The organism is Amycolatopsis sp. NPDC051371 (genome assembly GCF_040682155.1).
In the GTDB taxonomy this organism is placed as follows: Bacteria; Actinomycetota; Actinomycetes; order Mycobacteriales; family Pseudonocardiaceae; genus Amycolatopsis.
The window spans coordinates 111,614-221,110 of record NZ_JBFBAG010000006.1; the positions used below are offsets into that span (position 1 = coordinate 111,614).

Here is a 109,497-nt window from a genome sequence, read left to right on the forward strand (position 1 = left end):
TTCGGAGTGGAATCCGAGCTCGGCCGGGGAGACGTCGAGGTGGTAGGTCAGCGTGCCGTGGCGCCGCAGCACGTCCATCCGGCGCCGCACGGTCGAATCGGACCAGCCGGTCGCCGCCGCGAGCGCGGTGTAGCTCGCGCGCCCGTCGTGGGCGAGCGCGTCGAGCAGCGCCTGGTCTTCCGGCTCCGGCGGGACGCCGGCGCCCTCCGCAGGCGGAGGGCGCAGCCGCTCGATCTGTTCGGGGGACAGGCAATGCAGGCCGCCCCAGCCGTCCGGTAGCGCGAACGTGTGCAGCAGCTCGTGAGCCGAGACGGCGGTGACGCGGCTCGCCCGGGGCAACTTGCGCAGCAGGAGATCGTCCCGGCCGGCCGACCCGGGCGCGTGCACGGTGCAGGAGATTTCGGTGCCGCCGGAGAGCAGGTGCACCCAGGACACGTCGGAGCGGTCGGCCAGCGCGTCCGCGACGGCGGCCCCGGCGTCCGGCGTCGTGCGCAGGCGCAGGGTCCAGCTCGTGTAGCCGACTTCGCCGCCGCTGACCGCACCGGTGACGCGCAGGACGCCGGCGGTGCGCAGCCGCTGGTAACGCCGGGCGACGGTGTTTCCGAGACGCCGAGCACCTGCCCGAGGGTGCGCATCGGTGCGCGGCCGTCGAGCTGCAGGGCGTGGACCAGGCCGCGGTCGAGAGCGTCGAGCGTGACGGTTTCCATGCGCTGACGCTAGTCGATGACGGTATCCGGCAGCTTTGTCGACTTGCTTGGTGGTGATCGACGCGGTGACCGCACTCTTCGGGCATCCGAAGGGAGATTCGATGCGCAAGTGGTGGCCGTTGATCGCGGTCTGTGCGGGCTCGTTCCTGTTCTTGCTGGACACCACCGTCGTGACGGTGGCCTTGCCGAGCATCGGCGCCGAGCTTTCGGCGTCGGTGGAGTAGCTGCAGTGGGTGCCCGACGTCTACACGCTGGTCCTGGCGGTGCTGATGCTCGCGACCGGCTCGCTCGCCGACCGCTGGGGCGCGAGGCGGATGTTCGTCGCCGGGCTGGCGGTGTTCGGGCTCGCGTCGCTGGGCTGCGGGCTGGCGCCGGACATCGGGACGCTGATCGCCGCCCGCGGGGTGCAGGCAGTCGGGGGTTCGGCGGTGGCGGTGACGGGGTTCGCGTTGCTCGCCGCCTGCTACGAAGGGCGTTCACGGGGGACGGCGATCGGCGTCTTCTTCGCGGTGAGCGGGCTCGGTGCGGCCACGGGTCCCCTGGCCGGCGGGGTGCTGACCGAGTACTTCGGCTGGGCGGCGATCTTCTTCGTCAACGTGCCGATGGCGTTGGCGACGGCCGGGTTCGCGCTGCGGGCGTTGCGGCCGGACACCCCGGGCGGACGCGGCCGGTTCGACCTCGCGGGCGCGGTGTGGTTCGCGATCGGCGCGGCGAGCCTGGCGCACGGGCTGACATCGGGCGGCTCAGGGCGGTGGACGACGCCGGTCACCGTGGGGGCGCTGGTGGTTTCGGTGGTCGCGTTCGCGGGGTTCTTCATCGTGGAACGGCGTCGTTCGGCGCCGTTGCTGGAGCTGAAGTTGTTCCGTGACGCCGGGTTCGCGACGTCGGTCGCGTGTGCGGCCGCGTCGACGTTGACGTTCGCCGCGCTGGTCTACGTGTCGTTGTGGCTGCAGACCGGGCTCGCGCTCGGGCCGGTCGAGGCGGGGCTCGCGCTGGCGCCGCTGGCCGTGGCGTCGTTCCTGACCTCGACGTTCGCCGGGAAGGTGCTGCGCCGGTTTCCGCCGCGGGCGCTGCTCGGCGCCGGCGTGCTGCTGGGCGCGGTCGGATTCCTGCTGCAGCTGGGTTTCCCGGTCTCGGTCGGGCTCGCCGTGACGGGGATCGGCGTGGGGATCGCGGGACCGGCGATGGGCGCGGCGATCGCTTCCGCGGCCCCGCCGGGACGAGCGGGGATGGCCGCGGGGATCCTCACGACGACCCGGCAGTTCGGGCAGACGCTCGGCGTCGCGGTGCTCGGGATCGCTTACCAGGCCGGGGGTTTGACGCCGGTGTACGTGGTGGCCGCGGCTTGCGGCGGGGTGACGGGCCTGCTCGCGCTGGTTCCGCGCAAGCAGGCCCGCGTCCCGGCCTGACCCGAGCGCCCCAATGTGGCGTTGGGTGCGTGGGACGCACCGAACGCCACATTGGGTGCGTGGGACGCACCCAATGTGGCATTGGGGCGCTTCAGTCCTGGGGGACCCAGCTCGGCTTGCGCTTCTGGGCGAAGGCCAGGATGCCCTCCTGGCCTTCCTCACTGGCGAAGAACTTCGCCGACAGCCCGAGCATCTCCTCGAACCCCTCCGACGGTGTCGCCGGGCGGGGACGGCTCAGCAGCGCCTTCGTCTCGGCCAGCGCCGTCGGGCCGCCCGCCGCCAGGGCCTTCACGAAGCGGGCCACTTCGGCGTCGAGGTCGGACGTCGCCGAGTTCAGCAGGCCGATCTCGACCGCCCGCCGCGCGTCGAACGTGTCGCCCGTCAGGAACAGCTCGTGCGCCGCGCGCGGGTTGAGCCGCGGGAGGACCGTCAGGGAGATGACCGCCGGGACCACGCCGATGCGGACCTCCGAGAAGGCGAACGTCGCTTCCGGCACCGCCACCGCGATGTCGCACGCCGCCACCATGCCGATGCCGCCGGCGCGGGCGGGGCCGGCCAGCCGGGCGACCACCGGCTTCGGGCTGGTCCACAGCTGCTCGAGGATCTTCGGGAACTCGTTCACGCCCTGGTCGCCCGCGCCGGCACCGCGGGCCTCCTTGAGGTCCATCCCCGCGCAGAACACCGGACCCGTGTGGGTGAGCACGATGACCCGCACGGCGTCGTCAGCGGCCGCCTTCGCCAGCGAATCCGAAAGCTCGCGGCGCAACTGAGAGGACAGCGCGTTGCGGTTGTGCGGGGAGTCCAGGGTGATCGTGGCGGTGCCGCCCACCACGTCGTAGTGCACCAGTTCGTCAGCCATGACCGACACCCTTGCACACTCCCCGCGCGCCACCGGTGTTACGCGGGCCACCCCGCGGGCGGAGACCCGCGGGGCGGCTCGCGGTCAGCCGATGGTCGTCGTGGTGAAGACCGGGCTGGGGTTGGGGAAGCAGGCCGTCGGCGCGGTGATGTCGCCGATGATCGTGCTCGCCACGGCCTTGAACGTCAGGCCCGGGTCGCTGTAGCTCGTGCCGGACAGCTTCGTCTCGATCGTGCCCGACTGGCCGGCCGTCAGGTGCGCGGTGATCGTGGGCAGTTCGAAGGTGGCACCGCCGGCGATCGGGCCGGGGAAGCTCAGGGTGGCGACCCCGTTCGCGACGGCGATGGTCGGCGCGGTCGAGCCGAGGCCGGAGCCGCCGGTCAGGTCCGCGCCGACATAGGTGGAGTTCGCCGGGATCGGGAACTTCAGCGCGAACGTGTTGATGTTCTTGACCTTGTTCCCGCTCACGTCGCCCGGGACGGTGTTCGGCGCCGGGTCGATGACGACGTCGAACGCGCCGCCGGGCGCGACCGTGGCGGGCGCCGTGACGTCGGTGTCCTGGTTCAGCGACACCTGTTGCGGCCCGACGATCGGAGCATCGGCCTGGCAGTCGAAGGTGACGGCGGTGGTGGCCGCCGATGCCGGGGCGGCGAGAGCGACCGGGAGGGCCGCGACCGCGACCAGAACGCCGAGCTTGGAAAGGTGAAGTGCTTTCACTTGTATCCACCTACCTGCGGTTTTGGAGGGGAGGAAAGAAAGCCGCGCAGCGCTTAGATAGTTACCGGCAAGTTAACTAGCGCGTCAAGGATTTACCGTTCCCATGCGCGCAGGGTGACCAGAAATGTGAAAAAGACTCGCCTTTTGGCGGTGGCAGGCGCGCCGGGCTAGGCGTACTGGCGGAGCAGTCCGCTCACCGCGGTGGCGTACCGGCTGATGACGACGTCGGCGACGCGGGGATCGTCGGCCAGCGGCGCCGCGACGAACGCGCGGGGATCCGCTTCGCGGGCCAACCTCGCGATGCGGTCCGGCAGCAACCCGGGCGCCAGGAACCACGACGCCACGACCAGGTGCCGCACGCCTCGGTCACGCAACCGGGCGGCGGCCGCCGGGATGTCCGGCTGGGCAGCGGAAGCGAACGCCTCGCTCACCGGAACACCCAGCCGCTTCTCCCAACGAGAAGCCAGAGAAGCGACGACGGCGTTCGCCGACGCGTTGGACGAGCCGACCGCGCTCAGCAGCACGCCCGTCCCACGACGGTGAGGCGCGGCCGCCAGCCGGTCCAGGGCCACCGCCTCCAGCGCCGGGTCGGCGCCCAGCACGTCCGACACCTCGACGCGGAAACCCGGGCATTCGGAAACCACCTGGTCGATCAGCGCCGGCAGGTCGACCCGCGCGTGGAACGCGCTGCCGAGCAGCAGCGGCACCACGACCGCCGACCGGTGCCCCGACGAGTACAACCCTCGCAGCACGTCCGTCACGTTGGGCGAGGAAAGGTCCAAAAAGGACTCGTGGACCGAGAGCCCGGGCGCCTGGGCGCGCACGACGTCGACGAGCGCCCGCACGGTCGAAGCCGAGCGGGGATCACGACTGCCGTGCGCGACGGCGACCAGGGGCGGTGTCACGAGAAGCGCTCACCCACCAGGCCCGCGGCGAGGGTGTCGCCGTCCTTCGGGTCGATGACCAGGAACGCGCCGGTGCGCGGGCTGACGCCGTAGTCGTCGACGCCCAGCTCCTCGGCCAGCCGCAGCGTGACCAGCCCGATGTCGTTCAGTTCCAAGGAAGAGGGGCCGTCCACACTGGACAAAGCCTGCTCGTCGAACCGCGCGTGCAGCTGTCCGACCAGCGCCTGCACCGTGCGGGCGCCGTGCTTGACGAGGACCCGCGCCCCTTCCTTCAACGGCTTCGACGACAGCCAGCACAGCGTGCCGGTGATCTCGTCGGTGATCCGCGGCGGCGCGTCCGCGGCGGCGATCAGGTCGCCGCGGGAGATGTCGATGTCGTCGGCGAGCAGCAGCGTCACCGATGTCCCGGCGCCGGCTTCGTCGAGGGGTCCGTCGGCGGTGTCGATGCGCTCGATGCGACTGCGGATACCTTGGGGCAACACGACGATCTCGTCGCCCGGGCGGACCGTGCCCGCGGCGATCTGCCCCGCGTAGCCGCGGTAGTCCGGGTACTCCGGCGTGCGCGGGCGGATCACGTACTGCACCGGGAACCGCAGCGCCGAGTCGTGCGGGTCGGGCGCGACCGGCACGTCCTCCAGGTGCTCCAGCAGGCTCGGGCCGGAGTACCACGGCGTCCGCTCGGAGCGCGTCGCGACGTTGTCGCCCTCCAGCGCCGAGACCGGGATCGCGAGCACCGAGCCCTGGGGGTACCCCAGCGTTTCGGCGTGCGTCGCGAACTCCTTCGCGATCACCGTGAACGTCGCCTCGTCGTAGTCGACCAGGTCGATCTTGTTCACCGCGAGGACCAGCTGCGGCACGCCCAGCAGGGCCAGCACCGCCGCGTGCCGCCGGGTCTGCTCGATGACGCCCTTGCGCGCGTCGACCAGCAGCACGGCCAGCTGCGCGGTGGACGCGCCGGTCACCGTGTTGCGCGTGTACTGCACGTGCCCGGGCGTGTCGGCCAGCACGAACGACCGCTTGGGCGTGGCGAAGTACCGGTAGGCGACGTCGATGGTGATGCCCTGCTCGCGTTCCGAGCGCAGGCCGTCGACCAGCAGGGACAAGTCCGGCGTGGACAGTCCCTTGTCGACCGACGCGCGTGTGACGGCGTCGAGCTGGTCGGCGAGCACCGACTTGGTGTCGTAGAGAAGCCGGCCGACCAAAGTGGACTTTCCGTCGTCGACACTTCCGGCCGTGGCCAGGCGCAACAGCGAGCTCATCAGAAGTACCCCTCACGCTTGCGGTCTTCCATGGCCGCCTCGGACATCCGGTCGTCGGCGCGGGTGGCGCCGCGTTCGGTCAGCCGCGACGCCGACACCTCGGCGATGACGTCTTCGACGGTGGTCGCGGTGGACTCGATCGCGCCGGTGCACGAACCGTCGCCGACGGTCCGGTAGCGGACCGTCCGCTCGCGGACCTCCTCGCCCGGGCGCGGGCCGCCCCACGGGCCTTCGGCGAGCCACATGCCGTCACGCAGGTACACCTCGCGCTGGTGCGCGTAGTAGATCGACGGCAGCTCGACCTTCTCGCGGGCGATGTAGTTCCAGACGTCGGCCTCGGTCCAGTTGGACAGCGGGAAGACGCGGACCTGCTCGCCCGGGCGGTGCCGGCCGTTGTAGAGGTTCCACAGCTCGGGCCGTTGCCGGCGCGGTTCCCACTGGCCGAAGGAGTTGCGGAGGCTGAAGATCCGCTCCTTCGCCCGGGCGCGCTCCTCGTCGCGGCGGCCGCCGCCGAAGACGGCGTCGAACTTGTTCTCCGCGATGGTGTCCAGCAACGGCGTGGTCTGCAGCGGGTTGCGCATCCCGTCGGCGCGCTCTTCCAGCCGCCCGTCGTCGATCCAGTCCTGGACCTTCGCGACGACCAGCCGCAGGCCGTGGCGCTCGACGACGCGGTCGCGGAACTCGATGACCTCGTCGAAGTTGTGCCCGGTGTCCACGTGCAGCAGCGGGAACGGCACCGGCGCCGGCCAGAACGCCTTGATCGCCAGGTGCAGCAGCAGCGTCGAGTCCTTGCCGCCGGAGAAGAGGATCACCGGCCGGTCGAACTCGCCCGCCACTTCGCGGAAGATGTGGATGGCTTCGGACTCCAAAGCCGCGAGATTGTCTTGCGCCGCATCGGTAGCGGGCTCCAAGGTCGTCATGCGTCCCTTTCTCAGCCGTGCAGTCCGCACTCGGTCTTGCTCTGCCCGGCCCACCGGCCGCTGCGCGGGTCCTGCCCCGGCTCCACGCGAGCGGTGCAGGGGCCGCAGCCGATCGAGAGGTAGCCGATCGAGACGAGGGGGTTCTCCAGGATCGAGTGCTCCCGGATGTAGCCGTTGAACTCGTCGTCGGTCCACGCCGCGATCGGGTTGACCTTCACCAGGCCGTTGCGGTCGTCCCAGGTGACGATCGGGGTGTTCGCGCGGGTCGGCGCGTCGACGCGGCGGACGCCGGTGATCCACGCCGAGTAGTTGGCCAGGGTCTTGCGCAGCGGCACGACCTTGCGCAGGTTGCAGCACAGCGTCGGGTCGCGGTCGTGCAGCTTCTCGCCGTACTCCGCGTCCTGCTCGGCGACGCTCTGCTCGGCCTGGGCGTTGACGATCTTCACGCCGGGGTAGACCGCCTGGACGGCGTCGCGCGTGCCGATGGTCTCCGGGAAGTGGTAGCCCGTCTCCAGGAAGAGGACGTCCACCTCGGGCTTCACCTTCGTGGCGAGGTCGATCAGCACGGCGTCCTGCATGTTGGACGCCACGATGAAGTCCTCGCCGAACGTCTCGACGGTCCAGCGGATCGCCTCTTCGGCGGTGGCTTCGGCGAGCTCTTTCGACGCGCGCTCGGCGAGGGTCTTGTAGTCGGCGGTGGCGGTCATCGGGAAACCTCCGGAAGGGACAGGCCGAGGAACTTGACCGAGAAGACCCGGCGGCAGGCCGAACACAGCCAGCCACCGTTCTCTTCCGGCCGCAGGTCCTCGTCACCGCAATACGGGCAGTAGTACGGCGTCGCGCGTTCGGTGGACGTCACTGGAGCGTGCTTTCCTCGGCTCGCGCGGCCCACTGCGGGAACCGCTCGCCGGGTTCGCGCCCGGTGACGTAGGCGCGCACGACGCGCTCGACGTAGCCGGTCAGCTCCGCCGCGGTCACCTTGTGGCCGCGCAGCTTCCGGCCGAACCCGGCGTCGAGGCCGAGCCCGCCGCCGAGGTGCACCTGGAAGCCTTCGACCTGGTTGCCGTCGGCGTCGGTGACGATCTGGCCCTTGAGGCCGATGTCGGCGGTCTGGATCCGCGCGCAGGAGTTGGGGCAGCCGTTGAGGTGCACGGTCACCGGCGTGTCGAGGCCGTCCTGGATGTCCGCGAGGGACTTCTCGAGGTCCGAGACGAGCTGCTGCGCGCGGGCCTTCGTCTCGACGATGGCGAGCTTGCAGAACTCCAGCCCGGTGCAGGCCATCACCCCGCGTCGCCACGGCGACGGCTTGGTCTCCAGCCCGATCTCGGCCAGCTCCGCTTCGAGCGAGGGGACCTGGGGCTCCGGGACGTCGAGCACGACGACCTTCTGCAGCGGCGTGAACCGCACCCGGGTGGACCCGGCCCGCTCGGCCGCCTTGGCGACGGCGACGAGCGCGCCGCCGTTCACGCGGCCCGCGATCGGGGCCGCGCCGACGTAGAAGTTGCCGTCGACCTGCGGGTGCACGCCGACGTGGTCGACCGGCACGGCGGGGTTCTCCGGCGGCGGGCCGTCGATCAGCTCGCGCTTGAGGTACTCGTCCTGCAGCACCTGGCGGAACTTCTCCACGCCCCAGTCCTTGACCAGGAACTTCAGCCGCGCCCGCGAGCGCAGCCGCCGGTAGCCGTAGTCGCGGAAGATCGAGATGACGCCTTCCCAGACGTCGGGCACCTCGTCGCGCGGCACCCAGGCGCCGAGGCGCTGCCCGAGCATCGGGTTGGTGGACAGGCCGCCGCCGACCCAGACGTCGAAGCCGGGTCCGTGCTCGGGGTGGTTCACGCCGACGAAGGCGACGTCGTGAATTTCGTGCGCCACGTCCGGCTGGCCGGAGACGGCGGTCTTGAACTTCCGGGGCAGGTTCGCGAACTCCGGCTTGCCGATGTAGCGGCGCTTGATCTCGTCCAGCGCGGGCGTGCCGTCGAGCACCTCGTCCGCCGAGATGCCGGCGACCGGCGAGCCGAGCATGACGCGCGGGCTGTCGCCGCACGCCTCCATCGTGGTCATGCCGGCCTTTTCGAGCTTGTCCCAGATCGCCGGGACATCCTCGATGCGGATCCAGTGGTACTGGATGTTCTGCCGGTCGGTGATGTCCGCGGTGTCGCGCGCGTACGCCTGCGAGATCTCGCCGAGCGCGGTGAGCTGCTCGGTGGTCACCGCGCCGCCGTCGATCCGGACCCGCAGCATGAAGTAGCGGTCGTCGAGCTCTTCGGGCTCCAGCGTCGCGGTGCGGCCGCCGTCGATGCCCGGCTTGCGCTGGGTGTAGAGGCCGAACCAGCGGAACCGGCCGCGCAGGTCGCCCGGGTCGATCGCGTCGAACCCGCGGTGGGCGTAGACGTTCTCGATCCGCGCCCGCACGTTGAGCGGGTTGTCGTCCTTCTTGGACCGCTCGTTCGGGTTCAGCGGCTCCCGGTAACCGAGCGCCCATTGCCCCTCGCCGCGCTTCTGCTTGGCGCGCGCGGGGCGGGCGGGGGTCTGGCGCGTGGGCGTGGCCATGGGGGCGTCCTCCGAGAGGCATTTCGTGGCAGCGGAGGACCACCGGCTCGCGGGTTTCCTCCGGCGCCGGCTGTCCAGGTTCGTGGCAGGTGGTGGCGACGGCAGTCAGCGAACGGGTACGCAGAGAGCGCTGGCGACCCGCACGAGGTCGACGTGGCGGCGGGCCACGAGGAGAACACCGGCATGAGTCACGGCGTCAGCGTGCCACGCGTCCAATATGTGGTCCAGGTCTGCCCGAATGCTGGGAGCAGCGTCACTCGCCTGGGAGAATGCGGTCGACCAGCAGGCCCACGACCTGCGCGTCCGAGTACCCGGCGAACGCTTCGGGCAATGTCAACCGCTCGACGGTCAGGCCGGTCAGGGCCAGATAGAGCAGCAGGACCTCGTCCCGCCCGCCGGGCAGGCCGGCGGCTTCGTGGAAGCCCGCGCTGAGCTCGAAGCTCTCCCGCACGGTCGCGGTCAGCGCCGCCGCCAGCCCGGACCGCCGGTTCGCCTCCAGACGCAGTTCGAGCAGGGCGAGGTAGGAGCTGCGGCGGGTGGTCAGCCGCGTCATCAGGTCGCCGAGCAGCGCGGCGACCCGCCCGGTCGACGGCTCCTCGGCTCGCGGATCGGCCATGACCTCCTGCGGCGCGGACAGCCGGACGTGGACGCGTTCCCCGGCCTCGGCCAACAGCTGGTCGCGGTCGCGGAAGTAGTTCGACGTCGTCCCCGGCGGCACGCCGGCTTCGGTGTCCACCGCGCGGTAGGTGAGCCCTCGTGCGCCGTCGCGGGCGAGGACCTCGATGGCCGCGTCGGTCAGGGCTGTCCGCCGTTCGGTGTTCTGCCGCACTCATCGCTCCTTGCCCGATTCAAACCACTATGGTTAGAGTACTACAGGTACAGTGGTTTGTTGGAGAGGAACTGGGGATGCAGGTCAAGGGTTTCGGGGCGGGGTACCTGGTCGACGATGTCGCCGCGACCACCCGCTTCTACCGGGAGGTGATCGGGCTGCCGGTCACGGTCGAGCTGGACTGGTTCGCCAGCGTCAACGCCGGCGCGCCCGGCTACGAAATCAGCTTCGTGCAGCGCGGCCACGAGTCGGTCCCGCCGGCCTACCGGGCGCGCGAGACGTCGGGGCTGATGTTCGGGCTCGTCGTCGAGGACGCCGCGGCCGAGGCGAAGCGGCTGGTCGAGGCGGGCGTGGAACTCGTCACACCGGTCGTCGACGAGGTCTACGGGCAGCGGCACTTCTACGTTGCGGATCCGAACGGCGTACTGCTCGACGTCATCGAGATGATCCCGCCCGACCCGGACTGGGCGGCGGCGAACCTCCCGGCGTCGTAGGGGACAATCGGGGGGTGCCCGTGCTGCGTCCCGACTCCATCACCTCGATCGATCCGGCCTTGCCGGAGAGCGCGCTGAAGGGGCTCGGCAGCAGAACGTTCGGGGTCTACGTGCACGTCCCGTTCTGCGCGACGCGCTGCGGCTACTGCGACTTCAACACCTACACCGCGGGTGAGCTCGACTCGGACTCGTCGCCGCAGTCCTGGCTCGAAGGGCTGCGGCGCGAGCTGGAGCTCGCCGCGAAGGTCCTGGTCGTGCCGCCCGCCGCGGACACCGTCTTCGTCGGTGGCGGCACGCCGTCGCTGCTCGGCGCCGACGGTCTCGCCTCGGTGCTCGACGCCGTCCGCGACGTCTTCGGGCTCGCCCCGGGCGCCGAGGTCACGACGGAGTCGAACCCGGAATCGACGTCACCGGAATTCTTCGCCGGGATCCGCGAGGCCGGCTACACACGCGTCTCGCTCGGCATGCAGTCGGCCGCACAGCACGTGCTCAAGATCCTCGACCGCGTGCACACCCCCGGCCGGCCGGGCCAGGCCGCCGCCGAAGCCCGCGCGGCCGGGTTCGAGCACGTGAACCTCGACGTGATCTACGGCACGCCCGGCGAGCGCCCGGACGACCTCCTTGCCACGCTCGACGCCGTGCTGGCCGCGGGCGTCGACCACGTGTCGGCGTACGCGCTGATCGTCGAGGAGGGCACGGCACTGGCCCGCCGGGTGCGCCGCGGCGAACTGCCCGCGCCGGACGACGACGTGCTCGCCACGGACTACGAGATGATCGACGCGACGCTGTCGGCGGCGGGACTGCGCTGGTACGAGGTGTCGAACTGGGCGACGGACGACGCGGCCCGCTGCCGCCACAACCTCGGCTACTGGCGCGGCGACGACTGGTGGGGCGCCGGGCCGGGCGCGCACAGCCACGTCGGCGGCGTGCGCTGGTGGAACGTCAAGCACCCGGCGCGCTACGCCGCGCTGCTCGCCGCCGGCGACTCGCCCGCGGGCGGGCGCGAGGTGCTCACCGACGACGACCAGCACCTCGAGCGGATCATGCTCGAACTGCGTGTCGCCGAAGGACTTCCGCTGGACGTGCTGGACGAACCGGGGCTCGCGGAGGCCCGGGCCGCGGCGGCCGAGGGCCTGCTCGATCCGTCCGCTTTGGACTCCCGGGGCCGCGCGGTGCTCACCGACCGCGGACGGCTCCTGGCCGACGGCGTCGTCCGGCGCCTCGCGGGCTGACGGGATTAAATCCGGGGACCTCGTGGTTGCTTGTATAGAGCAACGACTTTCAGGAGGGCCCATGGCGCGCGCGATCAGGTTCGACGAGTACGGCGACGTGGACGTCCTCCGGGTCGAGGACGTCCCGCGGCCGGCACCGGGACGGGGGCAGGTGCTCGTCGAGGTCCGCGCCGCCGGGATCAACCCGGGCGAGGCCGCCATCCGGCGCGGGTCCCTGCACGAGCGCTTCCCGGCGACGTTCCCGTCCGGGCAGGGCAGCGACTTCGCGGGTGTCGTCGCGGAACTGGGCGACGGCGTCGAGGAGATCGCGGTCGGCGACGAGGTGATCGGCTTCGTGCACACACGCTCGAGCCACGCGGACTACGTCGTGGCGCAGGCTTCCGACCTCACACCGCGGCCGGACGAGGTGTCCTGGGAGGCCGCGGGGGCGCTGTTCGTCGCCGGCACCACCGCCTACGCCGCGATGGCCGCGGTGTGCCCGCGTGAGGGCGACACGGTCGTCGTCTCGGGCGCGGGCGGCGGTGTCGGATCCCTGGCCGTCCAGCTGGCGAAGCTGGCCGGCGCCACGGTGATCGGCCTGGCCGGCGAAGCGAACCACGACTGGCTGCGCGAGCTGGATGTCATCCCGGTGTCCTACGGCGACGGCGTGCTCGAGCGGATCAGGGAAGCCGCTCCGGACGGCGTGCACGCGTTCGTCGACACCTTCGGCTCCGGTTATGTGGAACTGGCCCTGCACCTGGGGATCCACCCGGGCCGGATCAACACGATCATCGACTTCGAGGCGGCCGCGAAGTACAACGTGAAGTCCGACGGCACCGGCGCGGCGGCGTCGGCCGAGGTCCTGCGCGAGCTGAGCCTGCTGGTGGGCAAGGGACTCGTGGAGGTCCCGATCGCGCGGGTCTACCCCCTCGATGAGGTGCACGAGGCCTACCGCGAGCTGGAGCTGCGGCACACGCGCGGCAAGATCGTCCTGCGGCCCTAGTCCTTCAGGTGAACGAAAACCGTGCGGCGGCCTCGGCGGGGGTGGCTGCTTGGCCGCGTCCGGGGACGTCGTAGACGGCGGTCGCCCCTTCGGAACGAAGTCGGTTCGGGGCAGCGTGCCGGGCCATAACCGCGGCGTAGGCGTGGACTTGCGCGGCGGTGACGTCGGGACGGCCCCGCTCCGCGTGCTGCCGGAGGAGGTCGGCGACGTCCGGGGTGAACCGCAGCACGGTCACCGGAGCGTCGAAGCGCCTGGCGATGGCGATCAGCCGGGCGCGCGCGGGTGGGGTCACGTTCGTCGACTCGGCGACCGCGGTCTGCCCGGTGGCGAGCCTGGCGACGATCCGCCGGTCCCGTTCCTCGAAGATCCGGGCGTCCGCCGCGTCGGAGTCCGCGCCGTCGGGTGCGGTGCCGAAAAGCTCCGCGCGGATTTCGTCGCTGGACACCACGGCTTCTTCGTCGATCTGCCGGCGCGCGATCAGTGCCCGGACGAAGCTGGTCTTGCCCGAGGCCGGCGGGCCGACGAGGACCACGAGTCCCGTAGGTACCTCCACTAGTTCTTCGCCGCCACGACCTTCAGGCCGGCGAGGTAGACGTCGAGGGCGAACTCGAGGCGCTCGGTCGCCGTCTCGGCGGAGAAGAACTCGCCGATGTGCAGCATGTTCGGGAACGCCTCGGGCGGCAGTGACCGCATGTACGCCACCATCTGCTCGCCGCGTTTCGCGGTCTCGGCTTCGTCGATGTCGCCCCAGGTCCAGCCGCTCGCCTCGTAGGCGTACGCCTTGGCGTAGAGCGCCAGCGCGTCGCCGGCGAACGTCGCCTGCTTGAGGGTCAGGCCGCCCGCGCGCAGCAGCGCGAGCATCGCCTCGCCCTGCCGCAGCGAGCTGGGGATGACCGGCACGGCGATGTCCCATGCCACCCGCGCGATGCCGGGGTGCGCGACCATCACCCGGATCTGGCCGCGGACCAGCTCCTTCACCTGCTCGTCCCAGCGCGCCGGGTCCGGGTCGGGGATCGGTGCTTCGGCGAGGACGGCGTCGAGCATCAGCTCCGCCAGCTCGTCCTTGTTGGCCACGTGCGCGTAGAGCGACGCGGGCCCCGTCTCCAGTTCCTGCGCGACCCGTCGCATGGTGACCGCGTCGAGCCCCTCCTTCGCCAGGACTTCCAGCGCCGTCTTCACGACGAGCTCCTGGGAGAGCGCGGGTTTCGCGGCGCGGCGGCGGGGTGCGCTGCGCCACGGCGGTGGGGGAACGGTCACGCGAACACTGTACTTGACGCGAACGCTGTTCGTATGTAGAACGGTGTTCGTAAAACGAACAAGGTTCGTGAAGGGGATCTCATGACCACCACCACCGCCGAAACCGACGTTCGCGCCGTCCTCGGCCGCCTCACCGAGGCGTGGAACTCCGCCGATGCCGCCGCTTACGGCCGGCTCTTCACCGAGGACGCGGACTACGTCACGTTCTTCGGGATGAACTTCCCGGGCCGGGAAGCGATCGAGAGCTCGCACCGCGCTCTCTTCGAGGGGCCGCTCAAGGGCTCCAAGCTGACCGGCCGGCTCGGCGCGTCGGCGAACGTGCGGTTCGTCCGCCCGGACGTCGCCGTGGTCGTCGCCGGCGGTGGCTCGTCGGTCACCGGCGCCGACACCGCCGACGAAGGCCGCGATTCCACGGTCAGCTTCGTGCTCGTCCGGGAGGACGGCGAGTGGCTGATCACGGCGTTCCAGAACACGCGCGTCTCGGATCCTCGCGGGTGAAAACGCTTGCGGAGGCGTCGGGGATCGTCGCGCGGCCGCCGGGCGAGCTGTTCGAGGAGGTGCGGCGCCGGGTGACCGGGGGCTATCCGATGCGGACGGAGGTCGACGCCGAACGCGGTTTCCTCGCCGTGCAGGGCGGGTGGTGGTACCGCGGGGAGTACCGCGTCACGGCCGATCCGGCGGGCTCGCGGGTCGAGCATCGCGTGGTCAACGCGGCTACCTGGGGGCGCTGGGGAGTCCCGCTGGTCAACCGGTTCTTCCTCGGCTTCCGGGCGCGGACGGCTGCCGCTTTTGCCCGGATGCTCGAAGAACTCGGACAGGCCGGTGGCCACGGGCCGGATCTGACGCGTACGGTGCTTAGGTAACCCTTAGTTCTTGCGAGGAGTTGTCGATGGCTGAAGCACCCCGGCGGTCCGGACGGCCCGCGGTGAAGCTGCGCGTGCTGCGCACCGAGCGGCTGACCCCGCACATGATCCGGATCGTCGCGGGCGGCGAGGGCCTCGCCGATTTCACGCCCAACGCGTTCACCGACGCGTACGTGAAGGTGCTGTTCAAGGTGCCGGGCGTCGAGTACCCGGAGCCGTTCGACGTCCAGGAGTGCCGGGCCACGCTGCCGCGGGAGCACTGGCCGCGGATGCGGTCCTACACCGTCCGGGCGTTCGACCCGCAGGCCGGCGAGCTCGTCTTCGACTTCGTCCACCACGGCGACGAGGGCATCGCCGGCCCGTGGGCGGCCTCGGCCCAGCCGGGGGACGAGCTGCTGCTGTCCGGCCCCGGAGGCGCCTACGCGCCAGGCGCCGAGGCGGACTGGCACCTGCTGGCCGGGGACGAAAGCGCGCTGCCTGCCATCGCGGCGTCGCTCGAAGCGCTCCCGGCGGGCGTCCCGGCGCAGGCCGTGATCCTGGTCGAGAACGCCGACGAGGAGCAGGCGCTGGCCACGAAGGCCAACGCGCAGATCACGTGGCTGCACCGCGCGTCCGGCGGTGACGTCGCCGCGGCGGTGCGGGAGCTGCCGTGGCGCGAGGGCGTCGTCCAGGCGTTCGTGCACGGTGAGGCGGGGTTCGTCCGCGACCTGCGGCGGTACCTGCTGGAGGAGCGCGAGGTGCGGCGCGAGCTGCTGTCGATCTCGGGTTACTGGCGCGTCGGCAAGGACGACGAAGCCTGGCGCGAAGAGAAAGCGGCCGAACGGGCGCGCGAGAAGTAGCCTCGCGGGCATGGCGAACCTCAAGGTGGACGTCGAGCCGGCCGAAGTCGGGTTCGACGCGGACCGGCTTTCCCGGATGGATACCCATTTCGACCGCTACGTCGAGGATGGCCGGTTACCGGGCTGGCTCGCGGTGGTGAGCAGGCACGGCCGGATCGTGCACGTCGGCAGTGGCGGCTACAGCGACGTCGAAGCGGGCACGCCGGTGGAGACCGACACGCTGTGGCGGATCTTCTCGATGACGAAGCCGATCACGTCGGTCGCGGCGATGATGCTCGCCGAAGAGGGCCTGCTGGAGCTGGACGACCCGATCTCGCGGTGGCTGCCGGAGTTCGCTTCGCCGCGGGTGTTCGTCAAGGGGTCGGCGCTTCGTCCGCTGACGGAACCGGCGACGGAGCCGATCCGGGTGTGGCACCTGCTGACCCACACGGCCGGTCTGACGTACGGCTTCCACCACGGCCACCCGGTGGACGCGATCTATCGGGCAGCGGGCTTCGAATGGGGGACGCCGCCCGGGCTCGACCTGGCCGCGTGTTCGGAGCAGTGGGCGTCGCTGCCGCTGCTGTTCCAGCCGGGTGCGGAGTGGAACTACTCGATCGCGACGGACGTCCTGGGGCGGCTCGTCGAGGTGGTTTCGGGGCTTCCGCTGGACGAGTTCTTCTCGTCCCGGATCTTCACTCCGCTGGGCATGACGGACACGGGTTTCGTGGCTTCCTCTCCATCCCGCTTGGCTGCCCTCTACGTCCCGGATCCTGCCACTGGCCGTGCTACGCGCAACGAAGCGTTCGGCCGGCTGGGAACTTCGCGCCCTGACTGCCTTTCCGGCGGCGGCGGCCTGGTGTCGTCGGCATCGGACTACTGGCGTTTCACGGAGATGCTGCTGCGCGGCGGCGCTTTGGACGGCGTCCGGTTGCTGTCCCCGCGGACGGTGTCGCTCATGGCGAGCAATCACCTGCCGGGGCACGTGGACCTCGAGGAGTTCGGACGCCCGCTGTTCGCCGAGATGCCGTTCGACGGGCACGGGTTCGGGTTGGGGTTCTCGGTGCTGGAGGACCCGGTGAAGGCGCGGACGTTGTCGTCGGCGGGGGAGTTCGCGTGGGGTGGGGCCGCGTCGACGGCTTTCTGGGTGGATCCGGACGAGGACTTGACGGTCGGGTTCTACACACAGCTGTTGCCGTCGAGCACTTACCGGCTGCGGTCCCAGCTGCGGCAGCTGGTTTACCAGGCACTGGTGGACTGAGCGGGTTCCGGCGCCGCCGGACGCACGGTGGCGAGGTACTTCGCCACCGTGCTCCGCAGGTGGTCCGCGTGCTGGTAGATGTCTTCGACGCCGGCGATCGGCAGCCGGGTCTCGACCTTGTTCTCGTCGAACACGCCGAGGTACTTCTTCGACCGGTTGAACCACAGCCGGGCGATGGGCTTGCGGTTGTTGTCGTCCAGGAGGACGCCGAAGTACGTCTGGGTGTCCCTCGCCGCGATCCGTGCGACGGCCACCTCGGAGCAGACGATGGCGCGGACGATCCGGAAGCCTTCGAGCTCGTCCTCGGTCGTGACCACCCGCTCGGCGTCGTCCGCCTCGGCGGCCGCCTCCGGTTGCGGCTGCTGCTCGGGTTGCGCGGTGCTCCCGCCCGACACGCTGACGTACGAGCCGGGCCCGCCGAGCGCGTTCTTCAGCCGGTCGTTGACCTGCTCGTTGAGGAACTGGCTGGCCGCTTTGGCCACCAGTGGGCCGAACTGGTCCCGGACCCGCTGGGTGATCGCGCCTTCGTAGACCCGCGTCGTCAGGAACTTGACCCATTCGTCCTCGGGCTCCTTGAACTGCGCCGCGAGGATGCGCTTGAGCTGCCCGATGTACTTCAGCTCGCCCGCGGCGCTGATGACCGAGTCGAGGTCGAAGGACTCCTTGGTGAGCTTGGCCAGTTCGGGCAGCAGGGTTTCGTCGATGTCGGCGAAGTCCAGCACGAGGAACGGCTTGGCGTCCATCCGGTTCGGCGCGTCGAGGTCGGTGTAGAACTCGTACACCTGACCGTTCGTCAGGACGGCGATCCGGGCGTTCGTGACGGCGAAGTAGCGGAAGAGCTGGGAAGCGTGTTCGATCCGGAGCGGATCGTTGATCTTCTTGGCTTCGACGAGCACCTGCACCTGGCCGTCGTGCACGATCGCGTAGTCGATCTTCTCGCCCCGCTTGGTGCCGACGTCGGCGGTGAACTCGGGGATCACCTCGGCCGGGTTGAACACGTCGTAACCGAGGACAGTGCTGATGAACGGCATCACGAAGGCGTTCTTGGTCGCCTCCTCGGTCTCGATGCCGTCCTTGTGCTTGCGGATCTTCAGGGCGAGTGCTTGCGCGCGCTCGGCGATGTCCATGCCGGTGCCGTTCTGTTGCGGGAACGAGGTGCCCGGCCTGGATCGGTGCGGTCGCGCGGTCTGTTACGGATTCCGCTGAAAAAACGAAAAACTCGAAGCCGGCGCCTCGGGGTGGTCCCGAAGCTGGACCTCCGCCTCCGCGACCCCCTCCGCGATCACCCTGCGCCCCCGCGCGTAGTCCAGCAGCTCCGCCACCGGACGGTTGTCCGCCGAGTACACCGCCGTGAACCGGTCGAACCCACGCTCCAATGCCGCCAGCCCCAGCATGTGCAGCAGCGCCGACGCCAGCCCGACCCGGCGCCACTCGGGCGCCACCGCTATCGCCACCTCCGCCATCCGCTTGCCCGTCGCCTCGTAGCGGGCCACCGCCACTCCCGGCCCCTCGGAACACCGCGCCACCAGGGCGAACCGGCGCTCGTAGTCCAGCACCGTCAGGCGCTCCAGCAGCTGGGGTGTCACCCGGGGGGCCGAGCCGCAGAAACGGCGGCGCAGGGTCTCCGGGTCCGCGGTGCGGATGGCTTCGCCCAGCTCCGGCGCGTCCCGCGGGGTGAGCGGGCGGACCCACACCCGGCGGCCGTCGCGGAGGAGGAGCGTGCGGTCGAATCCCGGGGGCGGCTGCGTCACCGCGCCACCCTAGCGGCCGCCCGATCGGGCTGGAACGGCTTCACGAAAAACGAGTACGTTGGCAGCAAAGGGTTTCCAGGGGGAGGGGCGGCCATGCGGCGGATCGGGATCGTCGGAGCGGGGCAAGCGGGACTCGTCCTCGCCATCGGACTGCGCCAACGGGGTTACGACGTCACCGTGTTCGCCGAACGTCCCGCGGACGACGTGCGCGAAGGACGCCTCGTCTCCAACCAGTGCCTCTTCCACCCCGCCCTCGAACGCGAACGCGCGCTCGGCATCAACTTCTGGGAAGCGCCGCCCATCCGCGAAGTCGCCTTCGCCGCCGCCGGAGACGGGGCCGAACCCGCCATTTCCTGGCGCGCCGGGCTCGACCGGCCGGCGCAGTCGGTCGACCAGCGCGTCAAGGTCTCCGACTGGATGACCGAGTTCGACCGCCTCGGCGGCGACCTCCGGATCCGCCGGGTCACCCCCGACGACCTCGACGAATGCGCCCGCGAGTTCGAACTGCTCATCGTCGCTGCCGGGCGCGGGCCGCAGTTCGACGCGCTCTTCCCGCGTGACGACGAGCGTTCGCCCTATCGCGAGCCGCAGCGTGCGATCGGCATCCTCTACGTCGGCGGCACGCTCGACGCCGTACCGGGACTCACCTTCGGCATGGCGCCCGTCGGGGAGTTCTTCCTGCTGCCCGTGCTTTCGGTCCACGGCCCCGTGCACGGCATCGGCTTCTTCGGCCTGCCCGGCGGCCCGATGGACGTCTGGGACGGCGTCGCCGACGTCGACCAGCACTACGAGACCGCACGCAAGCTGCTGCGCACGCACTACCCGTGGCAAGCCGGGCTCCTCGACGACGCGCGTCCCGTGGCGCCGACCGAGATGCTGCACGGCCGGATCACGCCGATCGTGCGGCACCCGGTCGGCACGCTGCCGTCCGGGGCGAAGGTCCTCGCGATGGGCGACACCGCGGTGACCAACGACCCGGTCGGCGGCCAGGGCGCCAACCTGGCCGCCCGTGCGGCGCGGGCGTACGAGGAGGCCATCGTCGAGCGCGCCGACCGGCCGTTCGACGAAGAGTTCATGCACGACGCCTTCGCCCGCTACTGGCACCACGCCCGGCACGCGACGCGCTTCAACAACGACCTCCTGGCCCCGCCACCGCCGCACGTCCTGGCCACTTTGGACACCGCGCAGCGCGTTCCCGAAGTGGCGCACCGGTTCGCGCACCTCTTCGAGAACCCGGCCGACTACGAAGACTGGCTGGGTGATCCCGAAGCGGCGATGAACTACCTTCAGTCGAAGGGACCCCGGTCCGGGGTGCAGAGCGCACCGCGAGCGGGCACGGAACCGGCGACGAAGTAGCGGTCGAGCGAGGCGTCCACGCACGCGCTCTTGCCGCGCGAACCGTGGCCGTACGTATCGAGGGTCAGCAGGTGCGCGTTGGCCAGCAGCTTCTCGGTCCGTTGGGCCCCGGCGTACGGCGTTTCCAGGTCGCCTTGGCGGTTGGCGAGGAGCAGGATCGGTGCCGTCGGCCGGTTCCACGGGCCGGCGTAGCGGCCGGTGTCCGAGACGTCCCACGTGGCGCACGGCAGCGTCTTGTAGACGTCGTACGGGCCGAACCCGCGGCCGACCTGGTCGGCGCGCTGCGCGTAGTCCCACCAGACGGCCGGATCACGCGGGTTCGCCGCGTCCGAGCACAGCGTCGCGCCGCCGCCGAGCAGCGAATCGACGTCCGGCGGGCCACCTGCCGACACCGGTGCGCGGGACGCCGGGTCCGCCAGCGCCTGCAGGAACGCCGCCAGCTGCGGCGCGGCCTGGGCGTCGGTCAGGTAGTTGTGGATCGTGGCGATGGCGCTCTGGTAGGTGACGACGACCTGCTTCCCGGCCGTGTCCGTCACCGTGATCGGCCCGGCTTCGAGCCGGTCCAGAATCCCGTCGTAGTCGAACGTGCACCGTGACGCGCAGGCGTCCAAAAAGGACTCAAGAGCCCGCGGGCCGTCTTCGTAGCCGCGCAGCCGGTAGCTCATCGGACCCGAGCCGGTCGCCCAGCGCATCGGATCGTCGACCGCGTCGAGCGCGAGCGAGCCGACGCGGCCGGGGAACAGGTTGGCGTAGGTCTCGCCGACGTAGGTGCCGTATGACTTCCCGTAGTACCGCAGCTTCGGCTCGCCGAACGCCGCCCGCAGCCGGTCGAGGTCCCGGGCGATCGTCCCGGTCGACAGGTGGTCGGCCAAGGCGCCCGCGTTCTGCTCGCAGAGGTCGGTGACCGTGTGCGTGTCCGCGATCTGCTGCTGTTCGGCTTCACGGGTCAGCGGGAACGTGCCGAGCGCGCGCTGGAGCACCTCGAGCTGCGACGGATCGGTGAAGCAGTGGATCTTCGAGCTCGCGCCGACGCCGCGCGGGTCGAACCCGACGATGTCGAAGCGAGCGTGCAGGAAGGGCGTCAACGCCGGGGCGAAGCGGCCGGACGAGCCGGGGCCGCCCGGGTTGTAGAAGATCGTGCCCAGCTTGTGGGCCTGGTCGGTGGCGGGCAACCTCCCGACGGCGATGGACACGGTGCCGGCGGAAGGGTCCTGATAGGACATCGGGACGTCGAGGTGGCCGCACTGGTACCCGGCGCTGCACGCGGATTCCCAGACGATTCCGGTGGGGCTCGCCGCGGCCGCGGGCGCACACTCGGTAAGCGAACACAGTGCGACCACGCTCGCGGCGGCCCCCAGAGCCAGCGCAGCACGGAGTTTCGGAGAATTCATGGGCCCGATCGTCCCGCCGCCGGGACCGGGGGCGCGCTGGTGCGCACCCCCGGAACCGGGGTAGGGCAAGCCCTACGCGGTCAGCTTCGGGATGATCTGCGAACCGTACGACGCCAGCGTCGCCTCGCGGTCGTCGTGCATCAGGTAGAGCGAGAACTGGTCCACGCCCAGCTCCGCCAGCTCCTGCAACCGCTCCACGTGCGCGGCCGCCGGGCCCAGCAGGCAGAACCGGTCGACGATCTCGTCCGGGACGAACTCCGTCGACGGGTTGCCCGCCTTGCCGTGGTGGCTGTAGTCGTAGCCCTCGCGTTCACGGATGTAGTCCGTCAGCTCGCGCGGCACCGCACCCGTCGAACCGTAACGCGCCACCAGGTCCGCCACGTGGTTGCCGACCATCCCGCCGAACCAGCGCAGCTGCTCGCGCTGGTGCGCCAGGTCGTCGCCGACGTACGCCGGGGCCGCGACGCAGATCGTGATGCCGCCCGGGTCGCGGCCGGCCGCGCGGGCCGCGTCGCGCACCGCGCCGATCGTCCAGCGGGCGATCGCCGGGTCCGCGCACTGCAGGATGAAGCCGTCGGCGTGCTCGCCGACCGTCTTCAGCGCCTTCGGCCCGTACCCGGCCATCCACATTTCCAGACGCCCGTTGCGGATCCACGGGATCTGCACGGTCGTCTCGTTCATCGTCACCGAGCGGCCTTCGGCGAGGTCCTTCACCACGCGCATGCAGTCGCGGACGGTGGCCAAAGTGGACGGTGGCTTCCCGACGACGCGGTGCGCCGAGTCGCCGCGGCCGATGCCACAGACCGTCCGGTTGCCGTACATGTCGTTGAGCGTGGCGAACGTCGACGCCATCACCGACCAGTCCCGCGTGCCGGGGCTGGTCACCATCGGCCCCACGACCAGCGACGACGTCGCCGCCAGGATCGCCGAGTAGATGACGAACGGCTCCTGCCACAAAACGCAGGAGTCGAACGTCCAGCCGTAGCGGAACCCGGCGTCCTCGGCGTCCTTCATCAGCCGCACGACGTCCCGCGCGGGCGGGTCCGTCTGCAGCACGATTCCGAAGTCCATGGCGTCCTCAGTTCAGGTACTGGTTGAGTTCGCGGGACAGGAACTTGCCGTGCGACGTCGATCCCGTGAACCCGTCCGGCGACACGACCACGCGCCCGCGGGACAGCACGGTGTGCACGCGACCGGTGATTTCGAACCCTTCGTACGCCGAGTAGTCCACGTTCATGTGGTGCGTCTCGGCGGACAACGTCTGCGTCGCAGCCGGGTCGTAGATCACGATGTCCGCGTCCGAGCCCGCCGCGACGACGCCCTTGCGCGGGTACAGCCCGAACATCCGCGCCGGCGTCGCCGAGCACGTCTCGACCCACCGCCCGAGCGTCAGCTCACCGGCGACGACGCCCTGGTGCAGCAGGTCCATCCGGTGCTCGACCCCCGGCATGCCGTTCGGGATCGCCCGGAAGTCGCCGCGGCCCAGCTCCTTCTGGTCCTTGAAGCAGAACGGGCAGTGGTCGGTGGACACCACGGAGAGGTCGTTCGTCCGCAGCCCGCGCCACAGGTCCGCCTGGTGTGACTTCTCCCGCAGCGGCGGCGACGCGACGTACTTCGCACCCTCGAAGTCCGGCTTGGCCAGGTCCTCAATGGACAGGTAGAGGTACTGCGGGCAGGTCTCGGCGAAGACGTTCTGGCCGTCGTTGCGCGCTTCCGCCACCGCCGCAAGCGCTTGCGACGCCGACAGGTGCACGATGTACAGCGGCGAACCGGTGACCTTCGCGAGCTGGATCGCCCGCGACGTCGCTTCTCCTTCCAGTTCCGGCGGCCGCGTCAGGCCGTGTTGTACCGGGTCGGTGTTGCCCGCGGCCACGGCCTGCGCCGCCAGCTGGTCGATCGCGATGCCGTTCTCCGCGTGCATCATGATCGTAGCGCCGATTTCGCGCGCTTTCTGCATCGCCAGCAGGATTTCCCCGTCCGTGGAGTAGAACACCCCCGGATAGGCCATGAACATCTTGAAGCTGCCGACACCGGCGTCGACGCAGGCTTCCATCTCCTTCAACGACTGGTCGTTGACGTCGGAGACGATCATGTGGAAGCCGTAGTCGATCGCGCAGTTGCCGTCCGCTTTGCTGTGCCACTTGTCCATTGTGGACAACAGGGACGTGCCCTTGGCCTGCACGGCGAAGTCGATGATCGTCGTCGTGCCGCCCCACGCCGCCGCGGTCGTGCCGGTCGAGAACGAGTCGACGGAGTGCGTGCCGCCGAACGGCATCTCCATGTGCGTGTGCGCGTCGATGCCGCCGGGCAGCACGTACTTGCCGGTGGCGTCGATCGTCTCGTCGCCGGCCAGCGTGCCGGGCGCCCCGACGGCGGCGATGGTCTCGCCGTCGACGAGGACGTCGGCCAGAAGAGCGCCCGACGGAGAAACGACCTGGCCGCCCTTGATGAGCGTGGTCATCAGGCCTCCGTGAGGGGGCCGTAGGTGTCCGGCCGGCGGTCGCGGTAGAAGGCCCACAGGTCCCGGATCTCGTCGAGCTGCGCCATGTCGAGGTCACGCACGACGACCTCGTCCTCGGTGTCCGACGCGGCGTCGCCGATCAGCTGGCCACGCGGGTCGGCGAAGTACGTCTGGCCGTAGAAGTCGTTGTCGCCCAGCGGTTCCTTGCCGACGCGGTTGATCGCGCCGACGAAGTACTCGTTGGCCACCGCGGCCGCCGGCTGCTCCAGCCGCCACAGGTACTGCGACAGGCCGCGGCTGGTCGCCGACGGGTTGAACACGATCTTCGCCCCGGCCAGGCCCAGCGCGCGCCAGCCCTCGGGGAAGTGCCGCTCGTAGCAGATGTACACGCCGATGCGGCCCACGGCCGTGTCGAACACCGGGTAGCCCATGTTCCCGGGGCGGAAGTAGAACTTCTCCCAGAAGCCCTTGACCTGCGGGATGTGGTTCTTGCGGTGCTTGCCGAGGTACGTGCCGTCGGCGTCGATCACCGCGGCGGTGTTGTAGTAGACGCCCGGCTGCTCGACCTCGTACATCGGCACGACCAGCACGACGCCGTGGCGCTCGGCGACCTCCTGCATGAGTTTGGTCGTCGGGCCGTCCGGGATGCCTTCGGTGTAGGAGTAGTAGTCGGTGTCCTGCACCTGGCAGAAGTACGGCCCGTAGAACAGCTCCTGCAGGCAGACGACCTGGGCGCCCTGTGAAGCGGCGGTGGCGATGTGGTCGACCGCCGCCTTGATCATGGACTCCTTGTCACCCGTCCACCGCTGCTGGATCAGGCCGGCTCGAACCACGCTCACTGAATTCCTCCTTCTGCGTTGCGGACATGGACAGGGCGGCGAAGACGACGAACGCGCCGACGAAGCCGACCACCCAGTTGTAGTCGTAAAGCGGCTTGAGGAACGGGATGAGCCCGTCAGCGGGGAACGGTCCGCCGTACGCGCCGCCGACCGCGAGGACGGCTCCCACCAGCGTCGCGACCAGCGCGCGCCAGTTCCAGCCCCCGCTGAACCAATACACCCCATCGGGTGTGTAGAGATCTTTCAGGCGAAGCTTGGTGCGGGCGATCACCCAGTAGCCCGCGACGAGCACCCCGGCGACCGCGCCGAGCAGGCCGCCGTAGAAGCCGAGCCACGCGAAGATGTAGATGTTCGGGTCGGAGTACAGCCGCCACGGCTGGATGAGGATGCCGATGACGCCGGTGATGCCGCCACCGACCGCGAACGTGATCTTCTTCGGGAAGGCGTTCGAGAAGTCGTAGGACGGGCTGACGACGTTGGCCGCCAGGTTCGCCGAGATCGTCGCCAGCACCAGCGCGACCAGCGCGACGACGACCACGACCGGGCTGGTGAACTTGTCGGCCAGCTGCGCCGGGTCCCAGATGTCCTCGCCGTAGAGCACGTGCCCGCCCGACGTCGTCAGGATGGCCACGATCGCGATGAACGTCATCGTGGTGGGCAGGCCGAGGATCTGGCCGCGGACCTGCTTGCGCTGGCTGCCGCCGAAGCGCGTGAAGTCCGGCATGTTCAGCGACAGCGTCGACCAGAACGCGATCATCGCCATCAGCGACGGCGCGAACACCTTCCAGAAGTCCGGGCCCCAGCCGAGCTTGCCGCCGTCGGACAGGATCGGGCCGAGGCCGCCCGCCTTGACCATGACGTAGCCGAGCATGATCAGGAAGCCGACCGACACCAGCGGCGCCGTCCAGTTCTCGAACCGGCGGACCGCTTCCATGCCGCGCCAGATGATCAGCAGCTGGCCGATCCAGAACACGATGAACGACAGCCACAGCGTCCAGTGCTGCCCCGCGACCATCGGTGCGTCCCGCCACCACGACCCGAGCAAGCGGCCGAGGATGACGTAGATGGCCTCGCCGCCGACCCAGGTCTGGATCCCGAACCAGCCGCACGCGATGAACGCGCGCAGCAGCGCGGCCAGGTTGGCGCCGCGCAGGCCGTAGAACGCGCGGGCGAACACCGGGAACGGGATGCCGTACTTCGTGCCCGCGTGGCTGTTGAGCAGCATCGGGGCGAGGACGACGAGGTTGCCGATCGTGATCGTGATCAGCGCCTGCACCCAGTTCATGCCGAGCGCGATCAGCGACGCGGCCAGGGCGTAGCTGGGGATGTTGTGGGCCATCCCCATCCAGAGCGCGAAGTAGTTGTAAGTGGTCCAGGTCCGTTTTTCGACGGGGACGGGGGCCAGCTCCTCGTTGAAGAACCGGCTGCCTTCGAGAGACGGGACGTCGGCGGGGTCGAGCTCGACCCGGCCGTCGTCGTGCACGCGCTGGTCTGCGGGTGTCGGCGCCATTGCGGCATCCTGCGCGCCAGGTCAGGGCCGGGGCAACGGCAGACTGTTCACTCTTCCCTGATCAGGAGTGCAGTCTGTCGATTGCGCGAACGGGCGTCGGGGTGCATGACCTGCGTCACACATCTCGCCGTCACGAACCGGCAAAGCGGGTGAAACGTCTCCACAGGATCTCCACACTTCGCGCTGACCCTCTCCACCGCTGATCCCTAAGGTCGCTCACATGGAACCGGTAGTGCGGCGAGTGCTCGTCGTCGAGGACGACGTCACCATCGCCGGGTCGATCGCGGCCCGGCTGCGGGCCGAGGGATTCAGCGTGGACGTCGCCCACGACGGGCCGGCCGCCGTCGAAGCGGACACGTCGTCGGAGCCGGATCTGGTGGTGCTGGACGTCATGCTCCCGGGGTTCGACGGCCTGGAGGTCTGCCGCCGGATCCAGGGGCGGCGGCCGGTGCCGGTGCTCATGCTGACCGCGCGCGCCGACGAGACGGACATGCTGGTCGGGCTCGGGGTCGGCGCCGACGACTACCTCACGAAGCCGTTCTCGATGCGGGTGCTGACGGCTCGGGTACACGCGCTGCTGCGGCGGGTGGAGCGCTCGTCCGCGGGTGCTTCGGGGACTCGGATCGTCCTCGGCGACCTCGAGATCGACGTCGACCAGCGGCGCGTCGCGCGGGCAGGGGTGGCGGCGCAGCTGACACCCATCGAGTTCGACCTGCTGGTGCACTTCGCGCGGCGGCCGCGGGTGGTGCAGCCGCGGGAACGGCTGCTGTCGGAGGTGTGGGACTGGGACGTCCACGGCACGTCCGCGGGCACCCGGGCGGTGGACAGCCACATCAAGGCGCTGCGGCGGAAGCTCGGCGCCGACCTCATCCGGACGGTGCACGGCGTCGGGTACGCGCTGGAGGCGGGATCGTGAAGACTTTACTGGTCAAGGTGGTCGAGCTGCTGCCCCGGCCGTTGGACGGGATCCGGTCGATCAAGCTGAAGCTGGCGATCCTGATGGTCGCGTCCGGTGGGGTCGCGTTCGCGTTCTTCAACTGGCAGATCGGCTGGCTGCCGCCGAAGACGACGATCACGGCGATGGTGCTGGCGCTGCTGCTGTCGCAGGTGCTGGCACACGGCATGACGCGGCCGCTGCGCGAGATGACGGGCGCGGTGCGCGCGATGGCGAAGGGCGATTACACGCGCCGCGTCCGCGCCACCACGCGCGACGAGGTGGGCGAGCTCGCGCAGGCGTTCAACCTGATGGCGGGGGACCTCGGCGACGCCGACCGGCAGCGGCGCGAGCTGATCGCCAACGTGTCGCACGAGCTGCGGACGCCGATCACGGCGTTGAGCGGCGTGCTGGAGAACCTCGTCGACGGCGTCGAGGACCCGGACCCGGCGACGCTGAAGACGGCGTTGCAGCAGACCGAGCGGCTGGCGACGCTGGTGGACGAGCTGCTGGACCTCTCGCGCCTCGACGCGGGGGCGATTCCGCTGCACAAGACGTCTTTTTCGCTTGGCTCGCTGTTGTCGGAGGCGGTGTCGGAGGCGGCTCTGGTGCGCGGGGTGACGTTCACGGTGTCGGTTTCACCTCCGGACGCGGTGGTCGTCGCCGACCGCGGCCGGCTGTTCCAGGTGATGGCCAACCTGCTGGAGAACGCGGCCCGCCACGGCCCGGCGGGTGGTTCGGTGCGGGTGCTGGCCGAGGTGCGGCCGGGCGAGGTGCGCATCGACGTGTGCGACGAAGGGCCGGGGATCGCGCCGGCCGACCGCGTGCGGGTGTTCGAGCGGTTCACGCGGGGGGAGCGGCCGTCCGGCGGGGGGACGGGGCTGGGTCTGGCGATCGCGCGGTGGGCGGTGGAGCTGCACGGCGGGACGATCGGGGTGGTGGAGCCCTCGGCGGGGGTCGGGAGCCGCATCCGGGTGACGCTGCCGACGGGCTGAAGCTTTTGGCTGGGTCCCGGTGTCTTGAATGAGTCATTCAGGACCTCCGGTGACCTGAATGACTCATTCAAGACGTTTGGGCTCAGCGGGCGGCGCGGGCGATGACATTTGCGAATGCCAACGAGAGTTGAGGAAGATGCCGAAGAGCAGGATCGGTGAGCCCGGACAGCCGGGCGTGGACAAGCGGGTGCCGCGGGGCAAGCGATCGGCGGGAGTCGGTGAGGCGACTTCACCCGAACCCGGGCCGGGTGGGGCAGCCGGTGAAGCCCGGGGCAGCGGGTTCGCGGCAGCGTCTTCGGCTCGCGCCGCCCGGGAAGCCGCGGGTGGCGGGGTGCGCGCCGGCGAGGTTGGCCGGGACGGGCCGGCGCGCGCCGGCGGCGTTGCGGGGGTCGGTGAAGCCCGGGGCGGCGGGGTTGCCGTGGCCGCGCCGCCCGTCCTCATGCGGCCCGTCCCGCCGCCCAAGTCCGCCGTCGTTCCCCTTCCTCCCGCCGTCTTGCCCGCCGCCGGACTGGCCGGGGTGGCCGCCGCTCTCGTGCTGCCCGTCGACCGGCCCGGCGTCGGGTGGCTGCTGGCCGGGCTGGCCGTCACCCTCGCCGTCTTCTTCGCCGATCGGCGGTCGCGGGAAGACGGGGAGCCGGGGCCCTTCACCTGGGGCAGCGCCGGATGGGCCTTCCTCACCCTCGCCCTGCTCGCGATGGGTGCCGTGCGGGCGTCCGGGTGGCTGTTCGTCCTCTGCGTGCTCGGGGCCGTCGTCACGGGGTCGCTCGCCGTCGTCGGGAAGCGGACCGTCAACTCCGTCGTCTACGACATGCTCGCCGTCCCCCTGGAAGCCCTTCGCGCCGTTCCCTGGGCCGGCCGCGGGGTGGGCCGCTTCGCCGCCCGCCGCGACGGCGTCGCCCGGCGGATCGGCCTCGCCGCGCTGGCCACCGCCGCACTCGTCGCCGTCTTCGTGCCGCTGCTGGCCAGCGCCGACGCCGCCTTCGCCGCCGTCGTCAACGCCGTCATCCCGGATCTCAGCCTCGATGTCCTCGTGCGCTGGTGTTGCGTGTTCGCCGTCTTCGCGCTGCTGGTCGCCGGAGCCTGCTACTTCCTCGCCGCGCCACCGCACCGCGCGCACACCGACCGTCCATACCGGACGAAGCACGGTCTGGAGTGGACGGTCCCGCTCACCGTCCTCGTCTTCCTCTTCAGCGTGTTCGTCGGTGTCCGGCTGGTCGTGCTCTTCGGCGGCACCGGATACGTCCTGCGCACCAGCAACCTCACCTCCGCCGAGTACGCCCGCGGCGGCTTCTGGCAGCTGTGCGCCGTCACCGTGCTGACGCTGGCGATCGTCGCCGCGGCGCTGCGCTGGGCCCCGAACGTCACGAAGGCCGACCGGCTCCGCCAGCGCATCCTCCTGGGCGCCTTGAGCGCGTTGAGCCTGGTGCTCGTCGGATCGGCGTTGAGTCGCATGTGGACGTACCAGGAGGCGTACGGCTTCACCGTGCTGCGGCTGCTCGTCGAGGTCTGCGAACTGTGGTTCGGCGCGGTGTTCGTGCTGGTGCTGGCGTCGCTGGTCAAGCTCCGCTCGGCGTGGCTGCCCCGCGCGGCGATCGGCACCGCCGCCGCGGCGCTGCTGGTGCTCGCCGTCCTCGACCCGGAACGCCTCATCGCCGAGGCCAACCTCGACCGCGCGGCCGCCGGCAAGCCCCTGGACCACCACTACCTGGCGGGCTTCTCCACCGACGTCGTCCCGGTGGTGTCGGCCCGGCTGCCCGAACCCCTGCGGACGTGCGTGTTGCGCCAGGTCCTCGCCGGCGACGCCCCCGACGGCTGGCCGGCGTGGAACCTCAGCCGTTCGAACGCCCGCGATGTGACTCTCGGCAACTGCTGAACCGCCGGCGCGTGCGGTGCGTGGTTGAAAGCAATGCGCGGAAGCAACCGGGCCGTCGTGGGGGCGACCCGGCGGCTTCCGCGCGCCCGGCGTCAGAACGCGAAGACGTCGTCCGAGTTGCGGTCCGCCTCGCAGCGGTTCGCGTACGTCGTCCGGTACGACACCGGCTTTCCGTGCCACGTGCCGACCGCCGTCACGTCCACCGGGGCGTAGATCAGCGTGCACATCTGGTGCCGTGCCGGGATTCGCGAAAAATCACCGTCCGCACCCGCAAGCACCGCGCACGCCTTGTCGCGCTTGGGGTGCGTGCCGCCCGTCGGGTCGCACGTCAGGACCACCGAGCCGATCCGGTTGGCGGTGTCGTGGCTGGTCAGCTGCAAGGTCGACGCCGGCGGCTGCGCAGGGGCGAGACAGCTCAAGCTCATCAGGCAGGCTGCGAAGGGGAGTAGGGCCATATCGGTTCCATCGGCAGCCCGAGGCCGATCACTGTGTTCCCCGTCCGGGTGAGTCTTCTTCGCTCGACCGAGTGAGGTCCAGCGACAACAACGCGACGTAGAGCGAAAGCATCGACTCCGGGTCCTCCAAGTGGACGCCGAGGACCTGCTCGATCCGGGCGAGCTGCTGGTAGTACGCCGTCCGCGAGGTGTGCGCCGCCGCCGCGGCCGCCGACTTGTTGCCGCCCTGCTCGCAGTAGTGCCGCAGCGCCTGCACCAGCCGGCTGCCGGAGGCCGCGTCGCGCTGGAGCAGCGGCCCGAGCTCGCGCACGGCGAACGCCGACACCCGCTCATCGCCCGACAGCAGGTGCAGCAGGCCGCGCAGGCGGACGTCCGACAACCGGTGCAGCACGCGCTCGGCGCCCGCCCCCAACGCGGCCGCCGCGACTTGACCGGCTTCCAACAGCGTCCGGCCCGCTTCGGCGGGCGACGACACCGTCGTGCCGACCGCGAGGACACCGGGCGCGCTGCTCCGGGCCTCGTGGACGTCGGTGGCGAGCCGGTGCAGCACGGTGTCGGCGTTCGCCTCCGGCGACAGCGCGATCAACGCCCGCACACCGAGGTCGTCGGTCGCCACCAGCGCCGACACCTTCGCGCGGCGCGCCGCCAGGACCGTCGCCTCGGCCAGTTCGCGCAGCACCGGCGGCGTGGACAGCGCGGGCCGCCCGGTGACGGCCAACCGGGGCCGGACCGCCAGCCCGACCAGCTGCCGCCCGGTCAGCGGCACGGCCAGCGCCGAGGCCCGCGCCAGCAGCTCCGCCGTCGGGGCCGGCGACGCGAGCAGCTCGTGCAGCACGGCTCGATGGGCCTGCCGCTCCAGGCCGTCCGAATCCTTGGCGACCAGCCGGTGCACGGCCAGCGCCGACGCGGCTCGCTCGGCGACCACCCGGTGGCGGTGCGGCGGCGGGTCGGCGCAGACGACCACCAGACGCGCCCAGTCGTGCCCGCGCGCGCCGACGACGGTCACCAGCCAGCCCGAACCGGGGTGGTAGCCGGTCCGCTCGCCGATCTGGACCACCCGCGACCGGGCCGGCCAGCCGGTGAGCAGCTCGGCCGGGTCGGTGCCGGCCGCGTCGTAGGCGAGGACCTCGTGCGACAGCGTCTCCAGCACCACCGGCTGCTCGGTCAGCCGGGCGACCTCGCCCAGGACGACGCCGGGTTCGGCGCCCGCGACCGTCAGCGCGGTGAAGGTCTCGTGCACGCGCTCCGCGGCGCGCAGCTCGGCGACCTGGGCGTCGACGATCTGGCCGTTCACCGCCTCGGTGACGCTCACGTACCGCGTCTCGCGCGAGAGCGTCACCAGCGGCAGGCCGTGCTTCTCGGCCGCCTCGACCAGCGCGGCGGGCAGCTTGTCGCTCCAGTGCCGGACCAGCTCGATCACCAGGCCGGCGGCGCCGACCCCGGCCAGGTCGGCGACGTAGCGGGCCAGCGCCGGGCCGTCGTCGGGCAGCGCGACGCCGGTCGTCAGCACCAGCTCGCCGCCGCGCAGCAGGTGCGCGATGTCGGCGACCTCGGCGACGTGCGCCCAGCGCACCGGGGCGTCGAGCCCGGCCACGCCGGCGACGACGTGCGGACGGCCGTGGCGCAGCACCGGCAGCGCGAGCACCTCGGCGACGGTCGGGTACATGGCTCCTCGGGTCTGAGGGTCTGATCGGCAGGGACAGACTGTACGGCCGGAACGGTGACTCCGTACACGTTGTCGATGGCGTTGGCGTGGCGCCCGCCCGGAGACTCGACGGGACGTCCCCGAGCGAAGGAGCGCATCGCCGTGACCGACCGCATCAGCCACTGGATCGACGGCAAGCCGTTCACCGGCACTCCCGCGCGCACCGGCGACGTGTTCGACCCCGCCACGGGCGCGGTCCGCGCGCAGGTCGACTTCGCCGGCGACGCCGAGGTCGAAGCGGCCGTCGCCTCGGCCAAGGCGGCGCTGCCGGGCTGGCGCGGGACGTCCCTGGCCGGCCGGACGCGGGTGCTGTTCGCCTTCCGCGAGCTCCTGGCCGCGCGCAAGCACGAGCTGGCGAAGATCGTCACGAGCGAGCACGGCAAGGTCGAGTCCGATGCGGCAGGCGAAGTCGCACGCGCGATCGAGAACGTCGAGTTCGCGTGCGGTGCGGCGCAGCTGCTCAAGGGCGGATTCAGCGAGAACGCGTCCACCGGCGTCGACGTCTACTCGATCGCGCAGCCGCTCGGGGTGGTCGGCGTGATCTCGCCGTTCAACTTCCCGGCGATGGTGCCGCTCTGGTTCGTCCCGAACGCGCTGGCCTGCGGCAACACCGTCGTGCTCAAGCCGAGCGAGAAGGACCCGTCGGCGGCGGTGTTCATCGCGGAGCTGTTCGCCGAGGCCGGGCTGCCCGCGGGTGCGCTGAACGTGCTGCACGGCGACAAGGCCGCGGTGGACGGGCTCCTGGAGCACGCCGACGTCAAGGCGATCTCGTTCGTGGGGTCGACGCCGATCGCGCGGTACGTCTACGAAACCGGCACCCGGCACGGCAAGCGCGTGCAGGCCCTCGGCGGGGCGAAGAACCACATGGTCGTGCTGCCGGACGCGGACCTCGACCTGGCCGCCGACGCCGCGGTGTCGGCCGGGTTCGGCTCGGCCGGCGAGCGCTGCATGGCGGTGTCGGTGGTCGTGGCGGTCGACCCGATCGGCGACGAACTCGTGCGCAAGATCACCGAGCGGATGGCCCGGCTGCGGGTCGGCGACGGCCGAGAGCCGTCGTCCGAGATGGGACCCCTGGTCACGGCGGCCCACCACGCCCGCGTCGAGTCCTATGTGGACGCCGGAGTGTCGGCGGGCGCGTCGCTGGTGGTGGACGGCCGGGGGATCGAGGTTTCCGGTGCCCCGGACGGCTTCTGGCTCGGCCCGACGCTGTTCGACCACGTCCGTCCGGAGATGTCGATCTACACGGACGAGATCTTCGGCCCGGTGCTGTCGGTGGCGCGCACGGCTTCCTACGACGACGCGCTGGACCTGGTCAACGCGAACCCGTACGGCAACGGCGTGGCGATCTTCACCGGCGACGGCTCCTCGGCGCGGCGGTTCCAGAACGAGGTCGAGGTCGGGATGGTCGGCGTGAACGTCCCGATCCCGGTCCCGGTGGGGTACTACTCGTTCGGTGGCTGGAAGGACTCGCTGTTCGGCGACAGCCACGCTTACGGGCCGGAGGGGTTCCACTTCTTCACGCGGACGAAGGTCGTGACGTCGCGGTGGCCGGACCGGTCGCACGCGGGTGTGAACCTGGGCTTCCCGCGCAACTCCTGAACGTTTCCGGGAATCGTCCGGGGTACCCCCGGGGTTCACCCCCCGGGGGGAACACCCCCCGGACGACGATGGGACGAACCATGAGCGCGAAGAACTCCGGCACCTTCACCATCGGCGGCGACCTGCCGGTCACCCGCCTCGGGTACGGCGCCATGCAGCTCACCGGGCCGGGGGTCTGGGGCGACCCGAAGGACCCGGACGAGGCCGTGCGCGTGCTGCGGCGCGCCGTCGAACTCGGCGTGACCCTGATCGACACCGCCGACGCCTACGGACCCTTCGTCGCCGACCTGCTGATCAAGAAGGCCCTGCACCCCTACGCCGACGACGTGGTCATCGCGACCAAGGCCGGCTTCACCCGGCAGGGGCCGAACCAGTGGATCCCCGTCGGGCGGCCCGAGTACCTGCGGCAGCAGGTCGAGCTGAGCCTGCGCCACCTCGGCGTCGACCGGATCGACCTCCTCCAGCTGCACCGGATCGACCCGAAGGTGCCCGTCGCCGAGCAGGTGGGCGAGCTGAAGAAGCTTCAGGAAGAGGGCAAGATCCGGCACATCGGCCTGTCCGAGATCGGCGTGGACGAGCTGAAGGAAGCGCAGAAGACCGCGGAGATCGTCTCCGTGCAGAACCTGTTCAACCTCGCCAAGCGCGACGCCGAGCCGCTGCTGGAGCACGCCACCGAGCACGGCATCGCCTTCATCCCGTGGTTCCCGCTGGCCACCGGCGCCCTCGCCGGGCCGGACAGCCCGCTGACCGCGCTCGCCAAGGAGCACGACGCCTCACCGTCGCAGCTCGCGCTCGCCTGGCTGCTCAAGCGGTCGCCCGTCGTGCTGCCGATCCCGGGCACCTCGTCGGTCGCGCACCTCGAGGACAACGTCGCCGCCGCGGACATCCAGCTGACCGACGCCGAGTTCGACGCTCTGACCAAGGCGGTCTAGGCGGGCAGGACGTTGATCAGCAGCTTCGTGCGCGGGGTCAGGTAGACGGCGTTGGTCCGCTCCGCCTGGATCCGCGCGCGGAGCTCCTTCGAGTAGAGCTGGAACTCCTTGCCGCCCGCTTTCAGGTAGAAGTGCTCGTTCATGCCTTTGCTGAGCCGCGTGGAGAGCACGATCGGGCAGTCGGGGTCGGGGCGCTGCCGGCCGAAGTCGCGGGTCCAGCCGGTGATCACGACCAGCCGCCCGGCCCGCAGGTCGGCCAGCCGGCGCCAGCAGACGAACGCGAACCAGGCGGCCAGGACGAGGAGCGGGATCGCGGTGCCGAGGGCGGCGGTCACGCTGGACGAGGCGAGTCCGGCGCCGTACCGCGTGTCGATCGTCGTGGCCGGGATGGCCACGGCCGTGACCAGCCCGGCGATCGCGACGATCGCCGCCAGCCAGAAGCTGCTGTCGAGCACTTTCCCGCGCTGCGAAGGGTGGAGCCGGCCCTGGCGGTTGGCCAGCTCCGCTTCCGCTTGTCCGGCCACGGTCACTCGCCTTCGCCCTCCGGGTGTTCCTTTTCGTAGGCTTCCCGGCTCTCGTGGTAGCGGTCGATCTGCTCGTTCTCCTGCCGGCGGGCCTCGGCGCCCACGCCGACCCCGTCGGCGAGGTTGAAGCCGGGGACCTTGCCGCCGCCTTCGCGCCACTCCTTCTGGCTGAGGAAGCTGCGGCCGTCGTCGGACAGCCGGTCGCCGAGGCCTTCGACCTTCTCGCGGCCCGGGACGTGCTCCTTGGCGGCGTCGCTCCAGCCCTTCGCCGTCTCCTCGGCGGACTTCGCCTCCTTGCCCGCCTGCTTCAGCTCGTTGGCCTTCCGCTCGATCTTCGCGGCCGTCTCGACGCTCTGGTCCACGAGCTTGTCGGCGCCCTTGCCCACCTTCTTCAGCGCGTTCGCCGCGCCTTCGAGCGCCGCTTTCGACTTGCCCGCGCCCTTCGCCAGGCTCTCCAGCTTTTCGACGATCTTCGTGATGCGCGTGCTGATCTTCTCGGCGAGCACCCCGCCCTCGACGACCGTGTCGGCGATGAACGCCGCGATCGTGCCGCCGAAGGTGCACCAGGACGCGGCGAGCGCGGCCAGCGCCTTGATGATCAGCTCGCCCACGAACGACGAGATCATGTCGCGGATCAGGCCGCGCTCGGTGCCGACCAGCGCCGCACCGACGTTCATGGCCGTCGACGCGTCCCCGGCGTGCGACGCGGCGCCGCGCAGGACGCTGACGTAGCTCTCGGCCGTCCGCTGGTAGGCCTCGGCGGAGCCGCAGTCGCTGAAGGACTGCTGGACCTTCTTGGCCTGCTGCTCGTAGCTCTCGGCCGTCTCGGTGAGCGACTTGGCGATGTTCGTCCAGGTCACGGCCTTGGCGGTGACGGCTTCGGGCTTGCCGGCGAGCTTGTCGAGGCCGTCCTTGAGGAAGCTGATGTGCTCGATCAGCCAGCCGACCCCGGCGCTGGCCAGCGTGCCCAGCGGGTCCATCGCCGCGCCGAGCAGGTCGAGGGCGTCGGTGCCGACGTCCATGGCGAGGTTGCCCCAGTCGCCGTTGCGCGCGTCGGTGAGCGTCGACGCCGCGTCGCTGAAGATGCCCGCGCCGCCGGTCTGGGCGTTGACATTGTCCAGCTCGCCCTTCGAGCCGTCGCCCATGCCGCTCCAGAAGCCGCCCGGCGACTCGGCCGTCGCGACCAGCGGGTTCTCCTGCGTCTCGGTCATGCCGGGAGCTCCTTGCCGATGCCTTCGAGCAGGCACTTCGTCTTGTCTTCGTGGTCGCGGAACGCCGTGTGCGCGGTCTTCACCCGGTCCGCGACGTCGTGGCCGGCCTCGACAGCGGCGCTGAGGAAGCTGTCGGCGGTGTCCACCCACCCCTGGATCGGCAGCGCGAACACCTGCCCGACCAGCCCGAACGCGTCGAAGTCGAGCGCGCCGGCGGTGCCGGCGGCCTCGACCGCCTGCTGCACCCGGTCGGCGATCTCCCGGATCTCGTCCTCGTGGCCGCCGAGGACGTCGAAGTCGACCTTCATCGCCTGGTCCGCCATCAGAGCCCCCGGCGCAGGATCGGGCCGCCGAAGTCCTCGTCGTCGTCCGGGCGCGGCCGGGCCGGGCGCACGGGCGGCGGCGGGGTTTCCCGCGGCGTTTCGGTGAATTCCCAGCGCGGCGGCGCCGGTTCTTCTTCCGGCACTTCGGGCGTGGGGATCTGTTCCCGCAGGAATTCCATCGCGTCGCTGTCGGTGCCGATCACCGGCGCCATGATGGCGGTCAGCTGCTGGGCGGCGTCGACCTGCGCGCGCTTGGCGGCCGCGAGGACGGCCTGGGCGAGCCGGGCCCGCGGCAGCTCGTCCGCACGCGGCCCGAAGGTGAGTTCCTGCAGCGCACCGCTGGTGTTGACGGTGACCGTGACGGCTCCGTCGGCACTCGAGGCGGTCGCCGAGACGCGCTCGAGCCGGGCTTTCGCCTCGGCCGCGCGCCGGGCGATATCGGGCATTCCGGCCGAAGCGGGTTCAATTCGGTTCACGGTGACCTCGGAGTCGGTCGGAGTCGGGGGAGGGCATGCGGATCAGAGGCAGCAAACCGCTTTTCGGTTCCCCGTTCAAGCCGGGAATTCATTTCGAGAAGAATGCATGGGAATTCGTTTGTACGCTCTTTACCCGACTCGAACCCCCGGGGTTGAGCACGACCCGCTCAGGCTTCCGTAAACTCAAGGTGAGCAGCGAGCGAGGTAGGTGAGGAACCGGTGGCCAACGCGGACGAGCGCCGCTTCGACGTGCTGCGCGCGATCGTGGCCGACTACGTCTCCAACCAGGAGCCCGTCGGGTCCAAGGCGATCGTCGAGCGGCACAACCTGGGTGTGTCGAGCGCCACCGTGCGCAACGACATGGCCACCCTCGAAGAAGAGGGCTACATCACCCAGCCGCACACCAGTGCCGGCCGCGTGCCGACCGACAAGGGCTACCGGCTCTTCGTCGACCGGCTCTCCGAGATCAAGCCGCTGAGCGCCCCCGAGCGGCGGGCGATCACCACCTTCCTCGACAGCGGCACCGACCTCGACGACGTCCTCCGCCGCTCGGTCCGGCTGCTCGCGCAGCTGACCCGGCAGGTCGCCGTCGTCCAGTACCCGATGCTGACCAACGCCAAGGTGCGCCACCTCGAAGTGGTGCCGCTCACCCCGGCGCGGCTGATGCTGGTGCTGATCGCCGACAACGGCCGCGTCGACCAGCGCACGGTCGACCTCGGCGACGTCGTCACGGAAGAAGACGTCGCGCGGCTGCGGTCGGTGCTCAACACGGCCATGTCCGGGCGGCGGCTCAACGAGGCGGCCGCACGCGTCGCCGAACTGCCCGACAAGGCACCCGGCGAGCTGCGGGACGCGCTCATCCGCGTCACCACGGTCCTGGTCGAGTCGCTGGCCGAACACCCCGAAGAACGCCTGGTCCTCGGCGGCACCGCGAACCTCACGCGCAACGTCGCCGACTTCCCGGGTTCGCTGCGCCAGGTCCTCGAAGCCCTCGAGGAGCAGGTGGTCGTGCTCAAGCTCCTGGCCGCCGCGCGCAACCCCGGTGCGATCACGGTGCGCATCGGTGAGGAAAATGAAGACGAGCAAATGCGCAGCACCTCGGTCGTCTCGATCGGATACGGCCAGGACATGGTGCTCGGCGGCATGGGGGTGGTCGGCCCGACCCGGATGGACTACCCCGGCACGATCGCCGCGGTGCGCGCGGTCGCCAACTACGTGGGGCAGATCCTGGCCGGCCGCTGAGCCGGGCAGAGCAGAAGGAGAAGCAGAGACGGTGGCGAGGGACTACTACGGCATCCTCGGGGTGGCCAAGAACGCGAGCGATCAGGACATCAAGCGCGCGTACCGGAAGCTGGCCCGGGAGCTGCACCCCGACGTCAACCCGTCGGAAGACGCGCAGCACAAGTTCGGCGAGGTCACCACGGCCTACGAGGTGCTGTCCGACCCGCAGAAGCGCAAGATCGTCGACCTCGGCGGCGACCCGATGGACGGCGGCGCGCGCGGCGGGGGCGGCGGTGACCCGTTCGCCGGGTTCGGCGGCCTCGGCGACATCATGGACGCGTTCTTCGGCGCGGCCGGCGGTGGTGGCGGCGGACGAGGGCGCGGGCCCCGCAGCCGCGTCCAGCCCGGCTCCGACGCGCTGATCCGGCTCGGCCTGTCCCTCGAGGACTGCGCCACCGGGGTCGACAAGGAGATCGCCGTCGACACCGCGATCGTCTGCGACCTCTGCCGCGGCGCCGGCACCACCGAAGGCACCGGCGTCAAGACCTGCGACACCTGCGGCGGCGCCGGCGAGGTCCAGTCCGTCCAGCGGTCGTTCCTCGGCCAGGTCGTCACGGCCCGCCCGTGCCCGGTCTGCCGCGGCTTCGGCGAGGTCATCCCCGACCCCTGCCGCCAGTGCGGCGGCGACGGCCGCATCCGCGCCCGCCGCAACGTCACCGCCAAGATCCCGCCGGGCGTCGGCGACGGCATGCGCATCCGCCTGTCCGGCCAGGGCGAGGTCGGCCCCGGCGGCGGCCCGGCCGGCGACCTCTACGTCGAGATCGACGAGACCCCGCACGAGGTGTTCGTCCGGCAGGGCCACGACCTGCACTGCAACTTCCGCATCCCGATGACCACCGCCGCCCTCGGCGCCACGGTGCCCATCTCGACGCTCATCGACGGCGACTACGAGCTCGACGTCGAGCCCGGCACTCAGCCCAACGCCGAGCTCGTCCTCACCGGCAAGGGCATGCCCCGGCTGCGGTCCTCCGGCCGCGTCGACGGCCGCGGCGACCTGCACGTCCACATCGACGTCGTGGTCCCGACGAAGCTCGACGAAGCCCAGCGCGACCTCCTCGTCGAACTCGCCCAGCAGCGCGGCGAGGAAGTCCCGACCCTGGCGTCCAACGGCAGCAAGCACGGCGGCCTGTTCTCCAAGCTGCGCGCGAAGAACCACCGCTGACCGTGCCCGACACCACGCTGCCGGTCTTCCTCGCCGACGCCGTCCCCGCCTCCGGGCGCGCGGTGCTCGACGGCGAGGAAGCCCGGCACGCGGCCACCGTCCGCCGCCTCCGCGCGGGGGAGCGGCTGGTGCTGTCGGACGGCGCGGGCACCATGGCCCGCTGCGTCGTCGAAGCCGTCCAGCCCGGCCGGGACGCCGTCCTGACCCTGTCGGTCGAGGAGAGCTGGACCGAGGAACCACCCGCGCTGCGCGTCGTCCTCGCCCAAGCCCTCGCCAAGGGCGACCGCGGCGAGCTCGCGGTCGAGCTCGCCACCGAAGCCGGCGTCGACGCGATCGTCCCGTGGCGGGCCGCCCGCAGCGTCGCCAAGTGGGACGACGGCGGCCGCGGCGACAAAGCCCTCGCCCGCTGGCGCGCCACCGCCCGCGCCGCCGCCAAGCAAGCCCGCCGCGCCCACGTCCCCGACGTCACCGAACCCGTCGGCACCCGCGAGCTCGCCGGGCTGATGGCCACGACGTCCCTCGCGATCGTGCTCGAGTCCGACGTCCCCGACCGCCTGACCGACCTCGACCTGCCGGACACCGGCGATCTTCTCCTGGTGGTGGGCCCCGAAGGCGGCATCACCGACGACGAACTCCGCACGCTGCGCGAAGCCGGCGCGCGAGCCGTGCGGCTGGGGACGACGGTGCTTCGCACGTCCACTGCCGCGGCCGTCGCGCTCGGCGCGCTCGGCGCCCTCACCACCCGCTGGCGGTGAAAAGATCACCGGAAAAAAGACCCCCGATTTTGCGCCCAGTTATGGCGCGATCACACTCCGACCCGTTACTCTCGTTTACTAACGCGCCACACACCGTTTCCGGTGTCCGCGCGCCACTGGGAAAGCACAGACCCCGCCGGGCACCTCCCCCCTCGGTCCGGCGGCCGCCGCGGTGGCGGTAGATCGACCCCCAGGGTCTACCGCTCCGCGGCCCCCTTTCCCTCGCTTCGCTTCGGTCAGTGGGCCGCTTCGCGTTCGTTGTGTTTTCTGGGGGTCGGACCCCCAGACCCCCGCCGGGGCGAGCCCCGGACCCCCGCGCCTTCGCTCGGTGCATGTCTTGTGGGGCGCGTTGGGTCGGTAGGGTGCTTCTCATGCGTGAGGATGAGACTCTCTTCGAGCGGGTCATTGCCGGGGAGATCCCTGCTGATGTCGTCTATCAGGACGAGCGGACCTTTGCCTTCAGGGATATTCGGCCTCAGGCGAAGGTTCATGTGCTTGTTGTGCCCAAGACCCGGTATCGGAACCTGGGGGAGCTTGCCTCCGCTGACCCGCAGCTTCTTGCCGATGTTGCCTCCACTGCTCGGAAGGTTGCTGAGCTTGAGGGGGTTGCCGAGAGCGGGTATCGGGTTGTCTTCAACACCGATGGGGATGCCGGGCAGACCGTTTTTCATGTTCATGCCCATGTTCTGGGTGGTGAGCCTCTCGGGCTCTTCGGGGCTCCTGAGCAGGACTAGGCGAAACCCGTCTGCGTTCTGTCGGTGGGTGCCAGTAGCATCGGTGGGGTCCGTTCTCCCTCACCGAGAAAGCAGGCCTGAGGCCACGTGGCCGGAACCGCACCGGGTGGAGCCGCCCGACCCGACGTCCCCGGGGACGTCGCCAAGACCGAGGATGCCTCCGTTCAGGCTGCGCAGTCCCGGTTCCCCATTCCCGACGCCGCCGCCCTCAGCCTGCTCGGCTCCCGAGACGAGAACCTGCGTGTCGCCGAGGAGCTCCTGGCCGCCGACGTGCACGTCCGCGGCAACGAGGTCACCCTCACCGGCACCCCCGCCGACGTCGCCTTCGCCGAACGCGTCTTCGCCGACCTCGTCACCCTCGCCACCGGCGGGCAGCAGGTCGGCCCGGACACCGTCCGCCGCACCATCGGCATGCTCTCCTCCGGGGACGCGTCGCCCGCCGAGGTCCTCAGCCTCAACATCGTCTCCCGGCGCGGCAAGACCATCCGGCCCAAGACGCTCAACCAGAAGCGCTACGTCGACGCCATCGACAAGCACACCGTCGTCTTCGGCATCGGCCCCGCCGGCACCGGCAAGACCTACCTCGCCATGGCGAAGGCCGTCCAGGCCCTCCAGGCCAAGCAGGTCACCCGCATCGTGCTGACCCGCCCCGCCGTCGAAGCCGGCGAGCGCCTCGGCTACCTGCCCGGCACGCTCAACGAGAAGATCGACCCCTACCTGCGGCCGCTCTACGACGCGCTGCACGACATGGTCGAACCCGAGTCGATCCCGCGGCTCATGCAGGCCGGCACCATCGAGATCGCGCCGCTCGCCTACATGCGCGGCCGCACCCTGAACGACGCCTTCATCATCCTCGACGAGGCCCAGAACACCACGCCCGAGCAGATGAAGATGTTCCTCACCCGCCTCGGCCAGGGCTCCAAGATCGTCGTCACCGGTGACGTCACGCAGGTCGACCTGCCGAACGGGCAGCGCAGCGGCCTCCGCGTCGTGCGCGACATCCTCGGCGGCGTCGAAGGCCTCCACTTCGCCGAACTGACCAGCCAGGACGTCGTCCGGCACAAGCTCGTCGGCGACATCGTCGACGCCTACGAGAAGTGGCAGGCCGTGCAGGACGCGCAGGACCAGCAGCAGGGCAACGGCTGGAAGGGCAACCGGCGGTGAGCATCGAGATCGCCAACGAGTCCGGCGTCGACGTCGACGAGACGTCCATCGTCTCGGCCGCGCGCTACGCCCTCGACAAGATGGAGGTCAGCCCGCTCGCCGAGCTGTCCATCCTGCTCGTCACCCTCGACGTCATGGAAGACCTGCACGAACGCTGGATGGACCTCCCGGGTCCCACCGACGTCATGGCCTTCCCGATGGACGAGCTCGACTCCTCGCGCCGCCCGGACGCGCCCGACGCGTCGCCGGCGCTGCTCGGGGACATCGTGCTCTGCCCGGCGTTCGCCAAGGACCAGGCCAAGACCGCGGGCCACGACCTGATCGACGAGCTGCACCTGCTCACCGTGCACGGCTGCCTCCACCTCCTCGGGTACGACCACGCCGAACCCGCCGAGGAGCGCGAGATGTTCGCCCTCCAGAAGCGGATCCTCGGCGAGTACCAGGACGCCGTCGCCGCGCTGGAGAAGCGGGACGCCCAGCGCAACACCGACGACCGCGTCCTCGGCATCGCGGGGCTCGACGCGGGCGCCACCCCGGCCGGCGAAGCCCCGTCCGGGGAAACGCCCTAGGCCACAGCCATGGTCCAGCTCCTCTTCGCGATCGCGCTCGTGCTCCTCGCGGGCGTGTTCGCGGCGGCCGACGCCGCCATCAGCACCGTGTCGCAAGCCCGGGCCGAAGGCCTCGCCCGGCTCGGGCTGCCCGGTGCCCGCCAGCTCGCCGCCGTCGTCGCCGAACGCCGGCGGCACATCAACCTGCTGCTCCTGCTCCGCCTCGGCTGCGAGCTCACGGCCACCGTGCTGGTCACCGTCTTCGTCGGCACCCGGCTCCGGCCGCTCGGCCTCGCCGTGCTCGTCGCCGCCGTCGTGATGGTCGTCGTCAGCTACGTCCTCATCGGCGTCGGCCCCCGCACCCTCGGCCGCCAGCACCCGTACCGCATCGGCCGCTACGTCGCCGGGCCCGTCCGCGTCCTCGGCTCGGTCCTCGGCCCGCTGTCCCGGCTGCTCATCCTCATCGGTAACGCCATCACCCCCGGCCAGGGCTTCCGCGAAGGCCCGTTCACCTCCGAGGTCGAGCTGCGCGAGCTCGTCGACCTCGCCCAGGAACGCGGCGTCGTCGAGGACTCCGAGCGCGAGATGATCCACTCGGTGTTCGAGCTCGGCGACACCGTCGCGCGCGAGGTCATGGTGCCGCGCACCGAGATCGTCTGGATCGAACGCACCAAGACCGTCCGCCAGGCCCTGGCCTTGGCCCTGCGCACCGGCTTCACCCGGCTCCCGGTGATCGACGAGTCCGTCGACGACATCGTCGGCGTCGTCAACATCAAGGACCTGATGTCGGCGTACATGGACCCGGACGGGTCGAGCACGGTCGTCGACACGCTGATGAACGAAGCCTCCTTCGTTCCCGACTCCAAGCGCCTCGACGAGCTCCTCAAGGAGATGCAGCGCTCGCACCACCACATGGCGATCGCCGTCGACGAGTACGGCGGCACCGCCGGCCTGCTCACCATCGAGGACGTCCTCGAGGAGATCGTCGGCGAGATCACCGACGAGTCCGACGCCGACGAGCGCCCCGAGGTCGAAGAGCTCGCCGACGGCGCCGTCCGCGTGTCGTCCCGGATGAGCGTCGACGACCTGGGCGAGCTCTTCGGCATCGACCTCGAAGACCACGACGTGGAGACCGTGGGCGGGCTGCTCGCGGAACGACTGGGTAGGGTCCCGCTGCCGGGGGCCGAAGCCGAGGTCGCCGGCCTTAGGCTGTTCGCCGAAGGCGGCAAGGACCGGCGCGGCCGCATGCGGATCACCTCCGTGGTCGTGCACCCGGCCGATGCCGAGGCGATGACCGACCCGGCCGACCGCACCACCCGGCGCCGCACGCGCCTGCCCCACCCCGACGAACGCGACAGGAGCGTCGAACATGCCTGACCTCGAGGCGGAGGACCAGAAGCTGGTCACCCTCGCCCGGTCCTCGCGCGCCCGGATCCAGGCTCCCGAAGGCGCCGCGGTCCGCGACACCGACGGCCGCACCTACGCCGCGGGCACGGTCGACCAGCCGTCGTTCAAGCTCACCGCGCTCCAGGCCGCGGTCGCCGCGGCGCTGTCCAGCGGCGCCGAAGGCATCGAAGCCGCCGCCGTCGTCAGCGAAGAAGGACTGCTGAAGGGCGCGTCCGTGCACGCCGTCCGCGACCTGGCGAGGTACGCGCCGATCATCCTCGCCGCCCCGGACGGCACGGTTCTCGAGGTGCTCGAACGATGACCGAACACCGCTCCGGCTTCGCCTGCTTCGTCGGCCGTCCCAACGCGGGCAAGTCGACGCTGACCAACGCGCTCGTCGGCACCAAGGTCGCGATCACCTCCAGCAAGCCGCAGACCACGCGCCACGCGATCCGCGGCATCGTGTCCCGCGAGGACGCTCAGCTCATCCTCATCGACACCCCCGGCCTGCACCGCCCCCGGACCCTGCTGGGGCAGCGGCTCAACGACATCGTGCACACGACGTGGTCCGAAGTGGACGTCGTCGGGTTCTGCGTGCCGGCGAACGAAAAGATCGGCCCCGGCGACAAGTTCATCGCCGCCGAGCTGGCGAAGATCGCCAAGCGCACCCCGGTGATCGGGGTGGTCACCAAGACCGACCTCGTCCAGCCCCAGCAGGTCGCCGAGCAGCTGCTCGCGCTGCAGGCGGTGATGGAGTTCGCCGAGCTGATCCCGGTGTCCGCGGTGGACGGCTTCCAGGTCGGCGCGCTCGCGGACCTGCTCGTCGGCAAGCTCCCCGAAGGCCCGCAGCTCTACCCGGGTGGCGAGCTCACCGACGAACCCGAGCAGACGCTGGTCGCCGAGCTCATCCGCGAGGCGGCGCTGGAAGGCGTCCGCGACGAGCTGCCGCACTCGATCGCCGTCACGGTCGAGGAGATGCTGCCCCACGAAGGCCGCGACGACCTCATCGACGTGCACGCGTTCCTCTACGTCGAGCGCCCCAGCCAGAAGGGCATCATCCTCGGGCACAAGGGCGAGCGGCTGCGCGAGGTCGGCGCCGCCGCCCGCAAGAACATCGAGGCGCTGCTCGGCTCGAAGGTCTACCTCGACCTGCACATCAAGGTGGCCAAGGAGTGGCAGCGCGACCCCCGGCAGCTGCGCCGGCTCGGGTTCTGACGTGAGCGAGCAGCCGCGGCCGCCCGCGGACTACAACCCCGGGCCCCCGCCCGCGAGCAACCTGGTCTGGGGCATCGTCGCCGCGATCCTGTGCCTGCCCTTCGGCATCGTCTCGATCTTCCAGGCGGCCAAGGTGGAGAAGCTCTGGGCGCAGGGTGACCCGGACGCCGCCCGCGACGCGGCCGGTGCCGCGCGGCGCTGGGCGATCATCGGTGCCGTCGTCGGAGTGGTGTTCTGGGTCGCCCTGGTCGCCGGCGGTGTCCTGCTGCTGGGAACGCTGCTCGACGACGCCGCGTCGTACTGACGCGACCCGAGCAGGAGGCGATCCGGTGACCCACCCCTACCAGCAGTACCCGCCGCACGGCTGGGTGCCGAACTACGGGCCGCCGCCGGACAACAACCTGGTCTGGGCGATCCTCTCGACGGTGATGTGCTGCCTGCCGTTGGGTATCGTCGCCATCGTGAAGGCGAGCCAGGTCAACTCCCTGTGGTTCCAGGGCTTCCACGCGGAAGCGCACCGGGCCGCCGACGAAGCCCGCAAGTGGGCGATGTGGTCGGCGATCTCGTCCGGCGTGCTGATCGGGCTCTACCTCGCGTTCATCCTGGTCATGTTCGCCCTCGTCGGCGTCTCCTTCTGGTCGCTGGTGCCATGACGACCGTCTACACGGGATACCCGGCCCGCGGCGCCAAGGCCACGCTGCGCGCCCTCGGCGCCCCGATGGCCGTCGTCGGCGGGCTCGGCGTGTGCTGCGCGGCGGTCCTGATCGGCGACCCCACCACCCCGGGCGGCTTTCTCCCCGTCTGCCCGACCAAGGCGCTGTTCGGCATCGACTGCCCGGGCTGCGGTGGCATGCGGATGGCGTACAGCCTGATGCACGGCGACCTTCCGGCGGCCCTGCACTACAACGCGGTGTCGCTCGTCTTCATCCTCTTGTTCGTCTGGAGCACGGCCGCCTGGACCGTCGGGCGGCTGCGCGGCCGCTGGGTGAACAGCTGGCTGCACTGGCGCTGGACCCCGCTGACCGTCGGCGTCGTGTTCGCCGTCTGGTTCGTCATTCGCAACCTCCCGTTCGCCCCGTTCACCGGTCTGCGCGTCTGATTTCCACGCACGGGAACCGCTTCGCCACGCACTGCGTCGGAGGCTCGTCGGGTTCACCCGGACAGTGGATGCCTGGGCAGCACGGCCGCAGGTGAACCGAGTACGCTCCCGCGGACCGGTGCCGTACATTCGCACCCGGTTCCGCGCGGAGCGTGCGGTGGAGTGACCAGCGAGGGGGAGACCCAGATGACCGATCCCTACGGTCAGCAGCCGTTCGGGCAGCAGCCCGGGGGCCAGCAGCCGTTCGGGCAACCGCCGCCCGGTCAGGCGCCGCCGCCCTACGGGCAGCCCGCGCCGTACGGGCAGCCGGCGCCGTTCGGCCAGCCGGGAAATCCCTTCGGTGCACCACAAAACTACGGGAACTGGGGCCAGCGTGCCGGCGCGCTGATCATCGACCAGGCGCCGATCATCGTCGTCTACATCCTCGCCGTCATCCTGACCGTGAGCGGTGCGCGGGCCATCGGCCTGCTCCTGTACGGACTCGGTGGCCTCATCGGTATCGGCTGGGCCGTCTACAACCGGTGGATCCAGCAGGGCAACACCGGTCAGTCGCTGGGCAAGCGCGTCCTCGGGATCAAGCTGGTTTCGGAGCAGACCGGGCAGCCGGTCGGCGCCGGGACCGCGTTCCTGCGCGACCTCTGCCACATCGTCGACGGTCTTCCCTGCTACCTCGGCTACCTGTGGCCGCTCTGGGACGACAAGAGCCAGACCTTCGCGGACAAGATCGTCAGCTCCGTCGTGGTGCAGGCGGACGCGGTTCCCGGCCAGGCCCCGTTCGGCCAGCCCGGCGCGCAGTCCTTCGCCGGTGGCTACCCGCCGCCGGGGCAGCAGCCCGGCCAGTTCGGCCAGCCGCCGTCCGGTGGATTCCCGCAGCAGCCCCAATCCGGTGGCTTCGGCCAGCCCGCACCGGGTGGTTTCCCGCAGCAGCCGGCCTCCGGCGGTTTCCCGCAGCAGCCGCAGTCCGGCGGGTTCGGGCAGCAGCCGGGCCAACCGCTCGCGCCGCCGCCGGGCGGCTCCGCCTTCGACGAGGTCGAGCGCACCGAGATGCTCCGTCCGGACTCCGCCGGGAGCGGTGGGTCCGCGTTCGACGAACAGGCCGAGCGGACGCAGATGCTGCGTCCCGGAAGCCAGGGCGACGCCGGGGAAACCCAGAAGTTCCCACCGGGTCAGTTCGGTCAGCCGCCGAACGACCAGCCGCCGCACCACTGACGCACGCTTTTCCTGCACCACCGCCGGGGTGACCCAGCGGACGTTCACGAGTAATTGGGGTAGACGTTCATGACCAATCCCTACGGCCAGCAGCAGCCGCCTTACGGCCAGCAGCCGCCGCAATCCGGTGGATTCCCGCAGCAGCAGCCCGGCTACGGCACGCCGTCGGGCGGGATGCCCGCCTACGGCCAGCCCGCGCCGTACGGCCAGCCCCCGACCGGCGGCTTCGGCGCCCCCGGCTACGGCATGCCCGGCGGTGGCGGCGACATCAACGCCATCAAGGACTACAAGGGCTGGGCCATCGCCTCGCTCTTCCTGGGCGGCCTGATCCTCGGCATCTTCGCGATCATGAAGTCGAACGAGGTCGGCACGTACAAGATGCAGGGCAACTACATGATGGCGGAGCAGGCGTCGCGCACCACCAAGACGCTCTGCCTGATCTCCACCATCCTGGGCAGCATCGGCTGCGTCGTCGCGATCATCGCGATCATCGTCTCGGCGGTGGCCGTCAGCACCTGCTACGGCTACTACTGCTGATACCGGCGATTCAGCGGGGCGCTCCACCCCGGCATCACCCGAGAGTGGGACGATGTCGGGGTGGTGAACCTCTACCGCGACACCGGGGTGGTGTTGCGCACGCACAAGCTGGGTGAGGCCGACCGGATCGTCACCCTGCTCACGCGCCGGCACGGCAAGGTCCGCGCCGTCGCGAAGGGCGTGCGGCGGACGTCTTCGCGGTTCGGGGCCCGGCTGGAGCCGTTCGGCCACGTCGACGTGCAGTTCTACACCGGCCGCACCCTCGACGTCATCACCCAGGTCGAGACCGTCGACGCGTTCCAGTTGCCGCTGGTCGCCGACTACCAGCGCTACACCGCGGCCAGCGCGATCGCCGAAACCGCGGACCGGCTCTCGGCCGAAGAGGGCGAACCGGTGCTCAAGCTCTACCTCCTCGTCTGCGGCGCATTGCGTTCCCTCGCCGCCGGGGAGCGTGACGCCTCCCTCGTGCTCGACGCCTTTTTCCTCCGCGCGATGTCCTACGCCGGCTGGGCGCCCGCGCTCACCGAGTGCGCCCGCTGCGGCCTGCCCGGCCCGCACGTCGCGTTCAGCGTCGCGGCCGGCGGCTCGATGTGCCCGGACTGCCGCGTCCCCGGCTCCGTGCACCCCGCGCCCGAGGTCCTGGACCTGCTCACCGCCCTGCTCCACGGCGAATGGCCGCTGGCCGAGTCGACCCAGCAGGGCACCCGCCGCGACGCGAGCGGCCTGGTCGCGGCGCACCTGCAGTGGCATCTGGAGCGTCAGCTCCGGTCCCTTCCCCTGGTCGAGCGACGTGCCCGGGAGACTGCCGTGCCATCCGGGGCTTCGCCCCGAGCCGGGGGCTCCGCCACCCGGACCCCCGAAGGACAGGGGGTGCGCGGGCAGTAGGGTCGGCCCTGATCGGTTTCACCCATCCAGGGAGGCTCGCAGTGCTGCGCAGGGGACGCGAGAGCAAGGCGTCGCGGTACGAGCTGCGGGCCCCGGATCCGCATTCGTCCGGTGCGAAGCCGCCGGAAATCCCGCGCGAGCTGGTCCCGAAGCACGTCGCGCTGGTCATGGACGGCAACGGCCGCTGGGCCAACCAGCGCGGCCTGCCGCGGATCGAAGGCCACAAGCGCGGCGAAGCGGTGATGATCGACGTCGCCGCCGGCGCCGTCGAGATCGGCGTCAAGTGGCTCTCGGTGTACGCGTTCTCGACGGAGAACTGGAAGCGCAGCCCCGAAGAGGTGCGGTTCCTGATGGGCTTCAACCGCGACACGATCCGCCGTCAGGTCGACTACCTCGGCTCGATCGGCGTGCGCATCCGCTGGGCCGGGCGGCGGCCGAAGCTGTGGGCGTCGGTGATCAAGGAACTGCAGGCGGCCGAGGAAAAGACCAAGCACAACACGGCGCTGAACATGACGATGTGCGTCAACTACGGCGGCCGCGCCGAGCTGGGTGACGCGATGCAGCGGATCGCGCGGGACGTCGCCGATGGCAAGCTGAACCCCGACAAGGTCACCGAGAAGACCATCGGCAAGTACCTGTACCAGCCGGACATGCCGGACGTGGACCTGTTCCTGCGGCCTTCGGGCGAGCAGCGGACGTCGAACTTCCTGCTGTGGCAGTCGGCCTACGCCGAGATGGTCTACCAGGACACGCTGTTCCCGGACTTCGACCGGACGCACCTGTGGCGCGCGTGCCTGGAGTTCGCGAAGCGGGATCGCCGCTTCGGCGGCGCTGTCGACCAGGCCTCGTCATGAGCGCGACCGAAGCGGCCGAGACCGCGGAACTGCTTACGCAGGCTAAGGAATCTCTCGAGCGCTACCTCGAGGTACACGTAGACGACGACGGCGCGTTGACGTTCGCCCACGGCGACGTCCCGTGCGTGATCCAGGCGACCCGGCTCGGCGAGGGTCTCACCGTGCTGACGCTGACCTGCGTCGTCGGCTGGGACCTCCCGGATGGGCCGGAGCTGTCGATCGCCGTCGCCGAGCGGGCGGGCCAGGGACTGTTCGGGACGCTGGGCGTCGGGCACTCCGACAACGGCGTGGACGTGACCCTGCGGTACGCGTTCCCGGCTGCGGGACTCGACGTGGCGGCGCTCGGGACGTTGCTGATGCTGGTGGTGTCGACGGCGTCGCAGCTGCGGACCGATTTGCCGGGAATCGAGCCCGGCGAGTAACCCACTCGGGGTGTAGTTCTCGTCGCGAACGGCGAATTCCGGTCGGAATCCGGCACTTTTCGACCGTTCGCGGCTGTGCGGCGCTCCCGCTGTCGGACCCTGCTGGCATCATCGCCTTCGTGAACATCGTTTCCGACTCGGCTCGGCGCACCCGCCGGTTCCGCATCAGCTCCGTCGAGGTGCTGTGCGCGATCCTGCTGGTCGCGATCCTCGCCCAGGGCTGGCTGCAGCAGGCGTTCGACGTGCCCGCGCTGCGCACCGGCTCGACCGTGTTCGTCGCCGTCTGCGTCCAGGCCCTGCCGTTCCTCGTGCTGGGCGTGCTGATCAGCGGGGCCATCGCGGCGTTCGTGCCGGCCCGGGTGCTGGAGAAGGTGCTGCCCCGGCGCGCGGGTGCGGCGGTCGGTGTCGCCGGGCTGGCCGGGGTCGCGCTGCCGGGCTGTGAATGCGCTTCGGTGCCGGTGGCGCGCCGGCTGATGGGGCAGGGTGTGGCGCCGGCGGCGGCGCTGACGTTCCTGCTGGCGGCGCCGGCGGTGAACCCGGTGGTGCTGGTGGCGACGGCGGTGGCGTTCCCGGGCAAGCCGGAGATGGTGCTGGCGCGCTTCGCGGGTTCGCTGGCGACGGCGATGGTGATGGGCTGGCTGTGGGCTCGCTGGGGCAAGCTGGAGTGGATCACTTCCCGGGCGTTGCGGCGCCTGCCCGAAGTCCCGCCCGGTCAGCGCTGGCGGGTGTTCGCCGAGACGGCCCGCACGGACCTGGTCGAAGCGGGTGGGTTCCTGGTGCTGGGCGCAATGATCTCGTCGGCGTTGAACGTGCTGGTGCCGGCTCGCTGGTTCGGGGTGCTGGGCGAGCAGTTGGTGCTGGGCATCGTGGTGATGGCGGTGCTGGCGGTGGTGCTGGCGCTGTGCAGCGAGGCGGACGCGTTCGTGGCGGCGTCGCTGACGGCGTTGCCGATGTTGCCGAAGCTGGTGTTCCTGGTGGTGGGACCGGCGGTGGACGTGAAGCTGTTCGCGTTGCAGGCGGGCACGTTCGGCAAGTCGTTCGCGGTGCGGTTCGCCCCGGCGACGTTCGTGGTGGCGGCCGGGTGTGCCGTGGTGGCCGGCCTGCTGGTGGGCGTGGCATGAGGCGCGAAACGCAGAACATCCTGCTGATCCTGCTCGGCGGCGCGCTGGTCAAGATCGCGGTGAACGGCGACTACCTGCGTTACGTCAAGCCGGCGCAGCAGCCGTGGATCATCGTGGGCGGGGCGGTCATGGTGCTGCTCGGCGCCGTCGCGATCGTGCGCGATCTCCTGGCCGCGCGGGCGAAAGCCGTCGACCACGACCACGACGGCCACTCCCACTCGGCGCGGCCCGCCTGGCTGCTGCTGGTGCCGGTGCTGGCGGTCTTCCTCGTCGCACCGCCCGCACTGGGCGCCGACTCGGTGATCCGCACCGAGGCACGGGTCCCGGCGAGCGCGGCCGCGGCCAACGCCGCCGCCTTCCCGCCGCTGCCCGCGGGGAACGTGGTGCCGCTGGCGGTGAACGAGTTCGTCAGCCGCGCGGGCTGGGACGCGTCGGGCACCCTCGACAACCGCACGGTCTCGTTGACGGGCTTCGTCGTGCACACGGGCGGCCGCACGCTGCTGGCCCGCCTGGTGATCAGCTGCTGCGCGGCGGACGCGTTCCCGGTGACGGTCCACCTCCGCGGCGGCGAAGCCGACCCCCTCGCGAGCGACGCGTGGATCCGGGTGACGGGCCAGGTCGTCCCCGGCACGGCGACGAAGGACAACAGCTACACGCCGGACTTCACGCTGGCTTCGATCGCGACGGTCCCCGCACCGAAGGACCCGTACGAGTACTGAGCCAGGCAACGCGAGAGGCGCTCGGCGGCAGCGACCCGGGCCCGCCGGCCGTGAGTTCGCGTGGCCGGGGGTGTCGGTCCGGCAGGCTGGGTGCGTCGCGAATGAGTCATTCGCGACGTCGGAGGTCCCGTATGAGTCATTCGCGACCTCGGGGCGGGTTGCCGATCGCGCCGATCGGCGGCCGCAACCACGCGGCAGCGGTGTCTTGAATGACTCATTCAGGTCTTCGGAGGTCTTGAATGACTCATTCAAGACCTTTCCGCGGCGGATCCGGGGTCAGTGCTCCGCGCAGGTTCCGGTGATCTCCACCGTGTGCGAGATCTCCGAAAAGCCGTGCTCGGCCGCGATCTTCTCCGCCCAGCGCTCCACCGCCGGCCCCTCGACCTCCACCGTCCGGCCGCACAGGCGGCACACCAGGTGATGGTGGTGGTGTGCCGAGCAACGCCGGTAAATCGCCTCGCCCGAGTCCGTCCTCAAGACGTCGATCTCGCCGGCCTCCGACAGCGACTGCAGCGTGCGGTAGACCGTCGTCAGGCCGATGCCGTCGCCGCGTTTGCGCAGCTCGTCGTGCAGTTCCTGGGCCGACCGGAAGTCGTCGACGGTGCTCAGCAGCTCGACGACCGCGGCCCGCTGGCGGGTCGATCGGCGCCCGGGCACCGGGGCCTGGCTTCGCGGGGCGATGGCGTTCATCATTTTCCTTCCTGCACGTGGGCGACCGCGTCGACGACGATGTGCGCCAGGTGGTCGTCGGCGAGCCGGTAGACGACCTCGCGGCCGCGGCGCTCGCCCTGGACCACCCCGGCGGTCTTCAGCACGCGCAGGTGCTGGCTGATCAGCGGCTGGGCGACGTCGAGGGCGTCGACCAGCTCGTGCACGCACCGGTCGGCCGCGCGCAGTTGCAGCACGATCGCGATCCGGACCGGGGCCGCCAGTGCGCGCAACAGGTCGCCCGCGTCGTTCAGGACCGACGCGGGCGGATGGGCCGGCGCCTCGGCCGCCACCGGGGCGCACTCCGCGAGGCCCGGCTGGGCGCCACCTCCGGTGACTGTCGCCATTCCCGCCTCCACGCTGCTCGTCATCGCCGCCGGCGACCATGAATTCCGTAGTCATTGCCGATAACGGCACCACCCATCCTAGTGTTCCCGGCGGTAGCACCCGCTCCGTCATCGCGCTCTGCGGACTACGGCCGGTCGTATTACTCCATTCGGGTGAGTTCGTGGGGAATTGCCACTTCGGCTTCGCATGTCGTGGCGGACGGTGCAAGGTTGTCGCGGAGCGTTTTGTCGCCTCTCGTACGCTGGCGACCCGCCCGAGCAGAGCAGTGGGGAGACATGATCCGTTTCGTGACGAAAGCAGCCGTCCTCACGGCCGTCCTCTTCCCGCTGGTCGGTGCCGGGGTGGCCGGGGCGCAGAGCCAGGCCGTCGACGAGAAGACCGGGCCGGTCTCGTTCGCGAACATCGCGTCGGTCCGGATCGGCAGCGCGGACCAGAAGGGCGGCGCGCTGATCACCGAGACCCAGCGCTCGCCGCTGCTGCCCGGCCAGTCGAAGCTCGGCACGGACCGCGTCACGGTCCCCAAGGACGATGGCGAGCGCGCCACCTTCGGCGGGCACTACCAGATCGACCTCGGCCGCTACACCAACGGCAACCCGTACCCGGCGGGCGTCGCGAGCCGGGACCACAACGTCGTCGCCGCGCTGCAGGCGACCACCGTGCCCACCGCCGTCGCCGAGACCAGCTACGCGCTGCGCGACAACTGGCAGGACGGCGCACAGGCGGCCGACAACACCGTGCTCGTGCTCGAAGGCGCGAAGACGGCGGTGGACTGCACCGCGCCGTCGAAGCTCACCGGCACCTCGTCGCTGACCCGGCTGTGGGTGCGCCAGGGCGGCGGGCTCGGCATCGTCCCGATGCCCGGCGGCAACGCCGGCCTCGAGCTGAAGAACCTGCGGCTCGGCCCGCCGGGCGACATCACGAACGCCAGCAGGGACACGACGCTCTCCGACCTGAAGCTGACCCGCGTCGGCGCGTTCGACCAGCTGATCCGCCAGGACGGCTGGCGAGGCGGCGACTACACCGCCGTCGCCGGCTGGCGCGTCGAGATCACCACCCACGTCAAGGACGCGGCGGGCACCGCGCTGCAGGACGTCCTGACGAACATCGTGCTCGGCGGGGTCAGCTGCTCGGTGCCGAAGGGCTTCGTCGCGAAGGCCGCGGGCTCCACCGGCGGCGGCACGAGCGCGACGCAGGCCGCGGTGCCGACGCAGGTCCCGGCCGGGTACCTCGGCGCGGCGGCGCCGGACACCGGCGGCGACGGTTCGCGGGTCCCGCTCGGCATCGGCCTGCTCTTCGGCGGGGTGTTCTTCGGGGCCGTCGCGCTGCTGCTCGGCAGGTGTCGCAAGTCCGGGACGGACTAGGTGCTGCGCACCGGGCTGGCCGCCGTCTCGGGGGCGCTGGCCGTGGCCGCGTTCGCGGCCGGGGTGATCGTGCTGACCTGGCTGCCGCCGACGGCCACGCAGGCCGCCGCACCCCCGCCTGGCTCACTGCCGGGGGAGAACGCGGCCCCGGCGGTGCTGCCCGCGGACAGCGAGTCCGCCGCGCAGCAGCGCCCGGGCACGGTCCGGCTGCCGGACGGCGCGACCGCCCGCCTGATCCGCACGGAGCTCACCGACCGCGGCGTGCTCCCGATCCCGCGCGGCCTGGGCGACGCGGCCTGGTGGGGCGCCAAGCTGGGCGCGGCCCAGGGTGCGGCGCTGCTGTCCGGGCACGTGAACTGGGAGGGGCAGCGCGGGCCGTTCGACGAGCTCTGGCGCATGCGCGACGGCGACGAGGTCAGCGTGGCCGACGCCAGGGGCGGCCGCTGGGTCTACCGCGTCGACAGCGTGGTGACGCTCCCGAAGGAGACGCTGCCGGAGCAGGCCGCGAAGTGGTTCGCCCAGGACGGCCCGCACCGCCTGGTCCTGGTGACCTGCGGCGGCGACTACGTCGGCGGCACCGAGGGCTACGACGAGAACCGCCTGGTCACGGCGAAGCTGGTGACGCGTCCCACCGGCTGATCGAGCGGTACCCCGGGGTCGCGGCGCACCTCGAAGGTCATGAACGAGTCGTTCACCGCTGGCCCCGCCAGACGTCTTGAATGACTCATTCAGGTCTTCGGAGGTTCTGAATGGGTCATTCAAGACAGCGCCAACGCTCGAGGAACCCCGAGCCGGCCTGGCCATCCCGACTTTGCCGGCACCTGGCGCCGGACGCCATGAACGAGTCGTTCATGACGTCCGCCGAGCCGGCTGTGGCGATCTCGCCGCGCCGCAGCCGGGCGCCCCGGCCTGACGCCCGTTCCCGTGCCGATCCGGTGCAACCTCCGCCACCCGTCACCGCATGTGTGTCTTCGCAACGGCACGACCAGCGAAGGAGCACAGGCGCATGCAGGAGCAGAACCCGGCGGAGCGGAAGAAGGGTCCCGGCCGCTGGTGGATCGTCGGCGTCGCCGGCGCCTTCTTGGTCGCGGCGCTCGTCGCCATGCTGCTCATCTTCACCGGAAAGGATGAACCCGCCGGCGCGAACGGCACCACCACGCCCGTCGTGGCAGCGGACCAGCCCGCCGACCGTCCCGCGAACCAGGACACCGGGCAGGCGCCCGCGCAGCTGTCCCTCCCCGGTGGCGGCGCCGCGAAGCTCGTCCAGGAGGACCTCGACACCGCAGGCGCGCTCAAGATCCCCGAAGGCCTCGACGAAGCCGCCTGGTGGGGCGCGAAACTGGGCGCCGACCACGGGGTCGCGCTGCTGTCCGGGCACGTGAACTGGAAGGGCAAGAAGGGCCCGTTCAACGAGCTGTGGCAGGTCAAGCAGGGCCAGGAGGTCAAGCTGACCGACGCCGCCGGCGGGGCCTGGGTCTACCGGGTCGACGCGACCGAGACCATCCACAAGTCCGAGCTGGCCGGCCGGTCGGAGCAGCTGTTCGACCCGGACGGCCCGCATAAGCTGCTCCTGGTCACCTGCGGTGGCGAGTACGTCGGCGGGAGCGAGGGTTACGAGGACAACCGCGTCGTGACGGCGTCGCTGGTGACCCGGCCCTAGCCTGCGCGAAAAGCGCTGGGCCCCGGCGGATACCCTGGACGTTCTAGTCCGATAACCGTCCCCGCATGCTTCCGGAGCGTGGAGTGCCCACGAACACCATCGATACCGTAGTCAGCCTGTGCAAGCGCCGTGGTTTCGTCTTCGCCAGCGGAGAGATCTACGGCGGTACCCGCTCGGCGTGGGACTACGGGCCGCTCGGGGTCGAGCTCAAGGACAACATCAAGCGCCAGTGGTGGAAGACCGTGGTCCAGGGCCGCGACGACGTCGTCGGCCTCGACTCCTCGGTGATCCTGCCGCGCCAGGTGTGGGTGGCTTCGGGGCACGTCAACGTGTTCACCGACCCGCTGATCGAGTGTCTCTCGTGCCACAAGCGGTTCCGCGCCGACCAGCTCGCCGAGGAGTACGCGGGCCGCACCGGCAAGGAGACCACCGAGGACGACCTGTCCGACGTGCCCTGCCCGAACTGCGGCACGCGCGGCAAGTACACGGCGCCGCGGGACTTCAACATGATGCTGAAGACCTACCTCGGCCCGGTGGAGTCCGAAGAGGGCCTGCACTACCTCCGTCCGGAGACCGCGCAGGGCATCTTCGTCAACTACCTCAACGTGCAGACGACGGCCCGCAAGAAGCCGCCGTTCGGCATCGGCCAGATCGGCAAGTCGTTCCGCAACGAGATCACGCCGGGCAACTTCATCTTCCGGACGCGCGAGTTCGAGCAGATGGAGATGGAGTTCTTCGTCGAGCCGGGCGAGGACGAGACCTGGCACCAGTACTGGATCGACGAGCGCACGAAGTGGTACACCGACCTCGGCATCAGCGCCGAGAACCTGCGCCACTTCGAGCACCCGAAGGAAAAGCTCTCGCACTACGCGAAGCGCACCGTCGACATCGAGTACCGGTTCGCGTTCAACGCCGGGCAGGAGTGGGGTGAGCTCGAGGGCATCGCCAACCGCACCGACTTCGACCTGACCACGCACTCGAACCACTCGGGCGTGGACCTGTCGTACTTCGACCCCACCTCGAAGCAGCGGTTCCGGCCGTTCGTGATCGAGCCGGCGGCCGGTGTCGGCCGGTCGATGATGGCGTTCCTGATCGACGCCTACCACGAAGACGAGGTGCCGAACGCCAAGGGCGGCACCGAGAAGCGGGTGGTCCTGAAGCTCGACCCGCGGCTCGCGCCGTACAAGGCCGCGGTGCTGCCGCTGTCGCGCAACGCCGACCTGACCCCGAAGGCGAAGGCCGTCGCCGACCTGCTGCGCAAGCACTGGAACATCGACTTCGACGACGCCGGGTCGATCGGCAAGCGCTACCGCCGCCAGGAGGAGATCGGCACGCCGTACTGCGTGACGGTCGACTTCGACAGCCTCGACGACAACGCCGTCACGGTCCGCGACCGCGACACCATGGCGCAGGAACGCGTCGCGATCGACAAGCTGGAGTCCTACCTGGCCGGCCGCCTGATCGGCTGCTGAACCACCCGGGGCCCGGGTACCCCTGACACCTGTCACGGCCAGGTCGTGACGCACGATCTGGGGACCCGGGCCCGCCGGGCGGCAGCCTGGGGGCATGCGAGAAACAGACATCCAGGCGGTGGCGGCGGGGGCCGCGGTCCACCTCACCGCCCTGCGCAAGCACTACGGCGACGTCCACGCGGTCGACGGCGTCGACCTGACGATCGCCCCGGGCGAGGTGGTCGCCCTGCTCGGCCCCAACGGCGCCGGCAAGTCCACCACCGTCGACATGATCCTCGGCCTGACCACGCCGGACGCCGGTGACGTCCGCGTGTTCGGCCGGAAGCCGATCGACGCCGTCCGCGCCGGCCTGATCGGCGCGATGCTGCAGGGCGGTGCCCTGATGGACGACCTGACCGTCGGGGAGACCGTCGGCATGGTCGCGGCGCTGCACCGCCGGCCGATGCCCGTCGCCGAAGCCCTGCGCGCCGCCGGGATCGAGGAGCTGGCCGGGCGTCGCGCCAACAAGCTGTCCGGCGGGCAGAAGCAGCGTGTGCGCTTCGCCGTCGCCCTGGTCAGCGACCCCGACCTGCTGATCCTCGACGAGCCGACGGCCGCGATGGACGTCGGGACCCGCCGTGAGTTCTGGCAGTCGATGTACTCGTTCACCGAGTCCGGCCGCACGGTCGTGTTCGCGACGCACTACCTCGAAGAGGCCGAGGAGTTCGCCGACCGGGTGGTGCTGATGCGGCGCGGCCGGGTCGTCGCCGACGGCTCGGTCGCCGAGGTCCGCGCGCTGGCGGGCGGCCGCACCCTGCGGGCCGCCGTCCCGGGCGCTACCGAAGCCGTCGTCGCGGCCCTGCCCGGCGTCAAGGAGTTCGAGCTGCGCGGCGACCGCGTCGCGATCTCCACCGGCGACTCCGACGCGACGCTGTGGGCGCTCAAAGCCGCGGTGCCCGCCGTGCACGACGTCGAGATCAGCGCCGTCGGCCTCGAAGGCGCCTTCCTCTCCCTGACCGCCGACGAGACCCCGGAGTCCGTGCGATGAACGCCGCCTACCTGCTCACCGAGATCCGCCGGAACTTCCGGGCGCCGCGGTTCCTGATCTTCGTCGTCGCGTTCCCGGTGCTGATGTTCCTGTTGCAGACCAACGTCTTCGTCAAGGCGGACGCGGCCGACCACGCGCAGATCGCCGCCGTCATCATGATCAACATGATGACGTTCGGGACGTTCGCCGCGGCCAACACCAGCGGCGCCCGCCTCGCGCTGGAACGCGCGCTCGGCTGGCAGCGCCAGCTGCGGCTGACCCCGCTGACCGGGCCCGGCTACCTGGCGGGCAAGGGCCTGTCGGGGATGCTCGTCGGGCTGCCCGCGCTGATCCTCGTGCCGGTGCTCGCCGTGACCATGGAAGGCGTGCACCTCGACGCCGGCGGCTGGGTCCGGATCTTCGCCGGGATCTGGCTCGGCACCATCCCGCTGGTGCTGCTGGGCCTGCTGATCGGGCAGTTCGGCACGCCGGAGTCCATGCAGCCGATCAGCATGCTGGTCACCCTCGGCATGGGCTTCCTGGGCGGGCTGTGGATCCCGATCGAGGGCATGCCGGGCTGGCTGCACGACGTCGCGCAGATCATGCCGACGTACTGGGTGCTGCAGCTCGCGCGACCCGCGGTGACCAGCGACATGGTGGTCTCGTTGCCGCAGGCCGCGGGGGTGCTCGCGGCGTGGACGGTCGTGCTGGGGGCGCTGGTGATCAGGCGTTACCGTAAGGACAGCGCCCGCGTTTGAGGGCCGGAGAAGGGCGAGGAACGGCGATGGCGAAGTCCGAGAGGCGCGCGTTCGGGCTGAACACCAGGGAAGCGTGGTGGGACGACCCGCTGTCCGACGAGGGCGGTGGCCCGGACCGGGTCCGCTGGCCGATCATGGGCGCGGCCTTCCTGCTGCCGTTCCTCATCCCGGTCACGAAGTCGCTGGTTGCCCGACCCGAGGTCGACGTCGAGGTCGTGCTCACCGGCGTGCTGGTCTACGCGTACGCGCTGTGCTACCTGCTGTTCCCGATCGTCTTCAGCCGGCCGCGGGCGGTGAAGCTGGGCTTCGGCATCGGGATGAACGTGCTGGGCCTCGCCGTGGTCGCGGCGGCCTCGGCGAACCCGTTCATCCTGCTCTACGGCACGGCGGTGATGGTCTTCCTGACCCCGGCCGCCTGGGCGGTGATCGTCGACGTCGCGACGCTGCTGGCCGGGGCCCTGGTGCTGGTGGCCGAGGGGAAGTTCCTGGACGACTACGGCGACCTGATCACCGTCGGCTCGGTGACGCTGGCGATGTTCTTCATGGCCAACCTCATTCGCGCGGTCCGGCGGCTCGAGCAGGCCAACAAGGAGATCGCCACCCTCGCGGTCGCCAACGAACGCCAGCGCGTCGCCCGTGACCTGCACGACCTGCTCGGCCACAGCCTCACCACGATCACCGTCAAGGCGGGGTTGGCCCGGCGGGTGCTCGAAAGTTCGGCGGACATCCCGCGGGCGGTCGAGGAGATCCGCGAGGTCGAGAGCCTGACCCGCAGCGCACTTTCCGACGTCCGCGCGACCGTGTCGGAGTACCGGGAGGTGTCGTTGTCGGCCGAGATCGTCGGCGCCCGGGCGGCGTTGCGGGCCGCGGAGATCGACGCCGACCTGCCGCACGCGGTCGACAACGTGCGGCCCGAGTTCCAGAGCGTCTTCGGGTACGTGCTGCGCGAAGCCGTGACGAACGTGCTGCGGCACTCCGGCGCCAAGCAGGTCAAGGTGAAGCTGGGGGACACCTGGCTGGAGGTCGAGGACGACGGCCGGGCCACCGAGGTCGTCCAGGGCAACGGCCTGCGCGGGCTGACCGAGCGGCTGGCCGCGGCCGGGGGCACCCTGCGGGCGTCGGCCCGGTCCGGGGGAGGATTGCTGGTGCGGGCGGAGATCCCGCTGCCGGAACCCCGCGCGGCCGCCCCGGCCGTGCGCGCCGAACCCGCTGGAGGACTCGCTTGATCCGGGTGTTGCTGGCCGACGACCAGGCCATGGTGCGCGGTGCGCTGGCGACCGTGCTGGGCCTCGAATCGGACATCGAGGTGGTCGGGCAGGTCGGCTCCGGCGACGAGGTGGTGGCCGCCGCGCGCGAGGCCAAGCCCGACGTCGCCCTGCTCGACGTGCAGATGCCGGGCAAGGACGGGCTGGAGGCGGCGGCCGACCTGCGGGCCGCACTGCCGTCGTGCCGGGTGATCATCTGCACGACGTTCGGCCGGCCCGGCTACCTGGCGCGCGCGATGGCGGCGGGCGCGGCCGGGTTCGTCGTCAAGGACGCCCCGCCCGAGCAGCTCGTCGAGGCCGTCCGTCGAGTCCACAGTGGACTGAGAGTGGTGGACCCCGCGCTGGCCGCCGAGTCGCTGGCCACCGGCGCCAGCCCGCTCACCGGGCGCGAGCGGGATGTGCTGCGGGAAGCCAAGGACGGCAGCACGGTGGCCGACGTGGCGCGCGCCCTGCATCTGTCGGAGGGGACCGTGCGCAACCACCTTTCCGCCGCCATCGGCAAGACCGGTGCCCGGACGCGGGCCGAAGCGGTCCGCGTCTCCGAGGAGCGCGGCTGGCTCTGAGCGGCCGCCGGCCTTCTGACAAGATGGGCCGGGTGGGTACCGCTGAACGCACGAAACCGACGCGCGCGAGCTGGGCGCGCCGGATCGCCTTCGGCACGGTCCTCATGCTGCTCGCGCTCGTCGGCGGCACGGCGTTCCGCGTCTGGCAGGTCGCGCGCGAGAACGACCGGACGCCCGCCGACGTGATCGTGGTGCTGGGCGCGGCGCAGTACAACGGCAAGCCGTCGGACATCTACGCGGCGCGGCTGGTCAAGGCGAAGCAGCTCTACGACGCGGGCGTCGCGAAGACGATCGTCACCGCCGGCGGCAAGAAGGCCGAGGACAACTTCACCGAGGCCCGCGCCGGCCAGCTCTGGCTGACCCGCCACGGCGTGCCGTCGTCCGCGACGCTGGCGGTCGGGGAAGGCAGCGACACGCTGCGCAGCCTCCGGGCGGTCGCGGACGAGGTCCAGGGGCGCGGCTGGCACACGGCGGTGCTCGTCAGCGACCCGTGGCACTCCTTCCGCGCCCGGACCATGGCCGACGACCTGGGGCTGGACGCCTGGACCGCGCCGACGCACAGCGGGCCGATCGTGCAGGAACGCGTCACCCAGGTGCGCTACATCATCCGCGAGACCGGCGCGCTGCTGTACTACCGGCTGACGAAGACCCCGGCCGACGATCTCTTCGCCACTTTCCTCGGGTGAGTTTTGTCGGTGGCCGCGTTTAGGCTGGTCGGGTGGACTACACCGAGCACGACACCGCCCGCCTGCTGCCGGAGCCGGCGAAGGGCGCGGCGCTGCCCGGCACGCGCGCGGACGGGCGCAGCGCGTTCTCCCGCGACCGGGCCCGCGTGCTGCACTCGGCGGCGCTGCGGCGGCTCGCCGGCAAGACCCAGGTGGTCGGGCCGGGGGAGGGCGCCGAGATCACCGGCGTCCCGCGCACCCGGCTGACGCACTCGCTGGAGGTCGCCCAGATCGGGCGGGGCATCGCGGAAGAGCTGGGCGCGGACCCGGACCTGGCCGACACCGCGGGGCTGGCGCACGACATCGGGCACCCGCCGTTCGGGCACAACGGCGAGCGCGCGCTCGACGAGGTGGCTGCAGCCTGCGGCGGCTTCGAGGGCAACGCGCAGACGTTGCGCATCCTCACCCGGCTGGAGCCGAAGCTGCTGTCCGCCGACGGCGACCCGGTGGGGCTCAACCTGACCCGCGCGTGCCTGGACGCGACCACGAAGTACCCGTGGCCGCGCAAGCCGGGGCAGGTGAAGTACGGCGTGTACGCCGACGACGTCCCGGTGTTCTCCTGGGTCCGGCAGGGTGCGCCGGCGGAGCGGACGTGCCTGGAAGCGCAGATCATGGACTGGGCGGACGACGTCGCGTACTCGGTGCACGACGTCGAGGACGGGGTGCTGGCCGGCCGGATCAAGCTGCGCGTGCTCGCCCACCCGGACGAGCGCGCGGCCGTCGCCGAGGCCGCGGCCAAGCACTTCTCGGCGCAGTCGGTGTCCACTTTGGAGGATGCGGCGGCGGAGCTGCTGGCGTTGCCGGTGGTGGCGGAGCTGGCGTCGGCCGAGCCGGACGGTTCCCCGGGAGCGCAGGTGGCGTTGAAGCGGTTGACGAGCGAGCTGGTCGGCCGCTTCACGACGGCGGCGGTCACGGGCACCCGCGCGGAGTTCGGCGAGGGACCGCTGGGGCGGTACCGGGCGCGGCTGTGCGTCCCGGAGCAGGTCGCGGCCGAAGTGGCGCTGCTGAAGGCGCTGGCGCTGCGGTACGTGATGAGCGACCGCCGCCGGCTGGCGATGCAGGAGGGGCAGCGCGAGCTGCTGGTGGAGCTGGTCCACGCGCTGGCCCGGCGGGCGCCGGAGTCGCTGGACCCGCTGTTCGTCCCGGCCTGGAAGGCGGCCCGCGACGACGCGGGGTTGCTGCGGGTGGTGATCGACCAGGTCGCTTCCCTCACCGACGCGCAGGCCCACACGTGGTACTCCTGGCACGTGACCCGCCACCACCGCTGACCCGCTGTTCACCCGTGTGCAAAGAGGCATCAAGCGTGCTTGGAGGGGCATCACGGGTGATGCCTCCTCAATCACGGGTGATGCCCCCTCAATCACGCGAGATGCCCTCCCGATCACGCGAACCGACTGTCCGGGTACGCGAGCCGACCTCTCCGGTACGCCGGACGGCGCTCGGCGTGGTGCGGACCTGGTCGCCGGGTGGTTCTGGCATGCGGTTGTGCGGGTGCGCGTGGGGGATTTGTCACCCTTGGGCGGAGTTCCGCGTGGCCGCCCGGTGGGGTGAACCGTTCCGGTAGTCTCGCCCGCATGGCCACGGACAGCCACCTCCGGTTCGCCCTCGCCGTCCACGCGGCCCTCGGTGCCGAGGGCGGGAACTCCTGTTTCTCGCCTTATTCGGTGGCCAGTGCGCTGACCCTGGCCGCGCTGGCCGCGCGGGGGGAGACCCGCGAGGAGCTCGTCGCCCTGCTCGGGGATCCCGACCAGCAGACCGTCCTGCTGCGAGAGGCCGCGCAGCTCGTCGAAGAGGCCCGGGGCGAGCAAGCCGAACTGGCCGTCTCGAACACGCTGTGGGCCGACGACCGGCTCCCGCTCGAAGACTCCTTCAAGGCCGAGCTGGCCGGATGGCCCGGTGCCGCCGTCGCGAGCGCGCCCTTCGAGCACGAGCCCGAAGCCGCGCGCGCCCTGATCAACGACGACGTCGGGCGCACCACGCGTGGCCTCATCCCGCAGCTGCTGCCGCCCGGCTCGATCGACCGGGACGTCGCGGCCGTGCTGGTCAACGCCCTCTACCTCAAGGCCGCGTGGAAGCTGCCGTTCCGCGAGGCGAACACCGGCGACGCGCCGTTCCACGCGCCGTCCGGCACCCGGGACGTCCCGACCATGTGGCTCAGCGAGCGCGTCGGCTACGCGCACGCCGCCGGCTGGCAGGCCGTGCAGCTGGTGGCGGCGGGCGGCCTGCAGGCCGTGGTGCTGCTGCCCGACGGCGATCTCGCCGAAGCCGAAGCGTCACTTGACCAGGGCGTGTTGACGAGCCTGCTCGACGGGATCGCTTTCAAGCCCGTCGAACTAGCGCTGCCGAAGATTTCGCTGGACGTCGCCAGCTCGCTCACCGGCGTGCTGCGCGGCCTCGGCGTCCGCACGATGTTCACCGACGAGGCCGACCTGAGCGGGCTCTCCCCGGACCCACGGCTGACCGTGTCCGAGGTGCTGCACCAGGCCGTGCTGCGAGTGGACGAACAAGGCTTCGAGGGGGCCGCGGCGACCGCGCTGACCATGCGCCTCACCTCGATGATCATCGACGACCCGGTCACCGTCACGGTCGACCGGCCGTTCCTGCTGCTGGTCCGGCACGCCGGCACCGGGGCCCTCCACTTCCTCGCCAGGGTGGTCGAACCGTGAGCTTGAAGTCCGAAGCCGTCCCCGAACTCGTTCCGCCCGCTCCCGAACCACCCGAAGGCCCGAAGCGCTGGGCGTGGCAGGACTCCGCCATCACCGGCGGGTTCCTGCTGTTCACGATCCTGCTGTACAACGGGCTCTGGTTCGACCTCAAGCGCGGTTACCTCTGGAACGGTGCCGCCGACCAGAGCCAGTGGGAGTGGTACTCGACGGTCGTCGCGAAGGCCGTGCTGCACTTCCAGAACCCGTTCACCACGGACCTCCAGAACTACCCGCACGGCGTCAACATGGCGGCGAACGCGGCGATGTTCGGCCTGAACGTCCCGCTCGCCCCGATCACGCTGACCTTCGGCGCGACGCTGACGTGGGCGATCGTGCTCACCGCCGGGCTCGCCGGCACCGCGACCGGCTGGTACTGGGTGTTCTCCCGCCACCTGGTGCCGAACCGCACGGCGGCCGCGATCGGCGGCGCGTTCTGCGGCTTCGCCCCGCCGATGATCTCTCACGGCAACGCGCACCCGAACTTCGTCGTGCTGTTCGTGCTGCCGTTCATCGCGCTCAAGACGATCCAGCTCGCCCACGGCGAACGCCCGGTGCGCAACGGGATCGTGCTCGGGCTGCTCGTCGCGTGGCAGATCCTGCTGGGCGAAGAGCCGCTGATGATCTTCGCGCTGACCTTCGTCGTGTTCGCGATCGCCTACCTGATCCCGCACCGCGCGGAGATCCGCGGCATGCTGGCGCCGCTGGCCAAGGGGATCGGCATCGGCGCGGTCGTCGCGCTGCTCATCGCCGGGTTCCCGTTGTACTGGCAGTTCTTCGGCCCGCAGAGCTTCCACTCGCTGCTGCACGGCTCGGCGGGCAACGACACGGCGGCGTTCACGCGCTTCGCGACGCAGTCGATCGCCGGCGCGCCCGAGGCCGCGGCGGACGTGTCGATGAACCGCACCGAGGAGAACGCGTTCTTCGGCTGGCCGCTGATCGTGCTCATGGTCGTGCTCACGATCTGGCTCTGGCGCGACGTCGTGTCGCGCGCGCTGGCGATCACGATGTACGTGATGGCCCTCCTTTCGCTGGGCATCGAAATCACGGTGGCGCACGACGACACCGGCATCCCGGGTCCGTGGAAGTGGCTGGGCCAGCTGCCGCTGCTGGACTCGCTGCTCGAATCCCGGCTCGCGATGGGCTGCATCCCCGTGGTCGGCGGGCTCCTGGCGATCGCGACGCACCGCGTCTGGACGGCGGCGGCCGAGCAACCGGAACCCCTGGACGGCAAAGCCCGGTTCCCGCTGCGCATGATCTGGATCGGCGCGGTGGTGGCGGTGCTGCTGCCCATCGCGCCGACGGAGCTGGTGACGCACGAACGCCCGCTCTCACCTCCGTTCTTCGCCGACGGGATCTGGCGCCAGTACATCGCCCCCGGCGGTTCGCTCGTGCCGGTCCCGCTGCCGAGCACCGGCGAGGCCGAGCCGCTGCACTGGCAGGTCGACGCGGGCCTCGGCTACCCGATGCCCGAGGGCTACTTCGTCGGCCCGACCTCCCCGGACGACCGCCGCGGCCGCTACGGCGCGGTGCCCCTGCCGACCTCGGATCTGTTCGCCGAGGTGGAGAAGACGGGACAGGCCGCGGACGTCACCGAAGCCGACCGCACCCAGGCGCTGACCGACCTGCGCGCCTGGAACGCGGACGTGCTGGTGGTCGGCCCCCGCCAGAACCAGGAAGCGCTGAAGTCCACTGTGGAACTCCTGCTGCGCAAGCCGGCGGAGTTCGTCGGCGGGGTGTGGGTCTGGGACGTGCGCGCCCTGACGCCGTGACCGGCCGCTCGACGCCGCGATCAGGCCTTCGCGGCGTCCAGCAGGATCGCGATCAGCTCCTTCGGTTGAGACAGCATCGGCCAGTGCCCGGTGTCCATCTCCACCAGCTGCCAGCGGTCGCTTGTCAGTAGTTCGGCGACGTCCGGGCTCGGCGTTTCGCCGTCGAGCAGGCACTTGATGTACGTCGCCGGGAGCTCGCCCAGCGGACGCGAAAGCACCGCGGGTTCGGTCAGCGACGCGGCCGGGTGCGGGGTCGAGCCCTCGACGATCCGGGCGACCTCGGCGTCCGAAAGCCCTTGCCCCGCAAAGTCTTCCGCGGTCAGCGGCGGCCAGAAGCCGCGCTCGGTGAGCGCCGTCACCTGCGCCTCGGACCAGCCGGAGGTGAAGGACTCCCCGTCGGCCGGCACGTTGGAGTCGACGAACACCGCGCGCCTCAGCCGGTCGCCGATCCGTTCGGCCGCCTGCCCGGCCGGGATGCCGGAGTAGCTGTGCCCAACCACCACGACGTCGCGCAAGTCGCCTTGCGAGACGACGTCGACGATGTCCTGCACGTGCCGTTGCTGCCCGGCGGGCACCTCGCGTTTTTCGGCGACCCCGGACAACGTCACCGCGTGCGCGCCATGACCCGCTTCACGCAGCCCAGGAACGACGTCGTCCCACGCCCACGAACCGAGCCAAGCGCCTGCTACCAGTACGAATTCAGCCATGCCGGAAACCTAGTGGAGGGGTCCGACAATTTCGGTAGAGTCGGCGCCCGTGACCTCAGTGGACGACCAGGGGCGGACCGAGCCGCCCGTCGACGGCGACGAAGCCGCGATCCTGCTCGGTTTCCTGGACTTTCACCGCGACACCCTGGCGTGGAAGTGCGCCGGGCTGGACGAAGCGGGCCTGCGCGCGACGCACCCGCCGGCCACGCTGACGCTGGGCGGACTGCTCAAGCACCTCGCGTACGTGGAGGACTACTGGTTCTCCTGCGTCCTGTTCGACCGCGAGCCGGCGGAGCCGTGGAACACCGTCGACTGGCGCGAAAACCCGGACTGGGATTGGGATTCCGCGGCGGAGGACTCGCCCGAGCAACTCCGTGAGCTCTGGCAGGGGGCGGTGACGCGGTCGCGCGAGCTTTACGCGGCGGCGTTGGGGAACGGTGACCTTTCGCAGCCGTCGAAGCACACGCGGCGGGACGGTACTTCGCCGAGCCTGCGCTGGATCCTGGTCCACATGATCGAGGAGTACTGCCGCCACAACGGTCACGCCGACCTGATCCGCGAATCGATCGACGGCAGTACCGGGGAATAGCTCAGCGGTTCTTGGTGACCGCGTCGGCGTCGATGCACAGGTGGCCGTCCTGCATGGCGATCCCGAGGACGTGCGTTTCGGTGGTGTCCGGGCGGCCGTCGCGGTAGTGCAGCCGGATCCGCGCGGTCACCGTGCTGCCCTCGACCGCGGGCGTCCCGACGACCTCGGCGCCGCTGAACTTGCTCCAGAACTTGTCGTAGCTGTCCCGCGTCCGCAGCCGCAGGTTCGGGCCGATCAGGTCCCAGCCGGAGTCGGTGTCCGGCATCAGCCCGTAGTAGTGGACGACGAAGCCGGAAAGGTCCCCGGGGGATGGCCGGCTCGCAGTCGCCGTGGGCACCTCGCCGGGGACGGTCGTCTCCGGCACCGGGGTGGTCGTGCGGACCGGGACCGGTGCGGCGAGCGGCGCCGAGGTCGGTGTTCCGACCGGGGTCCGCGACAGCAGGGCGGGCAGGGCGATCAGCGCGCCGACGCCGCCGAGCAGCAGGACTGTGACGATCGTGAGCGCGACCAGGAGGCCGGTCTTGCGCCGCGGCGGAGCGTCCGGTTCGACCCTGGTGAAAGCCCGGGTCGCGGCGGGTGGGGCCGCGAAGTCGTGGCGCGCCGGCGGCGAGCCGAGTGCGGCGCTCGCGCCCGCCGCGAGAGCCGCGGCGGTGGGGTACCGGTCGTCCGGGCTCTTCGCCATGCCCCGGGCCACGACGCCGTCGAGCGCTTCGGGGATGCCCGGGCGCAGCCGGCTCGGGCGTGGCGGCGCCTGGTTCAGGTGGGCGTTGAGGAGGGACGCGGCCGTCGTCGCGGCGAACGGTTTGGTGGCGGTCAGGCACTGGTGCAGGACACATGCCACGGCGTAGACGTCGACGCGCTGGTCGGGCCGGGCACCGGTGAACCGTTCGGGGGCCATGTAGTCGAGCGTGCCGATCGCCGCGCCCGCGCCGGTCAGCCCGCTCGTCGACTCTTGTGACCGCGCGATCCCGAAATCCACCAGGTAGGCGAATCCGCTTCTGTTCAGGAGGACGTTCGACGGCTTGACATCCCGATGGACCAGGCCCTCGGCGTGCGCGGCGGTGAGGGCCTGGGCGATCTGGCCGACCACGTCGACGGCTTCGCCCGGGTCCATCGGTCCACGCGTGTTCAGCCGCGTCGCCAGGTCTTCGCCTTCGACGAGCCGCATGTCCAGGTAGAGGCGGCCGTCGATTTCCCCGAACGCGTGAATCGGCACGATGTGCGGCTCGCGCAGCCTGGCCGCCGCGTGCGCTTCGCGGCGGAAGCGTTCGCGGAACTCTTCGTCGGCGGCGAGGTGCGGTGGCAGCACCTTCAACGCGACGACCCGGTCGAGCCGGGTGTCGCGGGCGCGCAGGACTTCACCCATGCCGCCGCGCGCGATCGGCCGTTCGATCCGGTACGGCCCGAATTCCGGGTTCACGTGGCTCCTTCGCAGGCGGATACCCTCCGAAGTCGCGGTGCGACCGGCAGCGCGTTACATGTCAGTCATTCCCGAGAACCCTTCGGGATATGACGAGAAATCAGCCAACGAATAGGCAGAAGGGATGGCCCGCCGGGTCCGCGTAAACGCGCAGCGGCTCCTCAGGATCGTCCGCGTGGTCGGCCAGCAGCCGCGCCCCCAGGGATATCGCCCGTTCGTGCTGCTCGTCCAGCTCGGCGAGCGTCTCCACGGTCAGGTCCAAGTGCAGCATCTGCGGCCGCGGACCGGAGGGCCACGTCGGCGGCGGCAGTGAGGAAACTTGCTGGAAAGCCAGCCGCGGCACGCCCTCGTCGAGCAGGACCACCCAGTCGTCCCCATCGCCCGGGCGGACCGAGAACCCCAGCAGCCGCCGGTAGAACTCCGCCAGCGCGCGGGCGTCCGTCGCGTCGAGGACGACCTGGCGCAGCCGGGGGACGCGGTCAGCCACGGCGGTGCGCGATCTGGAAGACGTTGCCGAACGGGTCACGGACCATCGCGCGCCGGTCGCCGTAGGGCATGTTCGACGGCTCTTCGAGACTCGTCGCGCCGCAGTCCAGCGCCCGGCGGTACGTCGTGTCCGCGTCGGCGACGTACACGTGGAGGAACGCGGGGAACAGCTCGCGCTCGCCTTCGGCCGACACCATGACGAGCGACTCGCCGATGTGGATCTCGGCCGGCCGCCCGCTTTCGACCTCGCCGGTGGCGTTGAACACCGAACGCAGGAACGCGACCGCGGCGACGAGGTCGCTCACCACCATCCGCGGGATCACCGTCGGGAAACCCGGAGTCATACCCGCACACCCAAGCCGGTTCCGGGCGTGATCACAAGTCAGCGCCGCAGGCCGACCAGCTTCACCAGGAACCGGTCGACCTGCTCGAGCGCGGGCGGCCACGGCAGGTCGGGCTCGTTGATCCGCTGCGCCAGCATGCCGTTGACGGCGGTGCGCAGGTCGATCGCGACGGTCGTGGCGTCGTCGGCCGGCGCCAGGCCCGCGTCCATGCACGCCTGGACCGCGTCGATCGTGCGCGCGACCATGACCTCCTTGAACGGCATGCCGAGCCGCCGGTGGACCTTGCTCTCGTGCAGCACCTTGTAGAGCCCGGGGTGTTCGCGCGCCCACGCCGCCTGCGCCAGGATCCGGGCGCGCAACGCGGCCGCCGGGTCCGGAGCCGCCGCGGCCGCGGCGTCCCCGGTGCCGACGAGCTCCTCGTGACACCGCTGCATCGCGGCCAGCACGAGCGCGTCGCGGTCGGGGAAGTGCAGGTAGACCGACGTCGCCGCGATCGACACCTCCCGCGCGACGGCCCGCAGGGACAGCGCTTCGTCGTCGGCCAGCTCGTCGAGCATGCGCACAGCGGCCGTGACGATCTCTTCGCGCAGCAGCTCGCCCTGGCCGCGGGCGTTGGGGCGGCGGCGGTTCTCGGTCATGGTCGGTCCAGTGTAGCTGGACACTCATTGCGCTACAGGTGTAGCGTCACTCGCACTACAGCTGTAGCGCTACGAATGTTCACCACACTGAGGGAGCACGATCTTGACCACCACCGAAACCAATCTCGGCCGCCTGGCCGCGCTCGATCCGGCGTTCGCCCAGCTGGTCGGCGCCACCGCGAAGTACGTCCGGGCGATCCCGGAGCTGACCGACCGGGAGAAGACGTTCCTGTGCGTCACGGCCGATGTCTGTCAGGCGAGCCTGGGCTTGGCGTTCGCCGCCCACGTGCGGGCGGGGCTGGCCGCCGGAGTGTCCACATCGGACGTCAGGGAGCTGCTGCGGTTCGTCTCCTACGACTGCGGCTACCACGCGGCGACCGCGGGCATCGAGCGGATCACCGAGCTGGAGCGCGAGCTGGGCATCGACCCGGAGCGGACGGTCCCGGACCCGGTTCCGGACGGGCCCAGCCCGCTGCCGGAGGAGGTGCGGACGCGGCTGAACGAGCTGGACGAGCACTTCGCCGGTTACTTCGACCTGCAGTCGCGGATGCGTGCCGGGCATGGGCCCGGCACGCTCAGCGAACGCGAGCGCGGCCTGGTCAGCCTCAGTGTCGACGTGCACTACCAGACACTGGCCGAGACTTTCCGCATCCACGTCGGGCGCGCGCTCCGTGGCGGCGCGTCGCCGGAAGACGTGCGCGCGGCCCTGAGGTTCAACGCCCAGTTCGGCGTCACGCGGGCGTGGCACGCATGGGAGGCGCTGAACGAGATCCTGAACTAGCCGAGGACTTCGCCCGCGAGCCGCGTCAGATATCCCGCGAAGCGTTCGCGGTCCTCGCGATCCCAGCGGCCCACCAGTGCCTCGAACGCCTGACGCTGGTGGGCCTGCGAAGCCGCGAGAAACTCCTTCGCCGCGTCGGTGAGCGTCAGCACCGCGCGGCGAGCGTCCCGGGCCGACGTCGAGCGCACGACGAAGCCGTCTCGGCCGGCTTCGGCGACCATCCGGCTGGCCACCGAACGGTCGATCCCCAGCTGGTGGGCCACGTCGGCGACCGTCACCTCGTCCGCCGCGGCGCCGTCGACGGCCTGGATGACCAGCAGGTTCGGCACCGTCCACGCCGGCGGGGCGCCGTCGGCGAAGCGCTCGACGACGTCCGGGGCCCACTGGCGTGCCCAGTGCCGGACCAGCCGGAAGAGGGCCGGTCCGCCATCCGAGCTTGATGTGTGCATAAGGCACGTTATAACGTGTGCTTTATGCACGTATCTCGGAACCTCGCCTTCGCGGGTCTGCTACTCGGGATGGCGATGGCCCAGCTCGACGGCCTGATCGTCACCGCGGCTCTGCCCTCCATCGGCGAAGACCTGCACGCCCGCACCGGCCTCGTCGCGGTGACCGCCGCCGGCCTGCTCACCTTGACCGTCGCGACGCCGCTGCACGGCCGGCTCGGCGATCTCTACGGCCGCCGGATCTCCTTCGCCGCCTCGGTTCTCGTGTTCGCCGCGGCCTCGGCGTGGTGCGCCGCCGCGCCCGACCTCGGCTCGCTGGTCGCCGCCCGCGCCCTGCAAGGCCTCGGCGGGAGCGGCCTGATCGTCACGGCGATGAGCGCGCTCGGTGAGCTGTTCGAGCGCGACGAACTGCTGCGCCGCCAAGGCTGGCAGACAGCGGTGTTCGCGGCCGCCACGCTCGGCGGGCCGCCGCTGGGCGGGCTGCTCGCCGCGGGACCGGGCTGGCGCTGGATCTTCCTGGTCAACCTCCCGCTGTGCGTGCCCGCCCTGGTGCTCGGCCTGCGCGGGCTGCCCGCGAAACCCCGCCGCACCAACGAGAAGTTCGACGTCGGGAGCAGCGCGTTGCTCGTGGTCGCGGGGTCGGCGGTCGTCGCGCTCGGCACCGTCGACGACCTCGCTCGCAGTCCACTGTGGACGTCGGTCCTGCCCGCGGTCGCCGTGGCCGCCGGATTCCTGTTCGTGCGCAGGCAGCGCCGCGCGAAGAGCCCGCTGATCTCGCCGAAGGTCTTCGCGGACGCCGTCCTGGCGCGCGCGGCGGTGGTCAACGGGCTGGCGGGCGCCGCGCTCTACGGCACCTTCACCTACGTCGCGCTGGTCGCCGCGCTGGACGCGAGCGCGGCCGGGACCGGCGTGCTGCTCGTCGCGATGACCGCCGGGCAGCTCGCGCTGTCCGCGTCCTTCGCCGCGCTGGCCCGCCGACGGCCGGAAATGACGGCCTGGGGCCGGTTCGGCTGCCTGCTCGGCGTGGCCGGGCTCGCCGCGATCGCCGTCGCGGCCGCCCTGGACGGCAGTCCCTGGCTCCTCGCGCCGGGACTGTTCGCGATCGGTGCGGCTTTCGCGGTCTGTACGTCCGCGTACACCGTCCTGGGCCAGACTCGCGCCCGGCGCGACCTGATGGGCGTCACCCTGGGGTCGCTGACCTTCGCGCGGCAGGCCGGCGGGCTGGCCGGCGCCGCGGTGTTCGGCTGGCTCGCGCTGGCCACGACCGGCGGGCTCGGCGCCGCCGGCCTCACCGTCGTGTTCGGCGCGGCGGCCGTGATCATGCTCCTGGCCTGCGTCACCGCCCCCGCTGTCACGTCTTCGGAAGCGGTCTCGTCCTCGAGTTGACCGCGAACGAAGGAGAACGCCGATGCCCCGCATCCCCGCGAAGAAGACGTCCGAAGCCGGCCTGGTGCTCAAGCTGATGTACCGGTTCGCGGGCCGGCGCTACGGCGCGGTGCCCGAGCCGATGGCCGTCGCCGCGCACCACCCAGGCCTGCTCCGCACCTACGCGGTGCACGAAATGCTGGCGGAGCGAGCGTCGAAGAAGGTGCCGGCGAACGTGCGTGAGCTGGCCGTCTACCGCGTCGCGACCCGGATCGGCTGCTCGTGGTGCGTCGACTTCGGCACGATGCTGCAGAAGCACGACGGCCTGGACATCGAGCGGCTGAAGAAGATCGACGACTACGCGACCTCGCCCGCGTTCAGCCACCAGGAGCGGCTCGCGATCGCCTATGCCGACGCGATGTCCGGCGAGCAGATCACGGTGACCGACGAGCAGGTCGCCGAGCTCGAGCGCGAGTTCGGCCGCGACGGCGTCGTCGAGCTGACCTACCAGATCGCGCTGGAGAACTCGCGCGCCCGGATGAACAGCGCGCTCGGCATCGTCGACCAGGGCTTCACCTCGGGCGACGCCTGCCGCGTCCCGCTCCCGTAGGACCCCGGGAATCGGACCCCGGTCGGACGCGCAACCGGGGCCCGGCGCGGGACCGTTTCCGGCATGCACCTCGTCGCCAGTGAACGGATCAAGCTCTTCAGCATCGCCACGCCCTGGGTGTGCGGTGTCTTCGCGCTCGTCGCGCTGGCCGGCCCGGCCGCACTCACCGCCCTCACGGCGACCGAGTCGCGGCTGCCGCCGACCGTCGCGAGCACCCAGTTCGGCTACCAGCTGGGGATGGTCGCCGTCCTGGTGGCGGCCGCGCTCGCCGTGACGAGCGAGTACCACTCCGGCACGATCCACGGCACCTTCCAGGCCGTGCCCGGCCGGACGCCGGTGCTGGTCGCCAAGGCCGTGGTCGTCGCCGGGTACGCCTTCGGGCTCGGCGAGGCCGCGGCGTTCACGGCCTGGCTGGTGGCGCGGGTCCTGGCCCCGGACGCCGACCTGGCGCTGGACAGCGTCGCGGACTGGACGATCGTCGCCGGCACGGGGCCGGTGTTCGCCCTGGCCGCCGTCTGCGGGGTCGGCGTCGGCCTGCTCGTGCGCTACACCGCCGGCGCGGTCGCGCTGCTCGTCGCCTACCCGCTGATGGCGGAGAACGTCGTCCAGCTGATCCCGCGGGCGGGCCGGGCGATCCACCGGTGGCTGCCGCTGAACGCCGTCACGAAGTTCCTCAGCGGAAGTGGGGAGGCCAACGCCGGCCGGGACGGCGGCAACGCCACCGTCCTGTCGGACTCACCGCTGAGCCCGGGCTGGGCCCTGGCCTACTTCGGCGCCTTCGCCGTGCTCCTGCTGGCGGCCGGGATCACTCAGGCGCGGCGGCGGGACGCGTGATCCGGGTCAGCTTGTCCGGGTTGACCATGTCGTAGATGGCCACGATCTTGCCGTCGCGGATGCTGACCGACTGCACGTGCTCGTCGAGGGCGAGGAAGCCCTCGCGGCCAGGCATCGGCGGCAGGTACATCCCGAGGTCGCCGTTGACCAGCACGGGCGAGCCGCGTTCGACCATGCCGGGCGCGTACTTGCGCATGAGGCCGAGGAAGAACCGGGCGATCTTGTCCGGGCCCAGGATGAGCTGGCGGGTCGTGCGGCCCTTGCCGTTCGAGTCGCCGACGAGCACGACGTCCGGCGCGAGCAGTTCGGTCATCGCCTGGATGTCGCCGGCCAGGAGCGCGCCGACGAACTTCTCGAGGATCTGTGCCTGGTCGTCGAGCGGCGCGCGCGGGGCCGGGTCGGCGTCGGCGAGCGCCTTGCGGCCCCGGGACGCGTGCTGGCGCGCGGCCTCGACCGAGACGCCGAGCGCGTCGGCGATCTCCGAGAACGGCACCGAGAAGGCGTCGTGCAGCACGAACGCGACGCGCTGCTCCGGGGTCAGCTTGTCCAGCACGACCAGCGCGGCCATCCGCAGGCCGTCGTCGCGGACGGCGATGTCCAGGGGGTCCTCGCTCACCGGCTGCCCGAACGGCGTGACGACCGGCTCCGGCAGCCACTGGCCGACGTACCGCTCGCGCTGGGCGGCGGCCGACTTGAGCCGGTCGAGGCAGATGCGCCCGACGACGGTGGTGAGCCAGCCCCGCAGGTCGCGGATCGCCGCGCGGCCGGCGTCGTCCAGCCCGGCCAGGCGCAGCCAGGACTCCTGCACCGCGTCCTCGGCGTCGGCGCGCGTGCCGGTCAGCCGGTAGGCGACCCCGATCAGGTGACCGCGGTGGGCGGCGAACTCCGTGGCGAGGGTGTCCTGGGCGGTGGGCGTGGAGGCCATGTCCCGAGTGTGCCGCACACGGGCGGAGCCGGGGAGACGGGGAAGACTAGAGTGGGTGGCGTGGCAGGACGGATTCGGGAGAGCGACATCGCGGAAGTGCGCGATCGGAACCGGATCGACGAGGTCATCGGGGAGTACGTGGCGCTGCGCCGCGCCGGCGGGGGCAGCCTGAAGGGCCTCTGCCCGTTCCACAACGAGAAGACCCCGTCGTTCAACGTCCGCCCGACGCACGGCACCTTCCACTGCTTCGGCTGTGGCGAGGGCGGCGACGTGATCAAGTTCGTCCAGAAGATCGACCTGATCACCTTCGTGGAAGCCGTCGAGCGGCTGGCCGACCGGGTCGGCATCCGGCTCACCTACGAGGGTGGCGGCGCGACGATCCAGCGTGACCGCGGCAGCCGCAGCCGGCTGATCGAGGCCCACCGCGCCGCCCAGGAGTTCTACGCCGAGCAGTTGGTCACCGATGAGGCGCGCACCGCGCGGGACTTCCTGTCCGAGCGCGGGTTCGACGCCGCCGCGGCCAAGACGTTCGGCTGCGGGTACGCCCCCGGCGGCTGGGACAAGCTGACGAAGCACCTGCTCACGCGCGGTTTCGAGGTCAAGGAGCTGCTGACGGCGGGGCTGTCCAAGGAGGGCCAGCGCGGCCCGATGGACCGCTTCCACCGGCGCCTGGTCTGGCCGATCCGCGACGTCGGCAACGAGGTCGTCGGCTTCGGCGCGCGGCGGCTGTTCGACGACGACCGGATCTCGGCGAAGTACCTCAACACCGCCGAGTCGCCGATCTACAAGAAGTCCCAGGTCATGTTCGGCCTCGACCTGGCCAAGCGCGAGATCGCGAAGCGGCACCAGGTCGTCGTGGTCGAGGGCTACACCGACGTCATGGCGATGCACGCGGCGGGCGTGCCGACGGCGGTCGCGTCGTCGGGCACGGCGTTCGGCGAGGACCACATGAAGGTGCTTCGCCGGCTGATGATGGACGACGACGCCTTCCGCGGCGAAGTGATCTTCACCTTCGACGGTGACGAAGCGGGCCAGAAGGCCGCGCTCAAGGCGTTCGAGGGCGACCAGACGTTCGCCGGCCAGACGTACATCGCGGTCGCGCCGGACGGCATGGACCCGTGCGAGCTGCGCCTGGCCAAGGGCGACAGCGCGGTGAAGGACCTGGTCGCGCGGCGGACCCCGCTGTTCGAGTTCGTCATCCGGAGCACGCTCAAGAACTACGACCTCGACTCGGTCGACGGCCAGGTCGCGGCGCTGCAGAAGACCGTGCCGATGGTCGCGTCGATCAAGGACCGCGCGGCCCGCGACGGCTACGCGTCGAAGCTCGCCTGGTGGGTCGGCTGGCAGGACGTCGCGCAGGTGGTCAACCGGGTCCGCGGCAGTTCGGGCGCGACCGACCGGCGCGGCGGCGCGCCCCTCAAGCAATCGGCCCGCGTCGGTGCCCAGGAGGCTCCGGCCGCTTCGGCGACGCAGGATGTGGCTCGTCCGGCGCCGAAGGACCCGCGGTTCGCCGTCCAGCGCGAGGCGTTGAAGGCCGCGTTGCAGCAGCCCGCGATCGCCGGGCCGGAGTACGACGCGCTGCCGCTGGAGGCGTTCACGCACCCGGTGTACGTCGCGGTGCACGAAGCCGTGCTCAAGGCGGGCGGTGCGGGTTCGGGCCTGACCGGGCCGTCGCTGCTGGACGCCGCCGCCCCGCACTGTCCGGAAGGGACGGTCCGGCGCGTGCTGTCCGAGCTGGCCGTGGAACCGTTGCAGGCCAAGGACGAAGTCGACTCGCGGTACATCTCCTCGATCCTCGCCCGGCTGCAGGAGGGGCTCGTCGGCCGGCAGATCGCGGAGATCAAGGGCAAGCTGCAGCGGCTCTCGCCGGTCGAAGCGCCGGACGACTACCGCGCGCTGTTCGGCGACCTCGTCGCGCTGGAGCAGTACAAGAAGTCGCTGGGCGAGCAGGCGGCCGCCGGCGCGTGGGGCTGAGATGAGCTTCTTGCGCCGGTTGCTGGGTGATCGCACGCCTCCGGACTTCGCGGGTTCGCTGGATTCGGGCGAAGACGTCGTCGACAGCGCCCCGGTCGAGGGCGGCGGGTACCTCGTCGTGACACAGCTCGGGTTGTGGGTCCCGGCCGAAGGTGGGGCGCGGCGCGTCGGCTGGCACCTCGTCGGCAAGGCGGCCTGGGCGGACGGCGTGTTCACGCTGACCGAGTCGGCCGAGGTCGGCACGGCGGGTGCGGCGGTCCTGCTGGCCGACCTGCCACCGGTCCGCTTCCGGCTGGCCGCGCCCGGCAAGGTGCCGCGCGAGGCCTACCAGCGCGTCGAGGGCTCGATCCGCTCGCGGCACCGGCAGGAGATCGGGTCCGGGGGAGCGTGGTTCGTCCAGCGCAAGGTGCCCGGTCGCGACGGCAGCATCCTGCAGGTCCGGCCCGACCCGGGCACCGACGCCGAGCTGGTGGCGGCCATCGCCGAGCAGGCCGCCGCGAAGCTGGTCAGCCCCGCCGAATAGCAGTACGCTCGTACTCAGTACAAGCGTACTGCTTAGCTGGGAGGCGGCCGTGTGGGATCCCGAGAAGTACCTCGACTACGCCGACCTGCGGGCCCGGCCGTTCTACGACCTGGTTTCGCGCATCGGCGCCACGTCGCCGCGCCGCGTCGTCGACCTCGGCTGCGGACCTGGCAACTTGACGGTTTCGCTCCGGGAACGCTGGCCTTCGGCTGCTTTGGAGTGCGGCGATAGTTCACCCGAAATGGTGACGGCTGCCCGTGCCCGTGGCCTCGACGCCTCCGTGCTCGACGTCCGCGACTGGACGCCGGCGCCGGACACCGACGTCGTGGTGTCGAACGCCGTCCTGCAGTGGGTGCCGGACCACTCTTCGTTGCTCCGCGGCTGGGCGTCCTCGCTGCCCTCGGGCGCGTACCTGGCGATCCAGGTGCCGGGCAACTTCAACGCGCCTTCGCACGCGCTGACGCGGGAACTGGCGGCGTCCCCGGCGTGGTCGTCCCGGCTGGCCGAGGTGGTGCTGCGCGAGGACGACGCGGTCTCGAGCCCGCTGGAGTACGCGAACGTCCTGGCCGACGCGGGCTGCGGCGTCGACGCCTGGGAGACGACGTACGTGCAGCCCCTGCGAGGGTCTTCACCGGTGCTCGAATGGATCACCGGGACGGCACTGCGCCCGATCCGCGCGGCCCTGTCCGACGTCGAGTGGGAGCAGTTCCGCGCGGAGCTGGCCCCGCTGCTGGCTGCGGCGTACCCGACCCGCGCCGACGGGACGACGTGGTTCGAGTTCCGCCGCGTGTTCTTCGTGGCCCAGATCTAGCGGCGCACCTTCTCGCTGATCTTGGCCCGGGCAACCCCGGCGGCACCCTGGACCATCGGATGGTCGACGACCCGGCGGTAGGTGCGCACGAGCTGCTCGTACCGCCCCCGGCCTGCCTTGGCGCCCAGCACGTACCCCAGGCCTGCCCCCAGCAGGAACTTCTTCATCCGTGTCCACGCCTTCCATCCGTAGGTCGTCCGACTGTCCATTGTCCAGGAAAACGGCCGCGAGGGGGCGGTTGCGCCAAGTGGGGGGTGCGTGCGGAGGGTGTGCGGGCATGGGCTAAAGTTCTTCTTGCCGGTCGAGAGACCGGCACCGGAAGTGAGCGACATTCCCCTGTAGCTCAACTGGCAGAGCATTCGGCTGTTAACCGGAGGGTTCTTGGTTCGAGTCCAAGCGGGGGAGCAAAAGCCCAGGCCAGTGGCCTGGGCTTCTTTGTGTCTGCGGGCAGTGGCGATTAGTGTCGATTTTGACGGCTGTCCGGTGATCGATCGTCGTCCTGATCGGAGAAGTACTCGAGCGACCAGTCCGGCACGGTGACCGGCGACGGCAACACCGGCCCGCCGCTCACCCCCGGGCAAGCGGCGGCAACCGCCCGGGCGCCACGGCGTGGCACGCGACAACCGGCCTGGCGAACGGAACGCTGACGGTGCTCGCCGTCCAGAGCGGGTCTCTCGACCGGCTCGGCTGACGAGTTGGCCGGTCCCCCTCACTGCCCGCAAGGACACGCCGAAGTGCGCGACCGCGGCCCCAAAGCGCGCTCGGCCTCTCCCTTTGGTCCGACCTCCTGCCTCCTCCACCCCGGCACCGGGGCGAAGGACGATAACGGCCGACGATCGGGGGAACACCATGGCGTTGACCGTGACCTTCACCGGCAGGACCCCGGTGAACACCGGCGGTACGTCCTACTACCAGGTCTGGACCTACACCGTGCAGGCCTCGTCGCTCGGCGAGTTCGGGATCAACCAGCGGATCGCGCTCGCCCTGCCCGCCGGCGCCGATGTGCAGGATCCGCGCCGGTACCCGGACGTTGCCACACTCGGGGGTGCGTTCCTGGACGTTGCCACACTCGGGGGTGCGTTCCTGGAGAAGGACGCCGCGGGCAGCCGCCAGTACGCGGGCAAGGTCGTCGGCTCGCCGGGGACCAGTCAGACGATCTCGTTCGTCGCGCCGGCCGCCCAGTCGAACCGGGAGCTGTTCCTCGCCGGGGCGTCCGGTGCGGGCAAGCCGTGGACGGTCCTGCCGTTCGCCGTTGCGGCCGGCGGGCCGGTCGCGAACGCGCAGACACTGCCCGGGCCGTCCGTGGCGGGCGGGTCACCACGGGACGGCCGCTGACCGAGTTCGCGGGTGCCCTGCCTTACGCGAGCGAGTCGTACGGGCTGATCCAGCCGCTGCTGGGCTGGCGGTCGCAGCGCACGGTGGCCCGCTACGTCGAGGCACTGCGGCGCGTCGACGACACCGTGCTCGCCGCCTTGTCCCGGGTCGTGACGCCGCGGGCGACCTACGTGCCTGCCGTCATCCACCTGACCGCCGAGGCGGCCTCGACCAGCGACTCGGTGGACCTGAAAACCGGCGACGCGCCGGCCGCCGACTCGTACAACCCGCTGCTCACGTCGGTGCTGGCGGACCTGATCCGGACGCGGATCAAGGACAAGGACCCGCGCGCCCCGGCGACTTGGCTGCCCCTGCTGTCCCGCGAGAGCCTCGACACCATCCTGGCCGCCGAGGTATCCCCGGAGCTGTTCCGCCGCGCCGCCGCGGTCGAACCCACCGACCAGGCGAAGCGCCGGGCGCTGGTGGAAGCCATGGCGGCCAAGGAATCCATGGTGGCCGGCCTGCTGAGCTACCTTGCCGAGCAGCACCTCGTCCCCACGCTGGCCGATCTGTTCACCCCGCCCGGGCAGAGCGAGGTGGACACTTCGCAGTTCCGCGGGCTGCAGCGGATGCTCGACCCGCTGGAGACCGCGAGCCGCGCGGAGGCGCTCAACCGGGTCAGCCTCTCCCCGGTCGGGATCGTGCACCTGTTCCGGCAGTACTTCTTCGAGTTCGACACCTTCCTAGGGCCGCCGGTCCAGCACGTCTGGCTCAGCCCGGGCAGTTCGCTGGAGCTGATCGAGTCGCAGACCCGGCGCACACTGGTCGAGCGCGTGGTGGAGGAGGGGCAGGAAATCACCCAGAGCCGGACCAGCGAAAGCAAGCTCGAGGACGAAGTGTCGACGGCGGTCAAGGACGAGAACGAGCGGAACACCAAGCTCGGCTTCTCGGTGTCGGCCAACCAGCGGTGGGTGTGGGGCGACGCCAACGAAACCGCGACGATGGACATGAGCGACACGCAGAAGCAGGCGCGAGAACAGACGCACAAGCAGATGCGCCAGCAGAGCGAACGGCTGAGCACCGAGATCAAGCGCAGCTTCAAGACCACGTTCCGCACGGTCACCGAGACCACCGACACCTCGAGCCGCCGCTACGTCCTGGCAAACGGCACCGACAAGCTGATCAACTACGAGCTGCGCCGCAAGATGCGTCGCGTCGGGGTGCAGGTGCAGGACCTCGGCACCCAGCTGTGCTGGCAGTCCTTCGTGGACGACCCGGGGGCGGTGCTGGGGCTGGCCAAGCTGGTGCACATCGCCGCACCGCCGGCCGCGGCCGCGGTCGCCCCGGCCAACGAGCTGCCGATGCCCGAGGACTACACCGAGGACGTCGTCGTCCAGTTCGGCTACCCGTTCAACGGCTACATCCGGCCGGTTGGCGGGTCCGGGACGGGCTGGTGGATCGCCGACGTCGAGCTCACCCCGAGGGACGGCTACGAACCGGTGAAGGTCGGCGAAGTGCGCTGGACGGCGGGAACCGCCGCGGTGAAGCTCAAGCTGGGCCGGAAGACCGAGGACGCGCCGAAGGGCACGCCCGATCCGAACCAGCCGGCGCTTTCGGTTTTCCTCTACAACGCGCACGGCGAGCGGAACGAGCTCTTCGCGTTCACCGTGCCCGTCGCCTACCGGGCCACGGACGACAAGCGCAAGCAGGTCAGCGACCAGAACAAGCTGCTCGCCGCGAAGCGGGACCTCGAGCTGGACCAGAAGCAGCGCGAGGCGTACCTGACGGCGGCGCAGCAGCGGGTGGCCGCGGCGAGCAAGATCCAGATCCGCGACTACGACGTGCTTCGCGAGGAGGAGCGCGTGGTGGTCTACCGGCGACTGCTCGAACAGCTGATGCGGATCGACGGCAAGCGGCCGACCCAGCCCGCGTTGCTGCACAAGCTCGCCGAGCTGATCAACTCGATGTTCGACGTCGAGGCCATGCTGTACTTCGTGGCGCCCGAGTGGTGGCGGCCCCGGCTGCACGAGGCACACCCGACCTTCGCGCCGGAGCTCGACCGGCTGGGCGACCCGAGGCTCGAGACACCCGGCGGCGGCCCGGTGCGGGACCCGTCGATCGAGACCGCTGTCGAGCACATCGTCCGCGACAGTCCCACCGGTCTCGACGACCACACCGTCGGCTGGGCCAACGAGGGCGACATGAACCGGCGCGACAACTACTTCATCACCGCCGACTCGGCGCCGGCCCGCCTGGGCAGCTCGCTGGGCTGGCTGCTGCAACTCGACGGGGATCACCAGCGCAACGCCTTCCTGAACGCGCCGTGGGTGAAGGCGGTCGTGCCGATCCGGCCGGGCAAAGAACTCGCCGCGCTGAACTGGCTGTCCGACCCGAGCATCGAGGGCGCCGACGGTCTCGACGATCTTTACCAGCCCGCCGCCGACGGCGAGAGCACCCGGATCCTCGCGGGGCTGCGGGCGTATGCCTGGTCCGACCCGGCCCTGGTGACCCGCTACCACGACCTGGACCCCGCCGGACTGACCATCCGCGACGTCCTCCGCTACGTGGCCGTCACCGTGCTGGCCAAGCACGAGGCGGGCGCCGAGGTGGTCACCGAGCAGCTCGAGCCAGGCGTCACGCTGAGCAACCCGCCCAACGGGTCGGCGGTGCCGCTCGAGCCCAGCACCTACTGCTTGGGTGACGCGGCCCGGTGCAAGAAGGAAACCGCGGACCGGGCGAACAGCAGGCCCTACTTCGCCCGGAACCGGGACTGGAACCCCCGCCCTCTGCCGAAGATCACGACGCCGATTTCCTGGCCGTTCCTGAAGTCGCCGATCTTCAAGAAGTCGGCGTTCGCGAAGTGGGACATCCTCAACCTGGCCTTCGTCGACGAACCGGCCGCCGGCTACACGGTGAAGGTGTACAGCGTGACTTACGACGGCAACGAGCGGCCGCCGCAGTTCATCGCGGTCGCCTACCCGATGGACCTGGATGTCTCGAAACCGCCGCCGTTCCTGGTGCACTACAAGCACATCCCGGGCCAGAGCAAGAACGAGACCCGGTTTGTGCACTTCCGGCCCTTCGGTTTCGACTGGCTGTACTTCGACATCTGGAACTGGTGGGTGTACAACGCCGGCCGGCGCGCCGACGCCGGCTACGACGTCGACATGCCGTTCCTGTCCGCACAGCAGGTCTCCTTCGGTTTTCCTTACCAGTTGCGGCAGGCGAACAAGCAGTACGTGATCGTGCTCCCGCAGATCAGCCGGGTCTTCGACCCCGTCACCCAGCAGCTGCGCGACTACCAGCTGTACTCCGCGGCGATGCTGCGGAAAATCCTTCTCGCGATCCAGGGGGACATCCTGTCCGTCAGGGATGACACGCTTTCCCACGTCGCGATCTCCGCCAACAGCAGCGGGTGCAACGTGTTCGCGAAGTTCTTGACCGACAACGTGGCCGCGATGAAGCAGGACCCGAAGGTCGAGGCCTTCATGAACGACGAGCTCAACGAAATCTTCGTCTTCGACCCGCCCGAGGACTTCGCCGACGCGATGATCGCGGCCATGGGCGGGTGGCTGAAGCTGTCGAGCCGGCGCAGCACGTTCAAGGGCAAGAGCGTGCGCTTCTACACGCATTCTTTCCCGCAGCGCGCGACTTCGCTGACCGGAGGGAAGAGCAGTCCGTTCAAGCGGGGAACGAACGGCCTCTGGGAGTCCCCCGACAAGCGGATCTCGGTTGCCTACCTGCCCTTCGACCAGCGGAACGGGGACGACGTCTGGCAGCAGACCTACGACGAGATCCGGCCGGACGGCCGCCTCCGCGTCAACAACTTCGACTTCGTCCACCACGCGATTCCCGCGCTCTGCCTGACCGACGCCGCCGCACGCAGTCTCTACGTGTGAATTCGACGCCGGGTGCGGGCGATCATGCAGCGGACGGCCCGCGCGGTCCGACGGCAAGCCCCGCGGTCGTCGAAGGCAGGTCACCCCGTATCGAGAAGGCCGCCGAATGAACGGGCCGGCCCCCATCGAGTCAACTATTCCCGGTCGGCGGCGCGCGGGACCCACACGATCGGGGAACGAAGTGGAAGTAATCCGTGCCACATCGGTAATTTCTTCAGACGGGACGGCGAACACACCTTCGCCGCCGTTCCGTTTCGCGAAATCCCAATCAAGGAGTAATTCATGCTGAAGAAGCTCGGCTTCGTCGTCGCCGCCACGGCGGCGGGCGCGTTCCTGGCCGGTGGGGTCGCCGCCGCCGGTACCCCCGCGGGGCACGACGACCACGGCTACGACGTCACCAGCCAGCTCGGCCTGCTCAACCTCGGCAACACCGACGCGCTCCACAACGTCAACGGCACGCTCGGCCTGTGCGACAACGACGTCAACGTGCTCGGCGTCCAGGTGCCGATCCGGCACTCGCTCAACGGCATCGGCGTGCCGATCCTGTCGCCGGGTGAGAGCGAGGCCAGTGGCGAGTCGCCGTACAACTGCGCCGCGGGCGGCGTCGTCGACGGCGGAACGAGTCAGGGCCACTGATCCTCCGTGCCCAGGCCGCCCGTTGTGTGTTCGGAAGCCGGCTCAGGGCACGGAAATCCGGCGTAAGCCGGGTGCGGGTGGGACCGGTCTCCGCTTGAAAAGCGGGATCGGTCCCACCCGGCAAACACGACTGTCAAGGACAGCGCGGCCGGCCAGGGCACGCACGCATGAACTGGACGGCGGGCCCGGCCGCGATCGCCTGGTTCGGTCCTGGCGGGCCCTGCGGCCACTGAATGGACACCGAGACCGCCGAGGAGTTGTTCCGGTAGTCCTTCTCCGCCAGCGTCCTGTCGTCGTTGACGGTGTTGACGAGGTCGTAGGTGCCTGAAGGCACGCGGGTGATGTCCAGCCACTGGAAATCGACGTCGTACTTGTAGTCGTCGCCCGAACCGACCGAGATGCCTTCCAGCACTTCGAGAGCCGTCGGTTCGTGGTGGCGGCACTGGTTCGCGCGGAGGCGCTCGGCGAGCTCGGCGTCCGCGCCGCTGTCACCCGGTACGTGGGCCAGGCGGCCGATGTCGGCCACCGGGTACCGGTCGCCGAGGCAGAACCCGTTCTTCCGGTCGGTGACGATCGTCTTTCCCGACGCGGAAACCAGTGCGAAGTGTTCGAAGTTCATCAGGTGCCAGTGCTGGTGTGCCAAGGCGGGTTCGTAGTAGGTGAAGGCTCGCGTGGCGCGTTGCGCGGAGTCGTAGTCGGCCGGTATGGAGCCGTCGGCGCCGTTGCGCAACGCCTGGCGGACGGACATGGTGTCCTGCCGCGTGCTGTCGCGACGACCGTAGAGCAGCAAGGGTCCGTCGCCGACGTTTTCTTCCGAACTGGTGAAGCGCAGCCGGACGGCTTTCGCCGCGGTGGGGGGAACGCAGCGCCCGTTGGGCGCGGTGGGGTCGACGACCATGCACACGTCCCAGTTGCCGCACTGCGAGGAGTCGCCCGCGTTTCCGCTTGCGCAGCCTGGAGGAACCTGGCGGAGATCGGGGAGGAGCAGAGCGGGCGCCGCATCGGCACGAGGGGCCGACGAGGAGCCCGCGGTCACCATCGCCACTGCGGCCAGAGCCATGAGTTTCTTGAGCAAGAGCTGGACCTTCCTGTCCGTCATCGTGCGGGCGAACATCGCCGTCACAAAGGAATTCCATGTCGATCACCGCTGATTCGCGGGAAGCTGTCACGAGTTGCCCGGAGGTGCTCCTCGCGGAGGTCGGCGGGGCGACGCTCGTCTGCGGGACCCGCCCGGAACTCATCAAGCTCGCCCCGCTGATGCGGTTGTTCGGCGACGAATGCTCCGTCGTCTACACCGGACAGCACTACGACGAGTCGCTCTACTCGCGCATCCGCGCGGATCTTCCGCCGTCGAGCCGGTTCCACGAACTCGGTGTGGGTGGCGGCCGGCGCGGAGAGCAGCTCGGCCGGACGATCAGTGCCCTCGACGACGTTCTCGCGACCCACCCCGGTCGGGTGATCATCGTGCAAGGCGACACGACCTCGGCGCTCGCCGGTGCGCTGGCGGCCAACGCGCACGGTCTTCCGCTCGTGCACGTCGAGGCCGGGCTGCGCAGCCACGACCGCGCGATGCCCGAAGAACACAACCGGGTGCTGATCGACCACCTCGCCGACCTGTGCTGCGCGCCGACCGAGCTGAACCGCGAGAACCTCCTGGCGGAAAACGTGCCCGCCGAACGGATAGCCGTCACGGGCAACACCGTCGTGGAAGCGTTGCTCGCCGCGCTCCCGCCCGCCCGCGAACGTGAAGCCGTCTTGGCGGGTCGAGGCTTGGTACGGGACGGTTACGCGCTGGCCACCATCCACCGGCCGGAGAACGTCGACGATCCCGGGCCACTGGCGGTGATCCTCGATGAGCTGGGCCGGCTGCCGGTGCCGGTGGTGTTCCCGTTGCACCCTCGGACCGCGAAGAGTGTCGCCCGGTTCGGCTTGAGCCGGCTGCTGGAACCGCTCGTCGTGCTGGAGCCCCAGGCCTACACGACGTTCCTCGCGTTGGCCGCGGAAGCGGCGGTGCTCGTGTCCGATTCGGGGGGCATCCAAGAGGAAGCGAGTGTCCTCAAGCGACCGGTGATCGTGGTGCGGCGGAGCACCGAGCGCCCCGAGATCGCCGGGACGTTCGGAGTGCGGGTGCCGGCCGGACCGCGGATCGGGGAGGAAACCGCTCGGTGGCTCGAGGATGTCGCCGGCCACCGCGAGCGCCTCCGGCATATCCCGTCGCCCTACGGTGACGGGACCGCCGCTGCCCGGGTCGTGGCCGCCCTCGGTTCGGTTCTGGTTCACCGGACCGGTTCGGCGGTCGCGGGCTGATCGAGTTCGGCCGCGATCCGGTCGGTGACGTCGTTCGCGAGCGCGACGCTGGAGTTCCAGCTCGTGACCTCGGGATAGACGTGGGCCGTCGTCGCCAGGAGCAGGTTCGTGCCCGCCACCGCGACGACGGGACGCTGGGAAAGGTAGCCCAGCGGGTACACGGGCTCGACGAACGGCGCCTTGAACACCCGCACGTCCTCGACGTCTTCCGCTCCGAGCTCCGGGTACAGGCCCATCAGCTGAGCCGACCAGCGCGCCGCGATGCCCGCGCAGTCGTCGAGGTAGAGCTGCGAGTCGCGATCGGTGTAGCGCATGACGTAGACGAGGTGGCGACCGCCGTAGGCCTCCGTGCCGGCGAGCTCGGACATCGCGACGACACCGTCGAACTCGGTCCCCGACCGCACCACCGGGGTCCAATAGTGTTCGGTCAGCCGCCTGCGGAGGAAGAACACGGCGGTGACGACCCCTTGGTAGGGCAGGTCGGTGCGAGGTAGCCGGGCGGCGAGAGCGTCGTCGGCGATGCGTCGCAACAGGGGCAGTGACACGGTCGACACCACGCGGTCCGCGCCGATCACCTCGCCGCCGTTCAGGGTGATGATCGCGCTGTCGCCCGCGCTGTGCAGCCGCCGGACCGGGGTCGACGTGCGTACGGTTCCCCCGGCCTGTTCGATGGCGGCCCGCACCGCGTCGATGACGGCCTTGTAGCCGCCGGCCGGGTAGCCGCGAGTGGCCACGTTGCGCTCGCGGCCCAGGCGCTGCCACAGGTACAGCGCGGGTACGTCGCCGAAGGACGGCCCGAACTTCGAACCGAACATCGGCGCGAAGAGCCGGTCCCAGACGGTGTCGCCGTAGAGCCCGCGAAGCCAGTCCTCGGTGCGGAGCGTGTCGAGGTCGCGTCCTCGGCCCAACCGCCGCAGCAGCAGGGAGATCAGGCCGAACCGCAGCCGGTCGTGGAGTCGCAGCGGGGCGAACCGGAGGAGGTCGAAGGCCGAGTTGAACGGATACCGCCGTCCGTCGACGACCATGCCCATCGTCGTGGCCCGCCACCGGACCGAGTCCTTCAGGCCGAGCTCGTCCAGCAGTTCGAGCAGGCCGGAGTCGGAGGGCATGATGCAGTGGTAGAACCGCTCGATCCACCGGTCGTCGTGGGGGAAGAACGTGCCCAGGCCGCCCAGCTGGTCGCCGGACTCCAGCAGGGTCACCCGGGTGCCGCGGTGGGCCAGGCGGTGGGCGGTGGCGAGGCCGCAGATGCCGCCGCCGATGACGGCGACGTGCGGGGCGGTGGTCGAAGGGGTCACCGGTGGGTCACAGCTTTCGGAAGGGCGCCGGGCTCAGCCGGTCGCGAACGAGCAACTTCAGGTACTGCACGATGGTCCGGCGCAATTTGAGCTTGCTCGGCCCCTGCTTGCGGTCGTACTGCAGGGCCAGCGGGATCTCGGTGATGACCGGCCGGCAGTGGCGGAGCTTGAGCAGCAGCTCCACCATGCACGCGAAACCCTGCTCTTCGACGAGCCGTTCGCCCCAGTGGGCGGAGGCGCGGGTCAGCAGGGAAGCGCGGTAGGCGCGGTAGCCGCTGGTGAAGTCCCGGACGCCGTCGACGTCGAGGGCGTGGTGGAAGAGTTTCGCCGCGCCCCGCGACAACATCCGCCTCGCGGGCGGTGCGGTCCGGTCGTCGCCGCCGGGGACGAACCGCGAGCAGATCGCGACGTCCGCGCCGGCGTCGATCTCCGCCTGCAGCCTGCGGATCAGCGCCGGATCGTGCGTGTCGTCGGCGTCCATGACGACGACGGAGTCGTCGGGACCGGCCTCTTCCAGTGCTGCCCGGAGCCCGGACAGCACGGCGCGGCCGAGTCCGAGGTTCACCAGGTGGCGCACGACGCGGACGTCGAGTCCGTCGAACCCCGATCCGGCGACCGCGGCGGTGGCATCGGCGGAACCGTCGTCGACGACCCAGACGGTGAGCTGCTCGGTGCGGGCCACTTCGGCGAGCCGTCGCAGCAGGGCCGGCAATGACGCTTCTTCGTTGAACGCGGGCAACACGACGTGTGCCCGTCCTCCGGTCGGTCTCGCGGCGCGGGCGGGTTCCGAGAGAGTGGCCAAGGTGGTTTCTTCGTGCACCACAGTTCCTTTGTTCGATCGTGTTGTCACTCGACCGGCATCGATCTCCGACTGGTCGGCAGCACGTAGTCGGCTATGTTGTGTGGTTTCTTTAGCGGCCTTGAATGTCCCCCGGAAGGATGGGCGTCAGCTTCACTCGATAGAACCGGATTCGCCTCGAAAGGCTGACGCGAGAAGAAAAGGAAGAAATGACCACCACCGATCGTCCCCGAAGAGGCCGAGACCGATGACCGAACTGAGAGACGCGGTCGTCGCCGAATCTCTGCCCTTTCCGCGCCGACCGCGGCCGAACACCCGGCCGGGAGATCCGGCGTGCTCGCGCCCGTTTCTGGCCCGGGTCAACGCCGTGGCCGTTCTGCTGGTCGCCCTCGATTGCGCCGCCTGGGTCACCGCGGTGGTGCGCACGGCCCCCGGACTCGCAGGTGCCGCGGTGACCGCCGTGGCGCTGGCCGGTGTCCGGGTGGGCGGCCGGGTGCACCGCCGCCGTCTTTGGCTTTCCTGGTTGCAGGACCTTCCGCGCTCCGTCACCACCGCTGCCCTCGCGTTCGCGCTCGTCACGGGCGTGGGGCTCGTGACCGGCATGGACGGCATCGATACCGCGGAAATGCAGGAGGTCGTCCTGTTCTCCGCCGTACTCGGCGAAAGCGTCCGTCCGCTGGTCTTCGCGCTCGGCCGATGGGGGCGCCGCCGGCTGCGGCGGTGCGACCGAGCCGTCGTCGTGGGGTCCGGGCAGCTCGGCGGCGAGCTGGTCCGCACCATGCTCGAACACCCCGAATTCGGCCTGCTGCCGGTCGGGATGGCTGTGCCCGCGGGTGATCCGGCACCGGCCGGCCTGCCGATCGAGACGATCGGAGGCGACCTCAGCGAGGCCATCACCCGGTTGCGCGCGGGGACGGTGATCCTCGCCCCCGGCGACGATCAGGACGGCACCGTCGTAGCCGCCGCGATCAGCGCCCACCGGTCAGGATGCGTCACGTTGGTGCTGCCGCACCTCTTCGAGCTCTGCCCGGACGGACCCGGGGTCGACCGGCTCCGCAGCTATCCGCTGGTGTGGCTGGGCGGCGCGCCGACCCGGCGGCCCAGCTGGTGGGTCAAGCGCTTCGTGGAGACCGCGCTGGCCGCGGCCGCGCTCGTCGTGCTCGCCCCGGTGATCGCCGGTTGCGCGCTGGCCGTCCTGCTGGAGAGCGGCTTCCCGGTCTTCTTCCGGCAAGTGCGGGTGGGGATGGACGGCCGTACCTTCCTGCTCTACAAGCTGCGCAGCGTGCGGCAGTCCGCTGTGGACGATTCGCAGGTTCGCTGGTCGGTCGCCGGGGACAGCCGGGTGGGTCCCGTCGGCCGGTTCCTGCGCCGGACGTCGCTGGACGAGCTTCCACAACTGTGGAACGTCGTGCGCGGGGACATGGCGCTGGTCGGGCCGCGTCCGGAACGGCCGGTGTTCGTGCACGAGTTCTCCGCCGTGCACGACCTCTACTGGGCCCGGCACCGCGTCCCGACCGGGCTGACCGGCCTGGCTCAGGTGCACGGCCTGCGCGGCGACACCTCGATCGCCGACCGGGCGCGCTACGACAACTACTACATCGCGAACTGGTCGCTCTGGCTGGACGTGAAGATCATCATCCTGACCGTGGGAGAACTGCTGTGCCGAAGGCAACGCTGATGCGCCGGAACCGCCTCCGGGCCTGGACCGGGCTGCTCGTCCTGGTCGCCGGTTGCCTCTCCGGGTGCGTGAAGAGCTCGGCGCAGGAGCTGTCGGCGCCGCCGCCGAAACCGCTGGCGCCGTGCGCGTGGTGGTACGGGATCGGTCAGCCGCCGACGTCCCGCGAGATCGAGCTGGCCGCCAAGCGGTACCAGGTCGTCGTGCTCAACGCCGACCAGAGCGCGGCGATGCGCCACCTGCGCGAGCTCAACCCGCAGGTGAAGGTGCTGGTGTACAAGGACCTTTCCAGCACCCGCAACTACCCGGGCGCCGTCGACGGCGGCCGGGACGCGGCCTTCCTGCCCAGCGGAATCGGGTACGTCGCCGCGCAGCAGAACCACCCGGACTGGTTCGCCACGGACCAGAACGGCCGCCGCATCGAATGGCAGGGCTACCCGAAGCACTGGCAGATGGCCGTGTGGAACGCGGACTACCAGCAGGCCTGGACCGACGCCGTCGTCGCGGAGACGACCCGCGAAGGCTGGGACGGAATCCTCGCGGACAACGACTTCAACTCGCTGAGCCACTACTCGCCGGCGACGCTCGCCGGGACGGCGAACGTCGCGGAGACCGACCGCAAGCTCCGCGACGGCCTCGACGCGTTCCTCTCCCGCGTCGGCGATGCCTTTGTGAAGGCGGGAAAGCTGTTGGTGCCCAACGTGTCCGAGACACACCTGGTGCCGGGCCGGTGGACCGCGCATTCCCGCTTCGGCGGTGCCATGGAGGAGAACTTCGGCTTCCGCGAAGACGGCGGCACCGGTGGTCTCCTGACGTTCCGCGGCAACGAGTTCCAGGAGCTGCGCGCCCAGGCGGCGCTGGGGGAGTCGATGCTGCTGCTGGTGACGCGGACGAGGAACGCCCGCGAGGAGCGGGCCGGGTACGCGAGTGCGGCCTTGCTCGCCGGGCCCCGGACCTGCTGGACTCCGGCCACCACCGACGACTACCGCGACCCGGAGTGGTCCGACCTGCAGGAGAGCGGCCTGGGCGAGGCGGTGGACGCGGCCGGCCGCCTGCCGAACGGCGTCTGGACGCGGACGTTCAGCCACGGCTGGGTCGCGGTGAACACCACCGCGGCGACGCAGACGGTGACTCCGCCCGAAGGGCTCGTGGAGCCCGGCTCGCCGCCGCCGACTTCAACGCCGACTTCGCCGAGCCCGGCTCCCGCGCCGATCACGCTCGAGGCCGCGGACGGGATCGTGCTCGTCTCGCCGGCGAAACTCAAGCCGAGTGCGGACGCGCGCAGGCTTCCGGCCGCCGCCGCCGCTCGAGGACGTGCCCGGCCGGAGCCTGTCTGATCCGGTCACGTTCGAGGCTGCGGACGGGATCATGCTCGTCTCGCCGGCAAGACTCGAGCCGAGTGCGGAGGCGCGCAGGCTTCCGGCCGCCGCCGCCGCGCGAGGACGTGCCCGGCCGGAGCCTGTCTGATCCGGTCACGTTGGAGGCTGCGGACGGGATCGTGCTCGTTTCGCCGGCGAAACTCGAGTCGAGTGCGGAGGCGCGCAGGCGACCTGCGCGCGAGGACGCGTCTGGCCGGAGCCTGCCTGATCCCGCCGGGTCAGGCAGGCGTTCGAGGCTGCGGACGGGAGCGTGCCCGGGCCAGTTCTTCGTAAAGGGCCAGGTGCCGTTGTGCGCAGGCTTCCGGCCGGTACCGCGCGTGGGCGCGCTCGGCCAGGAGGCGGCCGACCCGGCCGGGGTCCGGTTCGGCGAACAAGGCCCGCAGCCGGCCGGCGAGCGCGGTGACGTCGCCGGGCGGGGCGAGGAAGGACGGGCCGCCGGGGAGGTCGAGCATGTCGGCCACGCCGCCGGTCGCGGTGGCGAGGACGGGCTTGCCCGCCGCCATCGCTTCGGCGACCACCAGCGGCTGCTGCTCCATCAAGGACGGCAGGACCAGCGCGTCCGCCTCGGTCAGCAGCGCCGGGACGTCCGGCCGGAAGCCGAGGAAGGTGACGCGACCGGCCAGCGGGGCCGCCTGCGCGACCCGTTCCGCCTCGGCGCGCTGCGGGCCGTCGCCGGCCACGGTCAGCCGGGCATCCTGGGGCAGCACGCCGGGAACGGCCAACGCGGCCAGCAGATCGAGGATTCCCTTGCGTTCCACGAGGAGCCCCGCGAAGACCAGGTTCCGCACCGGTCCGCGTGGGGGGTTCGGCTCGGCGGGATCGACGCAGTTGTCGATGTGCGCCAGCCGGGCCGCCGGCACCTTCAAGCGGTGGCGCAAGAACCGGCCCATCGCTTCGGCGGGCACGATCGTGCGGTCGAGGAGCCGCGCGACCATGGCGTCCGCCGCGAGGACGGTCCTCGTGTACGTGGACGGACCGTCGGTGCGCTCGCCGCGGAACCACGGCTCGGCCACGTCGTCGGGTACGCCGTGGTAGGTCTGGATCAGGGCGGGCCGGGCGCCGAGGCCGGCCCGCAGGCCGGCGATCACCAAGCCGGCGCGCCGATCCTGCGCGTGCACCACGTCCGGCCGCCACGCGCGGATCGCGGCGCGTGCCCGGCCCGCCGCCGCGAGGTTTTCCTTGTCGGCCACCTGCAGCTCTTCGTGCCGGCCCTCGATCAGCTCGGCGCCGCGGGCGGGTTCGGGCCCGAAGACCCGGACCTCGACGCCGCCGCGGGCCAGCGTCGCGGCCAGCCGCACGGTGACGTCGACCGGGCCGCCGCGGTCCTGGGTGAGCAGGTAGGCGATGCGGGTCATGAGACGTGCTCCCGGCGGTTGAGGTGGTCGACGAGGGCGGCGATCCGGTCGGTCATGCGGCCGCGGTCGAAGGAGACCTCCGCGCGGCGGCGGCCGTGTTTTCCTTCGAGCGCGGCCAGTTCCGGGTCGGCGAGACGAGCGGCGACCGCGTCCGCGAGGCCGTTGATATCACCCGGCGGCAGCACCGCGCCCGCGGTCGCCACGCTCTGGCGGACGCCACCGACGTCGAACGCGACCACCGGCCGGGCGCACGCCATCGCCTCCAGCGGCACGAGGGCCATTCCCTCGGCACGAGACGGGAGGACGACGACGTCCGCGGCGGTGTACCACGCCGCCGGCTCGTCGGTGTGCCCCGGCCACCGCACGGATGCGTGTCCCGCCACGGGGTGCCGCTCCCGCCACACGGCGCCCATCGGCCCGTCGCCGGCGAGGACGAGCTGGGCGTCCGGCACACGCCGCAGCACGGCGGGCCACGCCGACAGCAGCTGGTCCTGGCCCTTGAGCTCGGCCAGCCGCCCGAGGCAGACGGCGATCGGGGCTCGTTCGGGAAGGCCGAGCCGTCGGCGGGTCGCGGTCCGGTCGCCGGGGGAGAACCGGACGGTGTCGACGCCGTTGCAGACCACCTCGGCTACGGCCGTCACCCCGGCGGCCCGGCCGGCGACGAGCTCGTCGTCGCTCACGCACACGACGAGGTCGGTCCAGCGGGAGGCGAAGCGTTCCCACGCCGCGGTCGCGCGGCGCAGCGGTCCGCGTGCGGTCTCGAAGGACCAGAGGTGGGGCTGGAAGACCGTGGGGCGGCCGCCTCGCACGGCCAGCCGGCCGGCCAGCCCGGCCTTCGAACTGTGCAGGTGCACGACATCCGGGTCCAGCTCGGCCAGCAGCCGGTGCAGCCGCAGCGTCTCGCCGACGGAGCGCACGCCGGGGGAGCGGCTCGCCGGCCAGCCGCGGACGTCGATGCCGAGTTCACGGGCGCGGTCGGCGAGCCGGCCCGGAGGGCACACGACGGCGACGGACCAGCCCCGGTCTCGTTGGGCCACCGCGAGTTCCAGCACCACCACGGCGACACCCGCCGTCACCGGCTGCGAAACGTGCACGACTCTCACCCGCGATCACCCCGGCGCAGTTCGGCGAGTGCGTTTCGCTGCAGCAGCAAGGTCGCGCCGGCGTATCCCGCGACGAGAACGAGGCCCTCGGCGACGGTGCCCGGCCACGAGCTCGCGGTCCCGAACCACCCGGCGTGGGCCAGCGCGACGGCGGGCACGGCCCCGGCGGCGCACGCGAGCAGGACACGTCCGAGCACGCCCGCCAGTTCCGTCCACGACGGCGCCACCCCGGCCCCGCGCAGTACCCGCCAGGTGAGCGGCACCACCAGCCACGCCGCGCCGAGCTGCACGGCGGCGACGGCCCCGATGCCCGCGTCGGTCAGCAGGACCAGGCCGGCCGCGAGCAGGACCAGGTGCGTCGTCTCCAGCGCCAGGTACCGCCGGACGTGCCCGGTGGCCTTCACCGCCTGGTACCAGATCTGCAGCAGGCAGATCCCCGCGCCGTAGCCCGACAGCAGCACGAGCGGGCCCGCCGCGTCCGCCCACCGGGCGCCCAGCAGCACGACCCGGTCGGCGAGCAGCGCCAGCGCGAGGTACAGGCCACCGGTCACCACGAGCACCGCGCGGGTGAACCGGGCGACGGCCTCGCCCAGCGGCCGGCCCTCGCGCCGCAACCGCGTGAACACGGGGAAGGCGACCGCGCCGAGCACGACCGCCACCATGATGTACGGCACCCAGGCGAGGCGGTAGGCCAGCGAGTAGACGCCGACCGCGGCCGGCCCGAGCACGTGCCCCACCGCCAGGTAGTCGAGATTGACCAGCAGGGCGGCCACGACCGCGGCCGGGCCGACCACCGCGACCCACCGCAGGGCTTCCCGGGCTGCCGCGGTGTCCCAGCGAGGGCGGACCCCGCCACCGACCAGCGTCCCGAGCAGCGGCTGTGCCACCGCCGTGCCGACCAGGCCGAGCACCAGGGACACCGGCCCGGCCCCGCTGGCGGCGAGCAGCACCGTCAGCGAAGCACCCAGCACCGCGCCGCCGCCGTCGGGCAGGATCCGGCGGCGGAAGTCGAGCTCCCGGTGCATCAGGCCCATCTGGACGCCGCCCGCCGCCGAGAACGGCAAGCCGAGCGCGGCCAGGCGGACCAGACCGGCGGCTTCCGGGGTGCCGAGGAGCGTCGTGAGGGGGCCGGCGGCAGCCACCAAGGCGGCGGCGAGGAACAGCCCGGCGCCCACGCTCAGCGTCAGCAGGGTTCCCGCCATCCGGCGCGGGTCCAGCTCGGTGCGGCCGATCACGTCGTAGACCCCGATCGACTGCACCACCTGGCCGAGGTTGACCAGCGCGACCGCCAGCGCCACGGCCCCGAGCTGCCCCTCGCTGAGCAGGGCCGCCAGCACGAGCGTGACGAGCATCTGGCTGCTCTTGCTGACGAGGTTGACCACGCCGAGCCACAGGGAACCGCGGACCGCACGGCTCCCGAGCGTGCCCGTCATACGGCCACCGCGGGTTCGGCGGCCCGCACCCGTGTCAGCCGGACTGCGGCGAACACCGCCAGGCTCCACGCGGCGACCACGGCGACCCCGTCCAGCGTGACCGCCGCTCGCGCCCCGAGCGCCGACGCGACCGCGGAGTCCACTGTGTACAGGTGTGCGAAGGGAACGGCCAGCGCGAGGACGGTGAGGCCCGCCGGACGCCGGCCAGGCTCCGCGCGGTGACGCCAGCACGACGCGGCCGTCGCCGCCATCGCGGGTACGGCGATCAGCACGTCGCCGGGCTGGTGCACCACGCAGACCACCACGGCGAGGCACGTCAGCAGGTCGGCGACCGGCGTCGCCGAGACCCGGTCCAGGCGCCGGACGAGCACTGCGCTCGTGACCAGCACAGCGGCCAACACCACCAGCTCGACGCCGGAGGGTGCCCAGCCGGTGACGCGGAACAGCACCGCGGCGACGTCGATCCGTTGCGCCGTAAGCGAATCCACCGCACCGTAGTCGGTCGCCCGCGCGTGGGTGAGGTTCGCGGCGACGACGTCGACGAAGGAGCCGAGTCCACCGCCGCGGACCACCAGCAGCACCACCACTGGCAGGCTGGCGACCGCCGCGATCGCGGTGCCCGTCAGCGCCACCCGCCGCGAACCACGGACGAAGAGCAGGAGCGCCAAGGGAAATCCGTACTGCGGCTTCAGCCACGCCAGCGCGAGCGCCACCGCCGCCCAGCCCGGCCGGTCGCGGCGCGCCACGAGCGCGCCCGCCGCGCCGAGGGCGATCAGCGGGTTGATCTGGCCGACGTAGAGCTGCGCCTTCCCGACCTGGCTCACCACCAGGAGCGCGGAAACCACGACCGTGGTGACGGCGAACGGTGCCGGGACGTACCGCCGGACCGAGTGCGCCGTCAGCGCCGCGAGCGCGACCAGGAGCAGCAACGAGAACACCGAGAACGCGACCGCGCCGACCCGGTAATCCGGTAACGCGAACGGCGCGTGCAGCAGGAGGTGGTAGGGCTGGTACAGGTTGAAGTCCTGGCGCACCGGCCAGTGCGCGAACATCGCGGCCGGGTCGTACGGGTTGCCGCCGCCGAGGAACTCCCGGATCGGGAAGTACAGGGCGTCGCGGAAGTCCTGCAGCCGTTCCTCGGGCAGGTTGGCGGCCGTCGGCAGCGGAACCCGCCACGACGGCGCGAGCGCGTGCCAAGCACCCAGCACTCCGGCGACGGCCGCGACGAGGAGCACGGCTCGCTGTTTCGGGTTCATGTCAGCACCACCGCCACGAGCACGGCGTCGCCCGGCAGCACCGCGACGGTGGCAGTCAGCTCGTCGTGACCGCGCCCTCCGGCCGCGACCGCCACGACCGACGAGCCGTCTCCGCTTTCGCTGTCCGGCAGACCTGCTGCCAGCTTCGCCGCGGTTTCGGTGAGGTCCGGGCTCACCGGCAGCACGCGGACGGCACGTCCGGCCGCGCGGCACAGGACAGCGAGCCGGTCGGGCGTCCCGGGGTCGCCTTCCCGCAGGACTGACACCGGGCGGTGGAGGCCCGCCGCGGCCAGCGCCCGGCGCACCGAGCCGGTTCCACCGGCCGGGGAGAGGCGGCGAAGCGCCGCTGTCGCCAGACCGGCCGCGACCGCCGCGACGAGCGCCAGCCCGGTCACCAGCGGAGCGTCCGGGGCCACCGCGATCACCTCGGGCCGCGGGTCCAGCAGCCGGAGCTTGCCGGCCGGGGCGAGCAGGTCGGCGTCGATCATCGCCTTGCCCAGTGCCGTCGCGGTCCCCCCGGCCTGCTCCGCCGAGGACGCCCGGACCGAGAGGCGCGCGAGGCCTGACGCGGGAACCAGCTCCACGGAAACTCGCTCGGCGAGTTCGTCGGGGCGGTACCCGGAGGCCGGAGCCGCGGCTTGCAGCACGGACGGACTGCGGGCCAGCTCGACCAGCGCGGGCAGGGCGAGGGAGACGACTTCGCCATACTGCGGCACCGCTTCCGGTGCGGCGACGGGCCCGGCGAGCAGGCTCACCCGGCCCTGGTACTCGGTGCCGCGGGTCAGGCCGACGAGGAGCACGAGCGCTCCGGCCGGCAGCGCCACGGCGACGCTCAGCGAGACGCGCGTCAGGAGATCCTTCACCGGGCACCTCGGAGCAGTTCGTCGTAGGCCTTCATCAGCGTGTGCGCGTCGTAGTCCCGCTCGACGGTGCGGAGCCCGTCCGCGGCCGCGGATTTCCGTGCGTCCTCGTCGAACAGCAGCGTGTTCAGCGCTTCGGCCGTCGCCGCCGGATCCGCGGGCGGCACCACGAGCCCGCCGCCTTCCGCGAGGACTTCGCCGATCCCGCCGACGTCGGTCGCGACCACCGGCCGGCCCGCCGCCATCGACTCCAATACCGCCAGCGGCAGGCCTTCCCAGTCGCTGGTGAGGACGGTGACGTCGGCCGCCGTGAGCAGATCGGGCACGTCCGCCCGGGTGCCGAGGAACTCGACCCGGCGGCCCAGCGCCTCGGCGCGCCGCTCGAGGTCCGCGCGCAGGCTGCCGTCTCCGGCCAGCCACAGCACGGCGTCCCGCTCGACCGCCGCCCATGCGTCCAGGAGCACGTCGTGGCGCTTCTGCGGCTCGAGCCGTGCGAGGCAGAGCGCGACGGGTGTCTGCTCCGGGACGCCGAGCGACGCGCGTACCTCCGCGCGTCCGAGCACCGGCGGGCTCGCGAACACGGTGTTGCGGATCACCGCCGGCCGGTCGAGGCCCGCCGCGGTCAGCCGGTCCGCGGTGGCGGGGGAAACGGCGATGACGGCGTCGGACGTGCGGCGCAGGATCCGCGTGGCGGCGGGGTAGTCGTCTTCGGCGACGCCGTGGAAGACGGTGAGCAGCGGCCGTCGCCGTCCGGGCGCGCAGGCGAGCCGGGCCACCAGGCTCGCGCCGACGTTGTGGGCCAGCACGACGTCGGGCCGGAACCGCGCGACCGCGCGGCGGGTGGCCCAAGCCGCCTTGAGCACGCCCGCCTTGCTGCGGCGAGCGAGCGGGACGGGGAAGACCGGCGTGCCGGCCGCGGCCAGTGCGTCGGCGCGGAAACCCCCGGCGCTGGCTACCGCGGACACCCAGCCGTACTCCTCGCCCCGGCCGGCCATCCCGGCCACGAGCGTTTCCGCCCCGCCGGGCCCCAGCTCACTGATCACGTGCAGCACCCGCATCGGCGCTTCCCTCTCCTTCTCGGCGAATCCGGGTTTCGGCCGCGACGGTCAGCGCGGCCAGCGACCACAACGGCAGGTAGTACTGCTCGGACAGGAACGTCGAGGTCACCAGCACGGCGAGCAGCGACGCCTGGATCGCGACCGCTTCCGTCCATTGTGGACTGGAGTTTGCCCGTCGGACCGTCCGCTCGCTCGCCACCGCGGCGGTGCCGACCACCGCGGCGAACAGCGCGAACCCCGGCAGGCCCAGCTCCGCGGCGACTTCGAGGTACATGTTGTGCGCCACCGGGGTCTGCTCGTCGACTTCGGCGTTGTGCGACTCGGCGGCGTACTGCTCACGGAACCCGCCCGGGCCGACACCGAGCACCGGGTGGGCGGTCAGCATGCGGGCGGCCGCCTGCCAGCGCAGCTCGCGTGTGTCCACATTGGACGCGGCGATGAAGCTCTTCTCCTGCAGGGCGCGGTTCAGCTGCGGTCCGGCCACCAGCAACGCGCCGACGCCCAATGCGGCGACCGCAGCGATCGCGGCGGCCAGCACCCGCCACGGCAGCACCCGGCGCAGCAGCAGCCAGCCGATCGCGGCGGCCAGCCCCAGCGCGCCGCCGCGTGAGAACGTCGCCGCCGCCCCCACCACCAGGACGACTCCGGCGGCAGCCAAGGGCAAACTCCAGCGCCGCCGATTCAGGGCCGCGAGCAGGGGGAGCGCCGCGACCAGGAAATAGGCCAGGTCGTTCGGGTCCGGTTGCGGGCCGCTCGCTCGGGCCTGACCATCGACGACCAGGCTGTACAGGGCACCCGCGCCGGCGACCGTCGCGCCGGCGGCCGCGGCCAGCAGCAGCCGGCGGATCGGCACTTCCTGGCTGGCGACGTCGGCGAGCACCGCCGTGACGATCAGGAACGGCAGCCACCGCACGGTGTACTCGGCGGTGAAGGGACCGTTCGAATGCAGCGCCGCCGTGGCCGCCAGCACCACGGCGAGCGAGGCGAGCACCGCGTGCAACGGCGTCGGCCGGGGGAGGCGGCGCTGCCGGATCCGCACCGCGAGCCAGGTCACGGTGAGCAGGGCGGGCGCGAGCTTGCCGAGCTGGCCTTGCACGGCCGTCAGGTAGCCCTCGACCGGTGCCAGTCCGACGGTGGCACACGCGAGGATCCGCAGCAGGGTCACCGCCCGCGTCTCGGAGCGAACGGGCGTGACGACGGCGAACGCGGTCATCTCCCGACGTCCAGCCGCGTGACCGGGCGGGTGCGCCGTACGTCCGTCCGGCGGACGTACTCACCGGTGCCGACGACGTCGAAGTGCTCGCGCAGCGCGGAAAGAACCCAGCCCAGCCACGCCACCTTCCGGCCGCCTGCCGCCGCCAGACCGGGGAAGAACTCCATGCCGGGCGCTTCGGCGGCGCCCAGGACGTCGGTGGGGTGCACCAGCAGCGACGGGGAGACTCCGCGGGCGAGGCAAAGCCGCAGTGCGGCGCGAAAGTATCCGCGGGCCAATCTCGGGGAAACCTCGTGCAGTTGCAGGAGGTAGGAGCAGTGGATCGGCGTGCGCAGCAAGGGCATCGTCGTCACCGGCAGTTCCACGAGCGAGCTGCCCTCGCAGGTACGCCAGCGGTAGGCGTGCACCGGTGCCCACACCCGGGAAACGCCGCCGAACAGCTCGTCCGCGGCTCCCGCGGGCGCGCTGCGGTTGTGGTACGCGCGGGCCAGCGGGCCGATCCAGGTCGGCAGGGTGCTGGCGTCGTAGGCGTAACCCCGTTCGGCGAGCAGTTCGACCAAGTCGCGCGTGACGCTGTAGCCGGGACCGCGGAAGCCGCGGGGCCGCGGCGCTCCGGCGGCGACGATCGCTTCCTCGGTGCGGCTCAGCTCGTCCTCGAGCCGGTCGCGGGAGTAGCGGTGCAGCCAGGGTTCGTGGCCGAAGGAGTGGTTGGCCACCTCGTGCCCCGCCGCGGCGATCTCGGCGACCGCCTTGGCGCCGTCCTCGCGGACGACGTCGGCGCCCACCGCGAACACCGTCGTCGTGAGCCGCTGCTCGCCGAGGATCTCCAGCAGCCGTGGTACCGCGGAGGGGAGAAAGCTGGGATGGTCCTGCCAGCTGGAGTCACCGTGGGTTTTGAGGTAGGCCCACAGGTTGTCGAGGTCGACCGAGACGCTCGCGAGCGGACGCGGGTTCACACGGCCTCCTGGGCGAGCCGGGTCGCGCCGGTGCGCGACTGCGCGCCGAGCAGCAGGACACCGCACACGACCACGGCGAGCCCGAAGGCGACCCACGGGCCGCGTCCGCCGAGGACGTGGTCGCCGAGCACGGTGATGCCGGTGACCGACGCCAGCACGATCGTGGTGGCGTCGGCCGTGGCCACGACGGCCGCCGCCGGGCCGCGCTGCAGTGCGACCGCCATCGACGCCTGGCCGAGCACGGCCGCGACCAGCATCAGCCAGGTCAGTGGATTTCCCGGCAGGGCAAGGAGATCCTGGTGGGCGAGCGAGCGGCTCGCGACCGCGACGACCGCGAACGCCACGCCGGACAGGACCGCGGCCGGCAGGAACGTCCCGGTCCGTCCGGCGGGGATCATGGCCAGCCCGATCCCGAGCACGACGACGGCGAGCGTCACGGTGCCGGCGGGCTCGAGGTCTGTGGCCACCGAGGCCGCCGACGACCCCGCGAGCACGACGAGCCCGGCGGCCAGCAGCACCAGCGTCGCGGCCTCTCCGACGCGGATCCGCCAGCCCAGGACGACGACACCGAACACCGTGGCCAGTCCGATCGCCGAGGAGGACGCGGTCTGGACCAGGTACAGCGGCAACGAGGCGCGCGCGAAGAACGCCAGCGCGAAGCCCCCGGCCTGACCGGCGAAACCGAGGAGGTACAACCGATCGGTGGCCAGCCGGGCCAGCAATCCCAGTCCCGCACCCGGCCGGTGCCCGGCCCGGCGGGCGGCGACGCTCTGGGCGACGATCCCCACCGCGTAGCACACCGCGGACGCCACGAGCACTGCGTAATCCATCACGAACGACTCCTTTGCCGTGCACCGGGAACGGGGTTCAGGCCAACAATCGGGCAGGTGTCCCCGTCGAAGCGTAGGAACGGCCGGACGGTTCCTCTTTCGAAGGATCGGATAGGCGACCTTGTCACACAGTGGGACAGGATGGACGCGAGAATGAAGCTCTAAAGCGTGACGCGAAAAGGAGAACGCGAGCGATCAGGCCACCGTGCGTAATGGGTGGGTGGAGAGCTGCCTGCCGGCAAACGTCCGGTTATCGGGTATCCGAATGCCCGACCTGGCATCTGAACAACGTCCCCATTCGTCGGCGCAATCGAAGTTCACCTCGACCTGGGCGTGGGGAATGGTGTCGTTCTTCTCCGATATGAATGTCTCCGGACGTCTGGTGCGCACCCATTCGGGTTATAAGATCCCCGGTCAGAGGCTCGCGCACCCCACACGATCGGTGATCGGGCTGGAACGAATTGCGCGGCGTCAGTATGTTCTCCCCACCGACGCGAGACGCAGTTTCATTGCCGCTGCGGCGGGCTCACCCCTCGATCAAGGAGTCGTCCATGCTGAAGAAGATCGGTTTCGTCGCGGCCGCCATGGCGGCCGGCGCGTTCGTGACCGGCGGGATCGCGGCCGCCGGAACGCCGGACGAGGACCACGGGCACCACCACGGCCACGCCGGCTACGACTACACCGGCCAGGTCGGCGTGGTCAACCTGAACAACGTCGATGCCCTGCACAACGTCAACGGCACGGTCGGGTTCTGCGGCAACGACGTCAACGTGCTCGGCGTCCAGGTGCCGGTCCATGACTCGCTGAACGGCATCGGAGTGCCGGTCCTGTCGCCGGGCGAGACCGAGGCCAGCGGCGAGTCCCCGTACAACTGCGCTTCGGGTGGCGTCAACGACGGCGGCACCAGCCAGGGCAACTGAGTCTCTGAACCGCACGTCGGCTCCATCCGCCGAAAAGATCGATTCACCACGACCATAGCGGCGCCCCGCCCTTTTCCCTCGGCGGCGCATAGGAGTTCTCTTTCATGATCAAGCAGCTCGGATTCGTCGCGACCGCTCTCGCCGCCGGCTTGGCCGCGTTCGGTGGGTCCGCCTCCGCCACCAGCCTCGACATCGCGGGACACCCGGCCGACCACAACAGTCAGGTCGGCCTGGCCAACGTGCACAGCCTCGACGCGGTGCACAACCTGAACGTCGTCGGCGGCCTGTGCGACAACAACGTCAACGTGCTCGGCGTCCAGGTCCCGGTGCGCGACGTCGCCCAGGGCATCGGCGTGCCGGTGCTTTCGCCGGGCGAGCACGAGGCCTCCGGTGAGTCGCCGTACAACTGCGCCGGTGGTGACATTCAGGACGGCGGAACCGCCCAGGGCGACTGATCGCCTCGAGCCGAAAGCCGCCGCGCGGTTTCCGACGCGGCGGCTTTCGGCGTGCGTAAGCCCTGTCCCGAGCCGGCCATCACCCTCCTGGGACCGGCCCGGCGTCAGCCTTCCGGATCCGCCATTCCGGCGCGAGGATCGCCCAGATCTCTTTGTCGTACCGGGTACCTTCGTACGGCCAGTACTCGCGCAGCACGCCTTCGCGGACCATGCCCAGGCGTTCGGCCACCGCCGAGCTGCGGGTGTTGTCGGCGCGGCAGCGCCATTCCGCGCGGTGCAGGCCGCGGGTCGCGAAGGCCCAGTCCAGCAGGACTTCGCAGGCGCGGGTGACCAGGCCATGCCCCTCGGCGGCCGGTTCCAGCCAGCACCCGATCTCGCAGGAGCCGAGGCGCGCGTCGAACTCCACGAACATCACGCCGCCGACCAGAGTGCCGGCCAGCCACAGGCCGAAGAGGCGGCCGCCGTCCGCGGCCTGGCGCTCGGCGTAGCGGCGCAGGGTCGCCCGCGCACCGTCGACGTCGTCGGTGACGAACGCCGGCCCGACCCAGGGCCGGATGTGCTCGCGGGCTTTGTGCAGGTGCTCGGCGAATTCTTCGGCGTGCCACGGTTCGAGCGGTGCGAGCCGGGCGTTTTCGGTCAGTGGCAGGAAGAACACGGTGCCCCCAGTTTACCCAACGCTTGTTATGTGAATGTACGATAGCACCATGCCCCGGAGCAAGGGAGATCACGAAGCCCGCCGCCGTGATGTCTCCGAAGCGGTCTGGCGGGTCCTGACCGCGCACGGTTTCGGCGGCCTGACCATGCGCGCCGTCGCCGCCGAGCTCGGGGCCACCACCGGTCTGCTCACCCACTACTTCACCGGCAAGCAGGAGCTGCTCACCCACGCGCTCGCGCTGCTCGACGAGCGCACCGGCGCCCGGTCGCGCCGCACCGCCGTCGAAGGGCTGGCTTCGCTACGCGCCGTGCTGCTCGACGTTCTGCCGCTGACCGGCGAAGCCGCGGCCGGCAACCGGATCTGGGTGTCCTCATGGGACGTCGCGTTGGCCGACCCGGCGCTGAGCGACACGTACGCGGCCAAGTACCGGGCCAGCCGGGACCGGCTCCGCGGCCTCGTCGCGGAGGCTCAGCGGCTCGGTGATCTGCGGCCGGGGGATCCGGCGACCATCGCCGCCGACGCTCTCTCCTTCACACTCGGGCTGGTCGTGCAGGCCCTGTTCGACCCGGTGGCCTTTCCGGCGCGCCGCCAGATCGAATTGCTCGACCACCACTTGGCCGGACTCGCTCCCTGATCACCCTCCCGTCGCTCGTGGTCCCCTTCGCGAGGCTCTCGGCCTGGTTCATCACTGGGCGGGTGGGTAACCGTCCTTCAGCGCAGGCTCCCCGGCCGTCGCGGAGCAGAAGGGCGGTCTTCATGCCGACCGAACAGTGGACGACTCGACTCGACGACCAGTTGCGTGTGATGGCCATCGAGGTGGCTGATGACCTCAGTGAGTCGTCCAGGGTGCGGGCTTGGGCCGACCGGCTGCTGCAAGACCTGACCGAAGAGCAGCGGACGGACGTGCTCTTGGTGGTCGACGAGCTCACGTCGAACGCGCTCCGGCACGGTGAACCGCCGCGTCAAGTCCGATTGCTGCGCAAACGCGGCTGGCTGGGGGTCGAGGTCGACGACACGTGCGTTGACCCCGTGTGCCCGCGGCCGCCGTCGGCCAGCGGCGGCTACGGGCTCAGAATGGTCGCCGCGATGAGCGTGTCGTGGGGGCAGGAGCAGCGCTCCACCGGCAAGACCGTCTGGGCTGCGATCGACCTTCCGCCGGTCGAGCAATGACCCAGTGTGCGCACCAGGAGAGCCGACGTGAAGGACCTCGAGTGTGACCGAAGCGGCCCCTCCGCCGGCCGGCTTGCGAGCCGGGCCGGTCTACCTCGACTACAACGCCACCACCCCGCTCGACCCGCAGGTCACCGAGGCCGCCATGCCGTACTGGACGGACTTCTTCGGCAACCCTTCCAGCGAGCACGCCTACGCCGTCGAGCCGCGGCGCGCGCTGGCTGCCGCGCGTGCGCGGGTCGCGGACCTGATCGGCGCGCGACCGGGGGAGATCGTCTTCACCGGGTCCGGGTCGGAGGCGAACCTGCTGGCCCTGCGCGGCAGCGTGCTCGCGCCGGGCGCGCGGCGCGCACACCTGATCGTCCAGGCGACCGAACACCCTGCCGTGCTCGAAACGGCCCGGGCGCTCGACCGGCTGCACGGCACCCGCGTCACGGTGTTGCCGGTCGACCAGTACGGATTGGTCGCCCTCGACGCCCTGGACGCGGCGTTGCGGACCGTCGCGGACCGCACGGTCGTGTCGATCATGGCGGCGAACAACGAGACCGGCGCGGTGCAGCCGATCACTGCGATCGCCGGGCTCGCGCACCAGTACGGGGCGCTCGTCCACTGCGATGCCGCGCAGGCGTGCGGGAAGATCCCGGTCGACGTCCAGCGGCTCGGGGTCGACCTGCTGACGGTGGTCGGGCACAAGATGTACGCGCCGCGTGGTGCGGCCGCGTTGTTCGTGCGCGACGGCGTGGCACTGGAGCCCGTCGTCTACGGCGGCGGGCAGGAGCGCGGGCTGCGCGCGGGCACCGAGAACGTCGCGCTGGCGGTCGCTTTGGGGGCTGCCGCTCAGCTGGCCGCCGATGACCTCGCAGCGGGCGCCGCGGATCGGATCACGGCCTTGCGCGACGAGCTGCACGAGCAACTCGTCGAGGCACTACCGGGCCGCGTCCGCCTGAACGGCCCGGTCGAGCAGCGGTTGCCGAACACGCTCAACATCAGCGTCGACGGCACTCGCGGCCACCGCGTCCTGGAACACGCGCGAGCCATCGCCGCTTCCACCGGTTCGGCCTGCCACAGCGGTATTCACGCCCCGTCGCCGGTGCTCACCGCCATGGGCATCGAGGCCGACAGGGCGCTGGCGGCGATCCGGCTGTCCTTGGGGCGCTGGAGTACCCGGCACGACGTCGCCACCGCCGTGCACGCGCTCCGTTCGGCGGCCGCGCCGCGGTGACACCGTGCGGATCATCGAGTGGTTGCCGAAGAAGGGCCGTTTCCTGTTTCGCGGTCCCACAGCAATTCGGTCAGTTGCGTGATCGCCTTGTCCCGGTGCCGCCGGTAGGTGTTGAACGACAGGTGCAGTGAGTCCGCGACGCGCTCCTGAACGCCGGTCGGTCGCAGGAACGTACGATCGATCAGCACGCTGAGATCCGGCTTCAGCGCGGCGACGGTTTCGTCGAGCAGATCCCGCAGGGTTTCGGCGGGGGTGCGTCCGGCTCGGCCGTGCTGCCGGACCAGCCGGGATCGCACCAGCGGGTTCGACCGCAGCAGTTCCGGCGTGTGCAAGGTGCGCAGGGCCGAGCGGACGGCGTCGGTGAACTCCGGCTGGGACAGCACCGCTTCGCCGAGGACCTGCTCGGCGGGCCGCGTCGGCACGCCCAGCTGACCGGCGTGCAGCAGATCCGTGTATTTCGCGATGCCGGTCCGGCGCCAGTCGTGCGCGAACACCGGGTACCGCGACCCGCCGACGGTGTAGGCGGCTTCGTCAGCGGCCCAGAAGTCGAGAGATTCCATCGAGGGTGTCCACAGCTCACCGTCGTCGAACGCGCCCACGAAGCTCCACGCCGTGTCGTCGCCGATCAGGAGGATGTCCAGCATCTGCCACGCGACGAACAGCGTCAGCGACGGTGACGGGCGTTGTCCGTGGTCGCGGTCGAGGAAGAAGCGCCAGGCCCGGACCCGTTCGCCGGCGCGCGGCGGCCCGTATGTCGACGCGTACTCCCACATCGCGTCGGCGCCCGGGTCCACACCGAGGTCGGCCTCGGGCAAGTCCAGGCACGCGCCGTAACCGTGCGGTTCGCCGGTCGCGGTGCGGAAGACCCGGAAGGCCGACGGCCGGCGCTTCAGCCAGTACGCCACCAGTTCGGCCTGCTCGCGCCCCTGCCACTCGGCGGTCATGGCGACGATCGGCGACCGGTCGCCATCGTGCAGCCCGTCGGCGTACACCTGCATCGTCGGCGGCAGCGACGCCAGCGCGGCGTGCGGAGAGCGAGTGCCGTTCAGCACGACGGTCTGCACCGTCAGATCCAGCTGTTCCCGTTCGCTCGTCGTCGCCCGGACCTGGGCGTGGAACACGGCGAGCTTTCTGCGGTACAGGTCGGCGTACCGGCCGGGGTCGCGCCAGCGCAGGTCGGCGGTGATGGCGTCGCGGACCACGTCGTGCGGATAGAGCCCGTACGGGGACTCCTCGATGAACGCCTGCGTCCGCAGCCAGGCGAACAACTCAGCGGCATCGTCGCCCGCCATCGAGCGCAGCAGGTCTTCGGTCGTGACGAGCAGCAGCGCGCACACTTCCAGCGCCGTGCGATGCCGGGTGCTCGGCACCTCGTCGAGCATCTGCGCCAGCAACGCGCCCACCCCGCCGGGCAGGTCCGCCAGGGTTCGCGGCGCGGCACCGCGGCGCACGGCATCCACCATCATCGACAGGGTGAGGGGGTGGCCGCGACTGATCTTCAGCAGCCGGTCATGCATGTCCTCGGCAACGTCCTGAGCGGTCAGGTAGGCGAGCCCTTCCTCGGGCGACAGGTTGCCGAGCGCGACGACCCGCGTCAACTCCCGCCAGGCCGGGTCCGCGCGCCACCGCGGTCCGGGTCCGCGCCGCCCGGCCATCACCACCAGGCACGACGCCGGCAGGGACGGCAAATACTGCTCGCGGACCCAGTCGTCGACCGGTTCCAGCAGTTCGTACGTGTCGATCAACAGCACGGCGGGCACGTCGCCGACGGGAACGGGCAGTGCTCCCCGCCCGAGGGCCAGGTGCCGGGCATCGACCCGAACCGGCTCGAGGCCCTTCTCGGTGGCTATGCCGGCGAACGCGTCGAGCAACGCGCTCTTGCCCACGCCGCCGGCCCCGTGCACGAAGAGCACGCCGGGTGCGCCCAGCGCGTCCCGGAACACGGCGACTCCCTCGTGGCGCCCCGTGAAAGACCGCTGCCGCAACTCTCGCACGGTGTGTCCGAGTGAAGTCATGCACCCGACTGTATCCATCGCTGCCCATCAGGATGGGCACCAGGTGGGCACCGGATGGGCTGGTGATCGCGGGCCGGCTCGGTGACGATCCCGGCTGACGGATCCCACGGACAAAAGGACATCCTCATGGACCTCGACCCGGCCGGCTTCCCGAGCAACTGGGGACGCTGGGGTGACACCGATCAGCTCGGCACCGTCAACCTGATCACCGCGGAGGCCCGCGCGCGCGGCGTTGCCCAGGCGCGTACGGGATTGGCGGTCTCGCTCGCCCGCAAGACTCCGACCGCGCCGCTGATGGGCGGGCCGATGGCCGCCCTGCAGGCGGACACCACGGGCGTGCAGACCATCATGTCGTTCACCGGTTCGCCGCCGCCGGCGATGGCCGAGCTGATGCTCGTCACGACGCAC

The 109,497-nt window shown here is 71.1% G+C and carries 116 protein-coding genes, 1 tRNA gene and 1 pseudogene (2 of these 118 only partly in view); 67 read left to right on the forward strand and 51 right to left on the reverse strand.

Translation table 11 applies throughout. From position 1 onward, the window contains the following. Both AB0M59_RS10250 and AB0M59_RS10255 read right to left on the reverse strand, forming a co-directional pair. Positions 1-435 carry the 5' portion of an Lrp/AsnC family transcriptional regulator gene (locus AB0M59_RS10250; protein WP_364611780.1) on the reverse strand. 270 nt of this gene lie to the left of the window's left edge, so 435 of the gene's 705 nt are visible here — the first part of the coding sequence; it begins with the start codon at positions 433-435; its stop codon lies off the left edge, out of view. A 203-nt stretch (positions 436-638) separates the two neighbouring features. Further along, positions 639-707: pseudogene (locus AB0M59_RS10255) on the reverse strand (AsnC family protein); the annotation flags it as partial. A gap of 50 nt (positions 708-757) precedes the next feature. On the opposite strand from AB0M59_RS10255, the gene AB0M59_RS10260 reads away from it, so the two are divergent. Both AB0M59_RS10260 and AB0M59_RS10265 read left to right on the forward strand, forming a co-directional pair. Then, on the forward strand, positions 758-931 hold the full coding sequence (locus AB0M59_RS10260; RefSeq protein ID WP_364611783.1) for a hypothetical protein: 174 nt from the start codon (positions 758-760) through the stop codon (positions 929-931). Between the two features lie 9 nt (positions 932-940). Further along, entirely contained in the window at positions 941-2,116 is a 1,176-nt protein-coding gene (locus tag AB0M59_RS10265; protein WP_364611786.1) for an MFS transporter, read from the forward strand. Positions 2,117-2,207: 91 nt separating this feature from the next. On the opposite strand, the gene AB0M59_RS10270 is transcribed toward AB0M59_RS10265, so the two are convergent. The 10 genes from AB0M59_RS10270 to AB0M59_RS10315 all read right to left on the reverse strand — a co-directional run bounded on the left by AB0M59_RS10270 (position 2,208) and on the right by AB0M59_RS10315 (position 10,155). Beyond that, a complete protein-coding gene (locus AB0M59_RS10270) occupies positions 2,208-2,975 on the reverse strand; it encodes an enoyl-CoA hydratase family protein (protein WP_364611788.1) in 768 nt (255 codons plus the stop codon). Positions 2,976-3,059: 84 nt separating this feature from the next. Further along, the gene (locus AB0M59_RS10275; RefSeq protein WP_364611791.1) at positions 3,060-3,692 is read right to left on the reverse strand and encodes a cyclase; all 633 of its coding nucleotides are present in this window, start codon (positions 3,690-3,692) and stop codon (positions 3,060-3,062) included. Between the two features lie 167 nt (positions 3,693-3,859). Further along, a complete protein-coding gene (locus AB0M59_RS10280) occupies positions 3,860-4,597 on the reverse strand; it encodes a sirohydrochlorin chelatase (protein WP_364611794.1) in 738 nt (245 codons plus the stop codon). After that, the gene (locus AB0M59_RS10285; protein WP_364611797.1) at positions 4,594-5,856 is read right to left on the reverse strand and encodes a GTP-binding protein; all 1,263 of its coding nucleotides are present in this window, start codon (positions 5,854-5,856) and stop codon (positions 4,594-4,596) included. Before AB0M59_RS10285 ends, AB0M59_RS10280 begins: the two co-directional genes overlap by 4 nt. Next, on the reverse strand, positions 5,856-6,776 hold the full coding sequence (gene cysD, locus AB0M59_RS10290; RefSeq protein WP_364611800.1) for a sulfate adenylyltransferase subunit CysD: 921 nt from the start codon (positions 6,774-6,776) through the stop codon (positions 5,856-5,858). Before cysD ends, AB0M59_RS10285 begins: the two co-directional genes overlap by 1 nt. Before the next feature lie 11 nt (positions 6,777-6,787). After that, positions 6,788-7,483: a phosphoadenylyl-sulfate reductase gene (locus AB0M59_RS10295; RefSeq protein ID WP_364611803.1), complete on the reverse strand. Its 696-nt coding sequence runs from the start codon at positions 7,481-7,483 to the stop codon at positions 6,788-6,790. Then, positions 7,480-7,635: an Insertion element protein gene (locus AB0M59_RS10300; RefSeq protein WP_364611806.1), complete on the reverse strand. Its 156-nt coding sequence runs from the start codon at positions 7,633-7,635 to the stop codon at positions 7,480-7,482. Before AB0M59_RS10300 ends, AB0M59_RS10295 begins: the two co-directional genes overlap by 4 nt. Next, positions 7,632-9,326: a nitrite/sulfite reductase gene (locus tag AB0M59_RS10305; protein WP_364611809.1), complete on the reverse strand. Its 1,695-nt coding sequence runs from the start codon at positions 9,324-9,326 to the stop codon at positions 7,632-7,634. Before AB0M59_RS10305 ends, AB0M59_RS10300 begins: the two co-directional genes overlap by 4 nt. A 105-nt stretch (positions 9,327-9,431) precedes the next feature. Beyond that, a complete protein-coding gene (locus AB0M59_RS10310; protein WP_364612211.1) occupies positions 9,432-9,518 on the reverse strand; it encodes a putative leader peptide in 87 nt (28 codons plus the stop codon). A 61-nt stretch (positions 9,519-9,579) separates the two neighbouring features. Then, positions 9,580-10,155 (reverse strand): TetR family transcriptional regulator, encoded by a 576-nt coding sequence (locus tag AB0M59_RS10315; RefSeq protein WP_364611812.1) that lies wholly within the window; start codon positions 10,153-10,155, stop codon positions 9,580-9,582. Positions 10,156-10,232: 77 nt separating this feature from the next. Between AB0M59_RS10315 and AB0M59_RS10320 the strand changes: the two genes are divergently transcribed. The 3 genes from AB0M59_RS10320 (at position 10,233) to AB0M59_RS10330 (ending at position 12,863) form a co-directional block, all read left to right on the forward strand. Continuing rightward, on the forward strand, positions 10,233-10,649 hold the full coding sequence (locus AB0M59_RS10320; protein WP_364611815.1) for a VOC family protein: 417 nt from the start codon (positions 10,233-10,235) through the stop codon (positions 10,647-10,649). A 14-nt stretch (positions 10,650-10,663) separates the two neighbouring features. Further along, on the forward strand, positions 10,664-11,881 hold the full coding sequence (hemW, locus tag AB0M59_RS10325) for a radical SAM family heme chaperone HemW (protein ID WP_364611818.1): 1,218 nt from the start codon (positions 10,664-10,666) through the stop codon (positions 11,879-11,881). 61 nt (positions 11,882-11,942) lie between these two features. After that, entirely contained in the window at positions 11,943-12,863 is a 921-nt protein-coding gene (locus AB0M59_RS10330; RefSeq protein WP_364611821.1) for an NADP-dependent oxidoreductase, read from the forward strand. Positions 12,864-12,867: 4 nt separating this feature from the next. On the opposite strand, the gene AB0M59_RS10335 is transcribed toward AB0M59_RS10330, so the two are convergent. Next, positions 12,868-13,395, reverse strand: coding sequence for an ATP-binding protein (locus AB0M59_RS10335; RefSeq protein WP_364611824.1), 528 nt, complete (start codon positions 13,393-13,395; stop codon positions 12,868-12,870). A gap of 20 nt (positions 13,396-13,415) precedes the next feature. Next, positions 13,416-14,030 (reverse strand): TetR/AcrR family transcriptional regulator, encoded by a 615-nt coding sequence (locus tag AB0M59_RS10340; protein ID WP_364612214.1) that lies wholly within the window; start codon positions 14,028-14,030, stop codon positions 13,416-13,418. Between the two features lie 171 nt (positions 14,031-14,201). Between AB0M59_RS10340 and AB0M59_RS10345 the strand changes: the two genes are divergently transcribed. The 4 genes from AB0M59_RS10345 to AB0M59_RS10360 are packed head-to-tail and all read left to right on the forward strand — an operon-like array spanning position 14,202 to position 17,062. Continuing rightward, on the forward strand, positions 14,202-14,618 hold the full coding sequence (locus AB0M59_RS10345) for an SgcJ/EcaC family oxidoreductase (protein WP_364611827.1): 417 nt from the start codon (positions 14,202-14,204) through the stop codon (positions 14,616-14,618). Continuing rightward, entirely contained in the window at positions 14,615-14,983 is a 369-nt protein-coding gene (locus AB0M59_RS10350) for a hypothetical protein (protein ID WP_364611830.1), read from the forward strand. The genes AB0M59_RS10345 and AB0M59_RS10350 overlap by 4 nt, the downstream gene beginning before the upstream one ends. Positions 14,984-15,009: 26 nt before the next feature. Continuing rightward, positions 15,010-15,822: a siderophore-interacting protein gene (locus AB0M59_RS10355; protein WP_364611833.1), complete on the forward strand. Its 813-nt coding sequence runs from the start codon at positions 15,010-15,012 to the stop codon at positions 15,820-15,822. 10 nt (positions 15,823-15,832) lie between these two features. Continuing rightward, a complete protein-coding gene (locus tag AB0M59_RS10360) occupies positions 15,833-17,062 on the forward strand; it encodes a serine hydrolase domain-containing protein (protein WP_364611836.1) in 1,230 nt (409 codons plus the stop codon). Here AB0M59_RS10360 and AB0M59_RS10365 read toward each other — a convergent pair. Beyond that, the gene (locus tag AB0M59_RS10365) at positions 17,041-18,189 is read right to left on the reverse strand and encodes a type I restriction endonuclease (protein ID WP_364611839.1); all 1,149 of its coding nucleotides are present in this window, start codon (positions 18,187-18,189) and stop codon (positions 17,041-17,043) included. The genes AB0M59_RS10360 and AB0M59_RS10365 overlap by 22 nt on opposite strands. A gap of 63 nt (positions 18,190-18,252) precedes the next feature. Next, on the reverse strand, positions 18,253-18,813 hold the full coding sequence (locus tag AB0M59_RS10370) for a GNAT family N-acetyltransferase (protein WP_364611842.1): 561 nt from the start codon (positions 18,811-18,813) through the stop codon (positions 18,253-18,255). Between the two features lie 93 nt (positions 18,814-18,906). Here AB0M59_RS10370 and AB0M59_RS10375 point away from each other — a divergent pair, with 93 nt between their 5' ends. Then, positions 18,907-20,169: a styrene monooxygenase/indole monooxygenase family protein gene (locus AB0M59_RS10375; protein ID WP_364611845.1), complete on the forward strand. Its 1,263-nt coding sequence runs from the start codon at positions 18,907-18,909 to the stop codon at positions 20,167-20,169. Here the strand turns inward: AB0M59_RS10375 and AB0M59_RS10380 are convergent. The 5 genes from AB0M59_RS10380 to AB0M59_RS10400 form a co-directional block, all read right to left on the reverse strand. Then, positions 20,100-21,560 (reverse strand): alpha/beta fold hydrolase, encoded by a 1,461-nt coding sequence (locus tag AB0M59_RS10380; RefSeq protein WP_364611848.1) that lies wholly within the window; start codon positions 21,558-21,560, stop codon positions 20,100-20,102. The two genes, AB0M59_RS10375 and AB0M59_RS10380, sit on opposite strands and share 70 nt — an antisense overlap. Positions 21,561-21,632: 72 nt before the next feature. Further along, on the reverse strand, positions 21,633-22,631 hold the full coding sequence (locus tag AB0M59_RS10385; protein WP_364611851.1) for a TIGR03842 family LLM class F420-dependent oxidoreductase: 999 nt from the start codon (positions 22,629-22,631) through the stop codon (positions 21,633-21,635). A gap of 7 nt (positions 22,632-22,638) precedes the next feature. Then, the gene (gene hydA, locus AB0M59_RS10390; RefSeq protein ID WP_364611854.1) at positions 22,639-24,021 is read right to left on the reverse strand and encodes a dihydropyrimidinase; all 1,383 of its coding nucleotides are present in this window, start codon (positions 24,019-24,021) and stop codon (positions 22,639-22,641) included. Continuing rightward, positions 24,021-24,803, reverse strand: coding sequence for a nitrilase-related carbon-nitrogen hydrolase (locus tag AB0M59_RS10395; protein ID WP_364612217.1), 783 nt, complete (start codon positions 24,801-24,803; stop codon positions 24,021-24,023). The genes hydA and AB0M59_RS10395 overlap by 1 nt, the downstream gene beginning before the upstream one ends. A gap of 10 nt (positions 24,804-24,813) precedes the next feature. Next, positions 24,814-26,370, reverse strand: coding sequence for an NCS1 family nucleobase:cation symporter-1 (locus tag AB0M59_RS10400; protein ID WP_364611857.1), 1,557 nt, complete (start codon positions 26,368-26,370; stop codon positions 24,814-24,816). A 220-nt stretch (positions 26,371-26,590) separates the two neighbouring features. On the opposite strand from AB0M59_RS10400, the gene AB0M59_RS10405 reads away from it, so the two are divergent. The 3 genes from AB0M59_RS10405 (at position 26,591) to AB0M59_RS10415 (ending at position 30,172) form a co-directional block, all read left to right on the forward strand. Continuing rightward, entirely contained in the window at positions 26,591-27,286 is a 696-nt protein-coding gene (locus AB0M59_RS10405) for a response regulator transcription factor (RefSeq protein ID WP_364611860.1), read from the forward strand. Beyond that, the gene (locus AB0M59_RS10410; protein ID WP_364611863.1) at positions 27,283-28,299 is read left to right on the forward strand and encodes an ATP-binding protein; all 1,017 of its coding nucleotides are present in this window, start codon (positions 27,283-27,285) and stop codon (positions 28,297-28,299) included. Before AB0M59_RS10405 ends, AB0M59_RS10410 begins: the two co-directional genes overlap by 4 nt. 418 nt (positions 28,300-28,717) lie before the next feature. Beyond that, positions 28,718-30,172 carry a DUF4173 domain-containing protein gene (locus AB0M59_RS10415; protein ID WP_364611866.1) on the forward strand — a complete coding sequence of 485 codons (1,455 nt, stop codon included), beginning with the start codon at positions 28,718-28,720 and terminating at the stop codon, positions 30,170-30,172. A gap of 92 nt (positions 30,173-30,264) precedes the next feature. Here AB0M59_RS10415 and AB0M59_RS10420 read toward each other — a convergent pair whose 3' ends face one another. Both AB0M59_RS10420 and AB0M59_RS10425 read right to left on the reverse strand, forming a co-directional pair. Beyond that, on the reverse strand, positions 30,265-30,597 hold the full coding sequence (locus AB0M59_RS10420) for an SSI family serine proteinase inhibitor (RefSeq protein ID WP_364612220.1): 333 nt from the start codon (positions 30,595-30,597) through the stop codon (positions 30,265-30,267). A gap of 58 nt (positions 30,598-30,655) precedes the next feature. After that, positions 30,656-32,293, reverse strand: a complete 1,638-nt coding sequence (locus AB0M59_RS10425) for a PucR family transcriptional regulator ligand-binding domain-containing protein (protein ID WP_364611869.1) — start codon at positions 32,291-32,293, stop codon at positions 30,656-30,658. A gap of 141 nt (positions 32,294-32,434) precedes the next feature. On the opposite strand from AB0M59_RS10425, the gene AB0M59_RS10430 reads away from it, so the two are divergent. Together AB0M59_RS10430 and AB0M59_RS10435 are read left to right on the forward strand one after the other, a co-directional pair. After that, complete coding sequence (locus AB0M59_RS10430; RefSeq protein WP_364611872.1) at positions 32,435-33,931, forward strand: CoA-acylating methylmalonate-semialdehyde dehydrogenase; 1,497 nt, start codon at positions 32,435-32,437, stop codon at positions 33,929-33,931. Positions 33,932-34,011: 80 nt separating this feature from the next. Then, positions 34,012-34,863 carry an aldo/keto reductase gene (locus AB0M59_RS10435; RefSeq protein WP_364611875.1) on the forward strand — a complete coding sequence of 284 codons (852 nt, stop codon included), beginning with the start codon at positions 34,012-34,014 and terminating at the stop codon, positions 34,861-34,863. Here the strand turns inward: AB0M59_RS10435 and AB0M59_RS10440 are convergent. From AB0M59_RS10440 to AB0M59_RS10455, 4 genes are read right to left on the reverse strand one after another with little or no spacing between them, the layout of a single operon-like run. Continuing rightward, positions 34,860-35,387 carry a hypothetical protein gene (locus tag AB0M59_RS10440; protein ID WP_364611878.1) on the reverse strand — a complete coding sequence of 176 codons (528 nt, stop codon included), beginning with the start codon at positions 35,385-35,387 and terminating at the stop codon, positions 34,860-34,862. The two genes, AB0M59_RS10435 and AB0M59_RS10440, sit on opposite strands and share 4 nt — an antisense overlap. A 2-nt stretch (positions 35,388-35,389) precedes the next feature. Then, positions 35,390-36,598, reverse strand: a complete 1,209-nt coding sequence (locus tag AB0M59_RS10445) for a hypothetical protein (RefSeq protein WP_364611881.1) — start codon at positions 36,596-36,598, stop codon at positions 35,390-35,392. Continuing rightward, positions 36,595-36,921 (reverse strand): type VII secretion target, encoded by a 327-nt coding sequence (locus AB0M59_RS10450; protein ID WP_364611884.1) that lies wholly within the window; start codon positions 36,919-36,921, stop codon positions 36,595-36,597. Before AB0M59_RS10450 ends, AB0M59_RS10445 begins: the two co-directional genes overlap by 4 nt. Then, a complete protein-coding gene (locus tag AB0M59_RS10455) occupies positions 36,921-37,367 on the reverse strand; it encodes a YbaB/EbfC family nucleoid-associated protein (RefSeq protein ID WP_364611887.1) in 447 nt (148 codons plus the stop codon). The genes AB0M59_RS10450 and AB0M59_RS10455 overlap by 1 nt, the downstream gene beginning before the upstream one ends. A gap of 249 nt (positions 37,368-37,616) precedes the next feature. Between AB0M59_RS10455 and hrcA the strand changes: the two genes are divergently transcribed. The 19 genes from hrcA (at position 37,617) to AB0M59_RS10550 (ending at position 52,488) form a co-directional block, all read left to right on the forward strand. After that, entirely contained in the window at positions 37,617-38,639 is a 1,023-nt protein-coding gene (gene hrcA / locus AB0M59_RS10460) for a heat-inducible transcriptional repressor HrcA (RefSeq protein ID WP_155545739.1), read from the forward strand. Between the two features lie 31 nt (positions 38,640-38,670). Further along, positions 38,671-39,840, forward strand: coding sequence for a molecular chaperone DnaJ (gene dnaJ, locus AB0M59_RS10465; RefSeq protein WP_364611890.1), 1,170 nt, complete (start codon positions 38,671-38,673; stop codon positions 39,838-39,840). A 2-nt stretch (positions 39,841-39,842) separates the two neighbouring features. Beyond that, on the forward strand, positions 39,843-40,595 hold the full coding sequence (locus tag AB0M59_RS10470; RefSeq protein WP_364611893.1) for a 16S rRNA (uracil(1498)-N(3))-methyltransferase: 753 nt from the start codon (positions 39,843-39,845) through the stop codon (positions 40,593-40,595). 371 nt (positions 40,596-40,966) lie between these two features. Beyond that, the gene (locus tag AB0M59_RS10475; RefSeq protein WP_364611895.1) at positions 40,967-41,329 is read left to right on the forward strand and encodes a histidine triad nucleotide-binding protein; all 363 of its coding nucleotides are present in this window, start codon (positions 40,967-40,969) and stop codon (positions 41,327-41,329) included. An 87-nt stretch (positions 41,330-41,416) separates the two neighbouring features. After that, positions 41,417-42,493 (forward strand): PhoH family protein, encoded by a 1,077-nt coding sequence (locus AB0M59_RS10480; RefSeq protein WP_364611898.1) that lies wholly within the window; start codon positions 41,417-41,419, stop codon positions 42,491-42,493. Continuing rightward, on the forward strand, positions 42,490-43,062 hold the full coding sequence (ybeY, locus tag AB0M59_RS10485) for an rRNA maturation RNase YbeY (RefSeq protein WP_364611901.1): 573 nt from the start codon (positions 42,490-42,492) through the stop codon (positions 43,060-43,062). The genes AB0M59_RS10480 and ybeY overlap by 4 nt, the downstream gene beginning before the upstream one ends. Positions 43,063-43,071: 9 nt before the next feature. Continuing rightward, positions 43,072-44,418 (forward strand): hemolysin family protein, encoded by a 1,347-nt coding sequence (locus tag AB0M59_RS10490; RefSeq protein WP_364611904.1) that lies wholly within the window; start codon positions 43,072-43,074, stop codon positions 44,416-44,418. Then, positions 44,411-44,749, forward strand: a complete 339-nt coding sequence (locus tag AB0M59_RS10495; RefSeq protein WP_364366464.1) for a cytidine deaminase — start codon at positions 44,411-44,413, stop codon at positions 44,747-44,749. The genes AB0M59_RS10490 and AB0M59_RS10495 overlap by 8 nt, the downstream gene beginning before the upstream one ends. Beyond that, a complete protein-coding gene (gene era, locus AB0M59_RS10500; RefSeq protein ID WP_364366461.1) occupies positions 44,746-45,642 on the forward strand; it encodes a GTPase Era in 897 nt (298 codons plus the stop codon). The genes AB0M59_RS10495 and era overlap by 4 nt, the downstream gene beginning before the upstream one ends. Before the next feature lies 1 nt (position 45,643). Then, positions 45,644-45,946 carry a CD225/dispanin family protein gene (locus AB0M59_RS10505; protein ID WP_364611907.1) on the forward strand — a complete coding sequence of 101 codons (303 nt, stop codon included), beginning with the start codon at positions 45,644-45,646 and terminating at the stop codon, positions 45,944-45,946. Between the two features lie 25 nt (positions 45,947-45,971). Next, positions 45,972-46,295 (forward strand): CD225/dispanin family protein, encoded by a 324-nt coding sequence (locus AB0M59_RS10510; protein ID WP_364611910.1) that lies wholly within the window; start codon positions 45,972-45,974, stop codon positions 46,293-46,295. Further along, complete coding sequence (locus AB0M59_RS10515; RefSeq protein WP_364611912.1) at positions 46,292-46,741, forward strand: DUF2752 domain-containing protein; 450 nt, start codon at positions 46,292-46,294, stop codon at positions 46,739-46,741. The genes AB0M59_RS10510 and AB0M59_RS10515 overlap by 4 nt, the downstream gene beginning before the upstream one ends. Before the next feature lie 186 nt (positions 46,742-46,927). After that, complete coding sequence (locus AB0M59_RS10520; RefSeq protein WP_364611915.1) at positions 46,928-47,950, forward strand: RDD family protein; 1,023 nt, start codon at positions 46,928-46,930, stop codon at positions 47,948-47,950. A 69-nt stretch (positions 47,951-48,019) separates the two neighbouring features. Beyond that, entirely contained in the window at positions 48,020-48,487 is a 468-nt protein-coding gene (locus tag AB0M59_RS10525; RefSeq protein ID WP_364611918.1) for a CD225/dispanin family protein, read from the forward strand. 60 nt (positions 48,488-48,547) lie between these two features. After that, on the forward strand, positions 48,548-49,372 hold the full coding sequence (gene recO / locus AB0M59_RS10530; protein ID WP_364611921.1) for a DNA repair protein RecO: 825 nt from the start codon (positions 48,548-48,550) through the stop codon (positions 49,370-49,372). A gap of 41 nt (positions 49,373-49,413) precedes the next feature. Then, positions 49,414-50,226, forward strand: a complete 813-nt coding sequence (locus tag AB0M59_RS10535) for an isoprenyl transferase (protein WP_364611924.1) — start codon at positions 49,414-49,416, stop codon at positions 50,224-50,226. Next, entirely contained in the window at positions 50,223-50,648 is a 426-nt protein-coding gene (locus tag AB0M59_RS10540) for a hypothetical protein (protein WP_364611927.1), read from the forward strand. The genes AB0M59_RS10535 and AB0M59_RS10540 overlap by 4 nt, the downstream gene beginning before the upstream one ends. Positions 50,649-50,767: 119 nt before the next feature. Beyond that, positions 50,768-51,769, forward strand: coding sequence for a permease (locus AB0M59_RS10545; RefSeq protein WP_364611930.1), 1,002 nt, complete (start codon positions 50,768-50,770; stop codon positions 51,767-51,769). Continuing rightward, positions 51,766-52,488: a TIGR03943 family protein gene (locus AB0M59_RS10550; protein WP_364611933.1), complete on the forward strand. Its 723-nt coding sequence runs from the start codon at positions 51,766-51,768 to the stop codon at positions 52,486-52,488. The genes AB0M59_RS10545 and AB0M59_RS10550 overlap by 4 nt, the downstream gene beginning before the upstream one ends. A gap of 276 nt (positions 52,489-52,764) precedes the next feature. Here the strand turns inward: AB0M59_RS10550 and AB0M59_RS10555 are convergent, their stop codons facing one another. Together AB0M59_RS10555 and AB0M59_RS10560 are read right to left on the reverse strand one after the other, a co-directional pair. Next, positions 52,765-53,178 carry a Fur family transcriptional regulator gene (locus tag AB0M59_RS10555; protein WP_364612223.1) on the reverse strand — a complete coding sequence of 138 codons (414 nt, stop codon included), beginning with the start codon at positions 53,176-53,178 and terminating at the stop codon, positions 52,765-52,767. Further along, positions 53,178-53,543 carry a metalloregulator ArsR/SmtB family transcription factor gene (locus tag AB0M59_RS10560; RefSeq protein WP_364611936.1) on the reverse strand — a complete coding sequence of 122 codons (366 nt, stop codon included), beginning with the start codon at positions 53,541-53,543 and terminating at the stop codon, positions 53,178-53,180. Before AB0M59_RS10560 ends, AB0M59_RS10555 begins: the two co-directional genes overlap by 1 nt. 276 nt (positions 53,544-53,819) lie before the next feature. On the opposite strand from AB0M59_RS10560, the gene AB0M59_RS10565 reads away from it, so the two are divergent. The 12 genes from AB0M59_RS10565 to AB0M59_RS10620 all read left to right on the forward strand — a co-directional run bounded on the left by AB0M59_RS10565 (position 53,820) and on the right by AB0M59_RS10620 (position 66,828). Beyond that, positions 53,820-54,905, forward strand: a complete 1,086-nt coding sequence (locus AB0M59_RS10565; protein WP_364611939.1) for a hypothetical protein — start codon at positions 53,820-53,822, stop codon at positions 54,903-54,905. Continuing rightward, positions 54,906-55,544, forward strand: coding sequence for a class F sortase (locus AB0M59_RS10570; protein ID WP_364611942.1), 639 nt, complete (start codon positions 54,906-54,908; stop codon positions 55,542-55,544). It abuts the gene before it with no gap. 367 nt (positions 55,545-55,911) lie between these two features. Continuing rightward, complete coding sequence (locus AB0M59_RS10575) at positions 55,912-56,565, forward strand: class F sortase (RefSeq protein ID WP_364611945.1); 654 nt, start codon at positions 55,912-55,914, stop codon at positions 56,563-56,565. Positions 56,566-56,648: 83 nt separating this feature from the next. Beyond that, positions 56,649-58,037: a glycine--tRNA ligase gene (locus AB0M59_RS10580; RefSeq protein ID WP_364611948.1), complete on the forward strand. Its 1,389-nt coding sequence runs from the start codon at positions 56,649-56,651 to the stop codon at positions 58,035-58,037. Between the two features lie 94 nt (positions 58,038-58,131). Next, the gene (locus AB0M59_RS10585) at positions 58,132-59,064 is read left to right on the forward strand and encodes an ABC transporter ATP-binding protein (RefSeq protein ID WP_364611951.1); all 933 of its coding nucleotides are present in this window, start codon (positions 58,132-58,134) and stop codon (positions 59,062-59,064) included. Beyond that, on the forward strand, positions 59,061-59,801 hold the full coding sequence (locus AB0M59_RS10590) for an ABC transporter permease (protein WP_364611954.1): 741 nt from the start codon (positions 59,061-59,063) through the stop codon (positions 59,799-59,801). The genes AB0M59_RS10585 and AB0M59_RS10590 overlap by 4 nt, the downstream gene beginning before the upstream one ends. Positions 59,802-59,827: 26 nt before the next feature. Beyond that, a complete protein-coding gene (locus AB0M59_RS10595; protein ID WP_364611957.1) occupies positions 59,828-61,027 on the forward strand; it encodes a sensor histidine kinase in 1,200 nt (399 codons plus the stop codon). Next, positions 61,024-61,629, forward strand: coding sequence for a response regulator transcription factor (locus AB0M59_RS10600; RefSeq protein ID WP_284741954.1), 606 nt, complete (start codon positions 61,024-61,026; stop codon positions 61,627-61,629). The genes AB0M59_RS10595 and AB0M59_RS10600 overlap by 4 nt, the downstream gene beginning before the upstream one ends. A gap of 32 nt (positions 61,630-61,661) precedes the next feature. Continuing rightward, entirely contained in the window at positions 61,662-62,315 is a 654-nt protein-coding gene (locus AB0M59_RS10605; protein WP_364611960.1) for a YdcF family protein, read from the forward strand. 32 nt (positions 62,316-62,347) lie between these two features. Next, on the forward strand, positions 62,348-63,622 hold the full coding sequence (locus tag AB0M59_RS10610; RefSeq protein WP_364611963.1) for a deoxyguanosinetriphosphate triphosphohydrolase: 1,275 nt from the start codon (positions 62,348-62,350) through the stop codon (positions 63,620-63,622). A 306-nt stretch (positions 63,623-63,928) separates the two neighbouring features. Continuing rightward, a complete protein-coding gene (locus tag AB0M59_RS10615) occupies positions 63,929-65,020 on the forward strand; it encodes a serpin family protein (RefSeq protein ID WP_364611966.1) in 1,092 nt (363 codons plus the stop codon). After that, positions 65,017-66,828 (forward strand): glycosyl transferase, encoded by a 1,812-nt coding sequence (locus AB0M59_RS10620; protein WP_364611968.1) that lies wholly within the window; start codon positions 65,017-65,019, stop codon positions 66,826-66,828. Before AB0M59_RS10615 ends, AB0M59_RS10620 begins: the two co-directional genes overlap by 4 nt. Positions 66,829-66,848: 20 nt before the next feature. Here AB0M59_RS10620 and AB0M59_RS10625 read toward each other — a convergent pair whose 3' ends face one another. Then, positions 66,849-67,535: an alpha/beta hydrolase gene (locus tag AB0M59_RS10625; RefSeq protein ID WP_364611971.1), complete on the reverse strand. Its 687-nt coding sequence runs from the start codon at positions 67,533-67,535 to the stop codon at positions 66,849-66,851. Positions 67,536-67,584: 49 nt separating this feature from the next. On the opposite strand from AB0M59_RS10625, the gene AB0M59_RS10630 reads away from it, so the two are divergent. Further along, a complete protein-coding gene (locus AB0M59_RS10630; protein WP_364611974.1) occupies positions 67,585-68,124 on the forward strand; it encodes a DinB family protein in 540 nt (179 codons plus the stop codon). Position 68,125: 1 nt separating this feature from the next. Here the strand turns inward: AB0M59_RS10630 and AB0M59_RS10635 are convergent, their stop codons facing one another. The 4 genes from AB0M59_RS10635 to AB0M59_RS10650 all read right to left on the reverse strand — a co-directional run bounded on the left by AB0M59_RS10635 (position 68,126) and on the right by AB0M59_RS10650 (position 71,012). Continuing rightward, positions 68,126-69,544 (reverse strand): serine/threonine-protein kinase, encoded by a 1,419-nt coding sequence (locus tag AB0M59_RS10635; protein WP_364611977.1) that lies wholly within the window; start codon positions 69,542-69,544, stop codon positions 68,126-68,128. Positions 69,545-69,644: 100 nt separating this feature from the next. Then, a complete protein-coding gene (locus AB0M59_RS10640) occupies positions 69,645-70,031 on the reverse strand; it encodes a VOC family protein (RefSeq protein WP_364611980.1) in 387 nt (128 codons plus the stop codon). Then, on the reverse strand, positions 70,024-70,374 hold the full coding sequence (locus tag AB0M59_RS10645; protein WP_364611983.1) for a VOC family protein: 351 nt from the start codon (positions 70,372-70,374) through the stop codon (positions 70,024-70,026). The genes AB0M59_RS10640 and AB0M59_RS10645 overlap by 8 nt, the downstream gene beginning before the upstream one ends. A gap of 38 nt (positions 70,375-70,412) precedes the next feature. Next, a complete protein-coding gene (locus AB0M59_RS10650; RefSeq protein ID WP_364611986.1) occupies positions 70,413-71,012 on the reverse strand; it encodes a TetR/AcrR family transcriptional regulator in 600 nt (199 codons plus the stop codon). A 103-nt stretch (positions 71,013-71,115) separates the two neighbouring features. On the opposite strand from AB0M59_RS10650, the gene AB0M59_RS10655 reads away from it, so the two are divergent. After that, on the forward strand, positions 71,116-71,793 hold the full coding sequence (locus AB0M59_RS10655) for a carboxymuconolactone decarboxylase family protein (RefSeq protein WP_364611989.1): 678 nt from the start codon (positions 71,116-71,118) through the stop codon (positions 71,791-71,793). Here AB0M59_RS10655 and AB0M59_RS10660 read toward each other — a convergent pair. Then, entirely contained in the window at positions 71,790-72,242 is a 453-nt protein-coding gene (locus AB0M59_RS10660; protein ID WP_364611992.1) for a MarR family winged helix-turn-helix transcriptional regulator, read from the reverse strand. The two genes, AB0M59_RS10655 and AB0M59_RS10660, sit on opposite strands and share 4 nt — an antisense overlap. A 24-nt stretch (positions 72,243-72,266) precedes the next feature. On the opposite strand from AB0M59_RS10660, the gene AB0M59_RS10665 reads away from it, so the two are divergent. The 3 genes from AB0M59_RS10665 to AB0M59_RS10675 all read left to right on the forward strand — a co-directional run bounded on the left by AB0M59_RS10665 (position 72,267) and on the right by AB0M59_RS10675 (position 75,048). Further along, a complete protein-coding gene (locus tag AB0M59_RS10665) occupies positions 72,267-73,625 on the forward strand; it encodes an MFS transporter (protein WP_364611995.1) in 1,359 nt (452 codons plus the stop codon). Positions 73,626-73,647: 22 nt separating this feature from the next. Further along, positions 73,648-74,214, forward strand: a complete 567-nt coding sequence (locus AB0M59_RS10670) for a carboxymuconolactone decarboxylase family protein (RefSeq protein WP_364611998.1) — start codon at positions 73,648-73,650, stop codon at positions 74,212-74,214. Positions 74,215-74,277: 63 nt separating this feature from the next. Beyond that, the gene (locus AB0M59_RS10675) at positions 74,278-75,048 is read left to right on the forward strand and encodes a hypothetical protein (RefSeq protein ID WP_364612001.1); all 771 of its coding nucleotides are present in this window, start codon (positions 74,278-74,280) and stop codon (positions 75,046-75,048) included. On the opposite strand, the gene AB0M59_RS10680 is transcribed toward AB0M59_RS10675, so the two are convergent. Next, on the reverse strand, positions 75,020-75,973 hold the full coding sequence (locus tag AB0M59_RS10680; protein WP_364612004.1) for a sigma-70 family RNA polymerase sigma factor: 954 nt from the start codon (positions 75,971-75,973) through the stop codon (positions 75,020-75,022). The genes AB0M59_RS10675 and AB0M59_RS10680 overlap by 29 nt on opposite strands. A 51-nt stretch (positions 75,974-76,024) precedes the next feature. On the opposite strand from AB0M59_RS10680, the gene dnaG reads away from it, so the two are divergent. Genes dnaG through AB0M59_RS10695 form a run of 3 tightly spaced genes read left to right on the forward strand, consistent with a single transcriptional unit; the run spans position 76,025 to position 79,281 of the window. Further along, entirely contained in the window at positions 76,025-77,947 is a 1,923-nt protein-coding gene (dnaG, locus tag AB0M59_RS10685) for a DNA primase (protein WP_364612007.1), read from the forward strand. A 1-nt stretch (position 77,948) separates the two neighbouring features. Beyond that, positions 77,949-78,470, forward strand: a complete 522-nt coding sequence (locus AB0M59_RS10690; protein WP_364612010.1) for a hypothetical protein — start codon at positions 77,949-77,951, stop codon at positions 78,468-78,470. Between the two features lie 49 nt (positions 78,471-78,519). Further along, on the forward strand, positions 78,520-79,281 hold the full coding sequence (locus tag AB0M59_RS10695; RefSeq protein ID WP_364612013.1) for a trans-aconitate 2-methyltransferase: 762 nt from the start codon (positions 78,520-78,522) through the stop codon (positions 79,279-79,281). On the opposite strand, the gene AB0M59_RS10700 is transcribed toward AB0M59_RS10695, so the two are convergent. After that, positions 79,278-79,490 (reverse strand): hypothetical protein, encoded by a 213-nt coding sequence (locus AB0M59_RS10700; RefSeq protein WP_364612016.1) that lies wholly within the window; start codon positions 79,488-79,490, stop codon positions 79,278-79,280. The genes AB0M59_RS10695 and AB0M59_RS10700 overlap by 4 nt on opposite strands. Positions 79,491-79,613: 123 nt before the next feature. Between AB0M59_RS10700 and AB0M59_RS10705 the strand changes: the two genes are divergently transcribed. The 4 genes from AB0M59_RS10705 (at position 79,614) to AB0M59_RS10720 (ending at position 85,130) form a co-directional block, all read left to right on the forward strand. Further along, positions 79,614-79,686, forward strand: a tRNA-Asn gene (locus AB0M59_RS10705). Between the two features lie 444 nt (positions 79,687-80,130). After that, entirely contained in the window at positions 80,131-80,616 is a 486-nt protein-coding gene (locus tag AB0M59_RS10710) for a hypothetical protein (protein ID WP_364612019.1), read from the forward strand. Further along, on the forward strand, positions 80,511-84,494 hold the full coding sequence (locus AB0M59_RS10715; RefSeq protein WP_364612022.1) for a hypothetical protein: 3,984 nt from the start codon (positions 80,511-80,513) through the stop codon (positions 84,492-84,494). Before AB0M59_RS10710 ends, AB0M59_RS10715 begins: the two co-directional genes overlap by 106 nt. A 282-nt stretch (positions 84,495-84,776) precedes the next feature. Then, complete coding sequence (locus AB0M59_RS10720) at positions 84,777-85,130, forward strand: hypothetical protein (RefSeq protein ID WP_364612025.1); 354 nt, start codon at positions 84,777-84,779, stop codon at positions 85,128-85,130. Between the two features lie 133 nt (positions 85,131-85,263). Here AB0M59_RS10720 and AB0M59_RS10725 read toward each other — a convergent pair whose 3' ends face one another. Then, a complete protein-coding gene (locus AB0M59_RS10725; protein ID WP_364612028.1) occupies positions 85,264-86,205 on the reverse strand; it encodes a lysyl oxidase family protein in 942 nt (313 codons plus the stop codon). 59 nt (positions 86,206-86,264) lie between these two features. Between AB0M59_RS10725 and wecB the strand changes: the two genes are divergently transcribed. Further along, positions 86,265-87,437, forward strand: a complete 1,173-nt coding sequence (wecB, locus tag AB0M59_RS10730) for a UDP-N-acetylglucosamine 2-epimerase (non-hydrolyzing) (protein WP_364612031.1) — start codon at positions 86,265-86,267, stop codon at positions 87,435-87,437. Here the strand turns inward: wecB and AB0M59_RS10735 are convergent. After that, complete coding sequence (locus AB0M59_RS10735) at positions 87,407-88,735, reverse strand: NAD(P)/FAD-dependent oxidoreductase (RefSeq protein ID WP_364612034.1); 1,329 nt, start codon at positions 88,733-88,735, stop codon at positions 87,407-87,409. The genes wecB and AB0M59_RS10735 overlap by 31 nt on opposite strands. A gap of 7 nt (positions 88,736-88,742) precedes the next feature. Beyond that, positions 88,743-89,555, reverse strand: a complete 813-nt coding sequence (locus tag AB0M59_RS10740; protein ID WP_364612037.1) for a glycosyltransferase — start codon at positions 89,553-89,555, stop codon at positions 88,743-88,745. A 226-nt stretch (positions 89,556-89,781) separates the two neighbouring features. Here AB0M59_RS10740 and AB0M59_RS10745 point away from each other — a divergent pair, with 226 nt between their 5' ends. Continuing rightward, complete coding sequence (locus AB0M59_RS10745) at positions 89,782-91,212, forward strand: exopolysaccharide biosynthesis polyprenyl glycosylphosphotransferase (protein ID WP_364612040.1); 1,431 nt, start codon at positions 89,782-89,784, stop codon at positions 91,210-91,212. Then, positions 91,212-92,546 (forward strand): putative glycoside hydrolase family 15 protein, encoded by a 1,335-nt coding sequence (locus tag AB0M59_RS10750; protein ID WP_364612042.1) that lies wholly within the window; start codon positions 91,212-91,214, stop codon positions 92,544-92,546. The genes AB0M59_RS10745 and AB0M59_RS10750 overlap by 1 nt, the downstream gene beginning before the upstream one ends. A gap of 260 nt (positions 92,547-92,806) precedes the next feature. On the opposite strand, the gene AB0M59_RS10755 is transcribed toward AB0M59_RS10750, so the two are convergent. Genes AB0M59_RS10755 through AB0M59_RS10795 form a run of 9 tightly spaced genes read right to left on the reverse strand, consistent with a single transcriptional unit; the run spans position 92,807 to position 102,652 of the window. Further along, complete coding sequence (locus AB0M59_RS10755; protein ID WP_364612044.1) at positions 92,807-93,943, reverse strand: glycosyltransferase family 4 protein; 1,137 nt, start codon at positions 93,941-93,943, stop codon at positions 92,807-92,809. Beyond that, positions 93,940-95,046 (reverse strand): glycosyltransferase, encoded by a 1,107-nt coding sequence (locus AB0M59_RS10760; protein ID WP_364612045.1) that lies wholly within the window; start codon positions 95,044-95,046, stop codon positions 93,940-93,942. Before AB0M59_RS10760 ends, AB0M59_RS10755 begins: the two co-directional genes overlap by 4 nt. Continuing rightward, the gene (locus tag AB0M59_RS10765) at positions 95,043-96,479 is read right to left on the reverse strand and encodes an oligosaccharide flippase family protein (RefSeq protein ID WP_364612047.1); all 1,437 of its coding nucleotides are present in this window, start codon (positions 96,477-96,479) and stop codon (positions 95,043-95,045) included. The genes AB0M59_RS10760 and AB0M59_RS10765 overlap by 4 nt, the downstream gene beginning before the upstream one ends. Then, complete coding sequence (locus AB0M59_RS10770) at positions 96,476-97,735, reverse strand: glycosyltransferase 87 family protein (protein WP_364612049.1); 1,260 nt, start codon at positions 97,733-97,735, stop codon at positions 96,476-96,478. The genes AB0M59_RS10765 and AB0M59_RS10770 overlap by 4 nt, the downstream gene beginning before the upstream one ends. Next, positions 97,732-98,598, reverse strand: coding sequence for a hypothetical protein (locus tag AB0M59_RS10775; RefSeq protein WP_364612051.1), 867 nt, complete (start codon positions 98,596-98,598; stop codon positions 97,732-97,734). Before AB0M59_RS10775 ends, AB0M59_RS10770 begins: the two co-directional genes overlap by 4 nt. Continuing rightward, entirely contained in the window at positions 98,595-99,653 is a 1,059-nt protein-coding gene (locus AB0M59_RS10780) for a glycosyltransferase (RefSeq protein ID WP_364612053.1), read from the reverse strand. The genes AB0M59_RS10775 and AB0M59_RS10780 overlap by 4 nt, the downstream gene beginning before the upstream one ends. Next, positions 99,628-100,866: an O-antigen ligase family protein gene (locus AB0M59_RS10785; protein ID WP_364612055.1), complete on the reverse strand. Its 1,239-nt coding sequence runs from the start codon at positions 100,864-100,866 to the stop codon at positions 99,628-99,630. The genes AB0M59_RS10780 and AB0M59_RS10785 overlap by 26 nt, the downstream gene beginning before the upstream one ends. Beyond that, the gene (locus AB0M59_RS10790; RefSeq protein ID WP_364612057.1) at positions 100,863-101,822 is read right to left on the reverse strand and encodes a polysaccharide deacetylase family protein; all 960 of its coding nucleotides are present in this window, start codon (positions 101,820-101,822) and stop codon (positions 100,863-100,865) included. Before AB0M59_RS10790 ends, AB0M59_RS10785 begins: the two co-directional genes overlap by 4 nt. Then, entirely contained in the window at positions 101,819-102,652 is an 834-nt protein-coding gene (locus AB0M59_RS10795) for a hypothetical protein (RefSeq protein WP_364612225.1), read from the reverse strand. The genes AB0M59_RS10790 and AB0M59_RS10795 overlap by 4 nt, the downstream gene beginning before the upstream one ends. A 551-nt stretch (positions 102,653-103,203) precedes the next feature. Between AB0M59_RS10795 and AB0M59_RS10800 the strand changes: the two genes are divergently transcribed. Both AB0M59_RS10800 and AB0M59_RS10805 read left to right on the forward strand, forming a co-directional pair. After that, a complete protein-coding gene (locus tag AB0M59_RS10800; protein WP_364612062.1) occupies positions 103,204-103,572 on the forward strand; it encodes a hypothetical protein in 369 nt (122 codons plus the stop codon). 104 nt (positions 103,573-103,676) lie between these two features. Further along, positions 103,677-104,027 carry a hypothetical protein gene (locus tag AB0M59_RS10805; protein WP_364612066.1) on the forward strand — a complete coding sequence of 117 codons (351 nt, stop codon included), beginning with the start codon at positions 103,677-103,679 and terminating at the stop codon, positions 104,025-104,027. Positions 104,028-104,106: 79 nt separating this feature from the next. Here AB0M59_RS10805 and AB0M59_RS10810 read toward each other — a convergent pair whose 3' ends face one another. Beyond that, positions 104,107-104,682, reverse strand: a complete 576-nt coding sequence (locus AB0M59_RS10810) for a GNAT family protein (protein WP_364612069.1) — start codon at positions 104,680-104,682, stop codon at positions 104,107-104,109. A 49-nt stretch (positions 104,683-104,731) separates the two neighbouring features. Here AB0M59_RS10810 and AB0M59_RS10815 point away from each other — a divergent pair, with 49 nt between their 5' ends. From AB0M59_RS10815 to AB0M59_RS10825, 3 genes are all read left to right on the forward strand, one after another. After that, positions 104,732-105,316 carry a TetR family transcriptional regulator C-terminal domain-containing protein gene (locus AB0M59_RS10815; protein ID WP_364612072.1) on the forward strand — a complete coding sequence of 195 codons (585 nt, stop codon included), beginning with the start codon at positions 104,732-104,734 and terminating at the stop codon, positions 105,314-105,316. 122 nt (positions 105,317-105,438) lie between these two features. Next, positions 105,439-105,852, forward strand: a complete 414-nt coding sequence (locus AB0M59_RS10820; RefSeq protein WP_364612075.1) for an ATP-binding protein — start codon at positions 105,439-105,441, stop codon at positions 105,850-105,852. Between the two features lie 43 nt (positions 105,853-105,895). Further along, entirely contained in the window at positions 105,896-107,074 is a 1,179-nt protein-coding gene (locus tag AB0M59_RS10825; protein WP_364612078.1) for a cysteine desulfurase family protein, read from the forward strand. 11 nt (positions 107,075-107,085) lie between these two features. Here AB0M59_RS10825 and AB0M59_RS10830 read toward each other — a convergent pair whose 3' ends face one another. Continuing rightward, complete coding sequence (locus tag AB0M59_RS10830; RefSeq protein ID WP_364612081.1) at positions 107,086-109,089, reverse strand: hypothetical protein; 2,004 nt, start codon at positions 109,087-109,089, stop codon at positions 107,086-107,088. A 126-nt stretch (positions 109,090-109,215) separates the two neighbouring features. On the opposite strand from AB0M59_RS10830, the gene AB0M59_RS10835 reads away from it, so the two are divergent. Beyond that, positions 109,216-109,497 carry the 5' portion of a cyclase family protein gene (locus AB0M59_RS10835; protein ID WP_364612084.1) on the forward strand. 600 nt of this gene lie beyond the right edge of the window, so 282 of the gene's 882 nt are visible here — the first part of the coding sequence; it begins with the start codon at positions 109,216-109,218; its stop codon lies beyond the right edge, outside the window.

What these genes read in the sequence shown, in the direction of transcription:
- AB0M59_RS10270 (WP_364611788.1), bottom strand. Translation starts at nt 2,975, where the DNA reads ATGGCTGACGAACTGGTGCACTACGACGTGGTGGGCGGCACCGCCACG.
- AB0M59_RS10285 (WP_364611797.1), bottom strand. Translation starts at nt 5,856, where the DNA reads ATGAGCTCGCTGTTGCGCCTGGCCACGGCCGGAAGTGTCGACGACGGA.
- cysD (WP_364611800.1), bottom strand. Translation starts at nt 6,776, where the DNA reads ATGACGACCTTGGAGCCCGCTACCGATGCGGCGCAAGACAATCTCGCG.
- AB0M59_RS10295 (WP_364611803.1), bottom strand. Translation starts at nt 7,483, where the DNA reads ATGACCGCCACCGCCGACTACAAGACCCTCGCCGAGCGCGCGTCGAAA.
- AB0M59_RS10305 (WP_364611809.1), bottom strand. Translation starts at nt 9,326, where the DNA reads ATGGCCACGCCCACGCGCCAGACCCCCGCCCGCCCCGCGCGCGCCAAG.
- AB0M59_RS10320 (WP_364611815.1), top strand. Translation starts at nt 10,233, where the DNA reads ATGCAGGTCAAGGGTTTCGGGGCGGGGTACCTGGTCGACGATGTCGCC.
- AB0M59_RS10330 (WP_364611821.1), top strand. Translation starts at nt 11,943, where the DNA reads ATGGCGCGCGCGATCAGGTTCGACGAGTACGGCGACGTGGACGTCCTC.
- AB0M59_RS10345 (WP_364611827.1), top strand. Translation starts at nt 14,202, where the DNA reads ATGACCACCACCACCGCCGAAACCGACGTTCGCGCCGTCCTCGGCCGC.
- AB0M59_RS10355 (WP_364611833.1), top strand. Translation starts at nt 15,010, where the DNA reads ATGGCTGAAGCACCCCGGCGGTCCGGACGGCCCGCGGTGAAGCTGCGC.
- AB0M59_RS10360 (WP_364611836.1), top strand. Translation starts at nt 15,833, where the DNA reads ATGGCGAACCTCAAGGTGGACGTCGAGCCGGCCGAAGTCGGGTTCGAC.
- AB0M59_RS10365 (WP_364611839.1), bottom strand. Translation starts at nt 18,189, where the DNA reads ATGGACATCGCCGAGCGCGCGCAAGCACTCGCCCTGAAGATCCGCAAG.
- AB0M59_RS10375 (WP_364611845.1), top strand. Translation starts at nt 18,907, where the DNA reads ATGCGGCGGATCGGGATCGTCGGAGCGGGGCAAGCGGGACTCGTCCTC.
- AB0M59_RS10380 (WP_364611848.1), bottom strand. Translation starts at nt 21,560, where the DNA reads ATGAATTCTCCGAAACTCCGTGCTGCGCTGGCTCTGGGGGCCGCCGCG.
- AB0M59_RS10385 (WP_364611851.1), bottom strand. Translation starts at nt 22,631, where the DNA reads ATGGACTTCGGAATCGTGCTGCAGACGGACCCGCCCGCGCGGGACGTC.
- hydA (WP_364611854.1), bottom strand. Translation starts at nt 24,021, where the DNA reads ATGACCACGCTCATCAAGGGCGGCCAGGTCGTTTCTCCGTCGGGCGCT.
- AB0M59_RS10395 (WP_364612217.1), bottom strand. Translation starts at nt 24,803, where the DNA reads ATGATCAAGGCGGCGGTCGACCACATCGCCACCGCCGCTTCACAGGGC.
- AB0M59_RS10400 (WP_364611857.1), bottom strand. Translation starts at nt 26,370, where the DNA reads ATGGCGCCGACACCCGCAGACCAGCGCGTGCACGACGACGGCCGGGTC.
- AB0M59_RS10405 (WP_364611860.1), top strand. Translation starts at nt 26,591, where the DNA reads ATGGAACCGGTAGTGCGGCGAGTGCTCGTCGTCGAGGACGACGTCACC.
- AB0M59_RS10420 (WP_364612220.1), bottom strand. Translation starts at nt 30,597, where the DNA reads ATGAGCTTGAGCTGTCTCGCCCCTGCGCAGCCGCCGGCGTCGACCTTG.
- AB0M59_RS10425 (WP_364611869.1), bottom strand. Translation starts at nt 32,293, where the DNA reads ATGTACCCGACCGTCGCCGAGGTGCTCGCGCTGCCGGTGCTGCGCCAC.
- AB0M59_RS10435 (WP_364611875.1), top strand. Translation starts at nt 34,012, where the DNA reads ATGAGCGCGAAGAACTCCGGCACCTTCACCATCGGCGGCGACCTGCCG.
- AB0M59_RS10445 (WP_364611881.1), bottom strand. Translation starts at nt 36,598, where the DNA reads ATGACCGAGACGCAGGAGAACCCGCTGGTCGCGACGGCCGAGTCGCCG.
- AB0M59_RS10450 (WP_364611884.1), bottom strand. Translation starts at nt 36,921, where the DNA reads ATGGCGGACCAGGCGATGAAGGTCGACTTCGACGTCCTCGGCGGCCAC.
- AB0M59_RS10455 (WP_364611887.1), bottom strand. Translation starts at nt 37,367, where the DNA reads ATGCCCGATATCGCCCGGCGCGCGGCCGAGGCGAAAGCCCGGCTCGAG.
- AB0M59_RS10475 (WP_364611895.1), top strand. Translation starts at nt 40,967, where the DNA reads ATGCGTGAGGATGAGACTCTCTTCGAGCGGGTCATTGCCGGGGAGATC.
- AB0M59_RS10490 (WP_364611904.1), top strand. Translation starts at nt 43,072, where the DNA reads ATGGTCCAGCTCCTCTTCGCGATCGCGCTCGTGCTCCTCGCGGGCGTG.
- AB0M59_RS10495 (WP_364366464.1), top strand. Translation starts at nt 44,411, where the DNA reads ATGCCTGACCTCGAGGCGGAGGACCAGAAGCTGGTCACCCTCGCCCGG.
- era (WP_364366461.1), top strand. Translation starts at nt 44,746, where the DNA reads ATGACCGAACACCGCTCCGGCTTCGCCTGCTTCGTCGGCCGTCCCAAC.
- AB0M59_RS10515 (WP_364611912.1), top strand. Translation starts at nt 46,292, where the DNA reads ATGACGACCGTCTACACGGGATACCCGGCCCGCGGCGCCAAGGCCACG.
- AB0M59_RS10520 (WP_364611915.1), top strand. Translation starts at nt 46,928, where the DNA reads ATGACCGATCCCTACGGTCAGCAGCCGTTCGGGCAGCAGCCCGGGGGC.
- AB0M59_RS10525 (WP_364611918.1), top strand. Translation starts at nt 48,020, where the DNA reads ATGACCAATCCCTACGGCCAGCAGCAGCCGCCTTACGGCCAGCAGCCG.
- AB0M59_RS10540 (WP_364611927.1), top strand. Translation starts at nt 50,223, where the DNA reads ATGAGCGCGACCGAAGCGGCCGAGACCGCGGAACTGCTTACGCAGGCT.
- AB0M59_RS10550 (WP_364611933.1), top strand. Translation starts at nt 51,766, where the DNA reads ATGAGGCGCGAAACGCAGAACATCCTGCTGATCCTGCTCGGCGGCGCG.
- AB0M59_RS10555 (WP_364612223.1), bottom strand. Translation starts at nt 53,178, where the DNA reads ATGAACGCCATCGCCCCGCGAAGCCAGGCCCCGGTGCCCGGGCGCCGA.
- AB0M59_RS10560 (WP_364611936.1), bottom strand. Translation starts at nt 53,543, where the DNA reads ATGGCGACAGTCACCGGAGGTGGCGCCCAGCCGGGCCTCGCGGAGTGC.
- AB0M59_RS10565 (WP_364611939.1), top strand. Translation starts at nt 53,820, where the DNA reads ATGATCCGTTTCGTGACGAAAGCAGCCGTCCTCACGGCCGTCCTCTTC.
- AB0M59_RS10575 (WP_364611945.1), top strand. Translation starts at nt 55,912, where the DNA reads ATGCAGGAGCAGAACCCGGCGGAGCGGAAGAAGGGTCCCGGCCGCTGG.
- AB0M59_RS10585 (WP_364611951.1), top strand. Translation starts at nt 58,132, where the DNA reads ATGCGAGAAACAGACATCCAGGCGGTGGCGGCGGGGGCCGCGGTCCAC.
- AB0M59_RS10590 (WP_364611954.1), top strand. Translation starts at nt 59,061, where the DNA reads ATGAACGCCGCCTACCTGCTCACCGAGATCCGCCGGAACTTCCGGGCG.
- AB0M59_RS10595 (WP_364611957.1), top strand. Translation starts at nt 59,828, where the DNA reads ATGGCGAAGTCCGAGAGGCGCGCGTTCGGGCTGAACACCAGGGAAGCG.
- AB0M59_RS10615 (WP_364611966.1), top strand. Translation starts at nt 63,929, where the DNA reads ATGGCCACGGACAGCCACCTCCGGTTCGCCCTCGCCGTCCACGCGGCC.
- AB0M59_RS10625 (WP_364611971.1), bottom strand. Translation starts at nt 67,535, where the DNA reads ATGGCTGAATTCGTACTGGTAGCAGGCGCTTGGCTCGGTTCGTGGGCG.
- AB0M59_RS10645 (WP_364611983.1), bottom strand. Translation starts at nt 70,374, where the DNA reads ATGACTCCGGGTTTCCCGACGGTGATCCCGCGGATGGTGGTGAGCGAC.
- AB0M59_RS10650 (WP_364611986.1), bottom strand. Translation starts at nt 71,012, where the DNA reads ATGACCGAGAACCGCCGCCGCCCCAACGCCCGCGGCCAGGGCGAGCTG.
- AB0M59_RS10660 (WP_364611992.1), bottom strand. Translation starts at nt 72,242, where the DNA reads ATGCACACATCAAGCTCGGATGGCGGACCGGCCCTCTTCCGGCTGGTC.
- AB0M59_RS10665 (WP_364611995.1), top strand. Translation starts at nt 72,267, where the DNA reads ATGCACGTATCTCGGAACCTCGCCTTCGCGGGTCTGCTACTCGGGATG.
- AB0M59_RS10670 (WP_364611998.1), top strand. Translation starts at nt 73,648, where the DNA reads ATGCCCCGCATCCCCGCGAAGAAGACGTCCGAAGCCGGCCTGGTGCTC.
- AB0M59_RS10675 (WP_364612001.1), top strand. Translation starts at nt 74,278, where the DNA reads ATGCACCTCGTCGCCAGTGAACGGATCAAGCTCTTCAGCATCGCCACG.
- AB0M59_RS10680 (WP_364612004.1), bottom strand. Translation starts at nt 75,973, where the DNA reads ATGGCCTCCACGCCCACCGCCCAGGACACCCTCGCCACGGAGTTCGCC.
- AB0M59_RS10690 (WP_364612010.1), top strand. Translation starts at nt 77,949, where the DNA reads ATGAGCTTCTTGCGCCGGTTGCTGGGTGATCGCACGCCTCCGGACTTC.
- AB0M59_RS10700 (WP_364612016.1), bottom strand. Translation starts at nt 79,490, where the DNA reads ATGGACAGTCGGACGACCTACGGATGGAAGGCGTGGACACGGATGAAG.
- AB0M59_RS10710 (WP_364612019.1), top strand. Translation starts at nt 80,131, where the DNA reads ATGGCGTTGACCGTGACCTTCACCGGCAGGACCCCGGTGAACACCGGC.
- AB0M59_RS10720 (WP_364612025.1), top strand. Translation starts at nt 84,777, where the DNA reads ATGCTGAAGAAGCTCGGCTTCGTCGTCGCCGCCACGGCGGCGGGCGCG.
- wecB (WP_364612031.1), top strand. Translation starts at nt 86,265, where the DNA reads ATGTCGATCACCGCTGATTCGCGGGAAGCTGTCACGAGTTGCCCGGAG.
- AB0M59_RS10745 (WP_364612040.1), top strand. Translation starts at nt 89,782, where the DNA reads ATGACCGAACTGAGAGACGCGGTCGTCGCCGAATCTCTGCCCTTTCCG.
- AB0M59_RS10750 (WP_364612042.1), top strand. Translation starts at nt 91,212, where the DNA reads ATGCGCCGGAACCGCCTCCGGGCCTGGACCGGGCTGCTCGTCCTGGTC.
- AB0M59_RS10755 (WP_364612044.1), bottom strand. Translation starts at nt 93,943, where the DNA reads ATGACCCGCATCGCCTACCTGCTCACCCAGGACCGCGGCGGCCCGGTC.
- AB0M59_RS10765 (WP_364612047.1), bottom strand. Translation starts at nt 96,479, where the DNA reads ATGACGGGCACGCTCGGGAGCCGTGCGGTCCGCGGTTCCCTGTGGCTC.
- AB0M59_RS10770 (WP_364612049.1), bottom strand. Translation starts at nt 97,735, where the DNA reads ATGAACCCGAAACAGCGAGCCGTGCTCCTCGTCGCGGCCGTCGCCGGA.
- AB0M59_RS10780 (WP_364612053.1), bottom strand. Translation starts at nt 99,653, where the DNA reads ATGCGGGTGCTGCACGTGATCAGTGAGCTGGGGCCCGGCGGGGCGGAA.
- AB0M59_RS10785 (WP_364612055.1), bottom strand. Translation starts at nt 100,866, where the DNA reads ATGACCGCGTTCGCCGTCGTCACGCCCGTTCGCTCCGAGACGCGGGCG.
- AB0M59_RS10795 (WP_364612225.1), bottom strand. Translation starts at nt 102,652, where the DNA reads ATGGATTACGCAGTGCTCGTGGCGTCCGCGGTGTGCTACGCGGTGGGG.
- AB0M59_RS10800 (WP_364612062.1), top strand. Translation starts at nt 103,204, where the DNA reads ATGCTGAAGAAGATCGGTTTCGTCGCGGCCGCCATGGCGGCCGGCGCG.
- AB0M59_RS10805 (WP_364612066.1), top strand. Translation starts at nt 103,677, where the DNA reads ATGATCAAGCAGCTCGGATTCGTCGCGACCGCTCTCGCCGCCGGCTTG.
- AB0M59_RS10815 (WP_364612072.1), top strand. Translation starts at nt 104,732, where the DNA reads ATGCCCCGGAGCAAGGGAGATCACGAAGCCCGCCGCCGTGATGTCTCC.
- AB0M59_RS10820 (WP_364612075.1), top strand. Translation starts at nt 105,439, where the DNA reads ATGCCGACCGAACAGTGGACGACTCGACTCGACGACCAGTTGCGTGTG.
- AB0M59_RS10830 (WP_364612081.1), bottom strand. Translation starts at nt 109,089, where the DNA reads ATGACTTCACTCGGACACACCGTGCGAGAGTTGCGGCAGCGGTCTTTC.